The 115,343-nt window shown below is 66.5% G+C and carries 93 protein-coding genes, 2 tRNA genes and 1 pseudogene (2 of these 96 only partly in view); 53 read left to right on the top strand and 43 right to left on the bottom strand.

Annotated features, from left to right (window positions below; translation table 11 throughout):
* The 3 genes in view from KF715_05505 to KF715_05495 are tightly spaced (at most 11 nt apart) and all read right to left on the bottom strand, a layout consistent with a single transcriptional unit that may run on beyond the window.
* Positions 1-226, bottom strand: partial view of a sulfotransferase gene (locus KF715_05505; GenBank protein MBX3736124.1) — the beginning only. The gene continues 707 nt to the left of window position 1, outside the view; 226 of the gene's 933 nt are visible here — the first part of the coding sequence; it begins with the start codon at positions 224-226; its stop codon lies beyond the left edge, outside the window.
* Positions 223-1,122, bottom strand: coding sequence for an aspartyl/asparaginyl beta-hydroxylase domain-containing protein (locus KF715_05500; GenBank protein MBX3736123.1), 900 nt, complete (start codon positions 1,120-1,122; stop codon positions 223-225). Before KF715_05500 ends, KF715_05505 begins: the two co-directional genes overlap by 4 nt.
* 11 nt (positions 1,123-1,133) lie before the next feature.
* Positions 1,134-1,589, bottom strand: coding sequence for a lasso peptide biosynthesis B2 protein (locus KF715_05495; protein MBX3736122.1), 456 nt, complete (start codon positions 1,587-1,589; stop codon positions 1,134-1,136).
* A gap of 264 nt (positions 1,590-1,853) precedes the next feature.
* Between KF715_05495 and KF715_05490 the strand changes: the two genes are divergently transcribed.
* Positions 1,854-2,594, top strand: a complete 741-nt coding sequence (locus KF715_05490) for a class I SAM-dependent methyltransferase (GenBank protein MBX3736121.1) — start codon at positions 1,854-1,856, stop codon at positions 2,592-2,594.
* Here the strand turns inward: KF715_05490 and KF715_05485 are convergent.
* Both KF715_05485 and KF715_05480 read right to left on the bottom strand, forming a co-directional pair.
* Positions 2,591-3,733 (bottom strand): nucleotidyltransferase family protein, encoded by a 1,143-nt coding sequence (locus KF715_05485; GenBank protein MBX3736120.1) that lies wholly within the window; start codon positions 3,731-3,733, stop codon positions 2,591-2,593. The genes KF715_05490 and KF715_05485 overlap by 4 nt on opposite strands.
* Complete coding sequence (locus KF715_05480; protein ID MBX3736119.1) at positions 3,730-5,511, bottom strand: ABC transporter ATP-binding protein; 1,782 nt, start codon at positions 5,509-5,511, stop codon at positions 3,730-3,732. Before KF715_05480 ends, KF715_05485 begins: the two co-directional genes overlap by 4 nt.
* Before the next feature lie 221 nt (positions 5,512-5,732).
* Between KF715_05480 and KF715_05475 the strand changes: the two genes are divergently transcribed.
* Genes KF715_05475 through KF715_05465 form a run of 3 tightly spaced genes read left to right on the top strand, consistent with a single transcriptional unit; the run spans position 5,733 to position 9,746 of the window.
* Positions 5,733-6,872 (top strand): outer membrane beta-barrel protein, encoded by a 1,140-nt coding sequence (locus tag KF715_05475; GenBank protein ID MBX3736118.1) that lies wholly within the window; start codon positions 5,733-5,735, stop codon positions 6,870-6,872.
* Positions 6,873-6,915: 43 nt separating this feature from the next.
* Positions 6,916-7,536 carry a polysaccharide export protein gene (locus KF715_05470; protein ID MBX3736117.1) on the top strand — a complete coding sequence of 207 codons (621 nt, stop codon included), beginning with the start codon at positions 6,916-6,918 and terminating at the stop codon, positions 7,534-7,536.
* Between the two features lie 11 nt (positions 7,537-7,547).
* The gene (locus KF715_05465; GenBank protein MBX3736116.1) at positions 7,548-9,746 is read left to right on the top strand and encodes a polysaccharide biosynthesis tyrosine autokinase; all 2,199 of its coding nucleotides are present in this window, start codon (positions 7,548-7,550) and stop codon (positions 9,744-9,746) included.
* 14 nt (positions 9,747-9,760) lie between these two features.
* On the opposite strand, the gene KF715_05460 is transcribed toward KF715_05465, so the two are convergent.
* The gene (locus KF715_05460; protein ID MBX3736115.1) at positions 9,761-11,179 is read right to left on the bottom strand and encodes an O-antigen ligase family protein; all 1,419 of its coding nucleotides are present in this window, start codon (positions 11,177-11,179) and stop codon (positions 9,761-9,763) included.
* Positions 11,180-11,266: 87 nt separating this feature from the next.
* Between KF715_05460 and KF715_05455 the strand changes: the two genes are divergently transcribed.
* Genes KF715_05455 through KF715_05435 form a run of 5 tightly spaced genes read left to right on the top strand, consistent with a single transcriptional unit; the run spans position 11,267 to position 15,786 of the window.
* Positions 11,267-11,698 carry a VanZ family protein gene (locus tag KF715_05455; protein MBX3736114.1) on the top strand — a complete coding sequence of 144 codons (432 nt, stop codon included), beginning with the start codon at positions 11,267-11,269 and terminating at the stop codon, positions 11,696-11,698.
* A complete protein-coding gene (locus tag KF715_05450) occupies positions 11,695-12,570 on the top strand; it encodes a glycosyltransferase family 2 protein (protein ID MBX3736113.1) in 876 nt (291 codons plus the stop codon). Before KF715_05455 ends, KF715_05450 begins: the two co-directional genes overlap by 4 nt.
* On the top strand, positions 12,560-13,354 hold the full coding sequence (locus KF715_05445; protein MBX3736112.1) for a WecB/TagA/CpsF family glycosyltransferase: 795 nt from the start codon (positions 12,560-12,562) through the stop codon (positions 13,352-13,354). The genes KF715_05450 and KF715_05445 overlap by 11 nt, the downstream gene beginning before the upstream one ends.
* Before the next feature lie 55 nt (positions 13,355-13,409).
* Entirely contained in the window at positions 13,410-14,810 is a 1,401-nt protein-coding gene (locus KF715_05440; protein MBX3736111.1) for an exopolysaccharide biosynthesis polyprenyl glycosylphosphotransferase, read from the top strand.
* Positions 14,811-14,865: 55 nt separating this feature from the next.
* On the top strand, positions 14,866-15,786 hold the full coding sequence (locus KF715_05435; protein ID MBX3736110.1) for a FecR domain-containing protein: 921 nt from the start codon (positions 14,866-14,868) through the stop codon (positions 15,784-15,786).
* Positions 15,787-15,920: 134 nt separating this feature from the next.
* Here KF715_05435 and brxL read toward each other — a convergent pair whose 3' ends face one another.
* Genes brxL through KF715_05385 form a run of 10 tightly spaced genes read right to left on the bottom strand, consistent with a single transcriptional unit; the run spans position 15,921 to position 31,163 of the window.
* On the bottom strand, positions 15,921-17,969 hold the full coding sequence (gene brxL / locus KF715_05430; protein MBX3736109.1) for a BREX system Lon protease-like protein BrxL: 2,049 nt from the start codon (positions 17,967-17,969) through the stop codon (positions 15,921-15,923).
* Between the two features lie 2 nt (positions 17,970-17,971).
* Entirely contained in the window at positions 17,972-20,281 is a 2,310-nt protein-coding gene (pglZ, locus tag KF715_05425) for a BREX-1 system phosphatase PglZ type B (GenBank protein MBX3736108.1), read from the bottom strand.
* A gap of 8 nt (positions 20,282-20,289) precedes the next feature.
* Positions 20,290-20,847, bottom strand: coding sequence for a toll/interleukin-1 receptor domain-containing protein (locus KF715_05420; GenBank protein ID MBX3736107.1), 558 nt, complete (start codon positions 20,845-20,847; stop codon positions 20,290-20,292).
* A 15-nt stretch (positions 20,848-20,862) separates the two neighbouring features.
* Entirely contained in the window at positions 20,863-21,447 is a 585-nt protein-coding gene (locus KF715_05415; GenBank protein ID MBX3736106.1) for a TIR domain-containing protein, read from the bottom strand.
* A gap of 5 nt (positions 21,448-21,452) precedes the next feature.
* Positions 21,453-21,941: a hypothetical protein gene (locus KF715_05410; protein ID MBX3736105.1), complete on the bottom strand. Its 489-nt coding sequence runs from the start codon at positions 21,939-21,941 to the stop codon at positions 21,453-21,455.
* 1 nt (position 21,942) lies between these two features.
* Positions 21,943-25,392 (bottom strand): N-6 DNA methylase, encoded by a 3,450-nt coding sequence (locus tag KF715_05405; protein ID MBX3736104.1) that lies wholly within the window; start codon positions 25,390-25,392, stop codon positions 21,943-21,945.
* An 8-nt stretch (positions 25,393-25,400) separates the two neighbouring features.
* The gene (locus tag KF715_05400) at positions 25,401-26,426 is read right to left on the bottom strand and encodes a TIR domain-containing protein (GenBank protein ID MBX3736103.1); all 1,026 of its coding nucleotides are present in this window, start codon (positions 26,424-26,426) and stop codon (positions 25,401-25,403) included.
* An 11-nt stretch (positions 26,427-26,437) separates the two neighbouring features.
* Positions 26,438-29,887: a BREX system P-loop protein BrxC gene (brxC, locus tag KF715_05395; protein MBX3736102.1), complete on the bottom strand. Its 3,450-nt coding sequence runs from the start codon at positions 29,885-29,887 to the stop codon at positions 26,438-26,440.
* Entirely contained in the window at positions 29,884-30,447 is a 564-nt protein-coding gene (locus KF715_05390) for a DUF1788 domain-containing protein (GenBank protein MBX3736101.1), read from the bottom strand. The genes brxC and KF715_05390 overlap by 4 nt, the downstream gene beginning before the upstream one ends.
* The gene (locus KF715_05385) at positions 30,447-31,163 is read right to left on the bottom strand and encodes a hypothetical protein (GenBank protein MBX3736100.1); all 717 of its coding nucleotides are present in this window, start codon (positions 31,161-31,163) and stop codon (positions 30,447-30,449) included. Before KF715_05385 ends, KF715_05390 begins: the two co-directional genes overlap by 1 nt.
* Before the next feature lie 240 nt (positions 31,164-31,403).
* On the opposite strand from KF715_05385, the gene KF715_05380 reads away from it, so the two are divergent.
* From KF715_05380 to KF715_05370, 3 genes are all read left to right on the top strand, one after another.
* Positions 31,404-31,718, top strand: a complete 315-nt coding sequence (locus KF715_05380; protein MBX3736099.1) for a helix-turn-helix transcriptional regulator — start codon at positions 31,404-31,406, stop codon at positions 31,716-31,718.
* Complete coding sequence (locus KF715_05375; GenBank protein ID MBX3736098.1) at positions 31,711-32,940, top strand: type II toxin-antitoxin system HipA family toxin; 1,230 nt, start codon at positions 31,711-31,713, stop codon at positions 32,938-32,940. The genes KF715_05380 and KF715_05375 overlap by 8 nt, the downstream gene beginning before the upstream one ends.
* 900 nt (positions 32,941-33,840) lie before the next feature.
* Positions 33,841-34,203, top strand: a complete 363-nt coding sequence (locus KF715_05370) for a hypothetical protein (protein ID MBX3736097.1) — start codon at positions 33,841-33,843, stop codon at positions 34,201-34,203.
* A 20-nt stretch (positions 34,204-34,223) separates the two neighbouring features.
* Here the strand turns inward: KF715_05370 and KF715_05365 are convergent, their stop codons facing one another.
* Positions 34,224-36,299, bottom strand: coding sequence for a recombinase family protein (locus tag KF715_05365; protein ID MBX3736096.1), 2,076 nt, complete (start codon positions 36,297-36,299; stop codon positions 34,224-34,226).
* Positions 36,300-36,580: 281 nt separating this feature from the next.
* A tRNA-Ser gene (locus KF715_05360) sits at positions 36,581-36,668 on the bottom strand.
* A gap of 92 nt (positions 36,669-36,760) precedes the next feature.
* On the opposite strand from KF715_05360, the gene KF715_05355 reads away from it, so the two are divergent.
* The 9 genes from KF715_05355 to KF715_05315 all read left to right on the top strand — a co-directional run bounded on the left by KF715_05355 (position 36,761) and on the right by KF715_05315 (position 45,918).
* On the top strand, positions 36,761-37,972 hold the full coding sequence (locus tag KF715_05355) for a DUF2851 family protein (GenBank protein MBX3736095.1): 1,212 nt from the start codon (positions 36,761-36,763) through the stop codon (positions 37,970-37,972).
* A gap of 139 nt (positions 37,973-38,111) precedes the next feature.
* On the top strand, positions 38,112-39,344 hold the full coding sequence (nusA, locus tag KF715_05350) for a transcription termination/antitermination protein NusA (GenBank protein MBX3736094.1): 1,233 nt from the start codon (positions 38,112-38,114) through the stop codon (positions 39,342-39,344).
* Between the two features lie 49 nt (positions 39,345-39,393).
* Positions 39,394-41,958, top strand: coding sequence for a translation initiation factor IF-2 (gene infB / locus KF715_05345; protein MBX3736093.1), 2,565 nt, complete (start codon positions 39,394-39,396; stop codon positions 41,956-41,958).
* 49 nt (positions 41,959-42,007) lie between these two features.
* On the top strand, positions 42,008-42,364 hold the full coding sequence (locus KF715_05340) for a ribosome-binding factor A (GenBank protein MBX3736092.1): 357 nt from the start codon (positions 42,008-42,010) through the stop codon (positions 42,362-42,364).
* Positions 42,361-43,359 (top strand): bifunctional oligoribonuclease/PAP phosphatase NrnA, encoded by a 999-nt coding sequence (locus KF715_05335; protein MBX3736091.1) that lies wholly within the window; start codon positions 42,361-42,363, stop codon positions 43,357-43,359. Before KF715_05340 ends, KF715_05335 begins: the two co-directional genes overlap by 4 nt.
* Positions 43,356-44,087, top strand: coding sequence for a tRNA pseudouridine(55) synthase TruB (gene truB, locus KF715_05330; protein MBX3736090.1), 732 nt, complete (start codon positions 43,356-43,358; stop codon positions 44,085-44,087). Before KF715_05335 ends, truB begins: the two co-directional genes overlap by 4 nt.
* Before the next feature lie 71 nt (positions 44,088-44,158).
* Positions 44,159-45,055 (top strand): riboflavin biosynthesis protein RibF, encoded by an 897-nt coding sequence (ribF, locus tag KF715_05325; GenBank protein ID MBX3736089.1) that lies wholly within the window; start codon positions 44,159-44,161, stop codon positions 45,053-45,055.
* Positions 45,056-45,100: 45 nt separating this feature from the next.
* Positions 45,101-45,177, top strand: a tRNA-Asp gene (locus tag KF715_05320).
* Positions 45,178-45,333: 156 nt separating this feature from the next.
* The gene (locus KF715_05315) at positions 45,334-45,918 is read left to right on the top strand and encodes a hypothetical protein (protein MBX3736088.1); all 585 of its coding nucleotides are present in this window, start codon (positions 45,334-45,336) and stop codon (positions 45,916-45,918) included.
* A gap of 7 nt (positions 45,919-45,925) precedes the next feature.
* Here the strand turns inward: KF715_05315 and KF715_05310 are convergent, their stop codons facing one another.
* The 7 genes from KF715_05310 to KF715_05280 form a co-directional block, all read right to left on the bottom strand.
* A complete protein-coding gene (locus KF715_05310; GenBank protein ID MBX3736087.1) occupies positions 45,926-47,275 on the bottom strand; it encodes an MFS transporter in 1,350 nt (449 codons plus the stop codon).
* Positions 47,276-47,312: 37 nt separating this feature from the next.
* A complete protein-coding gene (locus tag KF715_05305) occupies positions 47,313-48,398 on the bottom strand; it encodes a Gfo/Idh/MocA family oxidoreductase (GenBank protein ID MBX3736086.1) in 1,086 nt (361 codons plus the stop codon).
* Positions 48,399-48,408: 10 nt separating this feature from the next.
* Positions 48,409-49,902 carry a sugar ABC transporter ATP-binding protein gene (locus tag KF715_05300; GenBank protein ID MBX3736085.1) on the bottom strand — a complete coding sequence of 498 codons (1,494 nt, stop codon included), beginning with the start codon at positions 49,900-49,902 and terminating at the stop codon, positions 48,409-48,411.
* A 76-nt stretch (positions 49,903-49,978) separates the two neighbouring features.
* Positions 49,979-50,929, bottom strand: coding sequence for a substrate-binding domain-containing protein (locus tag KF715_05295; GenBank protein MBX3736084.1), 951 nt, complete (start codon positions 50,927-50,929; stop codon positions 49,979-49,981).
* 7 nt (positions 50,930-50,936) lie between these two features.
* Positions 50,937-52,055: an ABC transporter permease gene (locus tag KF715_05290; protein ID MBX3736083.1), complete on the bottom strand. Its 1,119-nt coding sequence runs from the start codon at positions 52,053-52,055 to the stop codon at positions 50,937-50,939.
* Between the two features lie 241 nt (positions 52,056-52,296).
* On the bottom strand, positions 52,297-54,177 hold the full coding sequence (locus KF715_05285) for a prolyl oligopeptidase family serine peptidase (GenBank protein MBX3736082.1): 1,881 nt from the start codon (positions 54,175-54,177) through the stop codon (positions 52,297-52,299).
* Positions 54,178-54,209: 32 nt separating this feature from the next.
* On the bottom strand, positions 54,210-54,770 hold the full coding sequence (locus KF715_05280) for an SIS domain-containing protein (protein ID MBX3736081.1): 561 nt from the start codon (positions 54,768-54,770) through the stop codon (positions 54,210-54,212).
* A gap of 195 nt (positions 54,771-54,965) precedes the next feature.
* On the opposite strand from KF715_05280, the gene recF reads away from it, so the two are divergent.
* From recF to KF715_05220, 12 genes are all read left to right on the top strand, one after another.
* Positions 54,966-56,051 carry a DNA replication and repair protein RecF gene (gene recF, locus KF715_05275; GenBank protein ID MBX3736080.1) on the top strand — a complete coding sequence of 362 codons (1,086 nt, stop codon included), beginning with the start codon at positions 54,966-54,968 and terminating at the stop codon, positions 56,049-56,051.
* Positions 56,048-56,791, top strand: coding sequence for a sulfite exporter TauE/SafE family protein (locus KF715_05270; GenBank protein ID MBX3736079.1), 744 nt, complete (start codon positions 56,048-56,050; stop codon positions 56,789-56,791). The genes recF and KF715_05270 overlap by 4 nt, the downstream gene beginning before the upstream one ends.
* A 39-nt stretch (positions 56,792-56,830) precedes the next feature.
* Entirely contained in the window at positions 56,831-57,409 is a 579-nt protein-coding gene (locus tag KF715_05265; GenBank protein MBX3736078.1) for a crossover junction endodeoxyribonuclease RuvC, read from the top strand.
* A gap of 202 nt (positions 57,410-57,611) precedes the next feature.
* Positions 57,612-59,426 carry an STAS domain-containing protein gene (locus KF715_05260; GenBank protein ID MBX3736077.1) on the top strand — a complete coding sequence of 605 codons (1,815 nt, stop codon included), beginning with the start codon at positions 57,612-57,614 and terminating at the stop codon, positions 59,424-59,426.
* A 112-nt stretch (positions 59,427-59,538) separates the two neighbouring features.
* Positions 59,539-61,503: an NADH-quinone oxidoreductase subunit H gene (locus KF715_05255; protein ID MBX3736076.1), complete on the top strand. Its 1,965-nt coding sequence runs from the start codon at positions 59,539-59,541 to the stop codon at positions 61,501-61,503.
* A gap of 79 nt (positions 61,504-61,582) precedes the next feature.
* A complete protein-coding gene (locus KF715_05250) occupies positions 61,583-62,275 on the top strand; it encodes a PTS sugar transporter subunit IIA (GenBank protein ID MBX3736075.1) in 693 nt (230 codons plus the stop codon).
* Positions 62,272-64,233: an NADH-quinone oxidoreductase subunit H gene (locus KF715_05245; GenBank protein ID MBX3736074.1), complete on the top strand. Its 1,962-nt coding sequence runs from the start codon at positions 62,272-62,274 to the stop codon at positions 64,231-64,233. Before KF715_05250 ends, KF715_05245 begins: the two co-directional genes overlap by 4 nt.
* Positions 64,230-65,138 (top strand): NADH-quinone oxidoreductase subunit H, encoded by a 909-nt coding sequence (locus KF715_05240; GenBank protein ID MBX3736073.1) that lies wholly within the window; start codon positions 64,230-64,232, stop codon positions 65,136-65,138. Before KF715_05245 ends, KF715_05240 begins: the two co-directional genes overlap by 4 nt.
* A 35-nt stretch (positions 65,139-65,173) precedes the next feature.
* A complete protein-coding gene (locus tag KF715_05235; protein MBX3736072.1) occupies positions 65,174-65,776 on the top strand; it encodes a hydrogenase in 603 nt (200 codons plus the stop codon).
* On the top strand, positions 65,773-67,215 hold the full coding sequence (locus KF715_05230) for a Fe-S-binding domain-containing protein (GenBank protein ID MBX3736071.1): 1,443 nt from the start codon (positions 65,773-65,775) through the stop codon (positions 67,213-67,215). The genes KF715_05235 and KF715_05230 overlap by 4 nt, the downstream gene beginning before the upstream one ends.
* Positions 67,212-68,693, top strand: a complete 1,482-nt coding sequence (locus KF715_05225) for an NADH-quinone oxidoreductase subunit C (GenBank protein ID MBX3736070.1) — start codon at positions 67,212-67,214, stop codon at positions 68,691-68,693. The genes KF715_05230 and KF715_05225 overlap by 4 nt, the downstream gene beginning before the upstream one ends.
* A gap of 4 nt (positions 68,694-68,697) precedes the next feature.
* Positions 68,698-69,489 (top strand): hydrogenase, encoded by a 792-nt coding sequence (locus KF715_05220; GenBank protein ID MBX3736069.1) that lies wholly within the window; start codon positions 68,698-68,700, stop codon positions 69,487-69,489.
* A 104-nt stretch (positions 69,490-69,593) separates the two neighbouring features.
* Here KF715_05220 and KF715_05215 read toward each other — a convergent pair whose 3' ends face one another.
* The 3 genes and pseudogenes from KF715_05215 to KF715_05205 all read right to left on the bottom strand — a co-directional run bounded on the left by KF715_05215 (position 69,594) and on the right by KF715_05205 (position 73,926).
* Positions 69,594-72,302: a PAS domain-containing protein gene (locus KF715_05215; protein MBX3736068.1), complete on the bottom strand. Its 2,709-nt coding sequence runs from the start codon at positions 72,300-72,302 to the stop codon at positions 69,594-69,596.
* A gap of 97 nt (positions 72,303-72,399) precedes the next feature.
* Complete coding sequence (hemH, locus tag KF715_05210) at positions 72,400-73,446, bottom strand: ferrochelatase (GenBank protein ID MBX3736067.1); 1,047 nt, start codon at positions 73,444-73,446, stop codon at positions 72,400-72,402.
* 168 nt (positions 73,447-73,614) lie between these two features.
* A pseudogene (locus KF715_05205) lies at positions 73,615-73,926 on the bottom strand (hypothetical protein).
* Positions 73,927-74,045: 119 nt separating this feature from the next.
* Between KF715_05205 and gpmI the strand changes: the two are divergent.
* The 5 genes from gpmI to KF715_05180 all read left to right on the top strand — a co-directional run bounded on the left by gpmI (position 74,046) and on the right by KF715_05180 (position 82,307).
* Positions 74,046-75,632, top strand: coding sequence for a 2,3-bisphosphoglycerate-independent phosphoglycerate mutase (gene gpmI / locus KF715_05200; GenBank protein ID MBX3736066.1), 1,587 nt, complete (start codon positions 74,046-74,048; stop codon positions 75,630-75,632).
* Positions 75,633-75,761: 129 nt separating this feature from the next.
* Positions 75,762-77,339: a hypothetical protein gene (locus KF715_05195; GenBank protein ID MBX3736065.1), complete on the top strand. Its 1,578-nt coding sequence runs from the start codon at positions 75,762-75,764 to the stop codon at positions 77,337-77,339.
* Between the two features lie 123 nt (positions 77,340-77,462).
* Positions 77,463-78,185 (top strand): methyltransferase domain-containing protein, encoded by a 723-nt coding sequence (locus KF715_05190; protein ID MBX3736064.1) that lies wholly within the window; start codon positions 77,463-77,465, stop codon positions 78,183-78,185.
* A 99-nt stretch (positions 78,186-78,284) separates the two neighbouring features.
* Positions 78,285-80,063, top strand: a complete 1,779-nt coding sequence (gene aspS, locus KF715_05185; GenBank protein ID MBX3736063.1) for an aspartate--tRNA ligase — start codon at positions 78,285-78,287, stop codon at positions 80,061-80,063.
* A 276-nt stretch (positions 80,064-80,339) separates the two neighbouring features.
* Positions 80,340-82,307, top strand: coding sequence for an immunoglobulin domain-containing protein (locus KF715_05180; GenBank protein ID MBX3736062.1), 1,968 nt, complete (start codon positions 80,340-80,342; stop codon positions 82,305-82,307).
* A gap of 137 nt (positions 82,308-82,444) precedes the next feature.
* Here the strand turns inward: KF715_05180 and gatB are convergent, their stop codons facing one another.
* From gatB to KF715_05160, 4 genes are all read right to left on the bottom strand, one after another.
* Positions 82,445-83,893: an Asp-tRNA(Asn)/Glu-tRNA(Gln) amidotransferase subunit GatB gene (gatB, locus tag KF715_05175; protein MBX3736061.1), complete on the bottom strand. Its 1,449-nt coding sequence runs from the start codon at positions 83,891-83,893 to the stop codon at positions 82,445-82,447.
* An 82-nt stretch (positions 83,894-83,975) separates the two neighbouring features.
* On the bottom strand, positions 83,976-85,433 hold the full coding sequence (gene gatA / locus KF715_05170; GenBank protein MBX3736060.1) for an Asp-tRNA(Asn)/Glu-tRNA(Gln) amidotransferase subunit GatA: 1,458 nt from the start codon (positions 85,431-85,433) through the stop codon (positions 83,976-83,978).
* 5 nt (positions 85,434-85,438) lie between these two features.
* Positions 85,439-85,729: an Asp-tRNA(Asn)/Glu-tRNA(Gln) amidotransferase subunit GatC gene (gatC, locus tag KF715_05165; protein ID MBX3736059.1), complete on the bottom strand. Its 291-nt coding sequence runs from the start codon at positions 85,727-85,729 to the stop codon at positions 85,439-85,441.
* A 58-nt stretch (positions 85,730-85,787) separates the two neighbouring features.
* Positions 85,788-86,525 carry an AraC family transcriptional regulator gene (locus KF715_05160; GenBank protein MBX3736058.1) on the bottom strand — a complete coding sequence of 246 codons (738 nt, stop codon included), beginning with the start codon at positions 86,523-86,525 and terminating at the stop codon, positions 85,788-85,790.
* A 66-nt stretch (positions 86,526-86,591) separates the two neighbouring features.
* Here KF715_05160 and KF715_05155 point away from each other — a divergent pair, with 66 nt between their 5' ends.
* The 4 genes from KF715_05155 (at position 86,592) to KF715_05140 (ending at position 91,469) form a co-directional block, all read left to right on the top strand.
* Positions 86,592-87,545 carry a proline racemase family protein gene (locus tag KF715_05155; GenBank protein MBX3736057.1) on the top strand — a complete coding sequence of 318 codons (954 nt, stop codon included), beginning with the start codon at positions 86,592-86,594 and terminating at the stop codon, positions 87,543-87,545.
* Complete coding sequence (locus KF715_05150) at positions 87,542-88,804, top strand: FAD-dependent oxidoreductase (protein ID MBX3736056.1); 1,263 nt, start codon at positions 87,542-87,544, stop codon at positions 88,802-88,804. Before KF715_05155 ends, KF715_05150 begins: the two co-directional genes overlap by 4 nt.
* A 73-nt stretch (positions 88,805-88,877) precedes the next feature.
* Positions 88,878-89,771 carry a dihydrodipicolinate synthase family protein gene (locus tag KF715_05145; protein ID MBX3736055.1) on the top strand — a complete coding sequence of 298 codons (894 nt, stop codon included), beginning with the start codon at positions 88,878-88,880 and terminating at the stop codon, positions 89,769-89,771.
* Between the two features lie 99 nt (positions 89,772-89,870).
* Entirely contained in the window at positions 89,871-91,469 is a 1,599-nt protein-coding gene (locus tag KF715_05140) for an aldehyde dehydrogenase (NADP(+)) (protein ID MBX3736054.1), read from the top strand.
* Positions 91,470-91,507: 38 nt separating this feature from the next.
* On the opposite strand, the gene KF715_05135 is transcribed toward KF715_05140, so the two are convergent.
* From KF715_05135 to thrS, 3 genes are all read right to left on the bottom strand, one after another.
* The gene (locus tag KF715_05135; GenBank protein ID MBX3736053.1) at positions 91,508-92,008 is read right to left on the bottom strand and encodes a tetratricopeptide repeat protein; all 501 of its coding nucleotides are present in this window, start codon (positions 92,006-92,008) and stop codon (positions 91,508-91,510) included.
* A 5-nt stretch (positions 92,009-92,013) separates the two neighbouring features.
* The gene (locus KF715_05130; protein MBX3736052.1) at positions 92,014-92,475 is read right to left on the bottom strand and encodes a GNAT family N-acetyltransferase; all 462 of its coding nucleotides are present in this window, start codon (positions 92,473-92,475) and stop codon (positions 92,014-92,016) included.
* A 105-nt stretch (positions 92,476-92,580) separates the two neighbouring features.
* On the bottom strand, positions 92,581-94,527 hold the full coding sequence (thrS, locus tag KF715_05125; GenBank protein ID MBX3736051.1) for a threonine--tRNA ligase: 1,947 nt from the start codon (positions 94,525-94,527) through the stop codon (positions 92,581-92,583).
* A gap of 109 nt (positions 94,528-94,636) precedes the next feature.
* Between thrS and tsaA the strand changes: the two genes are divergently transcribed.
* The gene (gene tsaA, locus KF715_05120; GenBank protein MBX3736050.1) at positions 94,637-95,335 is read left to right on the top strand and encodes a tRNA (N6-threonylcarbamoyladenosine(37)-N6)-methyltransferase TrmO; all 699 of its coding nucleotides are present in this window, start codon (positions 94,637-94,639) and stop codon (positions 95,333-95,335) included.
* A 77-nt stretch (positions 95,336-95,412) separates the two neighbouring features.
* Here the strand turns inward: tsaA and cysS are convergent, their stop codons facing one another.
* Positions 95,413-96,837, bottom strand: a complete 1,425-nt coding sequence (cysS, locus tag KF715_05115) for a cysteine--tRNA ligase (GenBank protein ID MBX3736049.1) — start codon at positions 96,835-96,837, stop codon at positions 95,413-95,415.
* Positions 96,838-97,108: 271 nt separating this feature from the next.
* On the opposite strand from cysS, the gene hemB reads away from it, so the two are divergent.
* A complete protein-coding gene (hemB, locus tag KF715_05110; GenBank protein MBX3736048.1) occupies positions 97,109-98,122 on the top strand; it encodes a porphobilinogen synthase in 1,014 nt (337 codons plus the stop codon).
* Between the two features lie 248 nt (positions 98,123-98,370).
* Positions 98,371-100,131 (top strand): hypothetical protein, encoded by a 1,761-nt coding sequence (locus KF715_05105; protein ID MBX3736047.1) that lies wholly within the window; start codon positions 98,371-98,373, stop codon positions 100,129-100,131.
* A gap of 46 nt (positions 100,132-100,177) precedes the next feature.
* Here the strand turns inward: KF715_05105 and KF715_05100 are convergent, their stop codons facing one another.
* From KF715_05100 to KF715_05080, 5 genes are all read right to left on the bottom strand, one after another.
* A complete protein-coding gene (locus tag KF715_05100) occupies positions 100,178-101,677 on the bottom strand; it encodes an amino acid permease (GenBank protein ID MBX3736046.1) in 1,500 nt (499 codons plus the stop codon).
* 19 nt (positions 101,678-101,696) lie between these two features.
* Positions 101,697-103,205: an amino acid permease gene (locus tag KF715_05095; protein MBX3736045.1), complete on the bottom strand. Its 1,509-nt coding sequence runs from the start codon at positions 103,203-103,205 to the stop codon at positions 101,697-101,699.
* Positions 103,206-103,254: 49 nt separating this feature from the next.
* The gene (locus tag KF715_05090; GenBank protein ID MBX3736044.1) at positions 103,255-103,794 is read right to left on the bottom strand and encodes a DUF2062 domain-containing protein; all 540 of its coding nucleotides are present in this window, start codon (positions 103,792-103,794) and stop codon (positions 103,255-103,257) included.
* A 29-nt stretch (positions 103,795-103,823) separates the two neighbouring features.
* A complete protein-coding gene (locus KF715_05085) occupies positions 103,824-104,429 on the bottom strand; it encodes a polysaccharide export protein (protein ID MBX3736043.1) in 606 nt (201 codons plus the stop codon).
* A 269-nt stretch (positions 104,430-104,698) separates the two neighbouring features.
* Positions 104,699-105,556: a hypothetical protein gene (locus tag KF715_05080; GenBank protein MBX3736042.1), complete on the bottom strand. Its 858-nt coding sequence runs from the start codon at positions 105,554-105,556 to the stop codon at positions 104,699-104,701.
* A 163-nt stretch (positions 105,557-105,719) separates the two neighbouring features.
* On the opposite strand from KF715_05080, the gene KF715_05075 reads away from it, so the two are divergent.
* Positions 105,720-106,781 carry a quinone-dependent dihydroorotate dehydrogenase gene (locus tag KF715_05075; GenBank protein ID MBX3736041.1) on the top strand — a complete coding sequence of 354 codons (1,062 nt, stop codon included), beginning with the start codon at positions 105,720-105,722 and terminating at the stop codon, positions 106,779-106,781.
* Between the two features lie 69 nt (positions 106,782-106,850).
* The gene (locus KF715_05070; GenBank protein MBX3736040.1) at positions 106,851-107,606 is read left to right on the top strand and encodes a cobalamin biosynthesis protein CbiX; all 756 of its coding nucleotides are present in this window, start codon (positions 106,851-106,853) and stop codon (positions 107,604-107,606) included.
* A 113-nt stretch (positions 107,607-107,719) separates the two neighbouring features.
* On the opposite strand, the gene cobA is transcribed toward KF715_05070, so the two are convergent.
* On the bottom strand, positions 107,720-108,505 hold the full coding sequence (gene cobA, locus KF715_05065; GenBank protein MBX3736039.1) for a uroporphyrinogen-III C-methyltransferase: 786 nt from the start codon (positions 108,503-108,505) through the stop codon (positions 107,720-107,722).
* Positions 108,506-108,576: 71 nt separating this feature from the next.
* Between cobA and KF715_05060 the strand changes: the two genes are divergently transcribed.
* The 6 genes from KF715_05060 to cysK all read left to right on the top strand — a co-directional run bounded on the left by KF715_05060 (position 108,577) and on the right by cysK (position 114,845).
* Entirely contained in the window at positions 108,577-110,310 is a 1,734-nt protein-coding gene (locus tag KF715_05060) for an NADPH-dependent assimilatory sulfite reductase hemoprotein subunit (GenBank protein MBX3736038.1), read from the top strand.
* Positions 110,307-110,999 carry a phosphoadenosine phosphosulfate reductase family protein gene (locus KF715_05055; GenBank protein ID MBX3736037.1) on the top strand — a complete coding sequence of 231 codons (693 nt, stop codon included), beginning with the start codon at positions 110,307-110,309 and terminating at the stop codon, positions 110,997-110,999. Before KF715_05060 ends, KF715_05055 begins: the two co-directional genes overlap by 4 nt.
* Positions 110,996-111,925, top strand: coding sequence for a sulfate adenylyltransferase subunit CysD (gene cysD, locus KF715_05050; protein ID MBX3736036.1), 930 nt, complete (start codon positions 110,996-110,998; stop codon positions 111,923-111,925). The genes KF715_05055 and cysD overlap by 4 nt, the downstream gene beginning before the upstream one ends.
* Positions 111,926-111,959: 34 nt before the next feature.
* A complete protein-coding gene (locus KF715_05045) occupies positions 111,960-113,321 on the top strand; it encodes a sulfate adenylyltransferase (GenBank protein ID MBX3736035.1) in 1,362 nt (453 codons plus the stop codon).
* Positions 113,322-113,375: 54 nt separating this feature from the next.
* On the top strand, positions 113,376-113,789 hold the full coding sequence (locus KF715_05040) for an Rrf2 family transcriptional regulator (protein MBX3736034.1): 414 nt from the start codon (positions 113,376-113,378) through the stop codon (positions 113,787-113,789).
* Between the two features lie 105 nt (positions 113,790-113,894).
* Positions 113,895-114,845, top strand: coding sequence for a cysteine synthase A (cysK, locus tag KF715_05035; protein MBX3736033.1), 951 nt, complete (start codon positions 113,895-113,897; stop codon positions 114,843-114,845).
* Positions 114,846-114,917: 72 nt separating this feature from the next.
* Here cysK and KF715_05030 read toward each other — a convergent pair whose 3' ends face one another.
* Positions 114,918-115,343 carry the end of a serine acetyltransferase gene (locus KF715_05030; protein MBX3736032.1) on the bottom strand. Its footprint extends 498 nt past the window's final position, so 426 of the gene's 924 nt are visible here — the last part of the coding sequence; its start codon lies beyond the right edge, outside the window; the stop codon is at positions 114,918-114,920.

The raw sequence follows: 115,343 nt of genomic DNA, 5'->3' as shown, positions 1-115,343 counted from the left end.
GGGAGACATGAAAGACGATCGCGGTCGGCTCCGGTCCGGAGAAATTACGGAGCTCTTCCAGCGGCGTGGTGCGAAGCGGTGTGCTACGGTTGACGGGCAACTGGCGCAATCGCCTCAACGTGTGCTCGAAAAAAGACTCCGTGTAGCGAGCGTGGTCCGCTGCGATCCATTCGAGCCGGGCGTCGAGGCCGCCACGGGCGAGACGGAAGGGGATTTCGACGCTCATGTCGCGCCGGCCGCATGAACCTCGATGCGCGGGAACTCGCGGCGGATCGCGTCCATTACCGCGACGAAATCTCCGCGATGTTCGCCGTGCAGATCGGGCGAACTTTCGAGCTCTGCCGACCAGTCGCTGGCGATGTCGACGGACGCCGGCAGGCGCAGACGGATTTGCCAGGAATAGATGCCGGCCCAGTTCAGGATCAGTGTCGCGCCTTCACTGCGGAACGTCACCGGTGCGCCCGCGGCGGCGAGTTCTTGTGCGACGGCCGCAAACACCGGTAGGACCGCGAGGCTGGATCCTGTGACGCCACGCACAGTGGCCGTGTGGTTCGGAAAATGCGGCGCCGGAGTGGAGGCGAACAACTGGTGCAGCCAGTCGTCGACGACACAGTCGAGCACGAGGTGGATGCGGTCGACCGTGCCGGTGTTTTCCACGGCGTGCGGCAGGTTGACGTTCGTATACCAACACTCGCCCGGCGCGAGGACGAGGCGCGAGCCGTCGAGGATGAAACGCACGCCGTCGCTCGTGACGATGGGGATGTGGATGCGCACTTCGCCGTCCTCGAAATCGAGGGCGTGGTCGACGTGCTCGGCGATGGCCGAGCCGGCTTGGAGACGCAGCAGGCGCACGGCGTTCAGCGGGCAGCGGAAGTGCGCGAGCACGGCGCGGAAATACGGGCAGCGCGCGAGCAGCGCGGTGTCGGCAAAGCGCTGGCCATCGCGCGCCTCGGGCACGAGGTTGTCGCGCGAGCCGCCGAGGGAGCGCAGCGCGGCGCCGCTCCAGAGGCCCTCATAGTGGCGGCGTTGCACATGGGGAATCCATTCGTCGTCGCGGACGAGCGCGAGGTCGGCGCGGAGTTTCTCGGGGTCGAAGGTAAAGGGCAGGCGGAGGCAGCGCATGGGGAAGCAGGTCAGTCCGGCGACTCCCAGCCGAACCACGCGAGCGGGCGGTGGCGGACGGCTTCGAGTTCACCGGTGAGGATCTTGTCGCCGGCGCGGAGCCAGGCGTGAGCTTGCAGGAGCGCTGGATCGGCGCGGTCGGGCGCGACGCCGAGGTAGAGCGTGCTGGCGATGCCGCGGCGGCGCAGCATTCGCTGCGCGGCGATGGCCTGGGGCAGACAAACAAAGGAGATCGGGGCGTGACGCGCGGCGGCTTGCACGGCCCAGGAAATCTCGACGGCGATCGCGCGCTCGGTGGAGGAAATTGTCTTGGCCGTTTCACGTTGCGGCGCTCCGAACGTGCGCGCAATGCGATGGAACGGCAGCAGATGCACCCGCGCCTTGTCCCAGCACAAGCCCGCCAGCGCCTCGACGAAGAGGAGCCGCTCGCGACCGCTGCGACGGAGAAACTTTTGCCAGCGCGACATGGAAAGGCCCTCGCGATAGGCGAGCCGCGCTGCAATCGACGCAAGGCGAATTTGTCGGCACGCTGGCACCGTCGGGTATCGCGCGTCGGGGCGCGCCGCGCAGATCGGTGGGGCGAAAGGGCGAAATTACGTATTAGGTAACGAACAACTGCGTCGTGGATTCGGGCGACTCGAGCTGAGAGCGGCGGTTTCGAGTGTGGTGGCGAGATTCTGGCGGGAGTTTCGATCGTTGCGGCGCCGCGACGAATCCGCGAAACGAGGCGCGTGTCGCTCGAAACTCTGAAACCCCCGCTTCGTCGCTTCCGCATTTACCGCGCGCTGCGGTTCGCGTGGCATTTCGCGACGGATCGGGTGTTCCGCCGCGACTACTTGCGGCGGCTGCGGCCGGCGCGCGGACAGTTTCAATTCCGGAGCTTCACCCGCGAAGAGCGGTATCCGCGCATCTTCGCCTTTCTCGGCGAGCGGCTCGCGGCGCGGGCGGACGCGCGCGTGCTGTCGTTCGGTTGCGCGACGGGCGAAGAAGCGTTCTCGCTGCGGCGGCGTTTGCCGCAGGCGTTCATCAAGGGAGTGGACGTGAACGCGCTGGACATCGCGGTGGCGGAACGACGGCGCGCAGCCGAGGGTGCGGCGGGCGAGCGCATGGAGTTCACGTGCGCCGCGGACGCCGCCGGCGAAAGCGCGGACAGCTACGATGCGGTGCTGTGCCTCGCGGTGTTTCAGCATTCCGCGTTGAAGGACGAGGCGCGCGAGAGCTGTGCGGCGTTCATTCGCTTCGGGGATTTCGAGCGCGTGCTCGGCGGGCTGGCGCGTTGCTTGAAACCCGGCGGCTATCTCGCGTTTCGCTGGGCGAATTTCCGTTTCGAGGACGCGGCTTGCGCATCGGATTTCGAGCCGGTGCTGACGTTGCCGCCGGGGGGCGCGCCACATCCGCGCTTCGATCGGGACAATCGCCGGCTCGCCGCGGAGCCGGATCGCCAGGTGGTGTGGCGGAAACGTGGCGGTTAGCGACGGCGCAACAAGCGCCACAGCCACAGGAACGGCGTGGCCGGGTAGTAGAGCCAGAACCAGCGGTCGGGCAGCCGCCACACCCGCCAGTTGCCCGGCGTGAACAAGTGCGGAACGAGCACACGCCATTTCGCGGAGGCGCCGCGAGCAAGCCGCAGGCGATACCGAAGTTGACGCATCCACTCGACGATCGACTCGTTGCGGCGCGGCGTGCGGACAATCTGTCGGCGCGCCTCGGCGAGCAGCCGACCGCTGGCCGGTGCGTCGGCGAGCGCGGCAGGAATGGGTGAGCCGAACAACTCGACGGCCAGCGCGACGCCCTGCCGCAGGGCGCGCTCGGAGCCGGCCGCGCAGGCGCGGAGGCGGAGCGCGGCCCAGTCGAGATCGTCGCGCTCGAGCAGGCGCGCGATGTCCACGAGCCAGAAGAGGCGGAACCACGCGTGGCGCGCGCCGTGTTGGAAAAGCAGCAGCGCATGGTCCCCGAGCGACAGCGTGCGCACGTCGCGGCCGGCGAGCGAAACCGTCGTGACCGCGTGGTCCGCGGGCGCACCTTCCAAGCGCCAGAGGAGTTCGATGCGGAGCGGTTCGTCGGAGTGCGCGAGCTGGTATTCGAAATCGGGCTTGGCTCGGACGAATGCGCTCAGCTGGCGCGGCGTCAGGGGGAATTCCGGCCACGTGCGCCGCAGTCCGGCGGCTTGCAGCGCCGCGTCGGCGGCGCCGGCATCGTGCGGCGTGACGACGAGATCGAGATCGCCGCTGAAACGCGCGGCCGGTTGGCCGTGCAGCTGTTGGGCGAGAACGACGCCCTTGATCGTGAAAGACGATATGCCCGCGGCGGCGAGAGCGTCGGTGAGCCGGAACAATTCGGCCGTCTGCGCGAGGGAGCGGCGAAGCGATTGGACGGCGGAGGCGCGCACGCGCTCCACGACGTCGCGCGGGCAATGCGCGGCGAGCACGGTGCCAGCATGCGCTAGAAGGAACGGCGCAAGACGGTGTCGCTCGACCGCGGCAACGAAGCGACGCCAGTCGACGCCAGTCGCATCAGGTGGCGCGCCGTCGCGTCCGAGGGCGCCGCGCGCCAGCGTCAGGAGCAGACGCAGCTCGGGGGAAAACGCCGGAGACGCGGGCGAAGCGATCATGTGCGGGCGTCGGCGGCGAGCAACGCGCGGAAGGCGCCGTGTTCGCGCGCGGCGAGTTCGTCCCAGGTGCCGGTCTCGGCGATGCGGCCGGCTTCGAGGACGACGATGCGGTCGGCGGCGCGCACGGTGGAGAGGCGGTGGGCGATGAGCAGGATCGTGGTTTCGCCGTGGAGGCGCTCGAGGGCTTCCTGGACGAGGCGTTCGTTTTGCGGATCGAGCGAGCTGGTGGCTTCGTCGAGGACGAGGAGGGAAGGACGGCGCAGGAGCGCGCGGGCGAGGGCGAGGCGCTGGCGTTCGCCGCCGGAGAGGCGCAGGCCGCGATCGCCGATCACGGTGTCGAGCCCGTGGGGGAGACGTGCGACGAATTCCTCGGCGGCGGCGGCGTGGAGCGCGGCGGCGAGTTCGGCAGGCGAGGCGTCGGGTTTGGCCCAGAGGAGGTTCGCGCGGACGGTGTCGTGGAAGAGAAAGGTTTCCTGCGGCACGTAGCCGATGGAGCGGCGCCAGGCGTGGCGCGCGGCGCCGGTGAGCGAGGTGCCATCGACGAGCACTTCGCCGGCGTCGGGTTGGAGCAGGCCGAGGGCGAGGTCGGCGAGGGTGCTTTTGCCGGCGCCGGAGCGGCCGCAGAGCGCGGTGGCGCGGCGCGCGGGGAGAACCAAGTCGATCTCGCCGAGCGCGAGCGGTCGGTCCGGCGCGTAGCGGAAGGAGACGCGCGTGAAGCGGAGTTCCTGCGTGAGGGCGAGGCGGTGGGCCGCGGTGTCGGGCGGCTCGGCGGCGGCGAGGTAGCGCGCACGTTGCGCCTCGGTGGCGGCGTAGGACGGGAGGTTGACTGCGAGTTGTTGCCACGAGCTGTGGAGCTGCGACGCCTGGGCGAGGAGGCGCGAGAAGATGAATCCGAGCAACAGCAGCGGGCCGAGCCCGAGCGGTCGCCAGAGGAGTGCGCCGGCGGCGAAGATGCCGAGCGTGGCGAGCGAGGTGATCTCGACCCAGAAGCGCATGTGCGCGGCGCGGTCCTGTGCGTGCACCGTGAGGCGTGAGAGCTCGCCGAGGAGTTCGCGGAATTGCCCGTGATGCGCGTCGGTGCGGCCGTAGCTCTTGGCGATTTTCAGGCCGGCGAGATGTTCGGTGACGGCGGCGGCGACGCCGGCGCGTTGGGCGGGTTGCTGGCCGAGCAGGTGGTGTTGCCGGCGTTGCCAGGAGCGGAGCCCGAGGGCGGCAGCCGCGGCGGCGGCCATGACGCCGAGCGTGAACCATGGCGCGATGGCGAACGCGGTGAGGAGTTGGACGAGCGTAACGACTCCGGTGGTCGCGAGGCCCACCAGGTGCGTGGTGCAGTGGCTGGCGCGGGGGAGTTCCTCGAGGAAGGCTTGGGTGAGGTCGGACGTGCGCTGGCGCGTGAGGAACAGCCAGTCGGCGTCGAGCGCGGCGCGGTGGAAACGGGCGCGGAGCGCGGCGGAGAAATCGGCGTCGAGCCGCGCCTGCACGGCCTGCTGGGCGCGGCGCAGTGCGGCCAGCGCAAGGCGGGCGCCGAGGAACAGCGCGAGCGCGCTGCCGAGGCCGAGTTGCCAGAGCATCCACCGCGGCAGGCCGGCGGCCGGTCCGGCGCTGCCGGGCGAGCCGACGCCGCCGGCATGGAGGAGCGACGCCAGCAAGGCGAGCGATGCGGCTTCCAACGCGGCGGAGACGAGCAGCACGGACGCGGCGATGCGGAGCCTCCCTGCGGAGACGGTGTCGAGGTCGCGCAGGTAGGCGCGGGCGGTGGAAAGGGTGCGCAGGTCCACGAAACGGCGCCGTAGGCCCCGGCGCGGCGTCGAGGCTGAACGCTTCGGCGCGCGGCTGTCCATGCTTTTGCAGGTCGTTGGCTGCGTTCGCGGGTGACGCGGCAGTGCGGTTTTGTGGTGGACATTGCGGGGCGACACGGCGTTTTTGCGAGACGACCGGGTGAGTAGCTTTGGGGCCACGAAGCGACTTTTCCACGCCCTTCCACACTGATGCCCCCGCCATGAGCAAATTCGTCCTTCACCACGCTAGTGTCGCTTGCGCGGCGTTGATCGCCGCCAGCCTTTCGGCTGCGGAAATCGGCCGCAGCCGCGTCGTCTCGACGGTCGGGGCGCGCCTCGACTACGACTCGAACATCTTCGTCAACAACAGCGAAGTCCACGACTGGGTTTACTCGATGAATGGCGGCGTGCGCGTGATCCACGACGTCAGCGAGCTGACCACGGATGTCGGCGTGTGGGCGAACGGCCAGATCTTCACGGATCATTCGGATCAGAATTCGTTCGATCCCGGCATCGATGCGCGGCTGGCCTACGTGCCGTCGGATAAGACGAACATCAAGGTCGGCACCAGCTGGCGCCGCTCGTCGATGGCGAACGAGGCGCTCAACACGCGCGCGAAGTCAGCGGACTTCGCGCTGAACGGTCAGTGGGAACATCTCGCCAGCGAGAAGTTCGGCGCCCGTCTCACGGGCGATTACACGAAGAGCGATTACCGCACCGCGGGCTACAGCGACCTTGCGAACTACTCGGTGGGCGTGGATGCGATCTACGTCTACTCGCCCAAGCTCAAGGCGCTCGCCGGCGTGACGTGGGGCGAATCGTGGACGTCGCATCGCTCCTTCAATCGCCGCAATCCCGGTGGCGACGACACACGCTACACCGTCGGCTTCGAAGGTGAACTGGCGCCCAAGGTCACCGGCGAACTCAGCGTCGGTGTCCAGAAGCGCAGCTTCGCCACCGCCAGCTTCGGCGACAACAGCTCGCTCTATCTCTCGACCCGCCTGACGTGGGCCGCCGCGCAAAAGACCGTCTGGAACCTGCGCGCCAGCCAAGGTCTGAACGTGACCGCCGCCGACCAGTCCTCGAAGAATTTCGACTCCTCCCTGTCGCTGACACAGGAGCTGGCCGAGCGCCTCAGCCTCGAAGGCAGCGTCGGCTACACCCGCGCCAACTACAGCTCGTTCGGCGGCGCCGGCGCCCGGCGCGACCACGGTGCGAATGCCCGTCTGCGCTTGAACTACGCGTTGAGCGAGAGCGCGAGCATCGATGCGTCGGCCGGCATCCGCGACAACAGCTCCGACCTTGCCACGTCGGATTACCAGCAATTCAACTTCGGTGCCGGTTTCACGTATCGCTTCTGATTTCCCTCGCGGCGCGGCCATGCCGCGATTCCAATCGACCTGCATGGCCATTTTCAGGCGCGTTTTCCGCTCCGCCCTCTGGCGGAGCCTGCTGCTCGGCGCCACGGCGCTGGTCCTGTCCGGCCTGTTGCGCGCCGCGGAATCCGCGACGAATAGCAACTACCGCCTCTTTGCGCGCGACCTCGTGCAGATCGCAGTGCAAGGCGAGCCTGATGTCGCCGTCCAGCGGCGCATCGACGCCACGGGCGAGATTCCCGTGCCGTTGCTCGGCGCGGTGAAAGTGGCCGGACTCACCGTCGCGCAAGCCCAGGCGGAGATCCGCCGGCGCTACATTGCCGAAGAGATTTTCATCCGCCCCGAAGTCTTCGTCAGCGTGGTCGAATACAGCCCCAAGGAAGTGCTCGTGCTCGGGCAGGTCAACAAGCAGGGCAAGCTCGCCCTCTCGCCCGAGTCCGCGGCGATGCCGATCATCGAGGCGATCACTGGCGCCGGCGGCTTCACCCGCATCGCCAAGAGCGACGGCGTGCGCGTCACCCGCAAGGACGATGCCGGTGCCGAGCGGGTGTTCACCGTCGACGTTGAGCGCATGCTCGCCGGCCGCGGCGGCGACCCCTTCCAACTCCAGCCGGGCGACGTGGTGTTCGTGCCCGAGCGCGTATTCTGACCGATTGCACGATGCCTCGCTCCGGCACCTCGCAACCCGCCAAGAAGAACCCCGCGACTCCGGGGGCCGCGCCGCTCAGCGTGGACCTGCGCCAGAGCATCATCGTGCTTCGCACCCACCTGTGGGTCGCCGCGGCGCTGACGCTGATCGCCTGCTCGGTCCTCGCCTGGCAGCAATTGAGCCAGCCGAAACTTTTCTCGGCCGAGGCGTCGCTGTTTTTCGAGCGGCCGAATCGTTTGCCGGAAATGCGGGAGATGTCGGAGGCGCCATTGGGCGAACTGCAAATCTCGACGCGCCTCGAACAGCTGCGCAGCATCGAACTCGCCCAACGCGTCGCCGAATCCTTCACGCCGGAGGAGAGCGCGCTCGTGCTCGGCAGTGACGCGACTCGCGGCGAAGGTGCGACCGCGCGCGTCGACTCGCGTCGCGGTGGCCTGGCCGGTTTCCTGCGCGGTGCGGTCACGGCCAAGCGCCGGCCGGAGACGATGCTGCTGGTCGTTTCCGCTGTGCACACCGACCCGCAGGCCGCGGCGCTCATCGCGAATCGTTACGCGGAGAGCTTCGTTCGCTACGTCCTGGAACGCAGCCTGGCGGGCAACGATGCCGCACTGGTGTTCCTCCGGGAGCGGGCCGAGGAGATGCGCAAGAAAGTCGAGGCGACCGAGCGCGACCTGCAGGACTACCGCCAGCGCTTCCATCTCGTTTCCCTCGAGGCCAACCAAAACATCATCGTCGACAACCTCAAGACGCTCAATGCGAGCGCCACCGCGGCCCGCGTGGCCCGGTTGGCCGTCGAGGCCCGTCTTGCCCAGGCCGAGGATTTGCTGAAACGCGACGCGACCGCCGAGCAACTCGCCTCCGCGACCGGCTACGAGAGCCTCGCCGATCTCGCCAAGCGCCTCGCCGATCTCCAGGCGAAGCGCGCCGTCATGGCCGAGCGCTATGGCCGCCGGCACCCGGCGATGCAGGATTCCAGCCGTGAAATCGAAGCACTGCAAAAACTGCGCGACGAGCGCGTCCAATCGGCCATCGCCAGCCTGCGCGACCAGGCCGACAAGGCCCGAGTGGTCGAGAAACAACTTACCGAGCAGCTGGCCGAGGCCGAGAAGGAGGCGCTGCATCTCGATGAGATCGGCGTCGAATACAACACGCTGCGCCGCGCCGCCGAGACGAACCGGCAGACTTATTCGCAGGTCCTCGCCCGTCTGAACGACGCCACGATGAGCGCGCAGCTCAGCGGTGCGAACTTCAAGATTTCCGAGATGGCCCGTCCGCCCGCTGCGCCCTTCTCCCCGAACTTGCGGCGCACGCTGATGCTCACCGCCATGCTCGGGCTCGCGATCTTCTTCGGCTACCCGTTCACCGTGGAGCTGTTCTTCGGGCGCATCCGGAGCGTCACGGACGTCGAGCACTTCCTCGGCGTCGACGTGCTCGGCGAAATCGGCTCGGTGCGGCCCGGCGATGATGGCGAACGCGCCCAGCTCGTGCGCGCCGAGCAGAACGAGGCCGCGACCGAGCAGTTCCGCGCGCTCTACAGCCAGCTCATGCTCTCGTCGCGCATCGATCCGCCGAAGACGCTGCTCGTCACGAGCACGCTGCCGGGCGAGGGCAAGAGCTTCATCGCGGCCAATCTCGCGCAGTTGTTCGTCGCGCACGGCCGGCGCGTGCTGCTCATCGACGGCGATTTTCGCCGTCCGGTGCAGCATCGGAATTTTTCGCTCCCGAACAACGCCGGCACGCTCGCCTGGTTGGGCCAGAATCGCCCGGTCGGTCCGGAAATGCTGCGCGACGCCGCCCTCGGCATCGCCGAGGTCGCGCCCGGCCTGCATCTGCTGCGGACGGGCGGCAGCAGTCGCAAGGCCACGGAACTGCTCTCCGCCGAGTTGCTCCCGCGGCTGATCGAGGAACTCCAGCGGCACTACGACGTCCTGATCATCGACACGCCTCCAGCCGGCGTCTTCCCCGATGCGGTCGCGTTCACCAAGCTCTGTCACGAACTGGTGTTCGTGTGCCGTTTCAACACCGTGAGCCGCCAAGCGGTGCGCGGCGTGCTCGCGCGCTTCCGGCAGGCCGGCATCGAGGTGCCCGGCGTGGTGCTGAACGCCATGCCAACCGGCTTCGGCGGGGCGGCGTATTATTACGGCTACGGCTACCACCAGGCAAAGCGTTACGCCAAGGCCTACTCCAAGAAAGACGACGAGAGCGCCTGAACTCGCCTCGGTCCTCAGCGGGACGACACTGTGCGGGCGGATTGTTCGCTCGCGCGGCGTTGCAGCCGGCCCGCCGTGACGACCAGCACGGTCCAGAGAAGAAGCACCGCGGGATTGTGGAACGGGAAATCGATCCACGCATAGAGCAGCAGCAGGCTCGCGCCCGCCAGCGCAAGGCGCCCGGCGGCTCCGGCCTCGCGCCAGTTCCGAACCGCCGCCGCGCCGGCCGCGCCGAGCAGCAGGGCCGCGCCGAACCAGCCATTCTCGGCGAGAATTTGCAGCCAGTCGTTGTGCGCGAATTCGAAACGCGCGGTCGAGCGTCCGTTCGCATCGCGCAGGTAACCGCCCTGGAAAACCGGGAAGACGATCTCGTAGCAGCCGACGCCCCAGCCGAACCACGGACGGGCCTGCGCCATGTGCCATGTGTCGCGTGTGAGTTCGACGCGCAGATCGAGCATGCCGCCGGCCGCGTGCCGCGCGAGCTGCTGTTGCGTGCGCGCGAAGTCGGTGCGTCCGCGCTCGAGGTAGAACCGGGCGACGAATCCGGCGACGGCCAGGACGAGTGCGGCGAGCAGTGCCATGCCCCAACGCCGGCTGCGCGCTCCGACGCTCTTGGACAAGTGGGCCGACGCCCAGACCGCGAAGCCGGCGACGATCGCCGCCGCGAGCAGCAAGCCGGCGCGCGAACCGGGCAGCGGTAGCGTGCACAGTGTCAGCAGCGCGGTGCTGCCGAAAAAAAAGACGCGGCCGCGCGCCGCGGGTTGTCCGGCGAGCGCCGCCGGCCACGCGAGCGCGGCGAGAGTGGCGCCGGCGATGCCGCCGAGCGCGCCGTAGGCGGCCCAGTGGTTCTTGTAGTAGAAGGTCGCGAAGAAATACGTCGGTTCCGGGACGTCGAACGCGCCGAGCATCCGGTCGGCACCGAGGAAATGAAAACCGGCGCCGACCGTCGCGAGCGCGAAGCCGTTGAGCGCGATGCCGCTCCAGAGCACGCGCCCGGCGCGGCTGGACAGCGGCAACCCCGCGAGCGCGGCGCCTTGCACGAGCGCGGTTAGCCAGGGCAGCGCGCCGGCGATGGCGTGCGCGCGATCCGCCGTGGTGGGAAGCCAGTGCAACCAACCGGCACGCTCGTGCCAGGCGCCGTCCGCGCCGACGACGTGGCTCGGGTTCAGGAGCGCGAGCCCGACGAAGACGACCCAGAGTCCGGCGGGCAGGAGCGCGCACCAGTGCGGCCGGAGATTCTCGCGGCGCGCCAGAAGCCACAGAGGCAGCGTGAGGGCGACGAGCGCGAGCGAGAGTGCGAGGGCGCCCGCGGCGCGTCCGCCGCCGAGCCAGGAGGATGCGATGACGACCGCGAGGGTTTGCGCGACCAGCAGCTTCTCGACCGGTGAGAGCGGCTCGGGCGGTTGGGCGCGGGGCGGGCGAGACGGCGGCACGGCGGAGCTAGCAGGCGGCGGAGGAGGCGAGGGCGGCAAGCGAATTTCGTCCGGGCGGGCTTGCCATGGTGGAGCCGACGCGAATTGATGCGCTCGCCGCCGATGACCGTTCCGCGTCCACTTCCCGCCGATTCGACATTCGCTCGTGTGGCGCGCGGCGTGCCGCTCGGGCTGACACTGGCGGCGGTGTTGTATGCGGGGCTGAAAACGCGGCCGGAGATGCGCGTCATCCCTGGCCTGCCGGCGGCGTGGGGCGATTGGCTCGATGCGCACGATTTCCTGAAGAACGCCGTCGGTTTCGCCGTGTTGACCGGCGCCGCGCATCTCGCGTTTCCGCGCACGCGGGCGCGCAACGCCGCGGCGGTGGCGCTGCTGGTGGCCGGCATCGAGCTGGCGCAGCTGTTCTTGCCGCAGCGGTGCAGCGATGTGAACGACGTCGTCGCGGGTTGGCTCGGCGTGGCGGTCGCGAGCGTGGTCGGGCTGGCGATGTCGCGCCGGCAGCGGGAAGGCCGGACGTGAGCGCGCTCGACAAAGTCCCCGTTTCGATCCTCGTGCCGGTGCGCAACGAGGCGGCGAATCTCCCGCGTTGCCTCGGCAGCGTCGGGTGGGCGGCGGAAGTCTGGGTCGTGGATTCCGGCAGCGTGGATGCGACGGTGGAGGTCGCGACGCGGCACGGCGCGCGCGTGGCGCAGTTCGCGTTCAATGGCACCTGGCCGAAGAAGAAGAACTGGGCGCTGGAGAATCTGCCGTTCGCGCATGCGTGGGTTTTCATCCTCGATGCGGACGAGGTGCTGCCGGCGGAAGCGGAAGCGGAGTTGCGCGCGATCGTCTCGGCGCCGGCGTCGGACGTGGCGGGTTACTGGATCAACCGGCGTTTTCGTTTCATGGGGCGGTGGCTGCGCCACGCCTATTATCCGAATTGGAATCTCCGGTTGTTCCGGCACGAGCTCGGGCGCTACGAGAAGATCACCGGTGTCGCGACCGAGAGCGGCGACAACGAGGTGCATGAGCACGTGGTGGTGCGCGGGCGGACGGGGCGCCTGCGTTGCGAGATGGATCACTACGCGTTCCCGTCGATCGCGGCGTTCGTGGAAAAGCACAACCGCTACTCGAACTGGGAGGCACGGGTCGCGGGCGCGGATGCGAGCGGTGCGGCGGGGTTGCAGTTGGCGGCAGTCGGCTGGCGGCGGCGTGTGAAGCACGCGGCGCGGCGGCTGCCGCTGCGACCGTGGTTGCGCTTCGCCTACGTCTATTTCTGGCAGCGGGGATTCCTCGACGGGGCGGAAGGCTACTATTTCGCGCGGTTGCACGCCTTCTACGAATTTCTCTCGGTGACCAAGACCGAGGAACTGCGGCGGGCGCGCGAAAAGGAGGCGGGAAATGAGCGCTGAGACGCGAGCGGTGGCGCGACGGGAGCGCGTGCTCGGGGTGGATTTTTTCACGGGCTCGCTCGACGAGGCGGTGGAGCTCATCGCCGGCGGCGGTTTGCTGACGGCGCCTTCCGGGATCGGCTTGGCGGAGGACCTCGTGCGCGAGCCGGCGTATCGGCGGGCGCTCGCGGCGAGCGACTTGGTGCTGACGGATTCCGGGCTGCTGGTGACGCTATGGCAGCTGCGCACGGGGCGGCGGTTGCCGCGGCACTCGGGGTTGAAGTTTCTGCGGCGGTGGCTCGAGCGGCCGGAAATGCGGGCACCGGGCGCGGCGTGCTGGGTGATGCCGAGCGAGGAGGACGCGGTGCGCGCCCGGACTTGGCTGAACTCGCTGGGCGTGCCGGCGGTCGAGGAGGATTTCTATGTCGCGCCGTGGTATGGCGCGGGCGAGGTGAGCGACGGGAAACTGCTGGCGCAACTGGAGGCGCGGCGACCGGCGGTGGTCTATCTCGGCATCGGAGGCGGCGTGCAGGAGCGTTTGGGGTGCACGTTGCGTGAGCAGCTTTCCTATCGGCCGGCGATCCTGTGTCTGGGGGCGGCGCTGGCTTTCCTGACCGGCGCGCAGGTGGGGATTCCCGTCTGGGTCGATCGTGCGCGGCTGGGGTGGTTGTGGCGGGTGATGTCGCATCCGCGGCGGTTTGGCGGTCGGTATTGGCGGGCGACGAAGTTGGTTCCGCTCTTGCTGCGGCACGGACCGGCGGCACCGCCGGTTGTCGGCTCGACGCGGACCAAAAAAACGCTTTGATTCCGGGTCGAACGAGCGGTGACGGGCCAGTCGCTGCAAAGCCAACCACGCCCCCATGCTCGATCGCCGCAGCGCTGGCCTCGCCAGCATCCACAGTTTCCTGGTCGCCCTCGAGGCGGCAGGGTTGTGGCTGATCATGGCCAAAGCCGCGCCGCTGGTGCGTGGGATAGAGTTCACGACCTTGCTGCCGCATGCCGCCTATCCGGTGGCGATCATGGCGGCGGTGGCGCTGACGATGGGTTCGACGTGGACGGTGAAAAGCGAACTGGCGGTGCTCGGCTGGATGCGTTCGGCGCAGCTGGCGATGCGGCAGCTGGTCATCGTCGCGGGGGCGGTGTTCACGGTGGTGGTGGGGTTCAAGGATCCCGGCATCAGCCGTCTGTTCCTGGCGTCGTATCTGCCGTTGCTCGGGGTGTTGCTGTTGCTGGTTAATCGGTTTCAGCCGGTGCTGCTGCGGCAGTCGCTCTTCGGCGCGCGCGGGCGCATGCCGACGTTGATCCTCGGCGATGCGGCGCAGTTTCCCGACCTGCGGCGCTGGCTGGCGGCGGGGGCGCCGCTCGGGTTGCATCCGGTCGGACGGGTGCGTTACGCCGGCGTGGTGCCGGATCTCGCGGAGCTGCCCGTGGTGGGCGAGTTCGCGGATTTGCGGGCGAGCATCGTGGCGACGGGGGCGCAACAGGTGTTGATGCTGAATCTGCCGAAACACGCGGACGATTTCGACGCGCTCGTGCGCGCGTGCGCGGCAACGGGCTGTCGCCTGCTGGTGCAGAACGATCTGGCGTTTCGCCTGGCGCATCCGCTGCGGCAGTTCGTGCAGGATGGCTACAGTTTCATGGCGTTCCAGGACGAGCCGCTCGAGAATCCGGTGTTGCGGGGGCTGAAGCGGGTGATGGATGTCGCGCTGGCTTTGCCGGTGGTGATCTTCGTGCTGCCACCGCTCGCGCTCGCGGTGCGGGTGATGCAATGGCGACAGGCGCCGGGGCCGTTGCTGTATCGGCAGCCGCGCTCCGGGCGGGGCGGACAGGCCTTCACGGTGTTGAAATTCCGCACGATGTTCGCGACTGCGGAAGGGCAAAACCAGACGTCGCCGGGCGACCTGCGGGTTTATGCCTTCGGGAAATTCCTGCGCCGGACGAGCCTGGACGAGATGCCGCAGTTCTGGAATGTCCTGCTCGGTGACATGAGCGTGGTGGGGCCGCGACCGCATTTTGTGCGCCACGATTCGGAGTTCGCGGACTCCGTGGAGGTCTACCGCATGCGCTTCTTCGTGAAGCCTGGGATCACCGGCATGGCGCAGGCCCACGGCTTGCGCGGAGAGATGCGCTCGCCGGATGCGATCCGCGACCGGCTGCAACTCGACCTCTATTACATTCACCATTGGAGCGTTTGGCTCGATTGCGTGATCATCGGACGAACGCTGCGGCAGGTTTTTCAACCGCCGGCCAATGCGCGCTGATGCGACTTTTTGTTTCGCCTCCCCAACCTCCGTCCCATTACTCCCCTCCGCCGCCATGAATATCCGCTCCCGCCTCTCTACGCTCGGAATTTTCCTCGTGTGCGCCGTCGCGGCTGTCGCCGCGCCCTCCGCCACCGTCGTTGCGATCAAAGGCTCGGTCCAAACCGCCGATCATCAGGCGCTCCAACCGGGCGCCACCCTGCCCATCGGGGCGGTGGTCCGCACGAGCGGAGGCAGCGAGGTGTCGCTGCGGTTTTTCGACGGCACGGTTGCCTCGGTGCTTGCTGACAGCGAGCTGATCGTCGAGCGCATCGAGAGTCAGCAGCAGGGCGGTCGCAACGTCACCGAGACGACGGTGCTGAACCTCCAGCGCGGCACGGTCGTGGCGAGCCTCGACCCGGCGAAGAAGGATGTCACGCGGTTCAGCGTGCGCACGCCCCGTGGCGTCGCGGTGGCCAAGGGCACGGTTTTCGCGGTGCGCGTCACGCAGGATAAGGCGAACGCCACCGTCGGCACCATGAGCGGTGTGGTTACTTTCCTCACCGATCGCGGCGAGATCAGCGTCGCATTCGGCCAAGTGACGAGTGGCGGCTCCGCGCAGAGCGTGGCGGCGGCGGTGGCGGCCGATCCGTCGCTGGCGGCCGTGTTCTCCGAGGCGGCGCTTTCCATCGCTGCGGCCGTCGGACAGGGCGCGATCACCAATACGGCCGACACGCCGAATCTCGTCGCCGCCGTCCTCGCGGCGGTCGTCAAGGTCGCGGCCGAGGCCAATCCGAGCCAGGCGGGCAATCTCGCCCAGGCGGTCACGGCGGCCGCTGGCATTCAGGATCCCGCCGTGGTGGCCATCGTGAACCAAGCGGCGTCCAGTGGCACGCCGGCAGCGCGCAACGCTCCGGCGCCGGGAACGGCGGATACGGGCGCGATTCTTCCCGCGCTCGATCAGACACAGGTCGTCGTGAGTCCGTCGCGGAACTGAGCGGGAGAGATTTTCTTTCCGAACACGCGGCGTTTTGCCGCGTGTTTTTTATGCCCGTAGCGTGGCGGAGAGGACGCGATTTTAGGGCGAACTGAAGTGACACTTATACCTTTGGATTCTGGGCTCGGCGGGCATCATTCGACCAGCATCTTGAAGACAGCGTCCACGCTGTCCTTGTAGAACTCGATGGTGAGCTTGGTCCAATACTCATCCGGCAGGTCGTTGAGCTGGCGGCGGGCGGCAACCGGCAGGAGGAGGACTTGGGCGCGTTTGTCGATGGCCAGTTCCACCACCTTGGCGGCGTTCGGCAGAATCTCGACGGAGCCGCCCAGATTCAGGGAGCCGGCGACGATCGCGCCTCCGCGAGTGTTCTTGCCGAGGAGAGCGCCGCAAAAGGCGATCAGGGCGGGTAGGCTCAGGCCGGCACCGCTCTTCTCCGCGTCGATGGCGCGCATCTGAATTGAGAACTCCTCCTCTCGCGGATTCCGATCTCCCACGAGTTCCTTGGCCCGGGTGTAGAGGTTTTGCTCCGCGACTTTTACACTCTCCCGGAACGGCGGGGGCGTCGGTTGATTGAGCACCCGCACTCCCGCCCCCGGCCCACAGGTGACTTCGAGCCGATAGAGCGCCGGCCCCGTTTCCGGAGAGCCCGGACTAGCCGCCCAAACTTGGCCGGGCGGCAACGGATCAGTCTCGATGGCTTCGTCGCTGTGCAATTCAGGCGTCGCTACGAACTGTTCCACCCCGTCGGGTCCGAGAATGTAGCTGAAATGGGTGTTCCTAAACTCGCTCTTGAAAACCCGCTTCTGCTGCTCTTTCACGCGGCGGCGTGATTCAAGCGCGAGTCTCGCCATCCACTCCAGATCCTCGTCGGAGACCGGCTGGTCAGGCGCCGGGAACACCAGTTTCATCAGACCGTTCATGGTCTTGTTGACGGCCTCGATGTCGCGACCGCTCAAGGCGCCACCGAGGTGCAGCCGCCCTTGAATCTGCGCGAGGCGGTTGTTTGACCGGAGTCTCGTCCAGGCTTCGCTGAGGAAGTCGCTGACGAAGCCAAAGTGCTGCGTGAGGTGTTCGTTCGGATTGAGCTTCGGGAAATCCCAGCCGGGCACGTAGCTGTGCAGGCGGTCCATAAACGCGGTGTCATTCCGCATCTCCGGCGGCAGTGGGCTGAGCAAATGGGCGACGCGCTGCTGCTGCTCCACGTCCACATCGAGATTGCCGACCATCACCATGCTGCCCTCGGCCCGGATGTTCTCTTTCCCGCGGCTGAATTGGCCGGAGGCCATGTAGCCCTTCATGATGTTCACGCCGTCCTTTTGGTCGAAAGAGATGCCGGAGACTTCGTCGAAGCACACCACGTCGTATTGGCAGACCAAACCGCGCTGACCGCTGGCGTTGTTCACGAACATCTTGGCAACCGTGGCTTTGCCGCCGGAAATCAGGTGGGCGTAAGGGGAAATCTGCTGGAACAGGTGGCTCTTGCCGGTGCCCCGCGGTCCCAATTCGACCAAGTTATAGTTCCGCTCCACGAAGGGCACCATGCGCAGCAAAGTTACTTTCTTGGCGCGGTCGGACAGCGCGGTCGGTTCCAAGCCGATGGAGCGGATCAGGAAATCGATCCATTCCTGCGTCGTGAACTCGGCGCGGCCCTTGCCATAGACATCGAGCACATCAGCCTTCGACATCTGGATGGGGCGCAGGCTCTGAATACTGAAGGGCCGGCCGCCCTGCTCCTGCGCGATGACGCCGTCGTATCCAAGCGTCACCTCCGCGTAGAAACCGTCCGTCAACATGCGCTCGTTGTCCGTGACCAGCTGGCTCGAAATCCGCACATCCCGCAGTGCGAGACTGGGTAACTCGGCGACGTAGCAGTCGTTCTTGGGATCGAGCCGCGCCTTGACGATGTCGATAATCCGGACTTCGCCGTCCTCCTTGGCTCGGGCCTTGAACAGCTCCTCCTCGCCTGTCCGCACCGTGCGGTCCTTCAACTGCTGTTCCACGATGGCCAAGCCCTCGGCGATCTCGGCCTCGTTGACGCTGGCGCAGTAGCGCCCGAGCAGGAACTCCACCACGTAGGTCGGCACCGGGTATTGACGGGCGTATTTCCGCACGAGATCCTTGCGGACGAGGAATCCGTCATAGGTTTTGGCGGCGAGTGAATCAAGATGGTCGAGGGCCATGCTCATAAAGTGTCTCCTACGGTCGTGAGTTGATGATCGAGAATCTGTCCGGCGGCATCCAGCAGCACCACACTCGCCGCCGAGCCTTCCAGCGTGTCGTCACCGACCGCCAGGCTGGCCGCACCCTGCGCATCGACCTCCTTGGCCGACGCTGCGATGGATTTGGGCTGCTTCCAATTCGGTCGCAGGTCCACCCTCAGGCCCGCAGTCGCGCCTTCGATTTGCACGCGACACCGCAGGCCGCGCCAGGACACCGTTTTGATTTCGGCGACCACCCGGGAAGCGGTGCGCTCGACGAGAATTTCCGGGGTGATGCATTCCTGCGGGCTGATGCCGCCATGAGAGTATTCATGCCCTTCGAGAAAGGCGCCGATGCCGTGCGGACTGGCGATGCGCACGTGCGGATTCCAATACCACGCATACTCCGGCACCGTGCTGGCCGACTCGCCTTTCAACGTCGCGCATCTAGCCCAGCGGGAGGCCGCCAGATAATGGGGCAATGTCACTTTGGGCAGCCCCCCGGGGAGCAGCAGCCAGCCGTGGTCCGTGATCACGCGGACCGCAGCCCAGCCTTGGTTGAGCAAGGTTTCGATCCGGTCGGCGACGACCTCGATCTCGTGCTCGAGGTGCCGCGGGAGATCGCCTTGGAGCGAGTGCCCGAGTTTGTCGAACTTCCCGGTCTCCACCCAGCCTCCCGCCGCCGCTCCGGTGGCCAGACGCAGGTCTCCCTCGTCCATGACCTCGATGCCGGCCTGCGCCATGGCATCCCTCAACTTGCCCGCCAAGGCAATCTGACCGCTTTCCCGAAACACGGGTTGGAAATCCACCGCCCCTTCCGGGCCTTCCAGCAAGTGACGGACCGGAGTGGCCGCCGGCTTGGCCGTGGCGGTCACCGTCGGCACAGCCGTCAGTCGCGACCGGAGCTGATACTTCAGTCCGCGTGCTTCCAGGCTCGCCGCCAAGCGCTGGCCGAGGTCGTAGCGAAGCCCGTCGACGAACATCAGGCAGACATCCTTTTCGGTCGTGACGACACCGACGGCAGAAGCCGCCGCGCCCGCCTGCGAATAAACCGCCTGAAACGCCCGGGCCGACCGATCGAGCCAAGGCTCGTGCAGCGTCCGCACCACCCGGTTGATCGTGCCCACCTCCGATGAGGAACCGGGACTGGCGAGCGCTTCCATGGCCGCGCCGTCGCACAACCACCCTTCCGTCGTGTAGTGCTTGATGACGGCCGTCAGATCCGGACCAGCCAACGGGCGCTGGGACGCATCGGCCAGTCGGGCAAGCGGGCGCAGCGCCATCGCCAACGCGCTCTGTCCGATCTGCGCCCAGACCCACTCACGTCGCTTGCCGTGTTCGCGCTCCAGTTCGATCACCTTCGCGCACGCAGCTGCGTGCGAGAGTTGGGTGAGGGCATCCAACTCCTTCGCCAGCCGGGCCTCCTCGGTTTCGTTGACTGAGGGTTGGCGTCCTTCCTCCACGAACAAATTCTTGGGCGGGACTTCCCGCAGCAGCCGCGCAACGCCGGGATACGCTTTGGGCGCCTCGCAGAACCGGCGCCACACATCGTCCCAGCCGTAGCCGCCGGAGAGCAAGGCTGCGCCGGCCTCCTTCGGGTCGGCAGCCGCCGGGTCGAGGCTGAACTCCCGCTGGCAAACATCGCGAAATGTGGACCAGCGAGCCCCCGACCAGCGTTGCGCACACCCCGCGGGGTCGTTCATCCACATGAGCACGTCCCGCACCGGATCGCCCACCACCAACCGGTCAAAGTCCTCCGCCTCCAGCCGCCGACCCTGCAAACCCGCCACGGGTTCGTTGATCAACGACGGCAGCGCTCGCTGCACGGCCTCACGCGTCCGGGCGTCGAGCGCCAGGTCGAGTCCCATGCCGTGCTCGGAGGTGAGGAACGCCTCCACCGTCCAGTCGCGCCCGTTGCGCTGGTGCCACATGGCGCCGCGGTATTCGAGTTCGATCAAGGGCTGGAGCAGCGCCGGACACTCCGAGCCGGCCCGGAGGATCTGGCGGCTGACCCCTGGCAGATAGAGCACCGGGATTTGTCCTTCCTTCGGGCTGATTTCCGGCAGCGAGCGCGCCACGATGCACTTCAGCCAAATGGCCGGCCCAGTGCGCTGGTCCGGGGCGTAGTCGCCCAGGGAGTAGAGTTCCGGGAGCGAAGGGCGGATTTCCTCCACCAGCGGACGCCACTGCCCGTCCGGATCGGTCCAGAGAATGGCGACCGGCGCCACCACGCCCTCGGGCGAGGTCGCGGCGGCGGAAAGGGAGTTCCAAAGGGCTTCGGCGAGAGTGCTCACAAAAAGGATCAGAGTTGCTTCACACCGACGCCGGTCTGCTGGCCGGGGCGAATCACTTCCGGGGCGGCGGGCTGACTGGAGAATGTCCGCAGTGCGGACGGCTCCAGCCGACGGTAGAGTTGCAAGTATTCACTGCCGTAGAATGTGCCAGCGCTGTCCTTCGTCGGAACGATAACGATGTTGTCAGGGCCTTTCTTGCCATCTGCGTAGCCGATTTCCCACGGGCACCAGCGGGACGCCATCGAGTTGGGCGTGGCCAGGAACATGAACAAGTAGCACTGCACGATTTTCACCCGGAGACGCTCCGCAGTCTCTTTCGACGTGACAGCGGGCATCTCTTCATCGAGCCAGTCGATGTATAGGCTTCCTCCCTGACTCTCGATGATCGACTTCAGGCCGAGCGCGTAGTCGCGGTCTTTGTGTGAGTGGGAAAGGAATATGGTCTTGTAGCCCAAGGCGCGGGCCACGCTCTCGTTGGCGAGAGCCGTCCTACCACCGGCGCTGAAATTTTGTAGGCGGCTCAGGTAAGCCGCATTTTGGAGTTCTTGGAGAGAATAGGCGTTCATGTCGTTAGCGTGGACTCAGGCGCCAATCCACGAGGCGAAGTTGTTGTAGCCGTCGTTGGCGACCCAGTCATAGGTCCGAAACCACTGGGTAAGTTTGAAGGCCTTGCCGTGCTGATCTGACGGAAGCACTCCGCTGACACCCCAACCGTCGAGGTCCGCGTAGTCGATCCACTGTTGGTTACGATGCTCCATCGGGCTCGCCCGCTTGCCGTCCGCGCTAATCGACAGCGCCAGATGGTCGAAGGGGTTGGGACCGGCCGGCTTGGTGTAGCCAAACTTGTCCTTGATCGCATTGATGTGGATCGCGATCAGGCCGTTCCCTCTTTCCAGGCTCTTCATGATCTCGTAGCGCACCCAGCGGCGATCATAGGTTTCGGAGCCAATCAGCACGACCGTGACGGACGTGTAATCGAGTTCCGCGTTGATCATCCGCTTGAGCGCAAGGTCACCCTTCTTTTTTGCCTCCTCCCAGATCGAGGCGTCGAGGTAACCAGCCGACTTTGAATCTGAGCCTACAATCTTGTGATTGCGAACGACGTTGGCCCGGAAGTCGGAGACATCCTGGTAATGAAAACTGAAGTAGACGCGTTTGTCGGCCATGGCGATTAGTGGCAAAGCCAGCTGGTGAGAAAGACCGCCGCAGCGAGGATGAGATAAAATCCTCCGGTGGCGGGAGAAGAGACCGCGGCGCGCAACGTCAGCCCGACGGTCTTCCAAATGCCTTTGTGCGATTCGATCACGAGGATCCTGGCGGGATCACAGTTGCCGGCATGAATGGACCTAACGAGTTGGTTAGACTGGCTGCGGAAGGCCCGCTCCAGGGCATGGTAATAGGAATCGAGCAGCAGAAAGATGGCGATCAGCGCGTAGGCGAGGTGGTAAATCACCTTATGCTCCACCTTCAAATCAGCAGTGAATGACAGGACGACCGCACCGGAAACCAAGGTGATGCACCAGTTCTTGCAACTGCTCGCGTTGCCGGCGAGGCGCTCGATGATCCCCTGAAGGATGTCGAGGTGCTTATGAACGGCCTCATTCTCGAGCAAGGCCGGGACCTGCGGATCGATGGATGATTCTGGGGTGGTGGGATTCATCTTATTTGGTGCCACGCCGCTCGCGGGCGGCTTGTTTGGTGGCGAGGGAGTAGTGGCAGTCGTTCCAGCGGTTGCCGTCGAAGGTGGCGCCGCCTTTGAAATCGTCGGTTGTGCCGTCCCAGGACCAGAACCAGGGGAAGTCGGCCTTGGGGCGCTCGGGTTCCTTGCCGCGGTCCTTGTCCCACTTGATGCCCTTGGGAGGCACGCGGAGGATGCAGGCGTTTTTGCCGCGGGCGCTCAGGGGCTTGGCGGTCATGAACGGACGGATGTTGAGGCGGACGCCGTCGTTGATGTCGGGATTCCAGCCGATGGGCTGCGCATGCAGGGGTTTCCAGCGGACGAAGAGGTCGAAGGGCTTTTCGCCTTTCAGGATCAGCTCAAGCTGTGCCCGCAGGTGCTCGGCGGCGGTGAGGCGCGCGTCGGCGCCTTCCACGCCGTCGCTCTTGGCCTTGCGCTGGGAGTCGATCCAGTCGCCGAGGTAGGTGTAGATGAGTTTTTCGAGCGTGCGCTGGCCCGCGCCGTCCGGTCCCGCTAGGCGATGATAGTTGACGAGCGCGCTGAAGCCGCCGCGCAGGCCGTCCCAAATGTGCCAGACGAAGGGACGCTGGTGGAACAGCTCGCAGTGCTGGGCAAAAAAATCGTCGCTCAACCACTCCGCAAGGGACTTGGCCGAGGAGCCGGTGGCGGCGATGAGTTCACGGGCCTTGGCGGCGGACCACTCGGCCCCGAACGCGGCGGCCAGCACGGCATTCAACCGATCCGCGGCGGGCGCCTCGCCCTTCGTGGCGGAGAGGCACACGATGCCGTCCTTGTCGGCCAGTTTCTCCAAACCGTCCGGACCGAGGGCCGGACAATCCGGGAAGCTCGATCCCGTCTGGCGCGGCCACTGATAGCCGACAAGGCGGGCCGCGGCGACCTGCAGCGGCTCGTCCGAGCCTGCTGGGTGGCTGTTGAAGAGCCATTGCGTCGGGTCGCTGGAAAACGGCTTCGGCAACCCGTGCGGAAATTTCTCTGCCGCCACTTTCTGCCAGTGCGGTAGGTCGAAGGGCGCCTTCTCGTAGTAACCCGGGTCGACGCATAGTCCCTGGTTAACTTGTCGGACCGCTTGCTTAAAATTCTGCGAGGAGCAGAAACTCCAGAGGGCAGGCAGGTCGTCCGGATTACGCGGAACCAAGACGAAAGCGACGTTTTCAAAAATCTCCCCAGAATAAAGTGTCACATGGAGATCACTCATTTTTGATATCGCCACTCCAAATCGGCCCCACGCATCTCGTCCCGCGATGGTTGCCCCGTTACCAGCGGCTCGTTTGCACAAAACGCCAGCACCGTCTTCCCAGAGTAGAACAAGCTCGCGCCCTGAGTAATCGTGTGTTCCCCAGACGGTGCCTTGCTGGAAGGCCCAGCGGCTATCTCGTGTGTTCACCTCCCAGAAGTGCCGGCGGAAATACGGTGAATCGCTCGATGTTATGCCGCCCCGCACGAACGCAAATTCCTTCACACGCGTGAGCCCGGATTCGGCACCCAACTGAATAATCCAGTCTGGATTACTCAATTGCTGCCGCTGGCTAGTCAAAGAGCCCGCTGCACCGAGAAGCGACTTCGCTTTCGCGACGGGTGAATCGTCCGCGGCTACATCCAATCCGATGAAGGACTGAGGGGGCATTGGTGTTCGGCAACTGTGAACAATCAATGACACGTTTACGACTTCGCCGCCAATTGTCTCAAACGCGTGAGCGCCCAATCGTGCTACTGCGTTCCACTCGGTATAGTTCAACAGCCGTTTCCTTAGCTTTTTGTAGGCCGCCAAGAATAGCCAACTCTGTGGAGTGACTAGCGCAGCGCTTCCTCCGTCACGTGCGAACGCATGGCAGCGTTCGACGAAGCAGGTAGCGAGGTCAGCGCTTCCCTCGGGGTGAACTCGTTCGCAATAATCCAGTAGAATTGTCTCCTGATTGCCTCGTCCGAGGTAAGGCACGTTGGTGGCGACGAGCGTGAACTGACCGGCAAGAATTTCCGCGGCCTTGGCAATACCTTGCGCGGTCACGGCCATCTCCAGTGCGGAGTCATCCGACGATTCCTCCGCTAGCGCCTTCGCCAGGAGCGGGTGTAGCTCCTGAAATCCCGCCTCGATCAGATTGCCTTCACCACCGGCCCGGGGATTGATGAGACTCCCGAGCACTGGTCCGTTTTGAAACAGGCGATAAAGTCGCGCCATGCCTCGCTGAAGCTTGTCGCTCTCACCAGCGAGTTTCAGCCAATCCGATTCACGGGCGTTGGGCGCGAGGCCGGAGCACGCGAGATGCATCGGCGGCAACGCGCAGTGTCCCACGCGCCGCCACGCTGCGAGCGCGAGATTGAAGGCCGCGATCTGGGTGCACCGCGGGTCGAGTTCCAGTCCGAACAGGTTGTCGCGGATGACCGCGCTGACAGCGGCTTTCTCATCGAGCCCTTCCTCGGCGATCCGCAGCGCGACCAGGCGCTCGAACATCGCGACGACGAAATGCCCGCTGCCCATGCAGGGATCGAGGCAGGTCAGTTCCTTCGCCAGCTTCGGCCAGCCGGGAAAGGTGCCGGCAGCAGGATGCCAGCTTGGTTGAGAGTTGAGGGTTGAGGGTTGAGGGTCGGAGGCAGGCCGGACGAAGCGGAGGTAGGTCCACGGGCAGCCGGGCAGCGCGCACGCTTCGCGGAGTTCGGCTTCGCTCTGGGCGTTCTCGGCCAGCGCGGGATTCGCGGCGAGGATCTTGCCGGCCCACCACGCGCCGAGCGTGTTATCGAGCAGGAAGTCCACCATGTAGTCCTCGGTGAACAGCTGCGTGACGGCCGGCAGCTCATCGGCGCCGATCTTGTTCTCCGACTTGTTGACCGCTTCCTTCTGGTCGGCCTGCCAGAATTGATAGACCCAGCCGAGGCTGTCGGAGGCGACAAACACCTCGCGCGGCAGCTCATTCAGCACGTCCTCCAATTCCGAACGCGTCTCCGGCGGGAGCGCGACTTCGAGCACCGGGTCACCCTGCCGGAAAATCTCGGGCAGCATCTGCTGAGCGAAACCGCAGGCGAGCGGCAGCCAGTCCTTGCCCTGCTCGCGGGCGAGTTCGCGGCACTCGTCCATCGTCATGGCCTGACCCGACTCGGGCTCGATCAGGAGATCATTCTCCGCGAGGTAGCGAGCGAAGAGCATGCGGTGCCAGTGCTCGTAGGCGACCTCGCCCTTCAACCGGGTGATGGACTGCGTGCCCCGCTGGGCATCACGGGCATCGCCGAGCTGCTGCCCGTGCGCGCGCAGCCGGTTGCGCAGACGGCGGAGCGCCGGGTCCTTCATGCTGCCCCACGGCTCATGGTGTCCGACCGCGAGCTGTTCGAGCGCCTTCACCGCGCCCGCCTCCGCGACACGGCGCGCCCGTTTCACGGCATTTTCGAGATCCTTGCGAAGTTTGGGAGCGAGGGAGGGCATGGGAGATCTTAGCGGAGAAAATTCCAGAATTCCTTGTTGGAGAGATTCAGCGGAAACTCGTGCTCGTCCTCGAAATCGTCCTGAAGCTGTCCATCTGGCAGCCGATCTATGAAAGACCCGAGAGAGTCGAGTGCTGCTTCCGCCTTTCGCACCCGCGGGTGATCAGTGCAGACGCTGTATCCGTCATCCGTCGAAATTTCCTGATTGGCCGCCGCTTTATTGGCCGACTCATACCAATCAGCGTCCATCACCGGCTTTCCCGGGCCGCCCCGCTCGTGGAAAAGCAAATCGGACGTCGCAAGCTCGACGTTTCGCAGGGCCTTGCCTGCAGCCTCACACAAGCTCTCGAACTGATCAGCTAGCGAAGAATATTTGGCCCTGACTTTAGTGACTTGGGCTCGGTCCTTGAGCTTCTCCAAATCAGCGATCTGTTCGTTGAGGTCTGAAATTTCTTTCTCCTTGGCGGCAACCTCTTCGAGGCTCGCTGCATACTTTGCCTCGGCCGCTTCGAGAATGCTGCGCTCCACCTTATCAGGTTGCGGAAGCTTTTTAAGGATGCCGGGAAGTTTCTTGAGAAACGCGTCCCGCTTCACTGTCCAGATAGCCGTCTTCAGCTCTGACTTGAGCAAGTCACGCACCTGATCGCGCAGCTCGTCCAGGCAGGACTCGTCGTCAATGTTCAGGTTCTGGCTAACCGCCATCACGGCTTTGACTTCACTCTTTTTGAGTGGCGGCACGACCAACGGGAAACATGGCATCTTGAGTCCCCAAGCGGCTCCCATCTCGCAGAGACAGAATTTGCTCTCAAAATAGTTCGGACTCAGCAGCAGAATCACCAGGGCGGAGTCCGCCAGACGGTCTTGCAGCCACGCGATATAGTTCGGATTGCCGGCGGGAATTCCCTGACCGGGCAATGTGGTGATGATGATCTGATCACCCCGGATGCCGCACCCCGTGGCCAGCAAATCAGACAATTCTTCGACGAGCTTTTCGTCGGCAGAGGAATGGCTGAGGAAGATGGTCGGGCGCGACATGGGTGGGCGAGTTACGAAATTACGACCGGACCGGACTTGAGGCGCTCAAGGAGCGTTTTCTCCTGTTCGGCGAGCCATTGCTTCACGTCAGCTTCGGAGCGGAGGACGGTGCTGGCGAGGTGCACGTGCTGGACCTTGGGTTCGAGCAGCTCGGCGGCGGCTTTGGCGACGGCGGCGAAGCGGGCCGGGAGCGCGGCAATCCGGTCGTGCCACTGCGCGAGCGGCAGGGCTTCGAGGGCGGCGAGCAGCTTGTCGTCCGTAGCGAGGTCGGGGGCGGCGGGTTTGGCAATGCCGGCGTGGGCGAGGAGGCGGGTGCGGTCGGCAGGAGCGATGCGCTGCCAGACTTCCGAAGCTTCGAGCGCAGCGAGGTGCTGGGTGTAGGCGGTCTCCAGCGCCTGCTGGGCTTGCTGCACCGCAGCGCGCAGCAGGTCGGCCAACTGGCGGCGAAGAGGCGAGACGCCGTCCTGAGGTTGCAGCAGCGAGCGCTGGGTGCGAATCGCCTCAATCTGGGCGATGGCCTCGGCCGCTGTGGGCAGGGCGGTGGCGTGACCGGCCAGGCGGGTGACCAGTTGCCAGACCGGCACGCGTTGCGCAGCCAGGTCCCGCGCGGCGGTCCATTCCTTGAGGTTGGTTTCGAGCGGCGTCGCGGCGGCCCGGATGGCGGCGAGCTGCTGGTTGCCGGCGAGACGTTGCAGGTCTTCGACGGCCGTGAGACTCGGCACCGGAGGCAGCGGCGCCTCGCCGCCCGCGCTGCGGGCAAGCGCGATGACGGTCTGCAGAAATTCGCCGGCCTTCGCGGCTTCTTCGCCGCTCTTGCAGGACACGCCGGCCTGACCGAACAGCTTGCGCAGCGCGAGGCGGTCACCCACCGACAAGGTGGCTTGCTCGACCCGGAACGCGGCCTTCGGAATATTGTTCTGCGCCAGCTGGCCCAGCGCGACGGGGGCGCCGTTCAGCGTGACGCTCAGGTGTTGCGAGCGATGGAGCGCGATGAGTGCGGCGTCGATGGCATCCTGCGGCCAACCGAAGGGCGCGGCTTGGAGCGCCTTGCGAACCTCAGTGCCGGTCTTGCCGGCGCCGATGGTGGTGATGACTTGCTGGCATACGGGATGTTTCTCGGTGGCGTCGGTGTGCCCGGTGGGCTGAAACGGGTGGTCGGCGCCGTCGCGGGCGCGCTTGAGCACGAGTTCCCACGCGTTGGAATCGCCTTCCTTGAAGCGAGGGAAGAGGCGGATGAGCGACTCGTCGGCCGCGTCGCGAATCTTGTCCTCGAGGGCGAGCCGGATGACCTCGTTGCCGCCGCCTTGGAAAACCTTGGCGTTGGCGACGATTTCCTTGATGAGCCGGTCGCGGGCAGCAACAGCGGTGGCCTTGCGGCTCTCCATGCTCTGTTTCGCCTCCTGGCCTTCGGGCGTGGAGGGATTACCCCGCGAGTTGAGCGTCTGTTCGGCGGCGTCGGCCTCGACGAGCAGGCGCTGCAGGTCCTGGGCGGACTGCCGGGGGATGAACGCGGCGAGCAAGGGGCTGTCCGAACCGAGGGTGCGGACCGTCTCGACGACTTCCTTTTCAGAGCAGGACCAGCCGTCACGAATCCAGACGGGAACACTCACGCCGTCACCGGCCGGGACGGTGGAGTCGCGCCCAATGAGCAGGCTGCGCGATTCCTTGCTCAGACCCTGCAACTTGCGAACCGAGCGAATGGCGCGCTCCGCCTCCGCGTAGAGGAGTTCGTCGCGGCGGAACTGGATGGTGGCGTCGTTGTTGTTGAGCTTGGTCTGGTGATTGCGGAATTCGCGGTCCCACTCGCTGCCCTCGCGGGTCTGGAGCCGATATTCGTCGCCCACCGCCATCAGGACACCCTTGTCGGCGAGGCGCTTCAGGGTGGATTCGACCTCCGAGCGCAGCTTGCCGTTGTCGGCGGTCAGGTCGTCCACAAGGAGGTCGGCGATGTGGTCCTTGTTGGCGCGAACACCGGTATCGAGACCGTCGTCGCGCTTCAGCTTGCCGATTAGAAAAACGAGCCCGCAGATCCGGCGGGCGAGATCGCCCTCGTCCTTGCCGACCTTGATGATGCGCTCGTTGCTCTCACGGAGGAGCACGCCGGTGTTGACGAGGCTCGGTGCGAGCGACTCGAACAACTCGTCGGCCGGCACCACCGCGCCGAGGTTGCGCTTCGAGAGCTTGGAGACCGCACTGTGAATAATGCTCAGCTGGGAGCGGAGCTGGCTCTGCGTGCCGGCGGCATCGACCTGCCGGAAACAGTGTTCCCAGAAACGGCGACGGACCGGGAGCAACGGGTAGTCGTCGAGGATGGTCAGGCGATCCTCGGTGCGCTCCGCCAAGCGGGTGCCCTGGAGGTGGCGGGAAACCTCGCCGGCATGGGTTTCGAGAATGCGGCGCACCTCGGGCACGCCGGTGGGCTTTTTCTGGAGCAGGACCTTGCGGGTGACGGTTTCGACCTCGATGTCGGAAAGCGGCACGCGGATGGTGAAACGGTCGAGCAGCTTGTGGAGCTGCGGCATGTCGGTGAGCGCACTTTGGCCGGCGCCCACGATGATGAGATGGCTGTCCATCTGCTTGGACACGGCTTCGGCAACCTCGGTCACTAGCGTAGCGCGGATGTGGGAGTCACCGATGTATTGCTGCACCTCGTCGAGGATCAGGATGGTGCACGGCATGCGCCCGTTTTTGCCGACGCGCAGCAGGGCTTCCTTGGCGGTCTGGAGAAAGGCCTCGGTGGTGATGTCAGTGGCCTGCGGCGGGAACTGGGTGCGCAGGGCCTTGAGCACGTCGGCCTCGGAGGCGGCGAACTTGGCGTCGCAGGCGAGAATGGCGCGGGCAAGGGTGCTGCTGACGTAGAGGTTGTTGAGTTCGCTGGTGAAGTTCTTGCCGGTCGCGGCGACGCTTTGCTGGACCTTGGCATACCAGCCTTGCGATTCGAGCCAGAGGCAGAACTTGGCCTGCGGGTAGAGCGGCGGCAGGCCGGTGGCCTTGAGCAGAATTGAGAGGATCGTGAGGCGCACGTTCTCCGTGGTGCCGCTGGGCAGAGCGCCGGCAGCGGCGAGCAGGCCGCCGGAGCGCTTGCCGGCGGTTTCCAGCTCACGCAGGAGCGCGTGCAGATCATCCGGGATGTTGGGCACGAGGCTGCGAGCCGTGGCGCCGTCGTCGAAGGCCGTATCCTGCCACAGGCTGGCCGCCATCTTCAGGGCGTGGGATTTGCCGCTGCCGTAGAAGCCGCTGACCCAGACGCCCTTCTGGCTGGTGCGGCCGAAGTTTTCCAGAAACGACCGCAGGATGCGGATCAAGCCGTCGGAGAACTGGCCCTCGCAGACGAAGGTGGACAGCTCGCCCCGCAACTCCTCGCGCGCCTTGGCATCGGCCATGTCGGCGATGCGCGCCTGGCCTTGGTTGATCAGGGGATTTTCCGCGGGATCGCGCTGGAGGATGTCGTGAATCTTCATGGGGTGAATTCGTCGGAGTAAGGCGTGATCGGGATGGCGAGGTAGTTCCACCCGTCGCGCGCATCCAAAAGGCGGTAGTTGTTGTTTTCGAGCTGACCGGGAAAAAACACGAGAAGGCGACCGCGGACGTCGCGGTCGATTTTGCGGAGCACCTCGGAGAAACGAGCCAAGCCGAACAAGGTCGCGACGCCCATGACGGCCACGACGGTGTTGTCGGTGACGGTCGGAGCGGTGAGGGCGCGGCGAAGCTCGCTGGCAACGTGGTCGGGAAACTCGGAGTCGAGCTTCAGGCTGAGGTCCTCGGGCTGGGCGAAGTAGGCGTCCCGGTATTCGTCCGCCGCCATCCACGAGGGGAAGACCGACGACAGATCGACCTCATGCCAGGTGTGGCCGGCCTCCAAGGTCGCGTTTTCGAAGAGCATTCGCCGCGCGCGCAGGGTGCGCTCCAGCTCCTTTTCATACACCACCATGATGACGCGCTGGGCGCCCGACACCGTGCGTTGCCACGGAGTCGAGATATGGCGCGAGTAGCGGTCGGCGAGTTCTTCGATGCGAGACATCAGAGGGAAAAGCTGGGGTCGAGGCGTTCGAGGCGCAGATCGACGATTTTGTCGGAGAAGCGGAGATCGATCAGGCCGGCTCGCTTGGACTCAAGCGCGAGGGCGCGGGCGGCGGCCGGGTCGAGGTCGAGGATTTCGATCCAGCCAGACGTAAACAGGGCCTCGCCCCGAAACCCGGCGAGGTAGCCGAGGGCGAGCGCCATGGTCACGCTGACGTAGTGCGGCCGGACCGGCTGGCGGACCTTGAAGGTGCGCCCCTGAAGGTGGCCGGATTGGGCCCACGAGCTGGCGCAGTTCCGGACGACCTTCGCCAAAATGTTGTCGTTAAGGCGATTTTCGGTGACCGCCCGCACCGCAGCCTCGGCCTCGGAGCGGCTGAACTCATCTCCTGGCTGGAGGGCAGCGATCGCAACGGCCGACGCGCGGAGCAACGGGTCGCGAGCCAAGGCGACCAGCAGCGCCAGATGAGGACGGGAGCCGGCATCCGTTAACCAAAGGCGAACGAGCAGGCGGAACACGCCCACCTGAGGATCGAGCGCGTAGAGTTCAGAGAGGCGCTGAAACGACAGGCGGCGGGTGGAGGCGGTCGACTTGCCCAGGCAGTTGTCCTCGACCACTCCGCGCTTGTAGTCCTCGCGGTCAGCCCCCGCCGGGGTATGCGCCAAGACCGCGGCCAACTCGGAAAACATCAGCGTGCGGCTGGAGTGCGTGCCCACCGAGCCGAAGCGAAAACCCGCCGTGGCAAGAGGCGGATCAGGAGGGAAAAAAGCGGTTTGGCCCGTTGCGAGTCTCATTCGCCGGCAAGTTTGCCGGCGAATGAGCAAATGTCAATTCGCTTCCGGTCTGAACGTAGCCAAGATTGTCCGAGTTGGATGCGAAGGAGCGTCGGGTATCATATGCGATACATTTTCCTTGAAGAATCAGCCTATCGCCTGAAAATGCATCGCATACGATACATGGACTTCGCGCAAACAGGCACAATGATTCGAGACGCACGAAAGCAAGCAGGTCTGACTCAGGCCGAGCTGGCCAGGCGCTTGGGGATGAGCCGTGCAACCATCTCGCAGCTGGAGAACGGAGTCATCGGGGATCTTGGCATCCGAAAGCTGGCTCAGATCGGGGATCGTCTGGGTTTGGAAATCGCGGTTCGGCCACGTCGACCGCTGACGCTGCACGAGGCCTACGCCCGCAATCGCGAAGAGCGGCAGGCGGCCTTCCGCGAGACCGACACCATTCTCGCCAACCTGAACCCGGGCAAACTCGGTGGCTAACGTCTTTGTCAACCGGCGCGCCGTTGGCGCACTCACCCGCGAGGACACGGCGAACCGTTTTGTCTACGACGACGGGGTGCCCGAAGGGTTGGCGGTGTCGTTGCTGATGCCGGTCAACCGCGCACCGTATCACGCCGAGCGCGCCTCTGTGCTGCATCCGGTGTTCGACATGAGCCTGCCGGAAGGAGCCCTCCGGGAAGCGCTCAACAACATGTTCGCAAAGGCTCTGCCGGTTTTCGATGACCTCGCCCTGTTGGAAATTGTCGGCCGCTCCCTGATCGGGCGGTTGCGGTTCGGACCGTCGCCTGAAGAACTCGACCAGGTGCCGGCGCAAAATCTGCGGGAACTCCTCGCGAGCCGTGGGACCGATGGACTGTTTGCGGATCTGCTCCAGCGATACGCCCAGTATTCCGGCGTCGCGGGTGTCCAACCCAAGCTGCTGATCCGCGACGACGGCAGTCTGGGGACCAGCAAGTTCAGCCCGGTGCCGGTGGGTGAGCGGGTGACGGCTCACGGCACCACCCACATCGTCAAGTCCTTCGACGCGGGGAAGTATCCGGGGCTGGCGGCCAACGAGTATTTCTGCCTGAAGGCAGCGAAGGGCGCGGGACTGTCGGTGCCACCCGTCGAGATCGCGACCGGCGGCCATCTGTTGATTGTGGAGCGCTTCGACCTCAAGGCTGACGGCACCTACCTCGCCTTCGAGGACGGCTGCGCGCTCGACGGCCGGTTGTCCCGGGAGAAATATGAGGGCAGTTACGAGCAATTGGCCGCCACGCTGGCCAGCAGCCTGCGCGGGCCGGAGGGCACGGCCTCGGAACTGGCCCGCTTCTTCCGCTCGTTCGTCCTTTCTGTCGTGGTGCGCAACGGTGACGCCCACCGCAAGAACTTCGGCGTGGTCTACGACGACTCGACCGGCACGGTATCACTGGCGCCCGCTTTCGACATCGTCACGACCTCCGTCTATCTGCCCAACGACAGTCTGGCGCTGACGCTGGATGGCACCAAGCGTTGGCCGGACGCCAAACGGCTGGTGCGATTCGGCCGGCAGCGGTGCCAGCTCACGGAAGCCGCAGCGAAGACCATCGTGGCCGAGGTCTTGGACGGAGTCGCCCAGGTTGCCCGGGAGTTGGAAACTTTGCCCGATCTAGACCCTCAGGCAAAAGACACAGCAGACCGCATGCGCAACGCATGGTCCGAAGGCATCGAATCCCTGAAATAGGCCGAAGCTATTCCTGGCTTTCATCAACAGTTTGGCGCGAAGGATCTCGACCAAGTCTCAGCACAACCTGCTCCGAAGCTTTGAAGTGATGACCTGTGTTACCACCGACCAGGTGAGCATCCGCCTTGCCCCTAATACCTCTGGAATGCGTGACACGCCACCCCTAAGGAAACTTAGGTCCTAAGGTCGGGCACCACCACTACGCTACCACTACACCACCACTCGACCACCACCACGGTCATGCACGGGCCGGGATGAACGATGGCGACGGTCGCAAGGCAGCCGCAGACGTGCCCGGAACCGTCGGCTTCGGCCGCCGGCCTGCGCCTCCGGTTGCCGAGCACGACTGCGGGCCGCGATGGGGCCGGTCATGTGGCAGCGCCCCGGCTCCCGTCGGTCGCCCGCGCGCTGCCGGGGCCGATGTGCCCGGCGAGTCAGCCGGTGAGGAAAGAACAGCCAAACGGCTGGCAAAATGGACGATCTGGGTCATCCTTCCCGGAATTACCTGCCAATGACGACACGCTGCGAACTACCCGCATGTCCCGCCGCAAACCGGCGCGTCTTGGCTATTCGCCTGTCCGGCCCGGGGCGTGGTCCAATGCGGATGATCCGCATCGACCGCTGCCCCGATGACCTCAACTAAGCCCAGATCTCGGTCGAGCCTTGTCTGGTTCCGGGACTGCTACCTGCAGTCCGGCCGGGTGAGTGCTTCGCCCGATCTCCCAAACCGCAGTTACGGGGCTGGTGCGTGGGTGGGTCGGGAGTGGCAGGGAGTCGCCGGAGCTCCGCGCGGCGTTCCCTGCGCCGCTTTGCCACGACGCGTCCGGCGTCGGGCGCCGGCGCGCCTAACCAGGGCGCGATGCGCCCCGGACCCCAAGCGTCCACCACCGGAAGTTCATCATGACGATGCTCGATCCCAATCGCTTTGACCGATTGCCTGAATCGGAAGTGCTCCGCCGGATCGGCGGACTCATGGCCCTGATCGTGGAGCGCGGGTGCCTGCCGCGTCGTTCGGCGCCACCGGCGCCGCCAGTCAGTCACACTACGCTGGACTTGATCGCCGACCCGGCGGAAAGGGCCATCGCAACGTATCTGGCACGGTATGGCGCGACAGGCGCGAGGCGGCTGGCGTCGGAGCTGGAGCTGTCGGCCGCACAGGTCGCCCGTGCGTTATCTCGCCTGCGAGCGAAGGGAATTGGGGAGCGGACGGGGCGCACATCGGCCGCCCGCTATCGGTTGCGGCGGGATTTCAGTGGGAACTGAATACTCCTTGGTCCCTGTGCCTATTTGGCTTTGAGCAGATCGAGCCGGCGGCGCTGTTCGTCCAAGGGGAGATCGGCGAGCGGCAACAGTTGGTTGAGACTGAAGCGCCGCACTTCGCGCTCTGTAGTGAGATTGAGCAGGTGAGCTTGGATTTCGTCGGCGAGCAGAAGGAGTTTCAGGTGCTGGGTGACCGAGGCCGGGGATAGATTTTCTTCCTTGGCCAATTGTAGACGTTTGAGGCCCGGTTCGTTGTCCAGTCGGCGCTGCCAAGCGCGCGCCCGGTGAATCGCGTGCTGCGCCGGCTTGATCGGGGCTGCGGGTTGGCGGCGGCGCACACCGAGTTCACAGGGGAAGGGCGTCACAATCCGGACCGGCACCGCACTGCCGGCCGAACCGAGCGCGACGTCGAGAGCGAGGGAAAGCGGGCGCTGCGGAGCACGCGCCACCATGTCGCGTTGCTCGATCACGAGCCGTTCCTCCATGCCTTCGATGAGGCGCTCGATCCGCAGCTTGAGTCGCAATTCCAAGCTCCGCGTGCCCGGCGGCTGATCGGAAGCCGGTTTCGCGGGGCGAACCTCGACGCGGATCAGAAAGAGCGTCACCAAGTCGCGCTGCTGGTCCTGGGAAAGTTGGGGAAACAATTCCGCGAAACGGGCGAGCGAGTGCCGGATGCGTTCGGCATCATGTCCGCCTTGCTCGCATTCTGAGAGTTCGGCCTGAACGCGCTCACGATCAACTATGAGACGCTGGCGGGTGGCTTGCAGGCTCTCGGCTTCCTCGCGCAGAGCGTCGGTCAACGCCGCCACGCCGCCTTGGGCGATGGCTTTCGCGCAATTGCGGATCTGCGTGCCGTTGTCGGCGAGTTGTTGCTCCAGCTCGGTGAGTTGATTCCGCACCACCGTGCGGTCGCGTTGGCTGCGGCTGCGGAGGCTTTCCAAAGTCGCCTCGATCACCTCCGGGTGCCGGCTGCATTCGCCGAGGAAGCCGAGCACCGCCAATTCCAGCGGACCCGCGGCGACATGCCTCACCGGGCAGGCCGCATCGCCCCGCTCCTTGTGCAGTTTCCCGCAGGTGTAGTAGCGGTAGGGCTTGCCGGTCGGATCGAGTTTGCCGCTGGCGTTGGGGATCAGCGCGCGACCGCAGCAGCCGCAATGAGCGAGTCCCTTGAGAACATGGAAGTGTTTGTCGCGGGAGGAAAAGCGCCGCGCGGGCGGGTTGATCCGCTTGTTGATCGCGGCGTTCGCCTGCTCCCAAAGCTCCGGCGAGACGAGCGCGGCATGCTGGCCGGGGAATTCCTTTCCGTTCATCCGGACCTTGCCGGCGTAGAGCGGGCGCGTGATCAGCCGGCGCAGGATGTCGGTGCGAAAGCGCTTCTGGCCGATGTTCAGTCGCTCGCCGTTCCGCCGCTGGTGGTAGCGGGGGCGCGTCCGGATGCCCTCGTCGTTGAGCGTGTTCGCAATCTGCGCGAGACCCGTCAATCGGGCGGCCATCTCGAAGATGCGCACGATAACGGCGGCCTCCGCGGGCTCCGGGCTCAAGCCTTGGAGCGTTTCGTCGTAACGGTAACCGTAGGGCACCAAGCCACCGGTCCAGTAACCGCGTTTGGCCTGCTCGTTGAGCTTGATGCGGATCTTCTCAGCCGTGTTGAGTCGCTCGTATTCCGCCACGCTCATGAGGAGGTTGTTTTTCAGCCGGCCGGAGGGGGACTCGTCGGTCAGGTCCTCGGTCGGGCTTACGAGCTTGCAGCGGTGCTTGTGGAGGAAAGCGCGGAACGGCCCCCATTCGTCGGTGCTGCGCAGGACACGCTCGAGTTTGAAGATGAGGACGACCTTCACTTCGCCGGCCTCAATCTGGCGCATGAGCGCTCGGATGCCGGGACGGTTCATCGAACTGCCCGAGTAGGCCGGGTCGGAAAAGCATGCGACCTCGAACCAGCCGTCGGCTGCGTGCTTCGCGATGTGCTCGCGGCAGATGACGGCCTGGCTTTCGCAAGAATCGAAGCGCCCGCCGACCTGATTGGCGGTCGAGACGCGCGTGTAGATCGCCACCGGCACGGTGGTCGGGACATGGGTAGGCAGGGACTGAATCGCTGACATTTTGGACTCCTCCAAGGGTTGATGTGGAGGGCGATCCAATTGGCCTCACCCAGTCGTTTCCGACTGAGAGCAGTATCGCACACGCGCCGAAAAAATCACGCGCGGAATTTTAGAGGTCACTCGGCGAAGCGTCTGCGGCGGTGCCGGGATTCGCTCCGGCGCGAGGGTATTTTCCGAACTTATCCTGCGGCCCGAAAACGCACTCCTCTTCGCGAATGTTGCCTCTCAGCGAGTTGACTCGATTTTAGCGCCATCGCGCTCGGTTCGAACCTAACCGAAAGTGGCGGAAGGGGAGGGATTCGAACCCCCGGAGGCTTGCGCCTCAGCGGTTTTCAAGACCGCCGCAATAGACCACTCTGCCACCCTTCCGGGGTGCGTGATTGCTCTGGCAGCGTTGGCGGAATTTCCGCAGTGTCCAGCCCGCAACTCGCTCGCGGGGCCACGCGGCGTCCTTCACCGCCATGGCTTTCCCCGAATCTTCCGTCGCCGAGATGCAAGGCCTCTACGGGCCGTTCACGATGCACGAGCGCGTCGTGCAGAAAATCTGGTTGCAGCAGGATTTCGCGGCGACGCGCGCACAGCTGAGCGACGGTCGGACGCTCGAGATCGTGTTTCCCGGTCGCTGGAATCTGCTCGGCGGACCGGATTTCATACACGCGCAATTGCGGATCGGCGGCCGCGAGGTCAGCGGGGACGTCGAAGTGCATTTCCACGCGCGCGATTGGCGGGCGCACGGTCACGCGGAGGACGCGGCGTATGCGCAGGTCGTCTTGCACGTGCTCCTGTTTCCGCCGGATGCGGGCGTGCGGCCGCAGTGTCGCGCGGACGGGACGGAGATCCCGGCGCTGGTGTTGTTGCCGCTGTTGCATCGTGACCTTGAGGAATACACCGCGGACGACGCGCTCGAGGCGCTGACGGCGCGCGACGAGTGGCGGCGATTGGAGGAGCTCGCGAATCTGCCGCTCGATGTGTTGCGGGCGCGTCTGCGTGAACTCGCGCGCCAACGTTGGAATGCCAAGGTCGCCACCGCGCGCCGGCGAGTCGCGCGGCTGGGCTTTGATGCGGCGGCGCATCACACGGCGCTGGAGATTCTCGGCTATCGCCACAATCGCGTGCCGATGTTGGCGACGGCGGAGCGTTGGGGCATCGCGGAATGGCGTGGTGCGGTCGACGATCGCGTGGCCGCGGCGCTGGCGGCGGTGCACGGTTGGCAGACGCATGGCGCGCGACCGGCGAATCATCCGCGCACGCGCCTCGCGCAATATCGCGAGTGGGTCGCGCGCGCGCCGGATTGGCCGCGCCGGCTGGTCGCATGGGGCGAGGCGTTGCCGGTGCTGGCGTTCGGCCCGGACGTCACGACCGCGCACGCGCGGCGCGCGGGGGCTTTCCCCGGGTGGCGTGAGCAACTCAGTCGCGAGGTCGTGGCGGACGCGGTGAGCGGACCTCGTTTCGACACGCTGGCATGCGATGGATTCCTGCCCTTGCTGGCGGCCGCCAGTGAGCGTCCGGGATTGGATGAAATCTGGTTTCACTGGTTTGCGGGCGATCTGCCGGATGCGGTCCGACGCGGGCTCAAGAGCTTGACCGTGACCGGCACGCGCGAGTGGCCGCTTTGCCACGGTGCGGCCCAAGGGTTACTGGCTTGGCTGATCGCGCGGGAATTCCGCGTGTAAGTGCTTGCCAGTTCGACACCGGCGGCGCGCTTGACAACGCGTGTTCGCGGCGGCTACCTTGCGCGCTCACTCAAGTTCACTTTCCACAAGTGGGCGGGCCTACGGGTCCCGCCTTTTTTTTCCCACCACACCAACCATCATGAGCAGCGAAATCCTGTCCGTCCTCGAATACATGGAGAAGGAGAAAGGCATCCCCCGTGCCGATATGATCTCCGCCATTGTGAACGCCATTAAAACGGCGGCGCTGAAGGGCGTGAATTCGGGTCAGGAGCTCAAGATCGAGATCAATCCCAAGGACGGAAAACTGAAGGCTTGGGCGATCATGAAGGTGGCGGATTCCGTTTCCGATCCGAAGACGCAGATCCACATCGAGAAGGCCCAGGTGTTCAAGGCCGGCGCCGTCGTCGGCGACATGATCGAGAAGGAAATCGATCCCTCTTATCTCGGCCGCATCGCGGCGCAGACCGCGCGTCAGGCGATCATGCAGCGCCTCCGCCAGTTCGAGAAGGAGCGCATCTACGACGACTTCAAGGACTCCGTCGGCGACATCGTCAGCGGCACCGTGCGCCGTCGCGAGCGCAACGATCTCTACATCGATCTCGGCAAGGCCGAGGCGATCATGCCGGGCAAGGAACAAGTCCCCGGCGAGGAATACGCCCCGGGCGAGCGCATTCGCTGCTTCCTGCTCGAGATCGAGAATTCCAGCCGCGGTCCCGAGGTCATCCTCAGCCGCGCGACGCCGAAATTTGTCCGCCGCCTCTTCGAACTCGAAGTCACCGAGATCGCCGACGGCACCGTGAAGATCGAGGCGTTCGCCCGTGAGCCGGGTTACCGCACCAAGATCGCCGTCACCAGCACCGACCCGAAAGTCGACCCGGTGGGTGCGTGCGTCGGCGCCCGCGGCGCCCGCGTGAAGAGCATCGTGCGCGAACTCGGCGGCGAGAAGATCGACATCATTCCGTTCCACGCCGACCCGAAGGAAATGCTCGTCGAGGCCCTCAAGCCCGCCGTGCCGCGCGAAATCGTCCTCGACGAAAAGAACAAGCGCATGCTCGTGCGCGTCGCGAACGAGGACCTCGCCGTCGCCATCGGCCGCAAGGGCCAGAACGCGCGCCTCACCTCGCGCCTCGTCGGCTGGCGCCTCGACATCGAGGAATGGAAGGCCACCGCTTCCGATCCGCGTGCCCAAGCCATCAGCGCGCTCGTCGGCGCGTTCGGTTTCGAGAGCTCCATCGCCGAGCGCCTCGTCGCCAACGGCATCAACTCGCCCGCCGCCTTCGAAGGCGTCGAAGCGAACGATCTCGTCGACATGGGCTTTTCCGCCGAGGAAGCTCAAGGCGTCATCGCCAAGGTTTCCGGGGCCCAAGCCTGATTTTTCACCGCACCTAGCAACGTTACTCTCTTACTGACATACTGACTTAATGAGCGCCCGCATTCACGAGATCGCCAAGCAATACGGAGTTGAGCCCAAGGAGATGCTTTCCTGGCTCAAGGAGCAGGCCTTCGTCTCGGCGGACACCAAGTCGGTCTCCAGCACCGTCAGCAAGATCTACTACGACGAGATCGAGAAGGTGTGGGGCGGTCACAAAGCCGCCACCGAGGCCGCGCCCGCCGCTCCGGCGGAAGACGCCGCACCCGCTCCCGATGCTCCCGCGCAAGTGAAGCTTCCCGCCGGCGTCTTCGTGAAGTCCGCGCAGGACGTCGCACGCGAAAAGGAAGAGGCCGCCAAAGCCGCCGCCGCCGCGAAGGCTGCCGCCGCCGCCGCAGCCAATCCTCCTCCGCCGGTCGCACCTGCGCCCGTCGCGGCTCCGGTGCACGTGGCGCCTGCTGCGCCCGCGCCGAAAGCGCCGCCACCGGTCGTCGCCCCGCCAGTTTTCAAGGCTGCACCCACGCCGCCGCCGATTGCGCCGCGTGCTTACACCCCGGCTCCCGCGCCCGTCTCCGCGCCCAAGCCCGCTCCGACGCCCGCGCCGGTTGTTCCGGCGCCGGTCGCCAAGGCTGCGCCGTTGCCGCCTCCGCCTGCGCCGGTCGCCAAGGCTCCCAGCATGCCGCCGCCCCCGCCGGCTCCGGCACCGCGCCCGGTCTCCTCGCCGGCGATGCCGCCTCCTCCGCCGACCTTCAAGGCCCCGCCGGCTCCTCCGGCCGCGCCCACCGTCTCGTCCGTCACTGTGACCGAAGAGGGCGGCGTGAAGATCATCCATCTCAAGCCGCCGATCATCGTGCGCGACTTCGCGGTCGCGCTCGGCCTCAAGCCGTTCAAGTTGATCTCCGAGCTGATGGAGATGAGCATCTTCGCGTCGATGAATCAGTCGATCGACGAAGCGGTGGCCAACAAGCTCGCCGAGAAGCACGGCTTCCTCCTCGACATCAAGCACCGCGGCGAACAGCCGCAGGTCAGCCCGGCGGTGAAGAAGGAAGAGGAGAAAAAGTCGCGCGAGGAAAAGGCGCGCGAAGAGGACATCAAGAATCTCGCGCCGCGTCCGCCGGTCGTGGTCATCATGGGCCACGTCGACCACGGCAAGACCTCGCTGCTCGACGCCATCCGCAAGGCCAACGTCGCCGCCGGCGAGTTCGGCGGCATCACCCAGCACATCGGTGCCTACCAGATCGAGCACAACGGCAAGAAGATCACCTTCCTCGACACGCCCGGCCACGCGGCTTTCTCGGCCATGCGCGCGCGCGGCGCAAATGTCACCGACATCGCGGTGCTCGTCGTCGCGGCCGATGACGGCTTCATGCCGCAGACGGACGAAGCGTTGAAGCACGCCCAGAACGCCAAGGTTTCCCTCATGGTCGCCGTCAACAAGATGGACATGAAGGGCGCGAACCTCGATCGCGTGAAAGGGCAGATGCAGGAACGCAACATCGCGCCCGAAGATTGGGGCGGCGACATCATCACCGTGCCGGTGGCGGCGATCAAGAATCAGGGCATCACCGAGCTCCTCGACTACATTCTCCTCAACGCCGAAGTCCTCGACCTGAAGGCCAACCCGAAGGCCGAGGCCAGCGGCGTGATCATCGAGTCCGAGGTCGAAGTCGGCCGCGGCCCCGTGGCCACGGTCATTGTCCAGCGCGGCACGCTCCGTGTCGGCGACGCCATTGTGTGCGGTCCGCACTGGTGCAAGGTCCGCGCGATGTTCGACGACGCCGGCGCCAACGTGAAGGAAGCCCCGCCGTCCGCGCCCGTGCGCGTCATCGGCTGGTCCGGCACGCCGGATTCCGGCACGAAATTCGTCGCGGTGAAGAACGCCCGCGAAGCCGAGAAGATGGCCGAGGACGCCGAGCACCAACTCAAGAAGGAGGCCGTCACCGCCGCCGCCGCACCGAAGGACACGTCGCTCGACGCGCTCTTCGCCAACATCGCTGCGACGCAGGAGAAGGTGCTCAAGGTCGTGCTCAAGTCCGACGTCTACGGCTCCGTCGAGGCGGTCCGCAACGTCCTCGAAGGCATCAAGAGCGCCAAGGTGAAGCTCGACATCGTCGCTTCCGACGTGGGCATCGTCACCAAGAACGACGTGCTCATGGCCAGCGCCGCGAAGGCTGTCATCATCGGTTTCAACACCAAGCAGGAGAACGGCGTCACGCCGCTCGCCAAGCACCACGGCGTCACCATCGAGCACTTCAACATCATCTACGAACTCGGCGACCGGGTGAAGGAGATGATGGCCGATCTGCTCGAGCCCGATCTCAAGGAAAACAAGCTCGGTGTCGCCGAAGTTCGCCAGGTGTTCCCCATCTCGCACGGCTTCGTCGCCGGCTGCCTCGTCACCGAAGGCAAGATCAACCGCAACATCTCCGCCCGCGTCCGCCGCGGCAAGGAGTCGGTCTTCGAGGGCAAGGTCGGCACGCTCCGTCGTTTCAAGGACGACGCGAACGAGGTCCGCGCCGGCCTCGAGTGCGGTATCCGCCTCGACGGCTACGACGGCTACCAGCCCGGCGACAAGATCGAGTGTTTCGAAATCCAGAAGGTGCGCGCGTCGCTCTGAGCGCACGCCGCACCTTTCTCGGCTTTCGGTCCCATCCCGCCAGCCTGCCATGAGCAACCGACTTCTCCGCGTCAACGAGCTCCTCCAGCGCGAGGTCAGCGCCTACCTGCGCAAGCGCTACACCAGCGAGGCCACGCGCCTGACGATCTCCGGCGCCGACGTCACCGGCGACCTGCGCGAGGCGAAAATCTACTACTCGGTTGTCGGATCAGATCCGGACGAGATCGCGAAGATGGGCCGCTGGCTCCGCTCGAAACTCACCGAGATCCGTGGCATGGTCGCAAAGAACGTCGTCATGCGCCACGTGCCGACGCTGACGTTCCACCACGACGCCTCCGGCGAGCGCGCCGTGCGCATCGAGACGCTGCTCGACGAGATCGACAAGCAAGGCAAGAAGCCCGAATGAGCTACTATCCTGAATTTCAGACGGCGTTCGCCGAGTTTCTCGCCGCCCTGCACGGGAAACGCGTGGCGGTGATCGGTCATCAACGCCCGGATGGCGACTGCATCGGCTCGCAGGTCGCACTGACCCGTGCACTCCGTGCGCGCGGCATCGACGCGATCGCGATCAATCCCGATCCCGTTCCGCGCCGCATCAAGTTCCTCCTCGGCGACACGCCGTTCTTCCAGCGCGATCACGTCGAGCACGATGGCCGCCTCGCGGTCTTCACCGACTGCGCCGACCACAATCGCGCCGGGGACAAGACCCGCGCTCTCTACCCCGACGCGTTCGGCTGCTTCGACCACCATCTCTCGAATGTCGGTTTCGCGCGCCACAACTTTGTCGACACGCAGAGCGCCGCCACCGCCGAGGTGCTCGCGGGCCTGTTCCTCGACGCCGGGCTGCCGATCGATGCCGTGTCCGCGCAGGCGCTCTACACCGGCATCATGACCGATACCGGCCAGTTCCGCTTCGCCTCGACCTCGCAACGCGTCTTCACGCTCGCCGGCGAGTTGCTCGCGCGGGGCGCGAATCCCGCGCAGGCCGGCCAGGAACTCTACGAACGCGAGTCGCTCGGCAAGTTGAAGCTCCTCCAGCATTTCATCGGCTCGCTGAAGCTCGAGTGCGGCGGCCGCGTGTGCATCGGCGTGCTGCCGCAGGGCATTTTCGAGCAAACCGGTGCGACGGTCGAAGACACCGAAGGTCTCGTCGACTATGCACGCTCGCTCGACGGTGTCGCGATCGGCGCGCTCATCGAGGAGCGTCCCGGCGTGATCAAGGCCAGCCTCCGCGCGCAGCACGCCGTCTATCGCGTCGACTCGATCGCGGCGAAGTTCAACGGCGGCGGCCACGCCAGCGCCGCGGGCCTGAATTTCCCCGACACGCTTTCCTCGTTCTATCCGAAACTCATCGCCGCGTTCGCGCAGCGATTGCAGGAAGTCGACGCCCTCAAGAAATGAGCCTCCGTCCTCCCAAAGAAGTCGAGGGCGTGCTGCTCGTCGACAAACCCACCGGCATGACGTCCCACGACGTCGTCTACCGTCTCCGCCGGAAATTCCAGATCCAGCGCATCGGCCACGCCGGCACGCTCGACCCGCTCGCGACCGGCCTGCTCGTCATGCTCGTCGGCAAGGCGACCAAGATTTCCCAATACCTGATCAGCGAGGACAAGGTTTACGAGGGTGAGATCACGCTCGGAGCCAAGACCAACACGCTCGACGCCGAAGGCGAGATCATGGAGACGCGCCCGGTGCCGCCGCTCACCGAGGAGCAGGTGCGCGAGGCGATGAAGGGTTTCATGGGCGATCAATACCAGACGCCCCCGATGTTCTCCGCCGTGAAAATCGGCGGCGTGCCGCTCTACAAAAAGGCCCGCGAAGGCGAGGAAGTGGAGCGCGAGCCGCGCTTCATTCGCGTCGCCGCGTTCGACCTGCTCGGGTTTGCATCGCCGAAAATTCAATTCCGCCTCGCCTGCACGAAAGGCACCTACGTGCGCGTGATCGCGGGCGATCTCGGCGAGAAGATCGGTTGCGGTGCGCACCTCTCCGGCTTGCGGCGCACCGGCAGCGGCAAGTTCACCATCGCGCAGTGCACGCCGCTGGCCGACATCGAGACAATGGAGATGGCCGAACTCGAGAAGCGCCTCATCCCGATCCACGAGGCCGCACCCCGCATCGCCTACACGTGAACGCGCCGCGGCAGTTCGACTCGCTCGAGCGGGTGACGCTGCCCGCCGGACCGGTTCATCTCGCCATCGGCATGTTCGACGGCGTGCACCTCGGCCACCAGTCGGTGATCGAGGCGGCGGTGCACTCCGCGCGGCGTAGCCGCGGACTCGCGGGCGTGCTGACCTTCTGGCCGCATCCGAGCGCAGTGCTGCGACCGGAGAAACCTACGCCGCTGATTCTCGCGCGGGAAACGAAGCGCGAGCTGCTGGGCCGGCTCGGCTTGGATTTTCTGGTCGAACACCCGTTCTCGCTCGAGTTTGCCGCGACGACGGCGCGCGACTTCGTCGCCCGATTGAAGCGCGCTTTTCCGGACCTCGAAGCCGTTTACGTCGGCGAGAATTTCCGTTTCGGCCGCGGCCGCGAAGGCGACACTGCGACGTTGATCGCCGCGGCGCGCGACGCGGGTTTCGCCGTCTACAGCGCGCCGCGTCTGAACCACAACGGCGCGCCGATCAGCAGCAGCCGGATTCGCGAATTGATCGCCGGAGGCGAGATCGAGCAGGCGAACGCGCTGCTCGGTTACTCGTATTTCTCCGATGGCACGGTCACCGAGGGCAAACGCCTCGGGCGCACCTTGGGCTTTCCGACGCTCAACCTTGCCTGGCAACCCGGTCTCGCGCCGCGCTACGGCGTCTATCTCGTCACCGTGAGCGGGCCGGATGGACGCATGCAGCCCGGCGTGGCGAATTACGGCCTGCGCCCGACGGTCGAGACCGGCGTGACGGCGCCCCGCTTGGAAGTCCACGTGCTGACTCCCACGACGCTGACTTATGGCGACCGCGTGACGGTGCGCTGGCTGCGCTTCTTGCGGCCGGAGAGGAAGTTTTCCGGGATCGACGAGCTGCGAAAGCAGATCGAAATGGACCGTTTGGGGGCATTGGAGGCGCTGCGGAAACTTTCTGCCGAAGAAACTCCAAACGGCGCTTGACTAGGGTGGGGCCGATTCTACTTTTCGGCCTCTTTCGTCCCTCACGGGGTGGTAGCTCAGCTGGTTAGAGCGTCTGCCTGTCACGCAGAAGGCCGCGGGTTCGAGTCCCGTCCATCCCGCCAATTTAGGCCCCGAATTGTTCGGGGCTTTTTTTGCTGGCGGGAGTATCGTGCTGCGCGGCCGCGGCCGAAAATATGCCGTTGCGTTGGGCGCGATTGGTGGTGCGCTCGGAACGGTCAGATTCTTCCTCTCACGGGCCGACTCGATTCGTTTCCACCATGTCGTTCGCGTTCATCTCGTGTGTGCTGCCGCGTGCAGCGTTTCCTGTTCACGTATCGGTCCGACAGCTTTTGCTGCTCGGTCTTCTGGCCGCAGCCACGCTGGCGCGGGCCGAGCCAAAGTTCATGGGATACTTCTACGAAGATGCGAAACCGGTTTTCTCGCTCGCCGATGCCGATGGAACGAACGCGCGATGGGTAGAACTCGGCGGAAAATTCGACGGCTATCTTCTCGACGCGTTCGACCGGGGCTCTGGGATACTGACGTTGAGTCGTGAGGGCCGACGGGTAGAAATCTCGCTGAACGTCGCGCGGGTGAAGGACGCACGAGTTGAACAGCTGGCGCTACTGAGATCCTTGCCGGGACTCGCTCGCGCGCAGGAACTCGCGCGCACCGGCGATGCCAAGTTGGGCGAATTGCTCAAGCGGCGGCAGCAGGCATTGGATTCGCCTGACCAAAGTCGGAAGAACAAGTTCGCACTCGAATACCTCGAGAAGCGTGTCGAAGACGTCACCGCTGAAAGAATGGCGGAACTGGAGAAGGCAGCCCCGCCTGCGCCCCCTGACAAGGCCGCTGGCCGATGACGCCGGCTTACTCGTGCTGCTTCGCGCGCCGCGAGGCGAGATCGGCGGCGATCTGGGGTTCGAGGCGTTCGAAACGGCCGTAGAAAAGCACCGGCACGAGCGCGAGGGCGAAGGCCAGCGTCGGCAACCAGACGACGCCAAACTCGATGGCACGCTGCGCGGCGGGTGTTTGCGCGGCTTTCGGGACGTAGCCGGCGGCGTCGAGCAACCACATCGGGAGCGCGCCGCCGAGGCCGGCACCGGCTTTCAGGCAGAAAGCGGCGCCCACAGCCGTGAGCAGACCCGCGGCGCGGATGCCGGTTTTCCATTCGCCGTAGTCCACGCTGTCCGAGAGCACCGAGAACGGCATCGCCATTGCCGCGCCGCTGGCCACGAAGCCGATCGTCCAGCCCGTCAGCACAAGCGGGATCGAGCCGCCGTCGCGCAGACCGACATAGACGATGATTTGCCCCACGATCATGCCCGCGAGTCCGAGCGCCCAGACGGTCGCCTTCGCGGCGCGCCGGCAAAACCACGGCAACAGCAACGCCGTGCCGAGCGAGGCGAAGTCGAGACCGTTGGCGAGCTTCAGCAGGTCGGGGCGGTGCAGCACGTATTCGAGGAAGTGCGGCGCGACCGTGACGCGGGAGATGAAGCCGATCCAGAACAGGAAGCTGCTCGCGAAAATGATGAACCACGGCCAGTTCCCGCGCAGCGCACCGAAGGTGCCGCGCAACGGCACCGGCGTGGATTCCACCGGGACCGTTTCGCGGAGATTGCGGAACGCCGTGAGAAAAAGCGCAAGCGACACGACCGCGAAGACCGGCACGGCCAGCATGTAGCCGCGCCGATCGTCGCCGCCGCCGAGCAGGCGCACGAGTTCGAGGCCGGTGAGGTTGACGATCAGCACGCCGAGCTTGGATCCGACCATGCGGAACATCGTCAGCGTGACGCGCTCGTGCGGATCGGGCGTGAGTGCGGAGAGGATCGATGTCACGGGCGTGTTGATGCCGGTGTAGAGGACGTTGCTCGCGATGTAGGTAATCGCGGCGTAGGCGACTTTGGCGCCGTAGCTCAGTTCCGGCGTGAGGAACGTCAGCACGCCGAACACGGCGAACGGACCCGACAGCCAGAGAAACCACGGCCGGCTCTTGCCCCAGCGGCTTTTCGTGCGATCGAAAATGATTCCCCAGACCGGCGCGTCGATCGCGTCGACCCAGCGCGCGACGAGGAGGATCGTGCCGACGGTCGCTGCCGGAATGCCGTAGGTGTCCGTGTAGAAATACGGCAGATACCACATGATCCAGCAGAACAGCAGCTGTCCGGCGACGTCGCTGGCGGCGTAGCTGAGCCGCGTGGAGGCGGAGGTTTTGATCAAGGGGTAATAGGGGTGGGGGAGAAGAACGGGCGCCGCGCTACGGCGTCAGTGCCTCGAGGCCGTGGCGTGCGAGCACGTCGCGCAGCTTCACCGGCCGGCCGCTCGCGCAGGATTCTTCCATGGCTTGCATCAGCGCGACGGTGACGATGCCTTCATCCACGTCCGGCGTGGGCTTGCGGCCGTCGGCGAGGCAGCGGGCGAAATACTCGATGTAGTTTTGGTATTCGCCGGCGTGGTGCGAGTGACCGCCGAAGCGGAAATAGTAGTCGTCGCGGTCCTCGAATGTCTCGACGACGGACTGCGTGTCGGTCTTCCACGCGTAGCGCAGCTCGTAGTAGTCGGCTTGGCCGGCACCGAGCGCGCCGCGGAGCACGCAGCTCATGTTGCTGTCGCGCGAGTTCGGCGTGACCGGGCTCGTGTAGGTGCCGCTGACGCGGGCGATCGGACCGGAGCGGGCCTTGTAGATGAAGTGAAACGTGTCCGCGTGGACGAGGCCGAGCTTCGCGCCGTTCTCGCTCAGGCGCGAGTAGCCCATCACTTCCTCGATGTCGGGCAGATACCAGCGGATGAAGTCGACCGGGTGACTCAGGCCGCCGTAGAGCCACTTGAATGCGTCGGTTTTGGCCCAGCCCTTGGCGAGGAACCAGCGGTGGTCGGCGTTGTAGTAGGCTTCGACGGAGTTGAGCGGGCCGAACTTTCCCTCTTCGAAGTGCTCGCGCTGCCGGGTGAACGGCGCGAAGAGGCGCGAGCTCTGACCGACCATGACGCGTTTGCCGGAGGCGGCCGCCGCGGCGCGCACCTCGGCGGCGCGACTCAGGTCGTGGAGAAACGGCTTCGTGCAGACGACGTGCTTGCCGGCGCGCAACGCGGCGATGACGTGGTCGGCGTGCAAGTGATCCGGCGTGTAGATGCCGACGACATCGATGCCGGGATTCGCCAGCAGTGCGGTGTAGTCGCGCGTGTATTTTTCGAGTGGCAGCTGGAACTCGGCACAGCGCTCGCGGCCGAGCGTCTCGTTCAGGTCGCACAGGGCGACGACGTCCCACAACTCGCTGTGCAGGCTCGCCGAAATGATGCTGCGGCCTTCACCGAGGCCGAGAACACCGAGTCCGAGTTTTTTCATGGAGGAGAGATCAGGCGGCGGCAACGCCGGCCATCAGCTGCATGAGCCTCGCCTCGCTGAACTCCGCACGCGGCACTTCGCCGACGAGCTGGCCGTCGCGCATCACGAGGATGCGGCCGCAAAGGCCGATGAGCTCGGGCAGCTCCGAGGAAATCATGAGGATCGCTTTGCCCTCGGCGGCGAGTTCGTCGAGGAGCTGATAAATTTCCGCCTTCGCGCCGACGTCGATGCCACGCGTGGGCTCGTCGACAATCAGCACCGAGCAATCGCGCGTCAGCCACTTCGCGAGCGCGACCTTCTGCTGGTTGCCGCCGCTGAGCGTGCCGACGCCGGTCTCAATCGACGGTGCCTTCAGGTTCAGCCGTTTCGCGAAACGCTGGGCGACGCTGTGCTCCTCGCTTGCGCGCATCCAGCCGGCGCGGCTGAGGGCGGGCAGGGAAGCGAGCGAGTTGTTTTCGCGGCAATTCAGGCCGAGCACGAGCCCCTGCCGCTTGCGGTCCTCGGGCAGCAGGCCGAGCCCGGCGCGGAGTGAGGCGTCGATCGAGCCGACTTCGATTTCGTTTTCGCCGATGCGCAGGCGGCCCGTCGCATCGGGATCGAGGCCGAGGAGCGCCTGGGCGACCTCGCTGCGGCCGGCGCCGACGAGGCCGGCGAGGCCGACGATCTCGCCGGCGTGGAGTTCGAAACTGACGTCGCGGAAGCGCGACGGATGCGCGAGGCGCTCGACGGCGAGGCGGCGCGGGCCACGCGGGCGGTGCAGGTGCTTCGGCTCCTGCACCAGCAGTTCGCGGCCGATCATTTGCGTGACGACTTGGTGCGGCGTCGTGTCGGCGATGCGCCCGGTGGCGACGTGACGGCCGTCGCGGAGGACGGAGATGTGGTCGCACAACGCGAACAGTTCCTCCATGCGGTGCGAGACGTAGATGAGCGTGAGGCCGCGCGCCTTCAGCTTTCGGATGAGGGCGAAGAGTTCCTTCGTCTCGCCGGCGGAGAGCGAACTGGTCGGCTCGTCCATGACGATGATCTGCGCGCCGGTGCCGACGGCGGCGGCGATCTGCACGAGCTGCTCCTGGCCGGTCGAGAGCGTGCCGATCAGGCGGTCGGGATCGAGGTCGGCGTGGATCGACTCGAGCATCGTGCGGGCACGGGCGCGCAGGGCGGCGCGGTCGACCCAGCCGAGGCGGTTGCGCGGCAGGTCGCCGAGGCAGAGGTTTTCCGCGATGGAAAGATTCGGACAGAACGCGAGCTCCTGGTGCACCATCGCGATGCCGAGGGCGCGGGCGGCGAGCGGCGAATCCGGTGCGATGACGCGACCATCGAGGCGGATTTCACCTTCGTCGGCAGTATAAACGCCGGCGAGAATCTTCCCGAGTGTGCTCTTGCCCGCGCCGTTTTCGCCGATGAGCGCGTGGCATGTGCCGCGTTCGATGGCGAGGCTCACGCCATCCAGCGCGCGGACGCCGGGGAAGCGTTTCGTGAGGCCTTGAAACTCGAGGTAGGGCACAGGGGTGAGGCGGCGGAAGGGTAGCGCGGAGCGGTGCGGCGCGCTACCTGTCAGCCGCGGATCGTTGCCCGGAAAATCACTTCCGGAGCCACTTGGCCCAGTTCTTTGCGTAGTCGTCGAGGTTGTCCTTCGTGACTGGCTGTAGGGCGCTGATCTCTTTCACGGTGGGCGGGCCCTTTTTGAGGACGATCTTGTCGATCAACAGGCCGACCGAACGGTAGCCCCATTGGTAGCATTGCTGGCCGAGCAGGACCGGGACATGGCCGGAGCGGATGTAGTTGAGCTGCGCGGGGAGCGCGTCGACCGAGACGCATTGCACGGTGCCAGGCTGCCACTTCAGGGCGTTCTCGGTGAACAGCGCCCAGCCGCCGATCATGGCCCAGCCGGTGATGTCGGGATTGGCCTGCATGACCTGCTCGACCTTTGCGGCGGCGTCCTGCGGGGTTTCCTTGTGATAATAGACGTCGCGGATCGTGATGCCGGGATACTTCTTCGCGGCTTCGCGGACGCCGGCGACGCGGCGCTGGAGGTTCGGGGCGTTCTGGTTGCCGGCGAGGACGGCGACAATGCCCTTGCCGCCGAGGACGCGGGCGAGTTCCTCCATGGTCTGTTTGCCGCATTCGAGGTCGTCGATGCCGTAGGTGGCGAAGCGCTTCGAGGCGGGCGCGTCGGAGTCGAAGGTGACGATCGGCACGCCGTTGTTCACCGCGGAGTCGATGGCGTCGGTGAGCTTGTTGGCGTCGGAGCAGGAAACGGCGATGCCTTCGGCGCCGGCGAGGACGAGTTGTTCGATGGCCTCGGCCTGCTTCTGGGCGTCCTCTTCGTTCGGTGTGCGCCAGTCGATCTTGATGGCGAGGCCGAGTTTTTGGCCGAGGTCGACGGCGGCGTCCTCGGCGCCGACGCGGGCGGCCTGGAAGACCGGATTGCCCTGCGATTTGGCGACGAGGCCGAGGGTGATGGTGCGCGGGGCGGCGCTCGCGACGACCGCGAGCAATGAGGCGAACAGGAACGTGGAGGGTAGTTTCATGGAAAAATCAGGAAGCTGCGCGCGCCTGCCGGCGGCGGGCGAGCCAGTGGTTGACGTTGTCGAGGACGACGGCTGCGACCACCACCACGCCGATGATGATCTGGCTGTAGTTCTGGTCGATGCTGAGGATGACGATGCCGGAGGAAATCATCTGGATGACGAGTGCGCCGAGCACGGCGCCGAGCGCGGTGCCCTTGCCGCCGGTGAGGCTGGCGCCGCCGACGACGGCGGCGGCGATGACGTTCAGCTCGTAACCCTGGCCGTCGCCCGAGGTCGCGGCGCCGTAGTAGCCGATCGAGAGCAGCGCGGCGATGCCGGCACACAGGCCCGAGAGCAGGTAGACGCCGAGTTTCACGCGCTCGACGCGGATGCCGGAGAAGCGCGCCGCGAGCTCGTTGCCGCCGACGGCATAGACGCGACGGCCGGCGGCGAGGCGGCCAAGAAATATCCAGCCAGCGACGAGCACCAGCACCATGACCGCGAGCGGCACGAAGCTCAGGCCATTGCCGACCTCGAAGCGCACGATCTCACGGAACGCCGGCGGAAATCCGCCGACGGATTGCCCACGCGTCACCACGAACGCGATGCCGCGCAAAATCGCCATCGCGCCCAGCGTGATGATGAACGGATGCACGCGCAGCGCGACGATCAGTCCGCCGTTGGCGAGTCCGCACAGCGCCGCAGTGCCGACGCACGCGAGCGAGCCGAACAGGACGCCGGCGAAGGGCGATGCGCCGGCGTGCGCGCCATCGGGACCGAATTGCTGAAACGCCAGCGCACCGAGCACGGAGGCGAGCGCGTAGATCGAGCCGACGGACAGATCGATGCCGCCGGCGATGATCACGATCGACATGCCGACCGCCATGATGGCGATGAAACTGGTGTCCTTGGCGAGCTGCGCGAGGTTTTGCGCGTTGAGGAATTTGTTGCGCTCGACGAAGGCCGGCACGCGTTCGCCGCCGGCGTTGGTGGTGAAGACGCGCTGGCGCGCACCGTCGGGACCGACCTCGAATTGCGGTGTGCGGACCGTGCCGCTGAAAAACCACAGCGCCGCGCCCAGCACGAACACGACGAGCAGCAGGCCGCTTTCGGGGATGAACAAAGCTTGGCGTAGGCGAGCAAGCATGGGGTAGGCGACCAACGGAATCCGTCTCGCGACATCTGACAACCGAAACCTGTTCCCCGCGCGAAACAGGGGGCGTCTTATAGGGCGCGCGATGCGATGAGCCGCGGGGATTTCGCGATGTCGAGCGCAGCAGAAAGCAAGAGTTGCTGAAAACGAAACCTGAGGGCGCGCGCCCGGCTTCGAAGACAGAAAAGTGGCGCTGGGGAACGAGCGGGAGCGCGGAGCCGCGTCGCGTCGGACGCTACTTCGATTTTTTCGCCACGTGCCGGTCGAGGAAGGGCAGCAGTTCGCCAAAGATCCGCCGCCATTCGCGAGGGAAATCGGGACTGTAGTCGCCGAGGAGCTGGTCCGGACCGCGAATCGTCAGGCCTTCCAGGAAAACATGCGGCGCGCTGCTCTGCGCGAGCGCGCGTTGCACGCGGTCGCCTTCGAAATAGAGGCCCGCCTTCGGGTCGCGCGGGTAGTAGTGGAACGATGGCACCTTCAGCTCGGGGAGAATCGGAACCGGATTGAGTGTTTCCATATAGCGGCGCACGCCGGTCTCGCCGCCGAGGCGTGACTTGACCTCATCCTGACTCATGCGGCCATAGACGAAGTCCATGTAGTCCACATAGTCGAAATGGGCCGGAGCCCAGAAATTCACGACGGCGGCGAAGCGTTCAGGATGCCGGTGTGTCGCTTGCACGGCCGTGAGACCGCCTTGGAGATAGCCGAGGACAGCGACGCGCGCGGGGTCGACGATTTGCCTCTGCGCGAGCCAATCGATTCCGTCGAGGAGATCGTCGACGATTTTGCCGCCAAGTTCCTGGTTGCCGGCCGCCCAGAGCTTCTCGCCGTAGCCGACGGTGCCCCGCGCGTCGATGTCCACGACGGCGTAGCCGGCACAGGCGAGCGCCTGTTCGCGCGCCGAGTATCCGAAATGGCTTCGCTCCGGGCCGTCGACGATCAGGACGGTCGGCCAAGGTCCCTTGCTGTCCGGGGGCAGATAGACGCGGCCGTGCAAGGTGAGGCCGTCGCGTGAGGCGAATTCGAAATACCGGCTTTGCGCCAGACGGGCCGGTTGCGCCTTCGGGAAAACCGCGCCGAACTTCACGAGTTTGCGGGCCTTCACGTCGAAAAGGTAGAAGTCGCCGGCGACACGATCGCTCGAACTGAAGACGATGAGCCGCGACTTATCCGGCGTGGCGCTGGCGATTTGGTTCGTCGTGTGGGGCAAGGCGGCGTCGAGGGCGTCGGCGATGGCTTGGTCGTCCGCATTCAGGAAACGGAACTTGGGTCGGTCCGTTTCGAAGGCGACGTATTGCATGCGGGTCCAATCCTCACCCCAGGCCGACAGAAACTCGGCATCGATGGAGTCGGCCGCACACAGCAGTTCCTTGGCATCGGTGGCGGGGTCCCACGCGATCAAGCGCGCCGTATCGTCCGAGGCGGAGTCGAAGCCCACGAGGCGGCGTTGATCCTCGGCAACCCACACGGGTTGGAAATCCGGAAGGCGGCGGTCGCCGAGCTCCACTCGCCGCCAACCCGCGCCTTGTGGGAGGATCATGAACCATTTCTCGTGCAGGCGTCCGAATCCCGCGACGACGTCGCCGCGCGAGGTGGTCAACCAGCGTCGCACATAACCGGAGGGCACGGGCACTTGGGTGGCGCGGCCGGTGCGGACGTTGAATTTCAGAAGATCGAGGTCCCAATTCCGATAGCGAACGAGCAGCACGTTCTCGGGATCGTCCGGCAACGGATTGGCCAGGCCCGCATAGCGGAGATCGCTGGGTTGGTCGGTCTTCCGGGTCTTGAGATTGAACGTCTCGAATCCGGTGTGCCCGTCGCGTTCGTCGAGGATGAGCAGGAGGTCGGGCGATTTCCACCAGTAGTTGCTGAAGCGGGCGTCGGTGCGCAGGAGCGGCGTGGTCTTGTTGGTGGCGAAGTCGACGAGGCTCAAAACCTCTTCCTGACCGACCAGCATCACGACGCTGTAGGAGCGTCCGTCGGGCGCGAGGCGCGGCAGGCGAAAACTCGGCGGCGCGAAGAAATAGTCGAGCGGCAGTGGAGCGGGTGAATCGGCGGCGTGGCCGGCGTGCGCGCACGCGGCCAACGCCAGGATGGCGCAGAACAGGCGTTTCATGGGGCGGTGCGCGGCTGGCCCGGCCGCGCAAATCAGGTGAAGACCTCGTCCACGCGTTCGCAGAAATGGTGGATGAGGAAAAGGTGGCATTCCTGCGCCGCGGCGCCGCTGTCGCCGGGGACGACGATCTCCGCCGTGGCCAGGCCCTTGGCTTTGCCGCCGCCGCGGCCGAGGAGCGCGATGGTGTCGAGGCCGAGCTTCTTCGCGGCTTCGAGCGCGAGGAGGATGTTCTTCGAGTTGCCGCTCGAGGTGAGCACCACGACGACGTCGCCGGGTTGCGCGAGGCCCTCGATCTGGCGCGCGAAGATCGCGTCGTAGCCGTAGTCGTTGCCGATGCAGGTCACGAGCGTGCCGTCGGCGGTGAGGGCGACGGCGGGGAGCGAGCGGCGGTTCTTGAAATAGCGTCCGACGAGCTCGGTGGTGAGGTGCTGCGCCTCGGCCGCGCTGCCGCCGTTGCCGCAGGCGATGATCTTCCGGCCCGCCTGGAGTGCGTTCAGGATCAGGTCGCCGGCGCGGTCGATTTGCGCGCGTTGCGCGGAGAGTCCCTGGAGCGCGGCGATGGTCGCTTGTTGCGAGGCGGCGAAGGAAGACATGCCGCGAAGTTTGCAGAGCGGTCGAGGTCGGCAAAGGCTAAACTTCCGCGGACGCAGGATGGAGAACGGGGGATTGAGGTCGGAGAGCCGAAACTGCGACGGAGGACGCGCCGCCGGGCCGCGGGGCGGGAGGATTGGTTTGTCTTCTGGCAACGGTCCTCTGTTTTCTGTCTTCCGTCCTCGGTTTCGCCTCGCATGCGCTTCGCCTCTGTCACGCTGCAAAACTTCCGCAACCTGCCGCTCGTCTCCGCGCGGCTGGTGGGGCGGCACACGTTCCTCGTCGGCGCGAACGGGCAGGGGAAAACGAACTTCCTCGAGGCGCTCGGCTACGTGACGGCGCTGCGGTCGTTCCGCGGCGCGGAGCCGCGCGCGCTCGTCGCGCTGGAGCAGAAGCAGGCAGGGCTCGGCTTCACGATCGAGCACGAGCAGTTCGGCGAGTCGAAGCTGGCGATCACTTTCGGCGCTGACGGACGCACGGTGGAGTGGGAGCAGGGCAAAGTGACGCGCCTCGCCGACTTCATCGGCAAGTTCCCGAGCGTCGTCTTCTCGTCGCAGGACAACCAGTTGTTGCGCGGCTCGCCGTCGCTGCGGCGGCGCTGGCTCGACCTCACGCTGGCGGCGATGGATGGCGCCTATCTCGCGGCGTTGCAGGGTTACACGCGCGCCGTGGCGGAGCGCAACATCCTGCTGAAACACGGCGGACGCGACGCAGCGCAGCTGACGGCGTTCGAGCACGAGGCGGCGAAGCATGCGGTGCAGCTCGTGACGGCGCGGGCGCGCGGGGTCGAGGAGTTGAGCGAGTTGTTCCGCGTGGCCCACGCGCGACTGGTGCCCGAAGGCGAACAGGCGGGACTGATCTACGCGCCTGACACCGCGGCGACGACGGCGGAGGAATTCGCGGCGCAGCTCGCGAAGGCGCGTCCGCGCGACACGCTGTTGAAGTCCACCGAACGCGGGCCGCACCGCGACGACTTGGATTTCCTGTTGCAAGGGCGTCCGGCGAAGAATTTCGCCTCGGAGGGCCAGCAGCGCTGCCTCGTGATCGCGCTGCGACTGGCGCAAGCGGCGTATTTCAAGCGGCACAGCGCGATCGAGCCGGTGCTGCTGTGCGACGATGTGCTGGGCGAACTCGATCCGGAGCGCCGGCGGAAGTTCTGGGCGTCGCTCGACGGCCAGCCACAGGTGGTGGCGACCGGCACGGCGTTGCCGGAGGCGGAGACGGGCACGTGGCAGGTGCTGCGCGTCGCGGGCGGACGCATCGAGGAAGGCGGCGCGGCGTGAGTTTCGCGGCGTGGCAATGGCTGCTGCTCGCCGCAGGCGCGTTCACGGCGGGATTTTCCAAGACGGGGATTCCCGGGCTCGGGATCATGTTCGTGGCGATCTTCTCGAACTTGATGCCGGCGCGGCAGGCGACGGGCGTGGTGCTGCCGTTGCTGCTCGTCGGCGACGTGTTCGCGGTCGTGAGCTACCGCGCGCACGCGCAGTGGAAACATTTATGGCGGTTGCTCGCGCCGACGGTCGTGGGTGTCGTGTTCGGCTGGGCGGCGCTGCGCTGGGCGAACGATGCGCAGACGACGCGGCTCGTGGGGACGTTGCTCGCGATCATGCTGGTGGTGCACCTGCTGCGGAAGGCGCGGCCGGAGAGCGCGGAGGCCGCGAGCCACGCGCCGCTCTGGCTGGGCGTGCTGGCGGGCGTGTTCGCGGGATTCGCGACGCAGGTGGCGAACGCCGCGGGGCCGGTGATGATGCTCTACCTGCTCGCGATGCGGTTGCCGAAACTGGAATTTCTCGGCACGAGCGCGGTGTTTTTCCTGGCGGTGAATCTCTTCAAGGTGCCGTTCATGGCGCAGCTCGGTTTGATCAATCGACAAAGCCTCGCGCTGAACCTCTGGCTCGTGCCCGCCGTGATCGCGGGGGCGCTCATCGGGCGCGTTGTGGCCGGCAAGGTGAACCAGCGCGCGTTCGAGGCGGCGGCGCTGGGCCTCACGGCGCTGGCGACGGCGAAGCTGTTGTTCTTTTGAGTTGGAGTGCGGCGGCGCCCGCGCCACATCTCTGAAGCGATGGCCCGGACGAATGTGCGACAACTCTGGAAGGCGAAGCTCGAGGGCACGCTCGCGCCCAAGGAATGGCCGACGGTGCCGACGTTGTCGCGCGCGCCGTTCGCCGGCCGCGTGCTCGGCATCGATCCGTCGCTGCGCGGCACGGGCCTGGCGTTGATCGAGTTCGCGCCGGGACGGCAGCCGGTGCTGTTGCGGTGCGAGACGGTGCGCGTGCCGGCGAAGCACCCGATGGCGTTCTGTCTCGGCGAAATTCACCGGGCGGTGACGCGGTTCCTCGGGGATTTCGTGCCGCGGCATGTCGCGCTCGAGCAGACGATCTACGTGCAGAATTTCCAGACGGCGCAGATCCTCGGCGCGGCGCGCGGGGCGGCGATCGCGGCGGCGGCGCTGCGCGAGATCGAGACCTTCGAGTATCCGCCGCTGCGCGTGAAGCAGGCGGTGGTCGGCGCGGGGCGCGCCAGCAAGGAGCAGATGGCGCGCACGGTGATGTCGCTGCTCGGGCACGGCCGGCCGCTGGCGTTCGACGAGGCCGACGCGGCGGGCGTGGCGTTGTGCCACGCGTTCACCTGGCGCGAGTGACGCCGCCGGCGCGCGGGTGGCGGTGCCCTTCGTCTGCAACAGGTTCGGAGCGGATTATGGCGATCAGTGTCGCAGGAAAATGATCGGTCTTTCCCCGGATAATCGGCCGGTGCGGATTTGCTTATAACTAAGCATTGTCTCACGGTCGGCTTGTGTGGCGGAGGATGGAGGCTCGCAATCGCCGGACTCGATCCACGTGTGCATGAGCACTCCCGTTTTCAGTTTTCGTCCCCGGCTGTTCGACGCGCTGAAAGGCTACTCGCCCGAGCGGTTGCGCGGCGACTTCATGGCGGGGTTGAACGTCATGGTGATGGCGTTTCCGCTCTCGATCGCGTTCGCGATCGCCTCGGGTGTGAAGCCCGAGCAGGGCCTGTTCACGGCGATCATCGGCGGCGCGATCATCGCGGCGCTCGGCGGCTCGCGCGTGCAAATCGGCGGACCGACCGGTGCGTTCGTGGTCATCACCTACGGCGTCGTGGCGCAATACGGCGTCGACGGTCTGGTCCTGTGCACGATGATCGCCGGCGTGATGCTCTGCGTCATGGGCTTCGCCCGGCTTGGCTCGGTGATCCGCTTCATCCCGTATCCGGTCTCGCGTGCGTTCACCAAGGGCATCGCGATCCTCATCCTCAGTTCCCAGATCAAGAATTTCCTCGGTCTGCAGGTCGACAAGCTCCCGGTCGACTTCGCGGGCAAGATGCAGGTGCTCGGCGAGCACCTCGACGCGATCCACTGGCCGACGGTCGGTTTCGCCGTCGTGTCTCTGCTCGTCATCGCCTCGTGGCCCTCGCGGCTCGGGCGCTATGTGCCCGGCTCCATGGTCGGCCTGCTCGTGGCGACGGTCGTCGTGGCGGCGTTCGGGCTCGCTGAAAAATGGCATCTCGCGACCATCGGCTCGCAATTCGGCGGCTTCGGCGCGACCTGGCCGACCTTTCACCTTCCGCACGCGGAGGTGAGCACGCTGCGCGCGTTGGTGCAGCCGGCGTTCACGATCGCGCTGCTGGTCTCGATGCAGGCGCTGCTCTGCGCGGTCGTCACCGATGGCATGCTGGACGACCGGCACGACTCGAACCAGGAGCTGATCGGGCAGGGGGTGGCGAACTTCGTCGGTCCGCTCTTCGGCGCGATCCCGGTCACGGGTGCCGTCGCGCGCTCGATCGGCAACGTCCGCGCCGGCGCGCGCACCCCGGTCGCGGGGCTCGTGCACTCGGGGCTGCTCGCGCTCGTGCTGGTGGCGGCGGCGCCGCTGGCGGTGCACATCCCGCTCGCCACCCTCAGTGCGATCCTCGTCGTCGCGGCGTTCCGCATGGTCGCGTGGAAACAGCTGCTGCGGCTCGGGCGCTGGCCGCTGAGCGACGCCCTGGTGTTCATCACGACGTTCGCGCTCACGATTTTCGCCGACCTGACCGTCGCCGTCGAGGTGGGCGTCGTGCTCGCCGCGCTGCTGATGGTGAAGCGCATTTCCGAGACGTCGCAGATCACCGCGGTCGATGAGAGCTCCGACACCGAGGGCTCGCATCACTCGCTCGTCGGCAAGGAAATCCCCGAGGGCGTGCTGGTCTTCCGCGTGTTCGGCGCGTTCTTCTTCGGCGTCGTGGACAAGCTCGACGATGAGCTGAAGCGCGCGAAGCACGAGCCGGACGTCCTGATCCTGCGCATCCGCAAGGTCCTCGCCATGGACGCGACCGGCCTGCAGGCGCTCGAGGACTTGCATGCGAAGCTCCGGGCGAAGGGGAAGCATCTCGTCCTGAGCGCGCCGCACACGCAGCCGCTCTTCGTGATGGAGAAAGCCGGCTTCCTCGACCGACTCGGCCGCGAGAACGTCTGCCCGCACATCGACGCCGCGCTCGCGCGGGCGCGCGAAATCCTCGGCCTGCCGCCGCCGGCGAGTCCGCCGGATTCGGCCGAAGCGTTGCGCGCGGAAAAAGAACAGCTCGCTTCCGCACGGCAGGAGATCGCCCAGGCGCTGGAACGCGCGAACCGCATCCTCGGCAGCACGCCGAAGTCACAGGCCTGAGGCCCGCGCCGGCGGGAAGCCGGCGCTACTGACGGCGGCAGGAATTTTTCAAACCGCGCCCGGTCCGCGTTGAAGCTGGCCAGCCCGGGCGGTTTCGCGCAGCGTCACGGCCATGAGCTCAGGTGCGGTGCTCGGCGCGGCGGTCGTCGGCCTCATGGCCGGACTGATGGTCGGGAATTGGCTGCCGCGCACCTGGCTCGCGCTGACGCTCGGCGGTTGCGCGCTCGCGCTGGCGGCGGCGGTCGGCGTCCTCGGCGGTTTCGCACCGGCGTGGACGTGGCGCAGCGAGTTCCTCGTCGCGGGCGACGTGCTGTGCCTGCGCTTCGACGCGGTGAGCGCGTTGTTTCTTGCGCTGGTGGCGGTGGTCGGCGGTGCCGGTGCGGCCTACGCGCACGGCTACTGGCCGCAGTGCGCGCATCCGCTCTCGGCGCGACGCGGACGAGTATGGTGGAGCCTGCTGCTCGTGAGTCTCGTTGCCGTGCTCGTGTCGGCCCACGGGCTGCAGTTTCTCATCGGTTGGGAACTGTTCACGCTCGCGGCGTTTTTCCTCGTGACGCTCGATCGGCGGCGGGCGGAGGTGCGCGCGGCGGGCTGGCTTTATCTCGGTGCGTCGCACGCGGCGGTGCTGGCGCTGTTCGCGTTCTTCGCGCTCCTCGCGGCGCGCACGGGGAGCTGGGAACTCGGGCCGCGGCTTGCCGCGGGCCGGCCGCCCGCGGAACTCGCGCCGCTGTTCTGGCTCGCGTTGTTCGGCTTCGGACTGAAGGCCGGCCTGTTTCCGCTGCACATCTGGCTGCCCTCGGCGCACGCGAATGCGCCGAGCCACGTTTCGGCGGTGCTCTCGGGCGTGACCATCAAGCTCGGCATCTACGGACTCGTGCGCTTCAGCGGCTGGCTGCCGGTGCCGGCGAGCGCGGGCTGGGTCGTGGCGGTGCTCGGCGTGGCGAGCGCGGTGCTCGGCGTGGCCTTCGCGCTCGGGCAACACGACCTGAAACGCCTGCTCGCCTATCACAGCGTCGAGAACATCGGCATCATCCTCATCGGGCTGGGCTTTGCGCTCGTGGCGGCGCAGCAGGGCAACACCGCGTGGGGCCGGCTGGCGCTGGCGGGCGGGTTGCTGCACGTGTGGAACCACGGACTGTTCAAATCGCTGCTGTTTTTCGGCGCCGGCTCGGTGTTGCATGCGACGGGGACGCGGGAGATGAGCCGGCTCGGCGGACTGTGGAGGGCGATGCCATGGACGGCGGGGCTGTTTGCCCTCGGCGCGGCGGCGATTTCGGGCCTGCCGCCCCTGAACGGCTTCGTGAGCGAGTGGCTCGTTTATCTCGGGCTGTTTGACGCCGTCGGCACGCGCGACAACACCGCGCTCGCCTCGATCCCGGCGGTCGTGCTGCTGGCGATGACCGGCGCGCTGGCGCTCGCGTGCTTCATCAAGGTGTGCGGAGTCGTATTTCTCGGTGCGCCGCGTTCCGCGGCGGCGGAGCGCGCGCACGAATGTGGGCCGTGGATGCGCGGCCCGATGCTGTTGCTCGCGGCGGCCTGTGTCGCGATCGGCGTGGCGCCGGTGTTGTTCTGGCCGGCGGTGGCCCGCGCGGCGGGGGAGTGGAACCCCGCCTGGAACGATCTCGCGCCGCCGCCGTCGCTCGCGCTCGTCGGCGCCTGTCACGCCGGGCTCGTGGTCGCGGCGCTCGCCGTGGTGTGGATGCTGCGGCGGCAGGTGGGGCGGAACGGCGCGCGGCGGGCGGTGACGTGGGATTGCGGCTACGCGGCGCCGACGGCGCGCATGCAATACACCGCGGGCTCTTTCGCGGGGATCGTCGTCGAGTGGTTCGAGTGGATTCTCCGGCCGGTGCGGCACGGAGCGCGCCCCGAGGTCGTGCTGCCGCGCGCGGCGGAGTGCTCCGAGCACACGCCCGAAACGGTGCTCGAACACGTGGTCGAGCCGGCGGGCGGCGTGGTGATGCGCGTGTCGGCGTCGGCGCGTCGGCTCCAGCACGGCCGGTTGCAGGCGTATCTACTCTATCTCCTGATCGGCGTCGCGGCGCTCGCGGCGCTGGTCGTGAGTGGAGGTGGGCAATGAATGCGGAGCGAACCGGCGGGCTCGGCGTAAGATCGGGCGTGCGCTCGGCGCGTTTCGCCGCCATACGTTTTTCCCAGCCATGTATCTAAACCTCGTCCAGATTGCCGAATCGTTCGGGGTGGCGGAAAAGGTGGTGGAGGACTGGGTCCGCGCCGAGGGGTTGCCCCACACCGAGGACCGGGGGCGTCTGCTTTTCGATCGCGCGCAGGTCGCCGCGTGGGCCGCGTCGCGCGGGCTGGCGGCGCAGGCGGGTTTCCTCGCCCCGATGCATCCGACCGTCGCGGGCGGCTGGAAGCTCGAAACGTTGCTGCGCGCCGGCGGCATCTGGCGCGACGTGGCCGCCGCCGGAGTCCCGGACGTGATCGATCGCGTCGTGGCTGCACTGCCCGGGGCGACGCCGCCGGTGCGGCAGATGCTCGCGCAACGCCTGCGGGCGAAGGGCGGCCTGACGATCGCCCCGACCGGTCATGGCTATGCCGTGCCGCATCCGACCACGCGCATCGCGCTCGGGCGCGACTCGGGCATCGTGGCGCTCCTGCTGCTGCGCGATCCGCTGGTGTTCGACGAACCGAAGGCGGACGACGTGCCGGTGACGCGGCTGGTGTTTTTCATCGCGCCGTCGGCGCGGGCGCATCTCGACCTGCTGGCGCGGTTGAGCCGGCTGATCTCGCGCGGCCCGCTGCGCGGGCTGATCGAACGCGGCGCGAGCAACGAGGAGATCCTCGCCGCCACGGCCGACGCGGTGCCCGCGGGCACAGAGGGGGGCGCATGACGGCGGGAATGCTGCTGCCCGTCGCCCTGCTGGGCCTCGCGACGGGCGTTCTCACCGGCCCGCGCTGGCCGCGTCTGTGGGTGGGCCTGATGCTCGCGGGCTCGGCGGCGGCGGCGCTGGCGGCGGCGACGGTGCTTGCGGGCGGGGCCGACTGGGAGTGGCGCAGTGCCTTCCCGCTGGCGGGTGAGCCGGTGCATCTGCGCCTCGACGGGCTGAGCGCGTTCTTCCTGGTGCTGCTGGCGGTGATCGGCGGCGCGGGCGCGGCCTACGCGCACGGCTACTGGAGCGGCGAGGAACAGCGCACGATCGGCGCGCGCGGCCGGCTGTGGTGGAGCGGGCTCGTGCTCAGCCTGGCGCTCGTGCTCGTGCTGTCGAACGGGCTGCATTTTCTGATCGCCTGGGAGCTGTTCGCGGTGTGCGCGTTTTTCCTCATCCTGCTCGACAAGCAGCGGCCCGAGGTGCGCGCGGCTGGCTGGCTTTACCTCGCGTCGTCGCATGCCGCGACGCTGGCGCTGTTCGCCTTTTTCGCGCTGCTCGCCTCGCGCACCGGGAGCTGGGAACTCGGGCCGATGCGGACGGGAGGCGCGCGGGACGCGGAGCTCGCGCCGCTGCTCTGGTTGGCGCTGTTCGGCTTCGGGCTGAAAGCGGGTTTGTTTCCGCTGCATGTCTGGCTGCCGTCGGCGCATGCGAGCGCGCCGAGCCATGTGTCGGCGATGCTCTCGGGCGTGGCGTTGAAGATCGGCGTCTACGGTCTCATGCGCTTCAGCGGCTGGCTGCCGGTGCCGACGGGCCTGGGTTGGACGCTCGCCGGGCTGGGGGCGGTGAGCGCACTGCTCGGGGTGGCGTTCTCCCTCGCGCAAAACGACTCCAAGCGCCTGCTCGCCTACTGCTCGGTTGAGAACGTCGGCATCATCGCGGTCGGCCTCGGCTTCGCGCTCGTCGCGGCCGGGCAGGGCGATGCGCCGTGGGGCCGGCTCGTGCTCGCGGGCGCGCTGCTGCACGTGTGGAACCACGGGTTGTTCAAGTCGCTGCTGTTTTTCGGCGCGGGCTCGGTGCTGCACGCGACGGGGACGCGGGAGATGAGCCGGCTCGGCGGGCTGTGGCGGCCGATGCCGTGGACGGCGGGACTGTTCGCCCTCGGTGCGGCCGCGATCTCGGGCCTGCCGCCGCTGAACGGCTTCGTGAGCGAATGGCTCGTTTATCTGGGTTTGTTCGAGTCGGCGACGGGGCGCGGCGCCGCGGCGGGCGCGGCCGTGCCCGCGATCATCTTTCTCGCGGTATCGGGCGCGCTGGCGCTGGCGACGTTCGTCAAGGCCGGCGCGATGATCTTCTCGGGCGCGCCGCGCTCTCCGGCGGCGGAGCACGCGCACGAGAGCGGGCCGTGGATGCTCGGATCGATGGTCGTGCTCGCGGCGGGTTGCGTGATCGTGGCGCTCGCGCCGGGCGCGTTGTTCCCGGCGGTGGCGCGGGCGGCGGGCGCGTGGAATCCCGCGTGGGGTGCGCCGGCGGCACCGGTGCCCCTTTTCACGCTCGGCGCGGTCAACGCGGCGCTCGCTGCGCTGTTCGTCGTCGCGGCGGCGTGGCTGTGGCGCCGAGCGCTCGGCAACGGGTTGCGGCGCGGCCTGACGTGGGATTGCGGCTACGCCGCGCCGACGGCGCGCATGCAATACACGAGCGGCTCGTTCGCGGGGATCGCGGCGGGCTGGTTCTTCTGGGTCTTGCGAATGGAGCGAAAAAGTTTGAAGCCACGCGGGACGTTTCCCGGCGCGGCGCGGCGCGTCGAGCGCGTGCCGGAAACCGTGCTCGAGCACGTGATCGGACCGGCAAGCGAGGCGATCCTGCGCGTATCGACGGCGGTGCGGCGGTTACAGCACGGACATCTGCAATCCTACATTCTCTATCTGCTCGGCGGCGTGGTCGCGCTGGGCCTGCTGGTGCTGGTCGGAGGTGCGCGATGATGCTGATCCTGGAAATTTTCCTGCGTTTGGCGGGCTGGCTCGTGCTCGCCCCGCTGCTGCCCGGCATCATCAACAAGGTGAAGGCGTGGGTCGCGGGCCGGCGCGGGCCGCCGGTGCTGCAGCTCTACTACGACCTCGCGCGCCTGTGGCGCAAAGGGGTCGTGCTGAGCACGCTGGCTTCGCCCGGCTTCGTGGCGGGACCGGCGGTCGGCTGGGTGGCGATTCTGGGTGCGGCGATGCTGCTGCCGCTCGGACCGGCCGGCGGCGCCCTGAGCTTCCGCGGCGACGTCCTGCTGCTGGTCTACCTGCTCGCGGTCGCGCGCTTCTGCACGGCGTGGGCGGCGCTGGAAACGGGCTCGGCGTTCGAGGGCATGGGCGCGGCGCGCGAGGTGAGTTACGCCGTGCTCGCGGAGGCGGCGGTGATGACCGCGGTGCTCTCGCTCAGCGTGCTCACGGGCAGCGTGACGCTCACGACGATGCTTGCGCCGGCGGCGGGTGCGGGCGCGGCGCTGCTGGCGGCGGGCTTGTTCATCGTGCTGCTGGCGGAAAACTGCCGCGTGCCGTTCGACGATCCGAACACGCACCTCGAACTGACGATGGTGCACGAGGTGATGGTGCTCGACCACAGCGGTCCGCCGCTGGCGGCCATCCTTCATGGCGCGTCGATGAAGCTCCTGCTCTTCGCCTTGCTGCTCTGCGAGGCGGTGTTGCCGCTCGGGCGGCTGGCGCCGGCGGCGGCGGCGGGCGCGCTCGCCGCGGGCGTGCTGGTCGTGACGGTCGGCGTGGGGCTCGCCGAGTCGTTCATGGCGCGGCTGGCGTTCAAGCGGGTGCCGCTGCTGCTCACGACGGCGTTTTTGCTCTGCCTGTTCGCGCTGCTCGCGGCGTGGAAGGGAGGCGCGGTTTGAACAACGGCGCGCTCAACCTCCTCGTCGGCGTCGCGATGGGCCTGAACCTCCTCGCGCTCGGCAGCGGCCGGTTGCATGCCGTGATCCGCGCGATGGCCGTGCAAGGCGTCGTGCTCGGCGTGATGCCGCTGCTCATGGAGCATTTCAACTGGCTCGTGACGCTCGTGGCGCTCGCAACGATTTCCGTGAAGGGCTTCGTGATTCCGAATTTGCTGACGCGCGCGTTGCGGACGGCCAACATCGACCGTGAGCGCGAGCCGTTCATCGGCTTCGTGCCCTCGCTGCTGCTGGGCGCGGGCGGCACGATCGCGGCGGTGGCGCTCGCACGCGCGCTGCCGCTGCTGCCGGAACACGCGGGCACGCTGCTCGTGCCCGGATCGCTCGCGTCGGTGCTGACGGGCTTCGTGCTGCTGATCGGGCGGGCGAAGGCGATCTCGCAGGTCTGCGGCTACCTGATCCTCGAGAACGGCATCTACCTTTTCGGCCTGCTCCTGATCCACTCCACGCCGCTGCTGGTCGAGGCGGGCATCCTGCTCGACCTGACAGTCGGCGTGTTCGTGATCGGCATCATCGTGGATCGCATCCAGCGCGCGTTCGACTCGCTCGACACGCGCAAGCTCACCGTGCTGCGGGAATGAAAGCGCTGCTCCTCATCCTTGTGCCCTTCGCCGGAGCGCTCGCCGCCGCCGTGTGGCCAAGTGACCGCACGCGGCCGTGGCTGCTGCCCGTCGTCGGCGTCGCCCACGCGGCGCTGTCGCTCTGGCTGCTGGTCGCGCCACCGCCGATGGCGGACGGAGCGTGGCTGGCGTTCGACCCGCTCGCGCGGGCGCTGCTCCCGATGGTGTCGCTGCTGTTCCTGCTCTGCGCGTTCTACGGCGTATCCTACCTGCGCGTGCGCGCGGAGCGGCCGAACCGGACGTTCGTGGCGTTGATGCTGGCGATGCTCGGCCTGATGAGCGCGGCGCACCAGGCGCGGCATCTCGGCGTGCTCTGGATCGCGACCGAAGGACTCACGCTCGCGGCCGTGCCGCTGCTGCACTTCAACGCCACGCCGCGCGCCTTCGAGGCGACGTGGAAATACCTGCTGGTCGGCGGCACCGGCATCGCGCTCTCGCTGCTCGGATCGTTCTGCCTCGGCTACGCATCGCTGCACACGGGCGGCGGCGGCGACCTGACTTTCTCCGCGCTGACGGCGCAAGGTGCGGGGCTCTCGCGGCCCTGGGTGCTGGCGGCGTGGGTGCTACTGCTCGCCGGCTACGGCACGAAGATGGGCCTCGCGCCGATGCACACGTGGAAGCCCGACGCCTACGGCGAGGCGTCCGGCATCGTCGGTGCCATGCTGGCGGGCGGCGTCACGACGGTGGCGTTCACGGCGATCCTGCGCGTGCGCGCCGTCGTGGCGGCGGCGGGCGCGGGGGCGGTGGCGGACCGCACGCTGCTCGCGATCGGGCTCTTCTCGCTGATCGTGGCGGCGCTCTTCCTCCTCGGGACGCGCGATTTCAAGCGCATGCTCGCCTACTCGAGCGTGGAGCACATGGGCATCCTCGCGGTCGCGGCCGGGCTCGGGCGCGTGGGCGTGTGGGCGGCGGTGTTTCACGTCTGGAACAACGGCCTGACCAAGGGCGCGCTCTTCCTCAGCGCCGGCAACATCCGGCGGGCGGCCGGCGCGAGCACGATGGACGAGGTGCGCGGCATGGCGGCGCTGACCCCGCAGTCCGCCGCGATCTTCGTTGCCGGCCTCTTCGCGGTCACGGCGTGCCCGCCGTTCGGGCCGTTCTTCAGCGAACTGCTGATCGTGCGCACCGCGTTCGCCGCCGATCGCGTCGGCGTGGCGGCGGTTTTCCTCGCGGGCCTGCTTTTCGCCTTCTTCGGACTGACGCGGGTCGTGTTCGGCATCGTCGACGGCCGGCCGCGGGTGGCGGCGCGGGCGGGCAGCCGTCGTTTCCGCGAGACCGCCGGGCTGATCCTGCCGCCGCTGCTGCTGCTCGGCTGCTCGCTGTGGCTCGGCCTCGCGACGCCGGACGTGCTGCGCGAGTCGTGGGACGCGGCGGTCGCACTGCTTTTCCCTTCGCCATGAGCTCGCAAACGCCATTCACCCTGCTGGCCAACGCCGCGGCGCTCTCGTGGACGGCGGTGCCGGAGTGGCCGGTCGGGGAATTCGTGCGCCTGACCGCCGGCGAACTCGCGCGCGGCGCGCGGCTCGTGGCCTGGTTCGGCGTGCCGGAGGACGCGGGCACGCGGCTGGTGGCGGTGCTGGCGTTCGATGCGGACAACATCCTCGCGGTGGGCCGCAGCACGGCGGTCGCGGGCGGTTATCCGGCGCTGACGCCGCTGCACGCGCAGGCGCACCTGTTCGAACGCGAGGTGTGGGAGCAGCACGGCCTCGTCCCGGAGGGACACCCCTGGCTCAAGCCAGTGCGGCGCACGGCGGGCGATGCGCCGGCGAACGGCGAGTTTTTCCGCGTGGGCGGCAGCGAGGTTCACGAGGTCGCCGTCGGTCCGGTGCATGCGGGCGTGATCGAACCGGGGCATTTCCGTTTCCAGTGCGCCGGCGAGGAGGTCATCCATCTCGAGATCGCGCTCGGCTACCAGCACCGCGGCGTCGAGGCCACCCTGCCGGGCGGGCCGCATCGCGCGACGGTGCACCAGCTCGAAGCGGTCGCGGGCGACACGACGATCGGCCATGCGACGGCTTATGCGACGCTGCTCGAGGCGCTGGGCGGCACGGAGGCACCGCTGCGCGCGCAATGGCTGCGCGCCCTCGCGCTCGAGCTCGAGCGCCTGGCCAACCACACCGGCGACCTCGGCGCGCTGGCCAACGACGTGGCGTTCCTGCCCACGGCCTCGGCGTGCGGAAAGATCCGCGGCGACTTCCTCAACCTCACCGCGCTGCTGTGCGGCAATCGCTTCGGCCGGCGCCTCGTGCGGTCGGGCGGCTGCGCGTTCGATCTCGAGGCGGCGCGCCTCGAGAAGATGCGCACGCTGCTCACGGCGGCGCTGGCGGAGGTCGAGCAGGCGGCGACGTGGCTCTGGGACGCCTCGTCGGCGCGCGCGCGTTTCGAGAACGTCGGCGGGGTCTCGACGGTGCAGGCGACCGAAGTCGGCCTCGTGGGCCTCGCGGCGCGCGCGTGCGGCATCGTGCGCGACGTGCGCTTCGATCATCCGGCCGGCTGGCACCGCTTCGCGCAGATTCCGGTCGCGGTCTGGCCGGGCGGCGACGTGCTGGCGCGTGCGCGCGTGCGCTGGCTGGAGATCCAGCGGTCGGGGCAATATCTCCTCGAGCAGCTTGCGATCCCGCCGGAGGGCGAACCGCATGGCGAGGTCGCGCCGCCCGCCGCAGACACGCTGGCGGTGGCGCTCGTCGAAGGCTGGCGCGGCGAGGTCTGCCACGTCGCGCTGACGGACGCCGCAGGGCGGTTCCGCCGCTACAAGATCGTCGATCCGTCGTTCCACAACTGGACCGGTCTCGCGCTCGCGCTGCGCGGGCAGGCGATCTCGGATTTTCCGATCTGCAACAAGAGCTTCAACCTGTCGTATTGCGGCTTCGACCTCTGACGCCATGCCCGCCTTCAACATCTTCACTCATCGCCTGAAGCGCGGTTGCGAAACGATGGCGTATCCGGACGGCCCGGCGCCGGCGCTGCCGGATCGGCATGGCGGGGCGCTGCGCGTTGATGCGGCGAAATGCATGGACGGCTGCGCGGAATGCGCCGCGGTGTGCCCGACGGACGCGATCTCACGCGCGGCCGGCCAGCCGATGGCGCTCGACCTCGGCCGCTGCATCTTCTGCGCGGCGTGCGTGACGGCGTGTGCTCCGGCCGCGATTGTGCCCACGAACGATCACCGCCTGGCGGCGCGGCGGCGCGAGGATCTCGTGCTCGGGGCGCCCGGCGCGGAGCAGGTGCGGCTCGCCGCGGCGCTCGACGAGAAACTGCGGAAACTCTTCGGCCGCTCGCTGCGGTTGCGGCAGGTGAGTGCGGGCGGCTGCAACGCCTGCGAGGCCGACACGAACGTGCTCAACACCATCGGCTGGGATCTCGGGCGGTTCGGCATCCAGTTCGTCGCCTCGCCGCGCCATGCGGACGGGTTGCTCATCACCGGTCCCGTTTCGCGCGGCATGGAGCTGGCGCTGCGCAAGACCTGGGAGGCGGTGCCCGAGCCGAAGCTCGTCATCGCCGTCGGCGCCTGCGCGATTTCCGGCGGGCCCTTTATCGGCAATCCCGAGCACCTGCACGGAGCGGAGTCGGTCGTGCCGGTCGACCTCTACATCCCCGGCTGTCCGCCGCACCCGCTCACGATCTTGGACGGGATGTTGCGCCTGCTGGGGCGACTGGACGAGAAGCGCACCTGAGATGGGGCGCGACGGGGCGGGAGCAGACGTGCGGTGTTCGGTCGCAACCTGGTCGCTCCGCGCGTCGTTTCCGGAACCGCGCTTCCTCGGCGCGGCAGAAGCACTCACGATCCCAGCACCTGCTTGAGGATGCGGCTGAGGTCGCCGACGCGGTAGGGTTTCGTCAGGTAGCCGCAGAAGCCGAGGTCGAGGAACTGGCGCTTCATCTCGTCGTTGTCGTAGCCGCTGGCGACGATGGCGCGGACCTTCGGGTCGAGTTCGAGGAGCTTGCGGAAACACTCTTCGCCGCCCATGCCGCCGATGACCGTGAGGTCCATGATGACGACGTCGTGCGGACGGTTGATGTTGAGGTAGCTGCGGTAGAGCTTGATCGCCTCCTCGCCGTTTTTCGCGAGGTCGACGCCGTAACCCATGCCTTTGAGCATGCCCTCGGTGAGAAGGCTGATCTCGGGGTCGTCGTCCATGAAGAGGACGCGATTGGTGCGTGTAGCGCGGTTGAGCGACGGGCGCGTGCGGGTCTCGACGACTTCCTCCTGCTCGGCGCGCGGGAGGAAAACGGTGAACGCCGTGCCGACGCCGAGCTCGGTGTCGACGGTGAGCTGGCCGCCGTGGTGCTTGACGATCTTCACGACGGTGGAGAGGCCGATGCCGGTGCCGGTCTTCTTGGTGGTGAAGAACGGATCGAAGATCTTCTCGAGGTGCTCGGGCTTGATGCCGCTGCCGTTGTCGCGGACCTCGATGGCGACGTATTGGCCGGCGGGGAGCGGCGGGACCTGGTTCAGTGCGAGGGTGACGTTGCCGGCGGTGACCCAGATGTTGCCCTTGCCGTTGGGCATGGCCTGGATCGCGTTGACGATGAGGTTTTGGAAAACCTGGAGGAGTTGCGCGCGGTCGACCTGGATGGTGGCGAGGTCGGCGGGGGCGTTGATCTCGACGGCGACGGTCGAGCCGGAGGCGGCGATGCGCTTGGAGTCGGCGAGGAGATCGGCGGTCTTGATGGTTTGGCGGGTGCCGGTGCCGCCGCGCGCGAACGTGAGCAACTGGCGGCTGAGGCCCTTCGCGGTCTCGCAGGTCTTCAGGCTCGTCTCGAGGCCGGAGTAGTTCTGCTGATCATGCGCGAGCGACAGGCCGCCCATGATGGTCGTGAGGAGATTGTTGTAGTCGTGTGCGATGCCGCTGGCGAGCTGGCCGAGCGCTTCGAAGCGGTTGGCTTTCACGAGCTCCTCGGGCGTGAGGCTCATTTCGTCGGGGTTGCGGAAGACCACGAGCGCGCCGGCGGATTGGCCGCCGGCATCGGTGACGGCGCGGCAGCTGAAGACGACGGGGGCGGGGTGGGCGTGCTCGCCGCGCGAGAGCGCGAACTCGCCGTTGAGCCCGGTCGACTCGCCGGTGGTGAGCGCCTTTTCGAGCGGGCTTTCGACGGGAGCGCCGGTGAAGCGGTGCACGAGGCGGAAAACTTCGCTGCCGGGCTGGCCGACGAGCTGTTCGGCCGTGCGGGCGAGGAGGCGCTCGGCGACGGCGTTGGCAAAGACGATGCGGTCGCGCGCGTCGACGAGCAGCACGCCTTCGCGCAGCTCGGCGAGCAGCGCGGAGAAGTGTTCGGGTGAAACGCCCGGACTGGCGGCGGTGCCGACGCCCTCGGGCATCGGGGCGATGAAGCCGAGCACGCGCTGGAGTTCGCGCTTGCGCGAGATGACGCGGACGATGCCGGCGTAGGCCCAGAGATCGGTGCCGTTGCGGTGGCGCAGGCGGAGCGCGTCGAAGTAGACGGGGGCGCCGGGTTGCTTGGCGGTGAAAAATGCGGCGAGTCCGCCGGCGCTGTCGTCGGGTGGGAGGGCGCGGAGGAACGACTCGGGTTCGTCCGGCAACTCGTCGTCCTTGAAGCCGAGCGTCGCTTTCAGGGCCGGCGAGAGCCAGCTGGCGCCGCCGGTGAAATCGAGTTCGAAGAGGGCGATGCGACCGCGGTCGGAGAGGCCGGCGAGGCGTTCCTCGGCGCGGAGCGAGGCTTCCTCGGTTTCTTTGCGGTCGGTGATGTCGAGCTGGGCGCCGACGACGCGTTGGAGCGAACCGTTGGGCGCGAAGACTTGTGCGCCGACCGCCTGCAGCCAGACGAAGTGGCCGCGGGCGTGTTTCATGCGATACTCGACGGAGAAGGGGCGCGAACCGGTGGCGGAGGCGCGGCCGGAGAGTTTGTCGGGCGCGGCGGCGGAGTCGTCGGGATGGATGAGCGCGAGCCAGGATTCGTAGGTGTTGGGCAGGCTCGTGTCGGTGTAGCCGAGCATGCGCTTCCAGGCGGGCGCGAGGTAGGTCTCGTTCTTGACGAAATTGAGATCGAAGAATCCGAGCGCGCTGCGCTCGGCGAGCACGGCGAGGAAATTCTCGCCGCCCGGTGCGGCATGGCTCGAGCCGGCGGCGCCGGACGGAGCGGTTGCGAGCGCCGCGGGCGACGGCGCGGGGCGCGTCACGGTCGCGAAGTAACGCACGGGATCGGCGCTGGCTGACTCGAGGCGGACGATGACGTCGAAGGCGGCGGCTTCCTTGGGTTGCAGGCGCAGCGTGACGGGTTGGGCGAGGGCGGCGGCGGAGACGACTTCCCACTGGGCCTGCACGAGATCGGGGTCGCGTGAGGTGACTTCGAAGACGAAGAGGTTGGGCAGGAAATCGCCTGCGAGTTCGGCGGCGCGAGCCTGCCAGAGTGCGGCGGCGGCGGCGTTGGCGAGTTCGATCTTTCCTTGCGCGTCCAATACCAACACGGCGGCTCCCAGCGCGGGAGTCGCGGCCTGCGTGTGACTCTGGGGCGAGGGGATGCTCACGACGCGAGGAAATCCGTAGCAGAACGGGTGCCGTTGCCGAGCGCGGAAAGCGATGCCAGCGGTGGCGCGGCGAAGTTTGAGCGACGTTTTACCGAATTCACGCCGCGCCTGTGGGCGCGCCGGCCGGTTGCCACTGTTGCACGCGGCGGGCGAGGAAATCGATCCACACCGGCTGGTCGTTGAGACACGGGATGTGGGTGAATTGCTCGCCGCCCGCGGCCTTGAAGTCCTCGGCGCCCTCGACGCGGATTTCCTCGAGCGTCTCGAGGCAGTCGGTGACGAAGGCCGGCGTGATCACCACGATGCGTTTCTTGCCCTCTTGCGCGAGGCGCTTGAACTCGGCGTCGGTGTAGGGCGAGAGCCACGGCTCGCCGACGAGGCGCGATTGGAAGGAAATGGACCATTTCTGCGGATCGAGCCCGGCGCGCTGCGCGAAGAGCTGCGAGGTGCGCGTGACTTGGGCCTTGTAGCAGGTTTGGTGGATCGGAGAGCAGGAATTACAGCAATCCGCGACGACCTGGCAGTGCGCGTGCGAGCTGTCGGCCTTGGTGAGGTGGCGCACCGGGATGCCGTGGTAGCTGAAGAGGAAGTGGTCGTAGGATTGCGCGAGATACGGCTGCGCGCTGGCGACGAGGGCGTCGATGTAGTCGGCGTCGCCGAAGTAGGGCTGGACGAGGTCGAGCTTCATCTGCGGCGCGATCTGCTCGGCTTCGCGCTGGACCTTCACGACGACGGTTTCCCACGAGGACATCGCGTAGTGCGGGTATTGCGGAAACATCAGGACGCGCGTGACGCCTTGGGTGGTGAGTTCGCGCAAGACGTCCGGGATGGACGGGCTGCCGTAGTTCATCGCGAGCGCGACGGGGATCGTGACCTTCTGCTGGAGGGCGCTCTGGGTTTTCTTGCTCGTGAGGATCAGCGGCGAGCCGTCGGGCGTCCAGATGCTCTCGTAGGCGTGCGCGGATTTCTTCACGCGGAACGGGATGATGATGCCGTTGACGAGCAGCTTGCGGAGGAGCGGATTGGCGGGCTTGTCGATGACGCGCTCATCGCCGAGGAACTCCTGAAGATAACGTTTCACGTCGGGGACGGAAGTGGAGTCGGGCGAACCGAGGTTGAGCAGGAGGACGGCGGTCTTGGACATGGCGGGTGGCGTTCCAGACGTGGCGCAAACTGCCGCGAAGTCAATCGGACGGCAGCCGGTGCGGTGGCCCGGGCAACGGATGCGGGAACGCGCGGACGGAGCGTAGGCGCGCGATGCAGAAGCCAAACAGGCAGGGCGGGCCCTGCGGTCCCGCTCCGCCGTCGACTTTCACGCCGCCAGCGTGCGGATGCTGGCGATCAGGCGGTGGACATTTTCCGGGGCGATGCGGTCGGTGACGATCGTGTTGGCGAATTGGCGCTCCCGGTCGAGGTGCACGCCGCGCTCGCTGCCGGGGCGCACGATGTCCTGCACGAAATCCATCCCGCCGCGCGGACGGATCCAGCGCCAGTAGAGGTCGGGGTCGTCGGATTCGAGGACGATGTCGAGCTTGAGCATCACCGCGCAGTAGAGCGTCAGGTCGCGGTAGCTCAGGAACCACGTGGGCGGGCAGGTCAGCTGGTCGCGGATGAGCAGCGTCATGGTTTCCTTTCTCAGCAAGGCGTGGGCCAGTCTTGGCGAGGCGTGGGCGTGGATTGCGATGACGGATTTAAAAGTTGTGCGCGGAGGCGCAACGGAGACCTTATCGGCACAATTTCGCCATGAATTCAGCGCGCCAACCCGTCCTCCTGGTCATCCGCGATGGCTGGGGCAAGAATCCCGATCCTTCGCAGGATAAGACCAACGCCGTCGTCCTCGCGCACAAGCCCTGCGACGACATGTTGCATGCGAAGTTCCCGGTCACGCTCGTGAAAGCCTCGGGCCTCGACGTCGGCCTGCCCGACGGCGTGATGGGCAACTCCGAGGTCGGCCACGAAAACATCGGTGCCGGCCGCATCGTCGACCAGGAACTCGTGCGCCTGAACAAGCTCTTTTCCGAAAAGCGCCTCGCGACCAATGCCGTCTGGCACTCGGTCGTCGCGCGCGTCAAGGCGAGCCCCGGCGCGAAGCTGCACCTCTTCGGCATCGTGTCCGACGCCGGCGTGCACGGCATGCTCGATCACCTTTACGGCATCCTCCGCCAAGCCAAGGAAGACGGCGTCACGCAGGTGTTCCTGCACGCCTTCACCGACGGCCGCGACACGCCGCCGTCGAGCGGCCTCGGCTATGTGCGGCAGGTCGAGCAGCAGATGAAAACCATCGGCGTCGGCCAGATTGCCAGCGTGTGCGGTCGCTTCTGGGCGATGGACCGCGACAACCGCTGGGAGCGCGTGCAGAAAGCCTACGACATGCTCACCGGCAAGGCCGCCGTCGCCACCGCGCCGAGCGCCGAGTCGGCCGTGAAGGCCTATTACGACAAGCCCCTCAGCGCGACGCAGGTCGGCGACGAGTTCGTGCCCGCGACGTGGATCGTCGACGGTGCCGGCAAGCCCGTCGCGACGATCGCGGACGGCGACGCCGTGTTGTTCTACAACTACCGCGGCGACCGCCCGCGCGAGATCACGAAGGCGTTCGTGCTCGATCAGTTCGATGGCTTCAATCGCGGGAAGAAGCTGGACCTCTACTACGCGACGATGACCGAATACGAGAAGGGCCTGCCCGTGCACGTCGTCTCGCCGAAGCCGGAGAAGTTGAAGAACATCCTCGGCCAGGTCGTGAGCGACGCGGGCATCCGCCAGTTCCGCTGCGCCGAGACGGAGAAGAACCCGCACGTGACTTTCTTCTTCAACAACTATCGCAACGAGCCGTTCCCCGGAGAAGACCGCGCCTGCCCGCCGAGCCCGAAGGTCGCGACCTACGACCTGCAGCCCGAGATGTCGGCCAGCGAGGTGACGCGCTTCGCGAAGGAAGCTATCCTCTCCGGCAAATACGGCCTCGTCGTCGTGAACTACGCGAACCCCGACATGGTCGGCCACACCGGCTCGCTCGAGGCGACGAAAAAAGCCGTCGAGGCAACCGACGCTGGCGTGGGCGAATTGCTCGCCGCGCTTGCGCAAAAGGACGGCCGCGCCGTCATCCTCGCCGACCACGGCAACGCCGAGCAAATGTGGGACCCGATCGTCAACGGCCCGCACACCGCGCACACGCTGAACCTCGTCGAAGTTTTCGTCGTCGGCGAAGGCTTCGCGGCCGGCAAAACCCAGATGCGCTCCGGCGGCCGCCTCGCGGACATCGCGCCGACGGTGCTCGCGTTGATGGGCCTGCCGAAGCCGGCTGAGATGACGGGCGAGAGTCTCGTGCTCGCCTGAGCGTCGATTGCTCCGCCCCGGCGCAGAGACCGGGTCGTATCGCCTGACGCGTTTGCGGCATGTCGCGTCAGGCGCCGCAGTCGTCGCTTTGCGCTCGCAGCGCTGACACTGCGCGTGAGCGTGGGACGCATGCGTTATGTCGCGTTGTTCGTTTTGCTGGTAAGCCGGCTGTGGGGTGAGGCGGCTGCTGAGAATGCAGACGGCGAGTGGGCGCGATCTGTCGTGCAGCTTTCCCCGTTTCATGTGCGAGCGGCGAGTGGCGAGTTTCGGTTCTGGGGTAAATATCAGACGAAGAATTTTACCGTCTATTCGGATGCGTCCGGCGGCACGGTGGAGGATGTCGCGCTCGAGATGGAGCGTCTCGCTGCGGCGTTCGAAGTGATGTTTCGTCATCACCCGGTCGCTTTGCCGCGGATTGTTGTCGTGCTGCCGATCGCTTCGTCGGACTGGCGCCGATTGGATGCATCGCCCGGGAAGGAGTGGTTGTCGGCCGGTGCCGTTTGCAACGTGAAGCCAATTACGATGGTGACAATCAGCTCGGACTGGCAGCGGGATCGCGGGCCGCTCCGCGCAAGCGTTGTCCGCGCACTGATGGCGCGCGCTGATTGGGCCGGACCATTTTGGTTTACGATGGGAGTAGGGGAGGTGTGGTCGAAAGTAGCGGTCGGTCGGGGAAGCGTCGTTTTCCGTCCCGATAACAACGCGAACATGGACTTGGCGCATCCCGAGCGCTGGGCGGAAACGCTCAACGAGCAGGGATGGCTCCCGTGGCGCGAGTTCGGTTACGTGACGAATGCGTCGAACGAGTTTATCGAGGAGGCAAAGGTGCGGCGCTTTCTAGCGCAGGCGGCGGTGCTGTGCCATTGGCTGTTTTGGAGCGGGGAGGGAGATCATCTCGATCGGGTGAGTCGATGCCGGAATCAAGTGGTGCATGGGATAGCGCCCACCGACCAGGTGCTGGGAGAGCTGGGTGTCGGACGAAAGAATGGGTCCGATCCGGTTCACACGCACGTCAACCGGCTGTCCGCGCGCAAGGTCGAGTTCGAGGAGCAATCGGCCCGCTTCGCGGTGGAATCGGTTTCCGTCACGGCTCGCGAAATGCGGGAGCTCTTCGTGTTGGCACAACTCCTGAGCCAACGGCCGGGAGACACCGAGGCGGCATTGGAGGTATTTCGCGTGCGTGCGCCGCGCGTTCCGGAGCTGCGAGTATTGCTGGCGGCGGCGTATCTGGCTGACGGCCGGCGATTGGAGGGTTACCGTGCGCTGTTGGAAATTCTCCCGGAGCTCAAAGGGCGTCCCGAAGCCGCCACTGTCGCTGAGGCGGCGGCGGAATTGCGTTTCGCGCGCCTCCTTCCTGAAGTGACACTCGGGTCTGAATTATCTGCGGAAGATGCCGCCCAACTCCAGGGCTGGTGCGAATCGGCTTTGCAAATCGAACCGAGCCTGACCACGGCGAACCGGATTCTCGCGTGGACTTGGGCTCTCGGACCGCGGCCGCCAATGGGGGAATTGCTGGGCAAATTCGAAATGCTCCGGACGAATGTCGGACTGCGGGCGGGATCCGCGGAGATCGCTGCGGCCGAGGCGGTCGCGCGGTTGCGTGCCGGTGATCGGGAGGGCGCTCGACAGATTGCCGTCCGGCTCCGCCAAACGAGCGAGGCGCCGTATTTCGTGCCAAAGCTCCTCGCCGCACTCGAGAAGCAGTAACGCCGCGACCGACTGATCCCGGGTTTGGCGCTTCCGGCAGTTCGAAACTTGACTGCCGCGGGCGGTTGCGCGCGTATCGCGGCTTTCTCGTGACCGTGCCGTTTTTCCCATCTCTCCGCCACCATGCAGTTCTTTGAGCGCGACGAACTGTTCGGGGCATGCGACGCGACACTGCGCGATTACGATGCATTCATCCGCGCGCGGGTGGGCGAGGGTTATCCTTACCCGCTGCGGATGCGCGACTGGGAACTGTGGCAGGTGCTCCGTCGACTCCCATCGGCGGACCAACCGAGCGGCGCGGTGCTCGATACGGGCGCGTTCAACACGTATCTCGGCCTGTGGCTCGCGGAACGCTACGAACGCGTGGTCGTGTCCGACGTCTACGGCGCGCGTTTGCGCAAGGGCGTGCTGCGCGCGCTCGGCCTTTTGCCACGGAAGCCGAACGAGGCGCCGTTTTGGAGCTGGCGGCGCGCGATGTTGCGTGCCGCGCCGGGTCTCGACATCCGCAACGTCGATCTCACGGCGATGCCCTACGCGGACAACTCGCTCGATACGATCGTGAGCATTTCCGTCATCGAGCACATCCCGGCCATCGAGCGGGCGCTCGCGGAGATGTATCGCTGCCTGAAGCCCGGCGGCAGCCTGTTCATCACGACCGACTGCGACCGCGATGGCAAAGCCTACGCGGACGGCGTGCGGTATTTCACTTTGGCGGAGCTCGAGCGGTTGTTCGCGCCTTATCCGGTCGTTTCGGAAAAGCGCGCGCCCGACTTTGCGGAGCGCAACTGGTGCTACGGCCGCAACCGGCCCGTGATCACGGCATTCGTCGAAGTGCGGAAACCCTGAACGCCCCCCCCGCAGGGCGTCTGTCATAGCGTTTCGGCGCGGCCCAAATTCTGTTTGCCCCTCCGGCGGGCGCGCCGTTTGGTTGACCCCTTCCGTCCTATGAAACGCACGCACCATTGCGCCCAACTGACCAAGGCCGACCTCCACGCGACCGTCTCGCTCGCCGGCTGGGTTGATTCCGTCCGCGACCACGGCGGCATCATCTTCGTCGACCTCCGCGACCGCCAGGGCATCACGCAGGTGAAGTTCGACAGCGCGCTGCGCGAGCAGGCCGCCAAGCTCAAGGACGAGTCCGTCATCGGCATCACGGGCAAGGTCGAGGACCGCCCGGCCGACATGGTGAACAAGAACCTCCCGACCGGTGAGATCGAGGTCGATGCGACCGAGCTGATCATCCACAACCTTTCCGAGACCCCGCCGTTCCCGCTCGACGACGCCGGCGGCGACAAGGTCAACGAAGACCTGCGCCTGACCTACCGCTACCTCGACCTGCGCCGCCCGAAGATGCGCCGCAACCTCGCCGTGCGCCACAAGGCCACCAAGGCCGTGCGCGACTACTTCGACTCGCAGGGCTTCTACGAGGTCGAGACGCCCGCGCTGTTCAAGAGCACGCCCGAAGGCGCCCGCGAATACCTCGTGCCGTCGCGCATCCACGCCGGCCAGTTCTACGCGCTCTCGCAGTCGCCGCAGCAGTTTAAGCAGATCCTCATGGTCGCTGGCGTGGAAAAGTATTTCCAGATCGCCCGCTGCTTCCGCGACGAGGATCTCCGCGCCGACCGCCAGATGGAGTTCACGCAGATCGACGTCGAGGTCTCGTTCATCGACCGCGAAGGCATCTACGCCCTCTTCGAGGGCATGTTGAAGAAGGTCTGGAAGGACGTGCTCAACCACGACCTGCCCACGCCGTTCCCGCGCATGGCCTACAAGGACGCCATGAACCGCTTCGGCGTCGACAAGCCCGACACGCGCTTCGGCATTGAGCTAGTCGATTTCTCCGAGACATTCCGCACCTCCGCGTTCAAGGTTTTCCAGTCCACCGTCGCCGCCGGCGGCTCGATCAAGGCGGTCAACGCCAAGGGCCTCGCCGACGCCACGCAGGGCGAGATCACCTCGCTCGAGGACTCCGCGAAGGCGATGGGCGCGAAGGGCCTCGCCTACATCAAGGTCGAGAAGGGCGATTGGAAATCGCCGATTGTGAAGTTCTTCACGGACGCCGAGAAGGCCGACCTCACCGCGCGCCTCAACATCCAGGACGGTGACCTGATCTGCTTCGCCGCTGCACCGTGGGAGCGCGCCTGCGCGATCCTCGGCCGCATCCGTCTCGACGCCGCGCAGCTGCTCGTGAAGCGCGGCAAGATGACGCTGCGTCCCGATCAGTGGAATTTCCTCTGGGTCGTCGATTTCCCGCTCATGTCCTACGACGAGGAGCGCGGCGGCTACGCGGCCACGCACCACCCATTCACGGCGCCGGTGCAGGAAGACGCGCACCTGCTCGACAGCGACCCGAAGGCCGTCCGTGGTCAGCACTACGACGTCGTGCTGAACGGCATGGAACTCGGCGGTGGCTCGATCCGCATTCACCAGCCGGCGCTGCAGGAAAAGGTGTTCACCGACGTGCTCAAGATTCCGGCCGACGTCGTCGAGAGCCGCTTCGGCTACATGCTGAAGGCCTTCAAATACGGCGCGCCTCCGCATGGTGGCATCGCCTTTGGCCTCGACCGCATGTGCGCGTTGCTTTGCGGCACGAACTCGATCCGCGACGTCATTGCGTTCCCGAAGACGCAGAAGGCGCAGGACCTGATGAACCAGAGCCCGACGCCCGTTACGGAAAAGCAGCTCCGCGACCTGCACATCCGCGTGGTCGACGAAGCGAAGTAAGCCATTTCGATCGTTCTGGCTTTCGAGCCCGCCTTTCGGCGGGCTTTTTGATTTATCACACCCGCGCGGCGTGACGATGGCTGAGGTGTGAAGCGTGTTGTCCGCGAATTGGCGGCGGCTCCGAATACAGCTTTGGAGTTTGCCGGATTGCGCCGGCGCTCTACGGTGCCGGCGTTGCAAACGTTGTCATTCGGGCGCGTTTCCCGTGGTCAAAGCCTGCTGCCTCGCGGGTGGCGCGGGGTCGTTGCCGCCGTCACGCTGCTGTTCACCTCCGCCATGTCGCTTTCCGGATACACCCTGCCGACGCAAACGGGTCGCCGCGCGAGCTTCGCCAGTGACGATGATTTTCTCGGCTACGTCGAGCAGCAGAGCTTCGCGTATTTTTGGGCCGCGCAACATCCGCTCACCGGACTTACGCCCGATCGGGCGTCGAATCTCGACCTGTGCAGCATCGCCGCGGTCGGCTTTGGCCTGAGCAGCACCAACGTCGCCGTGTCGCGCGGCTGGATTACGCGGGCCGCGGCGCGTGAGCGCGTGCGCACGACGCTGCAGTTCCTCGTCAACCTGCCGCAAGGTCCGGCGACCAGCGGGGTGGCGGGCTATCGCGGCTGGTTCTACCATTTCCTCGATACCAACACCGGCTTGCGCGCCGGCACTTGCGAACTCTCGACGATCGACACCGCGCTGCTGCTGCTCGGTGTGATCGATTGTGCGCTTTACTACGACGGCGCCGATGCGACCGAAGTGGCGATTCGCCAGGCCGCCGACACACTCGTGAACCGCGTCGATTGGGGCTTCGTGCTGCGGCCGGACCATCTCGTGGCGATGGACTGGAAACCCGAAACCGGCTACCACCCGAACGGTTGGTCCGGCTACAACGAGGCGATGGCGCTCTACGTTCTCGGCCTCGGCGTGGCCGACCATCCGCTGCCGGCCGAATCGTGGGCGGCGTGGACCGCGACCTACCAATGGAAGGTCCACTCGGGCTACAGTTATCTCTGGTGCGTCACCGGCGCGCTTTTCACGCACCAATACTCGCATTGCTGGATCGACTTCCGGGGCATCGCCGATCCCTACCTGCGCGCGCATGGCGACGGCATCGACTATTTCGAAAACTCCCGGCGCGCGACGCTCGCGCAGCAGGCCTACGCAGTGGCGCGGCCGTTTGCCAATTACAGCGCGCTCGAGTTCGGCATCACGGCGTGCGACGGGCCGAACGCCACGATCGGCGGTGTTGTTTATTCCGGCTACGACGGACGTGGCGCGCCGCCCGGACGCCCCACGACGATCGATGACGGCACGCTCTCGCCCACGGCGCTGCTGGGCTCGGTGCCGTTCGCGCCCGAGGCGTGCGTGCCGGCGTTGCGGCATCTCTACGACACCTACGGCGCGTCGATCTGGTCCGACTACGGCTACTGCGATGCCTTTAACATCACCGCGAACCGCTGGTTCGACCCGGACGTCATCGGCATCAGCGTCGGCACGAACATTCTCATGATCGAGAACCACCGCAGCGCCGAAGTGTGGCGCCGCCTGTTGCGGAGCCCGATCATCCAGCGCGGGCTGCAACGCGCCGGCTTCACCGCACCGCCGCCCGACGACGTGGCGGCGACCGCGGCCTCGCCGACGCAGATTGCCGTGACGTGGACGGATCGCGCGGAGTTCGAGACCGGCTTCCAGATCGAAGCGTCGACCGATGGTGGTGCGACCTTCATCTCCATGGCGACCGCGCCTGCGAATGCCACTAGCGCGAATTTCGCTGCGCGCGCCGGGACGACCTATCTCGTGCGCGTGCGGACGACCAATGTCGCCGGCCTTTCCGGTGCGAAAGGCGCGGTGAGCGTGAGCACGCCCGCGACGATCTCGATCACGACGCAACCGACAGGTGTGACCGCGACAGTCGGACAACTCGTGACCTTGCGCGTCGGGGCGAGTGGCACGGCGCCGCTGAGTTACCAGTGGTTCAAAGGCGGCGTCGCACTGACCGGCGCCACGGCTGACACGCTCGCGTTCGCGAGCGTGCAGGCAAGCGATGCGGGAAACTATTACGTGGTCGTGACGAACCGCGAAGGCTCGGCGGAAAGCCAACCGGCGACCATCACGGTCAACGTGCCCCTGCCGCCGACACCCGCGCCATCTCGCGGCGGCGGAGGTGGTGGCGCGCCGAGCCTCTGGTCCGTGCTGCTCTGTGCGTTGCTGGCACTCGTGCGAGCGTTTGGAAAACCACGGCGTGCGGCGGTGTAGGGACGCCGTCTTGCTGCGCCCCTACATGTCGGGAAACCGGTGGCCGCCGCCGTCCCGGGCGGCGATGAGATTCGGTCATCACGTGCGGTGCGTGGCGCCGGCAGGGCCGCCGGCGAGCACCTCAAGCCTCAGTCTGTTCACACGCCGAGCTGCCGCTTCAGAATTTCGTCGACGAGCTTCGGGTTGGCTTTGCCGGCGGAGAGTTTCATCACGGCGCCTTTGAGGGCGTTGATCGCCTTGGCGTTGCCGGCGCGGACCTGGTCGGCGGATTTCGCGTCGTTGGCGATGGCGGTGGCGCACCAGCCTTCGAGCGCGCCGGTGTCAGATGATTGACGCAGACCTTTGCGGTCGGCGACGGCGGCGGCCTGGTCGCCGGTCTGGAACATGTCGGCGAAAATCTCCTTGGCCTGGCTGCTCGACACGGCGCCTTGCTCCACGAGCGCCACGAGGCCGGCGATGTGGGCGGCGGTGATTTTGCTGTCGGCGAGAGCGAGGCTGGCCGCGGCGAGGTCGCGCAGCAGGTCGTTCGTGATCCAGTTGGCGGCGGCGATGGGCTTGGCGCCGAGTTTCACGGCGGCTTCGAAAAAGTCGGCGAGCGCGCGGTCGCGGACGAGCACGGACGCAGCGGAGTAGGGCAGGCCGAGTTGCTCGATGAAGCGAGTCTGCTTGGCGAACGGGCGCTCGGGGAGCTCGGCGGCGAGGCGGACCTTCCACTCGGCGTCGATACGCACGGGCATCAGGTCCGGATCGGGGAAGTAGCGGTAGTCGTGCGCCATTTCCTTCGAGCGCATCGAGGCGCTTCGGCCGGTCTCGCCGTCGTAGAGGCGCGTCTCCTGCACGATCGTGCCGCCGCTGGTGACGACATTGATCTGACGTTTGATCTCCGTGACGATGCCATCGCGGACGTAGGAAATGGAGTTGAGGTTCTTGAGCTCGACCTTGGTGCCGAGCTTCATCTCGCCGACGCGGCGGATGGAGATGTTGGCGTCGCAACGCATCTGGCCTTTCTCCATGTCGCAATCCGAGATGCCGGCGTAGATGAGCGACTGGCGCAGCGAGGTGAGGAAGGCGAACGCCTCGTCGGCGGAGCGGATGACGGGCTCGGTGACGATTTCCATCAACGGCGTGCCGGCGCGGTTGTAGTCGATGAGCGAGTCGTTGCTCTCGTGGTTGAGCTTGCCGACGTCTTCCTCGAGGTGAATGCGCGTGAGCTCGATTTTTTTGTGTTCGCCCATCACCGCGAGCGACGCGCCGGGCAACTCGATCTCGACGGCGCCGTGACGGCAGACGGGCTGGTCGTATTGCGAGAGCTGGTAGTTCTTCGGCGAGTCCGGGTAGAAATAGTTTTTGCGGTCCCAGCGCGTGACGGTGGCGATCTCGCAGCCGAGCATGAGGCCGGTCTTGATGATGGCGTCGAGCGCGGCCTTGTTCAGCACCGGCAGCGCGCCGGGCAGCGCGAGGACGGTGGGGTCGGTGAGCGTGTTCGGCGGCTCGCCGTAACCGGTGGCGACGCGCGTGAACATCTTCGATGCCGTCTTGATCTGGACGTGCACCTCGAGGCCGATGACTGCTTCGAAATCGCTCATGAATATTGGGCCCACGGAATACACGGAACACACAGAAGAAAACCCACTGTGTTTCCGTGTGATCCGTGTGTTCTGCGGGCCATCAAAGGTTCGGGGTTCGGCGGCTCCACTCTTGTGCCTGCTCGTAGGTGTGCGCGAGGGCGAGGAGGTCGGCTTCCTTGAAGGGTTGGCCGATGAGTTGCAGGCCGATGGGCAGGCCACCGCTCGTGAAGCCGCATGGCACGCTCGCGGCGGGCAGGCCGGCGAGGTTCACGCCGATCGTGTAGATGTCCAAGAGATACATCGCGAGCGGGTCGGCCTTCTCGCCGATCTTGAACGCCGGCACGGGCGACGTGGGCGTGAGCAGCGTGTCGACTTCGGCGAAGGCCTTGAGGAAATCCTGGCGAATCAGCGTGCGGACCTTCTGCGCGCGCAGGTAGTAGGCGTCGTAGTAACCGCTCGAGAGCACGTAGGTGCCGAGGATGATGCGGCGCTTCACTTCCGCGCCGAAACCCTCGGCGCGCGACTTCGCGTAGAGATCGATGGCGTCGGTCGCGGCCTTTGACCGGTGGCCGTAGCGCACACCGTCGAAGCGCGCGAGATTCGACGACGCCTCGGCCGTCGCGATGACGTAGTAGGCATCGAGGCAATACTGCGTGTGCGGGAGGGAGACCTCTTTCACCTCGCAGCCGCGGTCGCGGTAGAACTTCACCGCGGCTTCCACGGCGGCGCCGATCTCGGGATCGAGGCCTTCGCCGAAATACTCCTTCGGAATGCCGATGCGGCGCGGCGCGGGGCCGGCGAGCGCGGCGCGGTAGTCGGGCACATCGGCTTTGAATGAAGTCGAATCGAGCGGGTCGTGCCCGGCGATCGCGCGCAAGACGAGTGCGACGTCCTCGGTCGTGCGGCCGAACGGGCCGATCTGGTCGAGCGACGACGCATAGGCGACGAGGCCGTAGCGGGAGACGAGGCCGTAAGTGGGTTTGAGACCGACGAGGCCGCACAGTGCGGCGGGCTGGCGGATGGAGCCGCCGGTGTCGGAACCGAGCGAGGCGATGACTTCGCCGGCCGCGAGCGCGGCCGCGCTGCCGCCGGAGGAACCGCCGGGCACGCGCGTGGTGTCCCAGGGATTCGCAGCGGGGCCGAAGGCAGAGTTCTCGTTCGACGAGCCCATCGCGAATTCGTCGCAGTTGAGCCGGCCGAAGAGCACCGCGCCGGCGTTCTTGAGGTTGCGCGTGACGGTGGCGTCGTAGGGTGAAACGAAATTTTGGAGAATCTTGCTCGAGGCCGTGAGCGGCTGGCCGGTGACGGCGATGACGTCTTTCAGGCCGACGGGAATGCCGTCGAGCGGGCCGCGCGACTGGCCGGCGGCGCGGCGGGCGTCGGACGCGACGGCTTGGGCGAGGGCGTCGGTTTCGTCGAGCGAGTTGAAGGCGTGCACGCGCGGCTCGACGGCCTTGGTGCGCGCGATGAGCGCCTGCGTCAGCTCGACGGCGGAGAGTTCGCGGCGCTCGAGGCGGCCCGACAGCTCGGCGATGGTCTGGAAATGCAGTGGGACCATCGCGCTCACTCCACGACCTTCGGCACGCTGATCATGTTCTCGCGCTGCGCGGGGGCGTTGCGGAGGGCGTCGGCGACACTCAGGCCCGGACGCGGAACGTCGGCGTCCCAGACGTTTTCGATGGGGAACGCATGGGCGGTCGGCTCGACGCCGGTGACGTCGACCTTGGCGAGTTGCTCGATGTGATGGAGCACGTCGCCCAGCTGCGCGGCGAAGCGGGCCTTTTCCTCGGGCGTGAGGGCGAGGCGGGCGAGTTGCGCGAGGTAGTCGACGTTGAAGTCCTGCGGGGCGGACATGAGGAAAAGGACGGTGAGGGTGCAGGAGCGCGGAGGCGGGTGGCAACCGGCAAACCTGTCATGCTCGCGCGCTCTGCCGGTAGGCGAGCGGGGCGAGTCCGGTGGCGGCCTTGAAGTGCCGGGTGAGCGCGCTGTGGTCGTAGAAGCCGCAGGCGTGCGCGATGTGCGCCACGGCCTCGTCGGTGTCGCGCAGGCGCTGCGCGGCGGCTTGGAGGCGGGCCTGTAGGATGAGTTGGCCGGGCGTGAGTCCGAGGAGGCGCTTGGTGAGGCGGGTGAACTTCGCCGGGGCGAGCCCGGCGCGGGCGGCGAGCTCGGCGGGTGAGAGCGAGTCGGCGAAATGAGCTTGCAGGTATTCGACCGTCGCGATGAGCGGCGCGGGCACAGCCCCGGAGTCGCCGCCGACGTGGAGGTCGCGGGAGAGGCCGACGAGGCCGGCGATGCGGCCGGCGGCGTCGCGGATGGGGAGTTTCGTGGTGAGGCACCAACCGGTCCTACGCGTCGGGTAGAGGTGGAGTTCCAGTCTGTTCACCACTGGCGTGCCGTAGGTGATCACGGCGGCATCCTGCTCCGCGTAACGTGCGGCGAGCTCTGCGGGGAACAGGTCGGCAACGGTGCGGCCGAGCAGCTCAGCTTTGCTGCGGCAGGCGCAACGCTCGACGAGCGTCTGGTTGGCGGCGGTGTAGCGGCCGGTGCGGTCCTTCACGAAGAACACCGCGTCGGGCACGAGGTCGAACAGCTCCCCCGCGATCAGCGGAGCAGCGAGCTGGGCGAGCGAGCGGGCGGGCAGGGCGGGCATTCTTGGACAAAAACAGCGTGGCCAGCCGTGGTTTTGATACAAGACTCGGCTGGTAAACTCGCCCCCATGTCCACGCCGGTGCCGCATCACATCCGCATCCTCGACTCGCACACCGGCGGCGAGCCGACGCGGCTCGTTCTCGAGGGCGGGCCGGACTTGGGTGGCGGACCGCTGGCGGAACGTGTGGCACTATTCCGCGCCGAGTTCGACCACTACCGCTCGGCCATCGTCAACGAGCCGCGCGGCTCCGACGTGATGGTGGGCGCCCTGCTCGTCGAGCCGCACGCGCCGGGGTGCGACGTCGGCGTGATTTTCTTCAACAACGTCGGACCGCTCGGCATGTGCGGGCACGGCACGATCGGGCTCGTGGTGTCGCTTGCGTATCTCGGGCGCGCGAAGCCGGGCGTCGTTCGCATCGACACGCCGGTGGGTGTCGTGGCGGCGACATTGCACGGCGACGGCAGCGTGTCGGTCGACAACGTCCCGAGCTGGCGCAAAGTGGCGGGCGTCGCGATCGATGTGCCGGGCGTCGGCTGCGTGCGCGGCGATGTGGCGTGGGGTGGAAATTGGTTTTTCCTCGTGGAGGAGCACGGGCAGCAGCTCGAGTCGGGTGACGTGGCCGCATTGCTCGACTACACGTCACGCGTGCGTGTGGCGGTGAACGCGCAGGGATTTCCCGAGGTGGATCACGTGGAGTTGTTCGCGCCGTCGCCGACTGCGGGCGTGAAGAGTCGGAATTTCGTGCTTTGCCCCGGCGGCGCCTACGACCGCTCGCCGTGCGGCACGGGCACGAGCGCGAAGCTCGCCTGCCTCGCGGCCGACGGGAAACTCGCCGAGGGCGCCGAATGGGTGCAGGAGAGCATCGTCGGCAGTGTGTTTCGCGGGCGCTATCGGCGCGACGGGCGGGAGGGCGATCGGATTCTTCCGACGATCACGGGCACGGCGCATGTGTGCGGCGAGGGCGTGTTGCTGCTCGACCCGACGGACCCGTTTCGCTGGGGTATTCGCAACACCACATGAGCACATCGCGCAGCGTCATTGTTTGCGGCGGCGGCATCGTCGGCCTCTGCACCGCGCACTACCTCGCCAAGGGCGGCTTCGCCGTCACAGTCATCGAGCGCAACGCGGAGGGCGCCGATTCGTGCGCGCAGGGGAGCGCCGGCTACGTCTCGCCGAGTCATGTCGAACCGATCTCCGCGCCGGGCATGGTGTGGCAGGGGCTGAAGTGGATGACGAGCTCGCGCAGCCCGTTCTACATCAAGCCGCGCCTCGATCCCGAGCTGATGCGTTGGGGCTGGCTCTTCGCGCGCAACTGCACGGAAGAGCACCGCCGCCGCGCTGCTCCGGTGCTCGCGCAACATTGCTTGGAGAGCCGGAAGCTCTTCGTCGAACTCGCCGCGCAGACGGGCAACAGCTTCGAGTTCGAGGCGCAGGGCTTGTTCAATCTCTGCAAGACGCCCGAGAAACTCGCCGCTTACGAAAAGGGCCTCGCGGCGCTCGCGAACTCGGTCGGCGTCGAGGCGAAGATCCTCACGCCGCAGCAGGTGGCGCAGCTCGAGCCCGGTGCGCGCATGGACATCGCGGGCGCGGTCTATTTCCCCATCGATGCGCACATCTCGCCACGGAAGTTCATCCCGGCGATGGTCGCACTGCTGCAGCAGCAAGGCGTGAAATTTCACTGGGCGACCAGCGTTTACGGCTGGCGCAGCGAGGGCGGACGCGTGACTGGGGTCTCGACCAGCGCCGGCGAACTCACGGCTGACGAATACGTGCTCGCGACCGGATCATGGGCGCCGGAGACGATCCGCGATCTCGGCCTGCGGCTGCCGATGCAGGCGGGCAAGGGCTACTCGCTCACGATCGAGCGGCCGCGGTTCAACTTGAAGAAGCCGATGATTCTCTCCGAGCGGCGCGTGGCGGTGACGCCGATGGGCGACACGCTGCGTTTCGGCGGCACGATGGAGATCGCGGGCCATGTCGATCGTGTGCGCCCCGAGCGCATCGAACAGATCAAGGCGGCGGCGCAGATCTATTTCCCGGAAATGAGCGCGGCGGATTTCAACGGCGTGCAGCCTTGGTTCGGCTATCGCCCGGTGTCGCCGGACGGCATGCCCTACATCGGACGATTCGCGCGACAGGCCAATCTCACGGCCGCCTGCGGTCACGCCATGCTGGGCATCACGCTCGCGCCGATCACGGGTCACGTGGTCTCCGAGTTGCTTGCCGGCAAGAAGCCGAGCGTGGATCTCTTGCTCACGAGTCCGGATCGATTTGGCTAAACCTGGAGGGCGCGCGTCCCCGCGCGCCGCGACGGCCCGCGAGGACGCGGGCCCTCAGAACGAATTTAATCCCATGAACTGGAAAGGTGTCATCCCCGCCATCACCACCAACCTGAAGGCCGATCTGTCGGTCGATCACGACGCGCTTGCGGCTCATTGCCGCTGGATGATCGAGAGCGGATGCACCGGCATCGTGTGCTGCGGTTCGCTCGGCGAGGCGCAGACGCTGACCTTCGACGAGAAAATCGCCGTCGTGCGGACCGCGGTGGCTGCAGTCGGCGAGCGCGCGCCAGTGGCGCTCGGCATCGCGTCGCTGACGACCGTCGAAGCCGTGGCGATGGCGAAGGCGGCGCAGGCCGCCGGTGCGAAGGGCCTGATGGTGTTGCCGCCCTATGTTTACTCGAGCGACTGGCGCGAGATGAAGGCGCACGTGAGCGCGATCATCGCTGCGACGCCGCTCTCGTGCATGCTCTACAACAACCCGCCCGCCTACAAAACCGACTTTCTGCCCGAGCAGATCGCTGAGTTGGCGGCGGAGCACCCGAATCTCCGCGCGGTCAAGGAATCGAGCGGCGACGTCCGTCGCGTGACGGCGATCCGCGCCGCGTGCGGCTCGCGTTTGGACATTCTGGTCGGCATGGACGACGCGATCGTCGAAGGCGTCTACGCCGGCGCGGTCGGTTGGATTGCGGGCCTCGTGAACGCGTTTCCCGAGGAGAGCGTGGCGCTGTTCGACTTCGCGGCGCGCGGCGAAAAGACCCGCGCGTTGGCGCTCTACAAGTGGTTCCTGCCGCTGCTGAAGTTGGATACCGTGCCGAAGTTCGTGCAGCTCATCAAATGGGTGCAGGCGGAAGTCGGGCGTGGCACCCCGCACGTGCGGCCGCCGCGGCTGGAGCTGGCCGGCGCCGACCTTGAACATGCACGCGCCGTGCTGGCGAAGGCGCTGGAACAGAGACCCAAACTTTAGGCCCACGAAACACACGAATCACACGAACGGAAACAGCCGGCATCTGAGCGGAAACTTTTTCGTGTATTTCGTGTGTTTCGTGGGCAACTTCTTCCTCCCATGAAACCCGACGGCGGCAACCTGATCGGTTTTGGTTCGAGCGGTCCCGGCGGGGCCGTCTTCAAGGCGTTCAACCCTGCGACCGGCGCGCAGCTCGAGCCCGGTTTTGCCTCGGCGACGATTGAGGACGTCGAGCGCGCGGTGCAGCTAGCGACCGAAGCGGCGCCGGTGTGGGCCAAGTTGCCCGGCGCGAAACGGAATGAGTTTCTGCGGCGCATCGCGGACAGCCTCGAAGCGAAGTCCGCCGACCTCGTCGCGCGGGCGATGCTCGAAACGGGCTTGCCCGAAGCGCGCCTGAAGGGCGAGGTCGCGCGCTCGGCCGGCCAGCTGCGCCTTTACGGCGAGGCGGCGGCGAAGGGCGACTGGCTCGACGCGCGCATCGAGACGGCGCAGCCGCAGCGGCAGCCGCTGCCGAAGCCCGACCATCGCTCGATGTGGCGCGCGATTGGCCCCGTGGTGGTGTTCGGCTCGAGCAATTTCCCCTTCGCCTACTCGGTGGCCGGCGGCGATACGGCGTCGGCATTCGCGGCGGGCTGCCCGGTGATCGTGAAGGCGCATCCGGCGCACCCGGGCACGAGCGAACTCGTGGGCCGGCTCGTGCTGCACGCCGTGCGCGACTGCGGGTTACCCGAGGGGACGTTTTCGTTGCTCTTCGACGCGGGTTTCGAAGTCGGGCAGGCGCTGGTGAAGCACCCGGTCGTGAAGGCGGTGGGTTTCACCGGCTCGCTCAAGGGCGGTCGCGCGCTGGCGGATCTCGCGGCGGCGCGGCCGGAGCCGATTCCGGTCTACGCGGAGATGGGCAGCATCAATCCGGTATTCCTGCTCCCGGGCGCGATTGCTGAACGACGCGCGGCGATCGTCGAGGGACTCTACACGTCGTCGCTCGCAGGGGTCGGTCAGTTTTGCACGAATCCCGGCTTGGTGGTGTTGCAGCGGTCGGCGGAGGCAGAACAGTTCGTGAAGGAACTGGCGGCGCGGCTCGCGGCGACGCTCGAGGGCGTGATGCTCACGCCAGGAATAAAGAACGCGTTCGTCACCGGCACGACGGTGCGTGCGACGCAGCCGGGTGTGCGCGTGATCGCGCGCGGCAACGCGTCGTCGGTGTGCTCGGCGGCGCCGGTGTGGTTCGAGACCGAGGCGAAGTTCTTTGTCGGAAATCACGCGCTGTCGGAGGAAATTTTCGGACCGAGTTCGCTGGTGGTCTGGTGCAAGGATCGCGCGGAAATGCTCGTGGTGGCGCGCTCGCTCGAAGGCTCGCTCACGGCGTCGTTGCACGCGGGGGCGGGCGAGGCGATGACAGCGGAACAGGCGGAGCTGGTGGAGTTGCTCGCGGCCAAGGCCGGGCGCGTGATCCTCAATGGTTATCCGACGGGGTTGGAGGTCAGCCACGCCATCGTGCACGCCGGGCCGTATCCGGCGACGAGCGACGGAGGGCGCAGCACATCGGTCGGCACGCGCGCGCTGAACCGCTGGGCGCGACAGGTGTGTTATCAGGGCTTCGCGGACGAACTGCTGCCGCTGGAACTCCAGAACGCGAACCCGCTCGGTCTGCGCCGGCTGGTGAACGGCGAGTGGTGCACGGGCGCGGTGAGGGCGTAGTGCGATGACCTGGAGGGACGCAGGCCCTCCACGAAACCTCAGGCCAATTTCGCGGCGGCGTGGCGGAGGGCGCGGCCGTAGGCGGTGAGGCCGGGGTCTTCGGTCGTGTTGACGAGCGTCTCGATTACGAGGGCGAGGGCTTCGGCGTGCTTGCCCTGCGCATGCAACGTCAGGGAGAGGAAGGCGTCGAATTCGCGGTTGTCGGGGAATTGAAGTTTGCCGGTGCGGAGAACCTCCGCGGAACGGTCGAGCTGGCCCAAGGCGCGCAGCGTGGAGCCGAGGCCGACGTAGGCGTTGGAGAGTTCGTTGGGCGGCAAGCCGAGGGCGATGGCTTTCTCGTAGGCGGGCACGGCCGATTCGTGGCGGCCGAGCGTGTCGCACGTCCACGCGATCTGGTAGGCGATCTCGGCGACGTTCGGATGGCGCGTGTCGAAATCCTGCAGGCGTGGGAGGAGTTGATTGAATTGCCCGTGCGCGCGGGCTCCGACGATGGCGTCGAGTTCTTCTTTCCACGCGGGGAGATCGGCTGGCGTTTCCATGCGAATCAGAGTCGGGTGACGAGGAGCTGGCGGTCGGGCGTAAGCTGGAGGCCGAGGGCGGCGTAGAGAGCTTGGGCAGCCGTGTTATCGGGGGCGACTTCGACGTGCAGCGCGAGAACTCCGAGGGCGCGGGCGTGAGCGACGAGGCGGTCGAGCAAGGCGCGGCCGACGCCGCGGCGGCGAGCGGCCGGGATGACGTAAAGGTCGTCGATCGAGCCGTCGAGGCCGCCGAATTCCATGCTGTGGCGGGAGCAGAGGACGGTGTGTCCGATCGGCTGGCCATCGAGAGACGCGAGCCAGGCGGCGTTGCGCGCAGGGTCGGCGAACAAGGCCGCGAAGCTGCGCGCAGCCCAGTCGCGGTCGAGCGGGAACGCGGACTCGGCGTAGAAATCCGCCATGAGATCCACGAGCGCCGGGATGTCGTCGGCGGTGGCGGGGCGGATGTCGATGCGGTTCGCTTCGCTCACGTGCGGTCAGCTGTCAGCGATCAGCTTTCAGGTGTCGGGTTTCGGCGATCAGGGTTCTCAGCGATCGGCTCGAGGGCTGATCGCTGAGAGCTGAAAGCTGACTGCTCAGGCTTTCGGTGCGTTCGCGGCCGGCGCCGGCGTGGCGGGCTTCTTTTCCGGGAGGGCGCGGGTGGCGATCTCGGTTTTGAAGCGCGCGACGAGGTCGGCGATCTTGTGGACGCCTTCGTCGCCCTTGGCGCGGCTGCGGAGCGAGGCGCTGGCGAGTTCGGCTTCCTTCTGTCCGACGACGAGCACGTAGGGCACTTTTTCCAACTCGGCGCGGCGGATCTTGGCGCCGAGCTTGTCGGAGTGCGTGTCGAGCGTGACGCGGAGGTCGGCCGCCTGGAACTCGGCGAGCGCGGTCTTGGCGAAATCCATCACCTTGTCGGAAATCGGCACGATGCGGATTTGCTCGGGCGCGAGCCAGAGCGGGAAGTCGCCGGCGAAGTGCTCGATGAGCACGCCGCAGAAGCGCTCCATCGAGCCGAACGGCGCGCGGTGGATCATGACGGGCGTGTGCGCGGTGTTGTCGGCGCCGATGTAGCTGAGGCCGAAACGCACGGGGAGCACGTAGTCGACCTGCACGGTGCCGAGCTGCCACTCGCGGCCGATGACGTCGCGGACGACGAAGTCGATCTTCGGGCCGTAGAACGCGGCTTCGCCGGGCTCCTCGGTGAAGGGGACGCCGAGCGTTTGCGCGGCGGCGCGGCAGGCGGCTTCGGCGACGTCCCACTTGGCGGGATCGCCGGCGAATTTCTGGCCGTCGGGATCGCGCAGGCCGACGCGCACGCGGTAGTCGGACATGCCGAGCGTCGTGAGGACGGTCTTCACGAGCGAGAGGCAGCCGAGGACTTCCTGGGCGACTTGCTCCTCGGTGCAGAAGAGGTGCGCGTCGTCCTGCGTGAAGCCGCGGACGCGCGTCATGCCGTTGAGTTCGCCGGATTGTTCCCAGCGATAGACGGTGCCGAACTCCGCGAGGCGCACCGGGAGGTCGCGGTAGCTGCGCGGTTGCGAGCCGAAGATCTTGATGTGATGCGGGCAGTTCATCGGCTTCAGGAGGAAGCCGTCGATGAGCTGGTCGTCGGGGAGGATGCGGTCCTTCGTGATCGTTTCCTTGCCGGTGCGCTCGTTGATCGTCTCGGCGAATTTCTGCGAGACGGCTTCGATGCGGTTGGCCATCTCGGCGCAGGAGCAGCCGGAGGCGACCAACTGGTCGAGGAAGTCGCGTTCGACGATCGGCGGGAACTGCGAGTCCTTGTAGTAGGGGAAGTGGCCGGAGGTCTTGTAGAGCGCGAGGCGGCCGATGTGCGGCGTGAAGACCTGCGAGTAGCCTTGCCGGCGCAGCTCGGTGGAGATGAACGACTGGAGCTCCTGGCGCACGATCGAGCCGGCGGGCGTCCAGAGGATGAGGCCCTGGCCGACGTCTTCGTCGATGTGGAAAAGCTTGAGGTCCTTGCCGAGCTTGCGGTGGTCGCGGAGCTTGGCCTGTTCGAGCTGCGTGAGATAGTTGGCGAGCTCGTCCTTCGAGGCGAAGGCGGTGCCGTAGATGCGCTGGAGCTGCTTGTTCTTCTCGTCGCCGCGGTGATACGCGCCGGCGATGGAGAGCAGCTTGAAGGCTTTGATCTGTTTCGTGTAACGGACGTGTGTGCCGGCGCAGAGGTCGGAGAATTCGCCGTTGGTGTAGAATGAGATTTTTTCGCCCTCGGGGATGTCGGCGAGGCGGCCGAGCTTGTAGCGTTCCTGGCCGCGCGACTTGATGATCTCGATGGCTTCCTCGCGGGAGACTTCCTTCCGCTGGAAGGATTGGTTCTCCTCAATGATCTTCTTCATCTCCGCCTCGAGGCGGGTGAGATCGTCCTGCGTGAGTTTGTGGTCGAGATCGATGTCGTAGTAGAAGCCGGTGTCGGTCGGCGGTCCGATATCGAGCTTGGCGTCGGGGAAGAGACGCAGGACGGCAGTGGCCAGCACGTGCGACGACGAGTGGCGGATTTCCTCGAGGGGAGTCATGGACATGATGAGCGTTGGTTGTGGTCCTCCTTACGATTGGAGGGCCGGAAGGAAAACGACGCCGGGAAACGGGGCGGCTGTCAACGCGCGGAATTTCGGCTTTGCGCCATAGGCGATTTTGCGGCGCAACTGCGGCGTGACCGAGCTCCGTCCCATCGCTGTGTTGCGCACGCCTTTCGCCGAGAAATTCGGCGTGCCGCGCCAGTCCGGGCTCGTGCCGGCAGCGGAGGGACGCGTGGAGTTTTTGCCGGAGTTCGCCGCGCCGGAGTTCGTGCGGGGATTGGAGAATTTCTCACATATCTGGCTGATCACGGGCTTCCACTGCAATCCGCCGTGGGACGGGTCTGCGACCGTGCGCCCGCCACGGCTCGGCGGCAACGAGCGCGTCGGCGTCTTTGCGTCGCGGTCGCCATCGCGGCCGAACGGCCTCGGGCTGTCGCTGGTCGAGCTGCGCGCGATCGAGCCGGGAGCGTTGCGCGTGGCGGGCATCGATGCGGTGGACGGCACGCCGGTCTACGACGTGAAACCGTATTTGCCGTGGTGCGAGGCGAAGCCGGACGCGCGCTCGGATTGGGCGAAGGATGCGCCGACGGTGCGCGCGGCGAATGAGGTGGTGATTCCTGAGGAGATTGCGGCGCGGTTGCCCGAGGGCGTGGTGACGCTCGTGCGGCAGCTGCTCGCGTTGGACTTGCAGCCAGCGTATCACGCGGCGGGAGCGGACCGCGTTTATGGCATGACGGTCGCGGGGTGGAACATCCGCTGGCGTGCGACGGCGGAGCGAATCGAGGTCGTCGAAGCGAAGCCGAAAAATTAAACGCTAAGACGCAAAGGCGCGAAGGGTGGAAATTGCCCCAGGGACTTCGCGCCTTCGCGTCTTTGCGTTTCAGATGATCACTTCTTCAGCGGCTCGAGGCTGTAGCCGTCTTTGCGGTCGAGCATGGACCAGCCAGCGGCGGTCAGCTCCTTGCGGAGCGTGTCGGCGGCGGCGAAGTCTTTCGCGGCTTTCGCGGCCCAGCGTTTTTCGGCGAGGGCGACGATTTCGGCGGGGGCTTCGGCTTTCGGTGCGGCGGCGAGTTGGTTGAGTTTGGTGGCTTCGAAGCCCAGCACGCCGAGGATCTGGTCGAGGGTGGCGACGTCGGCATCGGTCGGGCCGCCGCCGATGCCGCAGCTGATTTCGTGGCCGAGTTTGAAGAGCGCGCCGAGGGCGCCGGGCGTGTTGAGGTCGTCGCGGAGGAGTTCGAGGACTTCGACGAGGCGGCTGGGGGCGCCGTTGCCCGAGACGCGATATTTCGGGTCGTGGAAGACGGTGACGATGACTTGGAGTTTTTTCAGCGCGCTCTCGGCGGCGTGGAGCGACTCGAGGGTGAAGTTGAGTTGCTTGCGCGGGTGACCGGCGATGAGCGCGTAGCGGAGCGCGAGCGGGCTGACGCCCTTCGCCTTGAGGTCGTCGAGCGTGTAGAGGTTGCCGAGCGATTTGGACATCTTCTTGCCGTCCACCAGCAGGTGCTCGCTGTGATACCAGTGCCGCGAGAACTGCGTGCCGTTGCAGCACTCGCTCTGGGCGATTTCGTTTTCGTGGTGCGGGAAGAGCAGGTCGACGCCGCCGGTGTGGAGGTCGATCGTGTCGCCGAGATGTTTCTTGCTCATCGCGCTGCACTCGATGTGCCAGCCGGGGCGGCCGGTGCCCCACGGGCTGTTCCAGGAGTTGACGCCGTCGTCGGCCTTGTGGGCTTTCCAGAGGGCGAAGTCGGTGGCGTCTTCCTTTTCATCGGCGTCGACGGCCTGCGATTTGCCGGCGAGCGCGGAGCCGACCTGGAGTTCGCGCTCCTTTACGCGCGAGAGTTTGCCGTAGCCGTCGAAGGAGTTGACCTTGAAATAGACGGAGCCGTCGGGAGCGCGGTAGGCGTTACCCTTTTTCATGAGCACGTCGATCATGTCGATTTGCTCCTGAATGTGGCCGGTGGCGGTCGGCTCGACGTGCGGGCGCAGGCAGTTCAGCGCGTCGCAGTCGGCGTGAAATTTATCGGTCCACTGCTGCGTGACCTCCTCGAGCGGGCGGCGCTCCTCGCGGGAGCGGCGGATGGTCTTGTCGTCGACGTCGGTGAGGTTGCGGACGTGTTTCACCTTGGCTGGGCCGAACTCGAGGTCGAGCAGGCGGCGGAGGACGTCGTTGACGACGAAGGTGCGGAAATTGCCGATGTGCGCCGGGGCGTAGACTGTGGGGCCGCAGTTGTAGAAGCGGAAGACGCCGTCGGCATGCGACGGAGCGAGGGGCTTCAACTGGCGGGACAGGGAGTCGTAGAGGCGGATGGGCATGACGCGGAGGGAAGTTGGAAACGGAAAACGGGCGGCTTGGCAAATGCGACGTTAACTGTCGCTCAAAGGGACTGACCAGAAAAGGAACCACGAATGAACACGAAGGGACACGAATAGGAGCACGCGCTTCGCTCGGCATTCCTTCATTCGTGTGAATTCGTGTGCATTCGTGGTTAATCCTGCGGCCTCTGAGCGCGCCAAAATCCGCGGCGCGATGCGCAAGATTTCCATAGCCGGAGGACGGGGGAGCGGCTACCGTTTGCGCTCATCCATGCAAAACGAACCGAAGCTCGTGCTCACGCACCGTCCGCGCCGTCTCCGCCGTTTCGCCAGCCGCCGCGCGATGGTCGAGGAAACCGTCCTGCGCCCCGCCGACCTGATCGCCCCGCTGTTCGTGGTCGACGGTTCGCCGGCGCCGGAGGAAATTTCGTCCATGCCGGGCGTGTTTCGCCTGAGCATCGCCGACCTCGTGAAGGAGTGCGCGGAAACCTACGCCCTCGGCGTGCCCGCTGTGGCGCTGTTCCCGAAGCTCGATTCGAAGCTGAAGGACGAGAACGGCACCGAGGCGCTCAATCCGCAGACGCTCATCCTCCGCGCCGTGCGCGAAGTGAAAAAGGCCGTGCCGGAACTTTCGATCATCACCGACGTCGCGCTCGATCCTTACACGAGCCACGGCCACGACGGCGTGCTGAATGCCGAGAAGGACAACGTCGATAACGACCGCACCGTCGCGATCCTCGCCAAGATGGCGGTGATGCAGGCCGAGGCGGGCGTGGATTTCGTGGCTCCCTCCGACATGATGGACGGCCGTGTGGGCGCGATCCGCAAGGCGCTCGATGTCGCCGGCTACACCGACACGGCGATCATGGCCTACTCGGTGAAATACAATTCGGCCTACTACGGGCCGTTCCGCGAGGCGGTCGGCAGCGCGCAGGCGGCGGGCACGCGTCTGCTCAGCAAAGCAACTTACCAGATGAATCCCGCCAACCGGCGCGAAGCCATCCGCGAGATGCAACTCGACGTGGCCGAAGGCGCGGACGTCGTCATGGTGAAACCCGCCGGCGCCTACCTCGACGTCATCCGCGACGTGCGCAACAACACGCGCACGCCGGTCGCCGCGTATCAGGTTTCGGGCGAGTATTCGCAGATCCACGCCGCGGCGCGCCTCGGCTGGCTCGACCTGCCGCGCACGCGTCACGAATCGTTGCTCGCGATCAAGCGCGCTGGTGCGGACATGATTCTGACGTATTTCGCGAAGGACATCGCGAAGGCGTATAAGGGTTGAGAGCTGAGCGCTGAGGGTTGAGAGACCCGCGGCGAGATTTTGGGACAGGCGTCGGCTTTTTGGGCCGGCGCCTTTTTCTTGGGCGGTAGCGTTGACGCGGCTGCTTGCCGCCGCCGGGACGTCGGCGACCACCTTCTGAGTCGACGGCGGCAGGCGCGGCGAGCATCGGCTGACGCATCCCTCGTTTGAGGGGGAGCGGGCGACTTGAGGCGATGCGCGCGGCGGCGTAGTTTTTCGGCTATCGCCCCATGAAGTCGCATCCCATTACGCGGTGGCTCGCCAGCGTGCTTTGCGGTGGCTCGGCATCGCTCGCGCTCGCGGCCGAGTTGCCGGAGGTCGCCAATGCCATCGTCTACGAGCTGCCGAAATACACGGTGACGAATCCGCTCGAGTTGCCGGCGCCGGAGGCGTGGCGCTATGCCCGCATCCCGGGTTTCGAAGTGCTGAGCAACGCGTCCGACGGCGCGACGCAGCGGTTCCTGAAGGATTTCCAGGTGATGCAGCAGGTGCTCGACATCACCTGGCCGGTGCTGCGGCGCGTGGGCACGCCGTTGCCGACGACACTGATCCTGACGACGCGCGGGCGGGCGGCGGACTCGTTCTTCCATCCGCGCGGACGGCTGGTGGAGACTGCCATGGCGTTCGAGTTTCAGGAGTTCGATCCGAGCGATCCGACGCAGGGGCGCGGCGGTTTGAGCCGGGTGGCGAGTCGGTTCTACGCGGACGAGGAGCAGGCCTGCATCGTCGTCAATCTCGCGGAGGAAGGTTCGGGCAACGCCGATCCTTACCGGCAGTTCTACGAGCAATACCTGCGTTATCTGATGAGCCGGTTCGATGCGCCGATGCCGCCGTGGCTGGTGGAAGGCGTGGCGAGTTTGTTCGCGGGCATCGATTATTCGGAGAAATGGATCGAGTTCGGCCAGCTCGGCGGCCGCAAAGACGATTTCAACCAGTTGCTGACGCCGAAACCGGCCGGCGCGCCGGCGGGCGATTCCGACGATCCCGCGCCGCAGTCGCAGCGCGACGATGCGGTGCCGGCACCGCTGACGAGCGGGGTCGGCGCGGTGCCCGCACTGGCGGCGATGCTGGGCGCGAGCGAGGAGCAGATGCGCGGCGACCCGAAGCTGCGCATACTCGCGCGCGGGTTCGTCCACCTGTGCCTCTACGGCCGCGGGCTGAAATACCAGAAGCCGCTCTTCGTCTATCTCAGCCGGGTGAAAGGCGGCGCGGGCTCGGAGGAGATTTTTCGCGAGAGCTTCGGAATGACTTACGCGCAAATGCGCGACGAGCTCCTGGGCTATGCCGCATTCACGGATTACCGGCATATTCAGTTCAGCGCGCAGAAAGGCCGCGGGCTGACGCGGCCCGATGCGACGACGCTGCGCGCGGCGACACCGGCGGAGATTGGACGCATCAAGGGCGATGGATTGCTGCTGGCGGAGAATCGCGACGCGGCGTTCCTGGAACTGCTCGCGCCCTACATGCGCAAACAACAGGACAACGATCTGCTCGCCTCGCTGGCGCTGTTCGAGCTGCATTCTGAATCGAGCACGCGCGCGCAGCGCGGGCGGAAGTTGCTCGAGGCGGCAGTGGCGGGCGGCACGACGCGCGCGAAAGCGTATCTCGAACTGGCGCGGCTGCGCATCGGCGAGCAGGTCGGCTCGATCGACGGCGCGCAGCGGGAGCAAGTGCTGGAGTTGCTGCGCAAGGCGGCGACGCTGCCGCCGCCGCTCTTCGGTGTCTACGAGCAGTTGGCGAATCTCTGGTGGGAGGCCGAAGCGAAGCCGCCGTCGGGCGATCTGGTTTTGCTCGAGCAAGGCGTGCGCCGGTTTCCGGGTCAGCTCGGGCTCGTTTATCGGACGGCGCGGCTGTGCGCCGATGGCGGACGGGTGGCGCAAGCGGCCGCGATGGCGGAGTGGGGCGAACGCGCGGCGCGCGAGCCGAAGGACAAGCAGCGTTTCGCCGAACTCCGCGCGAGCCTGCCGCCGCGCAATAACGCCCGAAAATAAAAAAGGCGGCCGGTGGGCCGCCTGAAAAATTGGGCGCGAACTGAGCTCAGTTCTTCGCGAGCAGGCTGTTTTTGCGGCTGTAGCCGAAGTAGACGGCGAAACCGATCGCCATCCAGATGATGAGGTTCAGCCAGGTGATGGCGGGCAGGGAGAACATCTGGAAGACGCACGTCGCGATGCCGAGGATCGGCACGAGCGGGACAAGCGGTGTCCTGAAGGAGCGCGGCAGGTCGGGGCGCGTTTCGCGCAAGACCCAGACGCCCGCGCAGACGAGCGAGAAGGCGAGCAGGGTGCCGATGGAGATGAGTTCGCCGAGGAGGTTGAGCGGGAACAAACCGGCGATGATCGCGCAGGAGATGCCGGTGATCCACGTCGTGACGTGCGGTGTGCCGTATTTCGGGTGAATCTTCGCGAAGTAGGACGGCAGCAGGCCATCGCGCGCCATCGAGTAGAAGATGCGCGGCTGGCCGAGCAACGAGACGAGGATGACGGACGTCAGACCGGCGAGCGTGGCGGCCTCGATGAGGTAGCGGAAGATCGCGGGCGCCTGGATTTGCTGGAGGGCGTAGATGAAGGGCGCGTCGACGTTCAGCTTCGAGTAATGGACCATGCCGGTGAGCACGAGCGACACGGAGATGAAGAGGAACGAAACGATGAGCAGCGTGCCGAGGAGACCGATGGGCAGGTCGCGCTGCGGGTTCTTCGTTTCCTGCGCGGCGGAGGAGACGCAGTCGAAGCCGACGTAGGCGAAGAAGATCGCGCCGGCGCCGCGGAAGATGCCGCTCCAGCCGTATTCGCCGAAGGTGCCGGTGTTTTCCGGAATGAAAGGGTGCCAGTTCGCGCGCGGGATTTCGGGGTGGCCGAAGAAATAATAGATGCCGTAGCCGACGAGCGCGAGGAGCACGCCGACCTTGATCACGACCATGAGGTTGTTGAAGCCGGCGGACTCCTTGATGCCGATGTAGAGAATGTAGGTCAGCAGGAGCGAAATGAAGACGGCCGGGATGTTGATCAGCGCGCCGGTGGTCTTGAGCGTTTGCAGCTGGAAGGTGAAGAACCCGAGGTTGATCGGGATGGTGCGGTCGGGATCGACGTCGAGCGGCGCGCTGGCGAGCGAGGCGGGCAGGGCGAGGTGGAATTCGTTGAGGATGTCGCGCGTCGCACCGGACCAGCTCACGGCGACGGCGGCGCCGGAGAAAAGGTATTCGAGGATGAGGCACCAGCCGACGACCCACGCGAGGATTTCGCCAAGGCTGCCGTAGGTGTAGGTGTAGGCGCTGCCGGAGACGGGGATCATCGCCGCGAGCTCGGCGTAGCAGAGGCCGGCGAAGAGGCAGGCGATGCCGGAGACGATGAACGAGAGGGCGATGGCCGGGCCGCCATAGAGCGCGGCGGCCTGACCGGTTTGCACGAAGATGCCGGCGCCGACGACGGAGCCGATGCCGAGCGAGATGAGGCTGATGGGGCCGAGCGTGCGTTTGTAGCCGTGCTCGGCGCCGGCCTCCTTCTGGAGATCGGCGATGGGTTTCGTGCGGAAGAGACTCATGGCGGCGTGGCGCGGGCGGTTATTTGCCCGAGTTGTTCAACTTCGAATGGTGGCGGCTGTAGGTGAAATAGATCACTACGCCGATGAGCATCCAAACGATGAGTCGAATCCAGGTGTCGCGCGGCAGGCCAACCATTTGGGCGCCGCAGATGAGGATGCCGAGGATGGGGACGAGCGGCACGAACGGGGTTTTGAACGGGCGCGGCAGATCGGGCTGCCGGTAGCGGAGAACGATGATGGCGGCGCAGACGATGACGAAGGCGAGGAGCGTGCCGATGGAGACGAGTTCGCCGAGGAGGCTGAGCGGGAGCAGACCGCCGATGATCGCGGCCAGCACGCCGGTGAGCAGCGTGGTGACGTAGGGGGTTTTGAATTTCGGGTGCACCTTGGCGAAGGCGGGCGGGAGCAGGCCGTCGTTGGCCATCGAGAAGAAGATGCGCGGCTGGCCCATGAGCATGACGAGGATGACCGAGCTGAGGCCGGCGATGGCGGCGATCTCGACCACGAAGCGCAGCGCGGCGGGCGCGCCGGCGGCGATGAGGGCATTCACGACCGGGGCGGCGTTGTTGAGGTCGGTGTATTTCTGCATGCCGGTCAGCACGAGGGAAATCACGATGAACAGCACGGTGCAGATGAGGAGCGAGCCGATGATGCCGCGCGGCATGTCGCGCTGCGGGTTCTTGGCTTCCTGCGCGGAGGTCGAGACGGCGTCGAAGCCGATGTAGGCGAAGAAAATCACGCCGGCGCCACGGAGGATGCCGCTCCAGCCAAACTGGCCGTCGACACCGGTGTTGGCGGGGATGAAGGGCGTCCAGTTGCTCTTGGCCAGGCCGAAGTGGGTGAAGATCCACCAGAGGCCGAAGCCGATGACGCCGAGCAGCACGGCGACCTTCGTGATCACCATGACGTTGTTGAAATTCGCGGACTCCTTGATGCCGACGTAGAGCAGCGCGGTGAGGAAGACGATGATGCCGACCGCGGGCAGGTTCACGAGCGCGCCGGTCGAGATGAACGGATGGTAGGGGAGATTGAAGAGACCGAGGTTGAGGTATTCGGTGCGCGTGAGGTCGACGTTGAAGGGCGCGTTGCAGAGGTGCGCGGGGACGGTGATGCCGCAAAAGTCGTGGAGGAAGGTCACGAAGTGCCCCGACCAGCCGACGGCGACGGTGGGCGCGGTGAAGAGGTATTCGAGGATGAGGTCCCAGCCGATGATCCAGGCGAAGAATTCACCGAGCGTCGCGTAGCTGTAGGTGTAGGCGCTGCCGGCGATCGGCACCATGGCGGCGAACTCCGCGTAACACAGGCCGGCGAAGAGGCAGCCGAGGCCGGAGATGACGAACGAGATCGCGATGGCGGGACCGGCGTATTGGGCCGCGGCCTGTCCGCTGAGCACGAAGATGCCGGCGCCGATAATCGCGCCGATGCCGAGGCTGATGAGGTTTGTGGCGGTCAGGGTCTTGTTGAGACGCTGATCGCCGGAGGCCTCCGCTTGGAGCTGCGCAACGGATTTGGTTTGGAACAGGCTCATAGGGTAACGGGTAGGGGTTGGGTCGAGAAAGGCGTATGACAGAGCGGGGTCAAGAGGAGGTTGGGTCGGGTTTCTTGCGGCGCGGCAGACGCGGCAGGTGGTCGGGCCAGAGCAGCATGAATGCCGCGTAGCCGAGCAAACCCACGGCGGGGCCGAGAATCACCGAACCGAGGTAGAGCGTGAAGAGCGCGTCGCTGGACCAGACGCTGCCGGGGTTGGCCATGAGCTGGTCCCAGACTGCGAACGGCGAGGCGCCGCGTGCGACGCGGCCGACGAAATAGCAGGCGGAGAGCTGCACCGGCGCCGTGAGTGGCATCGAAATGAATTGGAGACCGATGCAGAGGAGGAGATTGGCGCGGCCGAAGAATCCTGCGACGCCGGCGATGAGCGATTGCGCGGGCAGGAACGGAATCGTCGTGATGGGGAACCCGATCAGCCAGGCGCGCGCCAAGCTGCTGGGCGTGGGCATCCAGAGCGCCTTGTCGAGCAGGCGATCGCCGAGCTTCGTGTGGAGGAAAGAGCCTTTGAGGCCTTGGCGGGAGAGGCGGCGGCGGTGGAGCCAGCGATGAGCCCAAAGGGGAAGCCGCATGAGTCGCGCGGAGGCTGAAGCGGTGGCGCTCAAAAAGCGGAGCGCGGGATTTGAATCGAGTCACCCGGGAAGAGCAGGGGATCCTCGTCGGGCTGACGTTGCGCGAGCTTCACGTCGAAGTCGTAAGCTTTTCGGTCGCGGGTGAGCGTGACCTTGGTTTCCTTGGCGTAGAGGGTGAAACCGCCGGCGGACTGCACGGCCTTGGCGAGCGTGAGGTCGGGCGACCACGGGATGCGGCCGGGACGCTGCACTTCGCCGCCGATGTAGACGTAGCGTTCGGTGACCGTGACCGAGACGCTGATCGAGGTGTAGAACTTGCGGTCGAGGTAGGCCTGGCGGATGGCGTTGGAAAGCTCGCCGGTGTTCTGACCGGCGGCCGGGATGACGCCGAGAAACGGCAGGCTGATCGCACCCTGTTCGTCGATCTGCACAGGGTTGGTGCTCGGATCGGGGATGCCGCTGAGCGTGACCGTGAGCGAATCGCCGGGGCGGAGCTGCGCGGCCGAGGAGGACGCCGCGACTTTCGGATTGCGGGTGCCGGTCGCGGCGGTGCCGGACGAGGTGCTCTCGCAGCCGCTGAGAGCGGCGAGCGCGACAATCACGACGATGGACAACAGCGAGCGGGAAAGGCGCATGAAGTGGGTCGTTACTGCGGGAAGCTTTGCGCCGATGCAACACCGGAGGGGCCGGAACGGGTGTGTGGCAGGGGTCGCGTCGGAGTTGGCGCGTCCGAGGTCGAACTGTAGGAGCCTGCTTGCAGGCGACCGCGCACGTTCGCGTGCGGGTCAGGTCGCGTGCCAGCACGCTCCCATATGGGCACGCCGCGCGAGTGGTGACAACAAAACAGCCGACGCGGTCGGCGTCGGCTGGGAGAGCGTCGGGCGTGCGACGCGGTGAAAGAGGCTCAGCGGCGGCCGCGGCTCTTGCGCGAGGGCTTGTCGTCCTCCTCGTCGGCTTCCTCTTCGTCTTCGTCGTCGAAGTCCTTTTCGGCGCCGTCGTCCTCGTCTTCGTCCTCATCGTCGCCTTCGCCCTTTTCCTTCTTGGACTCGTCGTCGTCGCCTTCTTTGGCGTCTTCGTCGTCGTCCCACTTGAGCGAGGCGTCGTTCTTCATGCGCTCGTCCTCTTCCTCGTCGATGTCGGGCAGGTCGGCGTCGTCCTCTTCCTCGTCTGCGGCGCGGCGCTTGGCGCGCTTGCCGACGGGCGCGGCTTCCTCGTCGTCGTCATCGCCGTAGCCGGCGGGCATGAAGTCGAGGATGGCGGTGAGTTCGGCGAAAAGATGGACGGACTTGCCCTCGATGAAGTCGTTGTTCTGCGCTTCGCGGATCTGGTCCTCGACTTCGTCGACTGTGAGCTTCTCCTCGAAGTCGAAGAGATCGTTCAGCAGCTTCACGCGCAGGCGGGTGAGGTGGTCGAGCAGGTCGGCGTAGGGGCCGTTTTCCTCGTCGATGATATCGGGGAGGGCGAAGAGCTTCTCGTCGGACTCGATGAGCGACTCCTTCGTGCGGCGGAGATTGACGCGGCCCTTGCCGAGGTCCTTGACGATGCGGAAGGCGATGAACGCGCGCTCGAACACATCGGGATCGAAACCGTATTCGCGCAGCGGCTCGATCGCCTCAATCAGATGATCGACTTGGCGCGGATCGATGATGCTGAGCGCGTCGACGTCCCAGTGCACGGGATCGCTGACCTCGTCGACCCACCAGTTGTGGTCTTCGCCGAGCCGCACGTTGCACCATTCGAGTTGAGGGGTTCCTTTCGCCATAGAAGAAGTGAGAAACTTTGACCGGAAAAAGGCCGCGCGCATGCCCGTGTCAAATACCGAAACACCTTTTCTCCAAAAAACTTCGTGTCGCCTCAAACGCCTCATGGCGAAGACAGATGTGGCGCTTGAAACAAACCGGCGCGCGCCCCATGGTCCGCGCCAAATGGGACGGTTCTACGACGCCTTCGCGAAACCCTACTTTTTCCGCCAAGATCCGGAGCACGCGCACGAGTCGGCGGTGCGCGCGCTGACTCTGCTCGGCCGCGTGCGTCCGCTCTGCGCGCTCCTGGAAAAATGGGCGCAGCTCGATGCGTCGGCGCACCGGCCAATCGAGGCGTTCGGCCTGAAGTTCCCCAATGCCGTCGGCCTCGCCGCGGGCTTCGACAAGAACGCCGAGTGCTGGCCCGCCGCCGCGTCGCTCGGCTTCGGTCACGTCGAGATCGGCACCGTCACGCTGCACGCGCAGCCGGGCAATCCCAAGCCGCGCCTCTTTCGTTTTCCGAGCGAAGAGGCGGTGATCAACCGCATGGGCTTCAACAACGAGGGCGCCGCCGCGCTCGCCGCGCGCCTTGCGCAACAGGCCGCGCCCGGCCGCCGCGTCATTCCGCTCGGCGTGAATCTCGGCAAGACGAAGGTCACGCCGCTCGACCAGGCGACCGAGGACTACCTCGGGAGTTTCCGCTTGCTCGCCGATCACGCCGACTACGTCGCGATCAACGTCAGCAGCCCGAACACGCCCGGCCTGCGCGAATTGCAGGATGCGTCTTGGCTGAAACCGCTCCTCGCCGCACTCGTCGCGGAGAACAAGGCGCGCGTCGCGGCGGGCAAACCGCGTCGTCCGTTGCTGCTGAAAATCGCGCCCGATCTATCGTTTCCGCAGATCGACGCGGCGCTGGGCGTCATCGCCGACCTCGGCCTCGACGGCATCATCGCGACCAACACGACACTCGCACGGCCGGGCTTTTTCGCGACGGTCGACCAAGCGGGCGGACTCAGCGGCAAACCGCTGCGCCACCGCGCCACCGATGTGATCAATTACATCGCGCGCGCCACGCGCGGCCGGCTGCCGATCGTCGGCGTCGGCGGCATCTACGACGAGGAAACCGCCGCGGAGAAAATGGATGCCGGCGCCACCTTGGTGCAGATCTATACGGGGATGATTTTCCGCGGGCCGTTCCTCGCGCGCGAACTCGCGCACGCGCTCGCGCATCGGCACAAGCGCTAGGCCGCGATGGCTGCGCCGGTCACGTTTTTGCTCGATAACGGCTCGCTCGAGCCAGCGGCGACGTTGCGCTTGCGCGAGCTCGCTTCGGCGCTCGCGTCGCGCGTCGGAGTAGCTGTCGAACCGGTTTCGCTGCTGCATTCGTCCGGGGTGCCGGCGGACAGACTCGGCGGCACGCGGGCGGAGATTTTCGAGCCGGCCGTGACACGTCGCGCGGAAGCAGGCGCGCGCGATTTCCTGGTCGTTCCGCTGTTCTTCGGCCCGAGCCGCGCGCTGACCGACTATTTGCCTGAACGCGTCCGAGCGTTGCGGGAGAAAGTCCCGGATCTCGCGGTGCGCGTGGTGCCGCCGCTTTTCGCGGCCGACGATACGCGTCTCGCGCGCATCCTGGCGGACAATGTCCGCACCGTCGCGGCGGCACCGGCTCGCGTGGCGTTGGTCGATCATGGCAGCCCGGTCCCGGCGGTGACGGAGGTGCGGGAAGCGCTCGCTCGGCAGCTCGCGCGCGAACTCGGCGGCGCGACGAAAGTTGTCGGTTGCTGCATGGAGCGCCGTCCGGAGCCGGCTTACGATTTCAACGAGCCGATGCTGGAGAAATTGCTGGCGCGCGACGGCTGGAATTCAGGCGACGTGGTGATCGCGATGCAGTTCTTGCTGCCCGGGCGGCACGCCGGACCTGACGGCGATGTGGCGCAAATTGGCCGGCGCGCCGCGGAGGCGCACGCGGGTTTGCGCGTGCGGCTTACGCCGCTGGTGGCTGAGCATCCATTGCTGACAGAGATTTTGGCTGATCGCTGGCGCGCAGGTCGGGCCGCGGCACCGCTCTAGGCGTCGTAACTGCACCGAAGGCCTGCGGCGACATCTCCGGCTCGAGTGGCTCGTCGCGGAGGGGCAGGGCGTCGAGCCAGTCGCGCCAGATCTGCATCCATGGGCGGGTTGACTCAGTGGGAGGCATGGGCGGGCTCCTGGGCGTGAGCGGTGGCGAGTGGCGAACGGTGCGCCGCCGCGGCTTCACCGATGACGATGAGCGAGGGCGTGTCCTCGAGTTCGGTGGCGAGTTGCGCGGCGGATTCGAGCGTGCCGAGGCGGATCGACTGCGTCGGACGCGAGGCATGGCTGACAATGAGCAGCGGCGTGGCGCGCGAAATCCCGTGCGCGGTCAGGCGTTCGGCGATTTCGCCAAGGCGGCGCGTGCCCATGTAGACGCACAGCGTGGCACCGGGGTGGGCGAGGGCGGACCAGTCGACGGAGCGAGAGCGTTTCGCTTCACATTCGTGGCCGGTGGTCAGGATCGCCGTGGAAGCGACGCCACGCTGCGTCAGGCTGATGCCGGCGGCGGCGGCGGACGCGCATGCGGCGGTGATGCCGGGCACGATCTCGAAAGCAATCTGCGCGGCGCGGAGCGCGGCGATTTCTTCGCCGAGCCGGCCGAAGACAGTCGGGTCACCGCCCTTGAGGCGCACCACCCGGCGGCCGGCGCTCGCATGCGCGACGAGCAGCCAGTTGATTTCCTCCTGCAAGGCGCTGTGTGTGCCCGCGCGCTTGCCGACATAGATGAACTCGGTGCCATGGCGGCAGTTTCCCAGCAACTCGCGGTTGGCGAGGTCGTCATGCAGCACCACATCCGCCTGTTGCAGCGCGCATAAGCCGCGCACCGTGATCAGGTCGGCCGCGCCGGGGCCGGCACCGACGAAGGTGACGTTCCCGGCGGTGGTTGACTTAAACATGACTAGGGACATGACCTATGACTTGCTTATGTTTTGATAATCGTCAACTGTGAGCCTTCCTCTCCCGTGTCATGTCCGAAGCACCCGCCCTCGCCCCCACGCCCGCCCTCTCGAAAAACGAGCTGCTGAAGCAGCGCGATCCGACGTTGGCGGGCGACATCGCCGCCACCCTCGCGAACGACGAGGCCCTCCGCTTTTCGGACGACGACGAGCAATTCATCAAGTTCCACGGCTTCTACCAGCAGGACGACCGCGACAAGCGGAAGGCCGGCAAGGAATACATTTTCATGGTGCGCAACCGCCTGCCGGGCGGCGTCGTGTCGCCGGAGCAGTATCTGGTGTTCGACGACCTCGCCACGCGTTACGGCAACAACACGCTGCGCATCACCTCGCGCCAGGCGTTCCAGTGGCACGGCGTCGTGAAGCAGGGACTCGGTCCGCTGCTGAAGCGCATCAACGACGTGCTCTCGACGACGCTCGCGGCCTGCGGCGACGTCGCGCGCAACGTCATGGCGCCGTCCACGCCGTCGACCTCGGCGCTGACCGACGAAGTGCTCGCGGATGCCGCGCTCGTCTCGCGCGATCTGCTGCCGCGCTCGACTGCTTACCACCAGATCTGGGTCGACGGCAACGAAGTGAAGCTCGGCAGCGAAGCCGCCGCGCCCGCCGAGGACCCGCTCTACGGTCGCCAGTATCTGCCGCGCAAATTCAAGACCGCGTTCGCCATTCCACCGCTGAACGACGTCGACATCTTCACGAACTGCCTCGGCTTCGTCGCCATCGCCGATCCGGCGAATCCCGTGCGCGTGCTCGGCTACAATCTCCTCGCCGGCGGCGGCATGGGCATGTCGCACGGCAACAAGGAAACCTACCCGCGCGTCGCCGACGTGCTCGGCTTCTTCCCGCGCGCGCGGCTGGTCGACGTCGCGAAGGCCGTGCTCATCGCCTACCGCGACCACGGCGACCGCACCAATCGCAAGCACGCCCGCCTGAAATACGTGCTCGAGGAAAAAGGCGCGGCGTGGTTCCGCGAGCAGGTGGAGCAACGCGCCGGTTTCCGCCTCGAGGAGGCGCGCCCGATGTATTTCACACAGCAGGGCGACCGGTTCGGTTGGCATCGCCAGAGCGACGGGCGCATTTTCATCGGCCTCTACATCGAGGCGGGCCGCGTGAAGGACACGCCGGCGCGCCAGTTGAAAACGGCGCTGCGCCGCATCGTGGAAAAGCACCGTGTCGAAGTCCGCCTCACGCCGTCGCAAAATCTCCTGCTCGCCAACGTGCCCGAAGCCGCGCGCGACGACATCACGGCGCTGCTCGCCGAGCATGGCATTCCCGTGGAAAACCAGACGAGCGCCGTGCGCCGCGCCTCGATGGCGTGCCCGTCGATGCCGACGTGCGGTCTCGGTCTCGCCGAGAGCGAGCGTGCGTTGCCGGGCATCCTCGATGACTTCGAGCGTGAGCTCACGGCTCTCGGTTTGTCCGACGAGGAAATCATCATCCGCATGACCGGTTGCCCGAACGGTTGCGCGCGTCCTTACATGGCGGAGATCGGCTTCGTCGGCCGCGCGCCGAACAAATACAATGTCTACTTCGGCGGCGACGAAGCGTCGCTCGCGCTCAACCGCGAATACCGCGCCAGCGTGAAGCGCGAGGATCTCATGAAGGAAATCGCTCCCATCCTTCGCCGCTGGCGCGACGAGCGTCGCCCCGGCGAACGCTTCGGCGCGTTCGCGAATCGCGTCGTGTTTCCCGAACAAGCCGCCGCGGCCGTTGCGATGGCGACTCCCGCCACTCCTGCCACATGAGCCAACGCCCTTCCGATTCCCAAATCGCGCAGTGGAACGCCGAGCTGCGCGCGCGCACGCCGCGGGAAGTCACCCGTTGGGCCATCCAGCACGGCGCGGGCCGCGCGATCGTTTCCACGAATTTCCGCCCGTATGAGGCGGCGATCTTGCATCTCGCGACGCAGCTGCAGCCCGACATTCGCGTGCTATGGGTCGATCACGGCTACAACCGCCCGGCGACCTACCGTCACGCCGAGGAGTTGCGCGCGAAGCTGAAGCTGAACGTGCTCGCGTTCCTGCCGCGCGTCACCGTCGCGCACCGCGAGGCGCTGCACGGCCCGGTGCCGGACCCAGGCGATGAGGCGGCGATGAAGGCGTTCAGCGCGCAGATGAAACTGGAGCCCTTCCAGCGCGGCATGCGCGAGCTCGCGCCGACGGTTTGGCTCACCGCGCTGCGCCGCGATCAGACGGCGAGCCGCGCGGCGCTCGACCTCGTGGCATGGGACGAGAATTTCCAGACGCTCAAGGTCAGCCCGTTCTTCCACTGGAACGACGAGCAGCTCGAAGTCTACCTGCGCGAGCACGCATTGCCGAACGAGTTCGATTATTACGACCCGGCGAAGGGCGACCAAAAGCGCGAGTGCGGGCTGCATGCCGCGTGGGGGAAGCGCGCGCTCGCGGAAGTCGGCGCGGAGGTCGCGAGTCCATGAGCGCGCCCGCTGCCACCGCCACCAGATCCAGCTATCATCTCGACCACCTCGACTGGCTCGAGACCGAGGCGATCCACGTCATGCGCGAGGTCGCAGGCGAGTTCGACCGCCCGGCGATTCTGTTCTCCGGCGGCAAGGACTCGATCTGTCTGCTGCGTCTCGCGGAAAAGGCGTTCCGCCCGTCGGAGCTGCCGATGCCGTTGCTCAACGTCGATACCGGTCACCATTTTCCCGAGCTGAACGATTTTCGCGATCGCCGCGCCAAGCAGCTCGAGGCGCGACTCATCGTCCGCACTGTCGAGGACGCGATCGCGAAAGGCATCGCGACGCCCGCGAAGGGCGAGCTCTCGCGCAATCGTCTGCAGATTCCGACGTTGCTGGCGGCGGTGGAGGAGTTCCGCTTCGACTGCCTGATCGGCGGCGCGCGGCGCGACGAAGAGAAAGCGCGCGCGAAGGAGCGGTTCTTCAGCTACCGCGACCAGTTCGGCCAGTGGGACCCGAAGAACCAGCGGCCCGAACTCTGGAATCTCTACAATGCGCGCCTCAGCCCCGGCGAGAACATGCGCGTGTTCCCGCTCAGTAACTGGACCGAGCTCGACGTCTGGGAATACATCCGGCGCGAGCGGCTCGAAGTGCCGAGCATCTATTTCAGCCACCGTCGTAGTTGTGTGCGTCGTGGCGGCCAATGGTTGCCGGTCACGGACTTGGTGCCACCTCAGCCCGGCGAACGGGTCGAGGAGCTCCGCGTCCGCGTCCGCACCATTGGCGATATTATCTCCACCGGCCTGATCGAATCGCCCGCGGATCACGTCGACGACATCATCGCCGAAGTCGCCGCCGCCCGCGTGACCGAGCGCGGTTCGCGTGCGGACGACCGCGCCTCCGAGGCGGCGATGGAGGACCGCAAGAAGGCGGGCTATTTCTAAACGGCGCCGTTACGCGCCGGAATTCTCCCCTCCGATGGTCTCCGAAGTTTTCCAACCTTCAACTGCCGCGCCCCGCGCGGCCGATGCGGTCGCCACTGCGATCGATCTGCTCCGTTTCAACACCTGCGGCTCGGTCGATGACGGCAAATCCACGCTCATCGGCCGGCTCCTCTACGACTCGAAGTCGCTGATGGACGACCAGGTCGAGGCGCTCGAACGCAGCGCCGATCTCACCGGCGGCGGCCGGGTGAATCTCGCCAATCTCACCGACGGTCTCCGCGCCGAGCGCGAGCAGGGCATCACGATCGACGTGGCCTATCGCTACTTCGCGACGCCGCGACGCCGCTTCATCGTCGCGGACACGCCGGGCCACGTCCAATACACGCGCAACATGGTCACGGGCGCGAGCACGGCGAACCTTTCGATCGTGCTGGTCGACGCACGCGCCGGCGTGATCGAGCAGAGCCGCCGCCACGCCGCCATCGCCGGCCTGTTGCGCATCCCGCATCTCGTCGTCGCGGTGAACAAGATGGACCTGGTCGATTGGAGCGAAGCGCGCTTCAACGAGATCCGCGCGGAATTCGAGAAATTCCTCCCGCGCCTCGGCATCAAGGACGTGAAGTTCATCCCGCTCAGCGCGCTGAACGGCGACAATGTCGTCACGCCGTCGCCGCACACGCCATGGTATCCCGGACCGACGCTGCTCGCGCACCTTGAAACGGTGCACATCGGCAGCGATCACAATCTCGAGGAGTTCCGCCTGCCCGTGCAATGGGTCAACCGTCCGAACCGCCCCGGCGATGCGTCGCTGCACGATTTCCGCGGCGTCAGCGGGCAGATCGCCGGCGGCATTGTCCGCGTCGGAGACAAGGTGCTCGTGCTGCCGGCCGGCGTCACGACGCGCGTGAAGCGCATCCACACGCTCGACGGCGATCTCGCCGAGGCGTTCGCGCCGCAATCCGTCACGCTCGTGCTCGAGCACGATGTCGATGTGTCGCGCGGCTCGATGATTGTGCGCACCGATGCGCTGCCCGGGGGCGGCACCGATATGCGCGCGCAGCTCTGCTGGATGAATCCGCGCGCGTTGCAGCGCGGTCGCAAACTGCTCCTCAAACACACCACGGCGACGACGCCCGCGATCGTCACCGAGCTCACGCACCGAGTCGACCTAGAGACGCTCGAGCTGCGCGAAGGGCCGACGGAGTTTGCGCTGAACGATCTCGGCGAGGTGCGCCTGCGCACGGCGAAGCCGGTTTTTCACGACGGCTACGCGAGCAACCGCCTGACGGGATCGTTCATCCTGATCGACCCCGACACGCATGCCACGCTCGGGGCCGGGATGCTGCACGCGCCCACGGAAACCGTGCGCGCGGAGTTTCTGGATTACACGATTTGAGATCGGGAAATCGCCATTGCGCGCGCGGGGCGGCTGCGCCTACGGTGAAAGGCGGTGAAGATTCCGGTCAAACTCGACTATACCTGCCGCATCCTGTGCGAACTCGCGCGCTGCTACGATGGCGGCGAACCGGTCCGCATCGACGACTTGTCGGAAGTCGAGTCGGTGCCAGCCAATTTCCTCGCGCAGATTCTCGGCGAGCTGAAGAACGCGAAGCTCGTGGTGAGCCGGCGCGGCGTGCAGGGCGGCTTCCTCCTCGCGCGGGCGCCGGACCAGATCACGCTGTTCGACATCGTGCAGGCCATCGAGGGCGACTTGATGGAGCTGAGCGGGAATTTCGACGGCAAGTCCGGCCGCCGGATGAAGCAAATCTGGAATGAGATTCGCGGCGTCGCCGTCGAGCGCGCCCGGGCTCAGACGCTCGACAAGATGGCCGCGAAGACCGAGGTCGAGATGTATTACATCTGACCTGCCTACCGGCGGCTTGCGGGAAGGAGGGACCGCTATGGGATGCGCAGCCGCGCGCCAAAATCTGCGTTTGACGCGCGGCTGCGCATGAATTCGCTAAAGGTCATGTCCTCACTCGTCTTTAACGATATCGTTTCCACCGTCGGCAACACTCCCCTCATCAAGCTGAACCGCCTTGCGGCCGGGTTGCCCGGCAACGTCTACGTGAAGGCCGAGTTCTTCAACCCGCTGGCGAGCGTCAAGGATCGCATCGGTCGCGCGATGATCGAGGCCGGTGAACGCGACGGGAAGATCAAGCCCGGCACGGTCATCGTGGAGCCGACGTCGGGCAACACGGGCATCGCGCTCGCCTTCGTGGCGGCGCAACGCGGCTACAAGCTGATCCTGACGATGCCGGAAACGATGTCGGTCGAGCGCCGCGTGCTCCTGCGCATGCTCGGTGCGGAGATCGTGCTGACGCCCGGTGCGGAAGGCATGAAGGGCGCGATCGCGCGTGCGAACGAGATCCTCGCGCAGCAAGGCGACAAGGGTTTCATGCCGCAGCAATTCGAGAATCCGGCCAACCCCGAGGTGCACCGCCGGACGACGGCGGAGGAAATCTGGGCCGCGACCGGCGGCAAGATCGACGCGTTCGTCGCAGGCGTCGGCACCGGCGGCACGATCACGGGTGTCTCCGAGGTCATCAAATCGCGCACCAAGCTGCACACCGTGGCGGTCGAGCCGGTGACGAGCCCGGTGATTTCCGGCGGCCAGCCGGGCAAGCACAAGATCCAGGGCATTGGCGCGGGCTTCGTCCCGAAGGTGCTCAATCGCGCCATCATCGACGAGGTGATCACGGTCGCCGACGACGATGCGTTCGCGACGTCGCGCGAGGCCGCGTTGAAGGAAGGCATTCTCGGCGGTATCTCAACCGGCGCGAACATCTGGGCCGCGCTCCAGCTGGCGAAGCGTCCCGAATTTGCCGGCAAGACGATCGTCACGGTCGCCCCGAGCTTCGGCGAACGCTACATCTCGACCGCGCTGGCCGAGAAGGCGCGGCAGGAAGTCACGAGCTGAGCGGGCGCGAGTGTTTCCCGCGACCAGCGAGGCGCGCCCCGGCGCGCCTTTTTCATGGCCGGAGGCCGCGGTTCAGATCGACCAGTCGAAATCCTCGATGCCGCCGAGGACGACTTCCTTGGCGCGGCGCGGGCGGACGACGAGGTTGGTGTCTTGGTAGTAGGCGATGCTGTTTTCCGGAATGGATTCGAGCAGCCAGACGTTCGCGCCGACGACCGAGTGCGCACCGATGCGCGTCGTGCCGCCCAGGATCGTGGCGTGCGCGTAGATGGTGACGTGATCGTCGATCTGCGGGTGGCGTTTCACGCCCTTGATCGGCTGGCCGTTGGCGTCGACCTCGAAGGACTTCGCGCCGAGCGTGACGCCTTGGTAGATTTTCACGTGATTGCCGATCACGGCGGTCTCGCCGATGACCACACCGGTGCCGTGATCGATGAAGAAGTGAGTGCCAATCGTGGCGCCCGGGTGGATGTCGACGCCGGTGCGCTCGTGGGCGAA

Source organism: Candidatus Didemnitutus sp. (assembly GCA_019634575.1).
Lineage (GTDB): Bacteria > Verrucomicrobiota > Verrucomicrobiia > Opitutales > Opitutaceae > Didemnitutus.
Note: the sequence above shows the minus strand (reverse complement) of the source record. Positions and strands in the feature narration are given on the sequence as shown.

Excerpts from the sequence above, each read along its gene's own strand:
- cysS (MBX3736049.1), bottom strand. The coding sequence starts at position 96,837 with ATGCCCATCCGCCTCTACGACTCCCTGTCCCGCCAGTTGAAGCCCCTC.
- KF715_05245 (MBX3736074.1), top strand. The coding sequence starts at position 62,272 with ATGACGGCGGGAATGCTGCTGCCCGTCGCCCTGCTGGGCCTCGCGACG.
- gatC (MBX3736059.1), bottom strand. The coding sequence starts at position 85,729 with ATGTCCGCCCCGCAGGACTTCAACGTCGACTACCTCGCGCAACTCGCC.
- KF715_05485 (MBX3736120.1), bottom strand. The coding sequence starts at position 3,733 with ATGATCGCTTCGCCCGCGTCTCCGGCGTTTTCCCCCGAGCTGCGTCTG.
- KF715_05285 (MBX3736082.1), bottom strand. The coding sequence starts at position 54,177 with ATGAAACGCCTGTTCTGCGCCATCCTGGCGTTGGCCGCGTGCGCGCAC.
- truB (MBX3736090.1), top strand. The coding sequence starts at position 43,356 with ATGAGCCTCCGTCCTCCCAAAGAAGTCGAGGGCGTGCTGCTCGTCGAC.
- cysK (MBX3736033.1), top strand. The coding sequence starts at position 113,895 with ATGTCCTCACTCGTCTTTAACGATATCGTTTCCACCGTCGGCAACACT.
- KF715_05140 (MBX3736054.1), top strand. The coding sequence starts at position 89,871 with ATGAAACCCGACGGCGGCAACCTGATCGGTTTTGGTTCGAGCGGTCCC.
- gatB (MBX3736061.1), bottom strand. The coding sequence starts at position 83,893 with ATGAGCGATTTCGAAGCAGTCATCGGCCTCGAGGTGCACGTCCAGATC.
- KF715_05400 (MBX3736103.1), bottom strand. The coding sequence starts at position 26,426 with ATGTCGCGCCCGACCATCTTCCTCAGCCATTCCTCTGCCGACGAAAAG.
- KF715_05100 (MBX3736046.1), bottom strand. The coding sequence starts at position 101,677 with ATGAGTCTCTTCCGCACGAAACCCATCGCCGATCTCCAGAAGGAGGCC.
- KF715_05370 (MBX3736097.1), top strand. The coding sequence starts at position 33,841 with ATGACGATGCTCGATCCCAATCGCTTTGACCGATTGCCTGAATCGGAA.
- brxC (MBX3736102.1), bottom strand. The coding sequence starts at position 29,887 with ATGAAGATTCACGACATCCTCCAGCGCGATCCCGCGGAAAATCCCCTG.
- KF715_05305 (MBX3736086.1), bottom strand. The coding sequence starts at position 48,398 with ATGAAAAAACTCGGACTCGGTGTTCTCGGCCTCGGTGAAGGCCGCAGC.
- KF715_05090 (MBX3736044.1), bottom strand. The coding sequence starts at position 103,794 with ATGCGGCTTCCCCTTTGGGCTCATCGCTGGCTCCACCGCCGCCGCCTC.
- KF715_05180 (MBX3736062.1), top strand. The coding sequence starts at position 80,340 with ATGTCGCTTTCCGGATACACCCTGCCGACGCAAACGGGTCGCCGCGCG.
- ribF (MBX3736089.1), top strand. The coding sequence starts at position 44,159 with ATGTTCGACGGCGTGCACCTCGGCCACCAGTCGGTGATCGAGGCGGCG.
- KF715_05280 (MBX3736081.1), bottom strand. The coding sequence starts at position 54,770 with ATGTCTTCCTTCGCCGCCTCGCAACAAGCGACCATCGCCGCGCTCCAG.
- KF715_05445 (MBX3736112.1), top strand. The coding sequence starts at position 12,560 with ATGAGCGCTGAGACGCGAGCGGTGGCGCGACGGGAGCGCGTGCTCGGG.
- KF715_05340 (MBX3736092.1), top strand. The coding sequence starts at position 42,008 with ATGAGCAACCGACTTCTCCGCGTCAACGAGCTCCTCCAGCGCGAGGTC.
- KF715_05335 (MBX3736091.1), top strand. The coding sequence starts at position 42,361 with ATGAGCTACTATCCTGAATTTCAGACGGCGTTCGCCGAGTTTCTCGCC.
- KF715_05440 (MBX3736111.1), top strand. The coding sequence starts at position 13,410 with ATGCTCGATCGCCGCAGCGCTGGCCTCGCCAGCATCCACAGTTTCCTG.
- KF715_05095 (MBX3736045.1), bottom strand. The coding sequence starts at position 103,205 with ATGAGCCTGTTCCAAACCAAATCCGTTGCGCAGCTCCAAGCGGAGGCC.
- KF715_05355 (MBX3736095.1), top strand. The coding sequence starts at position 36,761 with ATGGCTTTCCCCGAATCTTCCGTCGCCGAGATGCAAGGCCTCTACGGG.
- thrS (MBX3736051.1), bottom strand. The coding sequence starts at position 94,527 with ATGTCCATGACTCCCCTCGAGGAAATCCGCCACTCGTCGTCGCACGTG.
- KF715_05055 (MBX3736037.1), top strand. The coding sequence starts at position 110,307 with ATGAGCCAACGCCCTTCCGATTCCCAAATCGCGCAGTGGAACGCCGAG.
- infB (MBX3736093.1), top strand. The coding sequence starts at position 39,394 with ATGAGCGCCCGCATTCACGAGATCGCCAAGCAATACGGAGTTGAGCCC.
- brxL (MBX3736109.1), bottom strand. The coding sequence starts at position 17,969 with ATGGCCCTCGACCATCTTGATTCACTCGCCGCCAAAACCTATGACGGA.
- KF715_05315 (MBX3736088.1), top strand. The coding sequence starts at position 45,334 with ATGTCGTTCGCGTTCATCTCGTGTGTGCTGCCGCGTGCAGCGTTTCCT.
- KF715_05085 (MBX3736043.1), bottom strand. The coding sequence starts at position 104,429 with ATGCGCCTTTCCCGCTCGCTGTTGTCCATCGTCGTGATTGTCGCGCTC.
- KF715_05105 (MBX3736047.1), top strand. The coding sequence starts at position 98,371 with ATGAAGTCGCATCCCATTACGCGGTGGCTCGCCAGCGTGCTTTGCGGT.
- KF715_05220 (MBX3736069.1), top strand. The coding sequence starts at position 68,698 with ATGCCCGCCTTCAACATCTTCACTCATCGCCTGAAGCGCGGTTGCGAA.
- gatA (MBX3736060.1), bottom strand. The coding sequence starts at position 85,433 with ATGGTCCCACTGCATTTCCAGACCATCGCCGAGCTGTCGGGCCGCCTC.
- hemH (MBX3736067.1), bottom strand. The coding sequence starts at position 73,446 with ATGTCCAAGACCGCCGTCCTCCTGCTCAACCTCGGTTCGCCCGACTCC.
- KF715_05415 (MBX3736106.1), bottom strand. The coding sequence starts at position 21,447 with ATGGCCGACAAACGCGTCTACTTCAGTTTTCATTACCAGGATGTCTCC.
- KF715_05475 (MBX3736118.1), top strand. The coding sequence starts at position 5,733 with ATGAGCAAATTCGTCCTTCACCACGCTAGTGTCGCTTGCGCGGCGTTG.
- KF715_05265 (MBX3736078.1), top strand. The coding sequence starts at position 56,831 with ATGGCCCGGACGAATGTGCGACAACTCTGGAAGGCGAAGCTCGAGGGC.
- KF715_05160 (MBX3736058.1), bottom strand. The coding sequence starts at position 86,525 with ATGCCCGCCCTGCCCGCCCGCTCGCTCGCCCAGCTCGCTGCTCCGCTG.
- KF715_05435 (MBX3736110.1), top strand. The coding sequence starts at position 14,866 with ATGAATATCCGCTCCCGCCTCTCTACGCTCGGAATTTTCCTCGTGTGC.
- KF715_05225 (MBX3736070.1), top strand. The coding sequence starts at position 67,212 with ATGAGCTCGCAAACGCCATTCACCCTGCTGGCCAACGCCGCGGCGCTC.
- KF715_05155 (MBX3736057.1), top strand. The coding sequence starts at position 86,592 with ATGTCCACGCCGGTGCCGCATCACATCCGCATCCTCGACTCGCACACC.
- KF715_05420 (MBX3736107.1), bottom strand. The coding sequence starts at position 20,847 with ATGAACGCCTATTCTCTCCAAGAACTCCAAAATGCGGCTTACCTGAGC.
- aspS (MBX3736063.1), top strand. The coding sequence starts at position 78,285 with ATGAAACGCACGCACCATTGCGCCCAACTGACCAAGGCCGACCTCCAC.
- gpmI (MBX3736066.1), top strand. The coding sequence starts at position 74,046 with ATGAATTCAGCGCGCCAACCCGTCCTCCTGGTCATCCGCGATGGCTGG.
- KF715_05290 (MBX3736083.1), bottom strand. The coding sequence starts at position 52,055 with ATGCTTGCTCGCCTACGCCAAGCTTTGTTCATCCCCGAAAGCGGCCTG.
- cobA (MBX3736039.1), bottom strand. The coding sequence starts at position 108,505 with ATGTTTAAGTCAACCACCGCCGGGAACGTCACCTTCGTCGGTGCCGGC.
- KF715_05410 (MBX3736105.1), bottom strand. The coding sequence starts at position 21,941 with ATGAATCCCACCACCCCAGAATCATCCATCGATCCGCAGGTCCCGGCC.
- KF715_05380 (MBX3736099.1), top strand. The coding sequence starts at position 31,404 with ATGGACTTCGCGCAAACAGGCACAATGATTCGAGACGCACGAAAGCAA.
- KF715_05405 (MBX3736104.1), bottom strand. The coding sequence starts at position 25,392 with ATGCCCTCCCTCGCTCCCAAACTTCGCAAGGATCTCGAAAATGCCGTG.
- KF715_05260 (MBX3736077.1), top strand. The coding sequence starts at position 57,612 with ATGAGCACTCCCGTTTTCAGTTTTCGTCCCCGGCTGTTCGACGCGCTG.
- KF715_05295 (MBX3736084.1), bottom strand. The coding sequence starts at position 50,929 with ATGAAACTACCCTCCACGTTCCTGTTCGCCTCATTGCTCGCGGTCGTC.
- KF715_05190 (MBX3736064.1), top strand. The coding sequence starts at position 77,463 with ATGCAGTTCTTTGAGCGCGACGAACTGTTCGGGGCATGCGACGCGACA.
- KF715_05465 (MBX3736116.1), top strand. The coding sequence starts at position 7,548 with ATGCCTCGCTCCGGCACCTCGCAACCCGCCAAGAAGAACCCCGCGACT.
- nusA (MBX3736094.1), top strand. The coding sequence starts at position 38,112 with ATGAGCAGCGAAATCCTGTCCGTCCTCGAATACATGGAGAAGGAGAAA.
- KF715_05075 (MBX3736041.1), top strand. The coding sequence starts at position 105,720 with ATGGGACGGTTCTACGACGCCTTCGCGAAACCCTACTTTTTCCGCCAA.
- KF715_05080 (MBX3736042.1), bottom strand. The coding sequence starts at position 105,556 with ATGGCGAAAGGAACCCCTCAACTCGAATGGTGCAACGTGCGGCTCGGC.
- KF715_05470 (MBX3736117.1), top strand. The coding sequence starts at position 6,916 with ATGGCCATTTTCAGGCGCGTTTTCCGCTCCGCCCTCTGGCGGAGCCTG.
- KF715_05235 (MBX3736072.1), top strand. The coding sequence starts at position 65,174 with ATGGGCCTGAACCTCCTCGCGCTCGGCAGCGGCCGGTTGCATGCCGTG.
- KF715_05240 (MBX3736073.1), top strand. The coding sequence starts at position 64,230 with ATGATGCTGATCCTGGAAATTTTCCTGCGTTTGGCGGGCTGGCTCGTG.
- KF715_05135 (MBX3736053.1), bottom strand. The coding sequence starts at position 92,008 with ATGGAAACGCCAGCCGATCTCCCCGCGTGGAAAGAAGAACTCGACGCC.
- KF715_05455 (MBX3736114.1), top strand. The coding sequence starts at position 11,267 with ATGCGCTCGCCGCCGATGACCGTTCCGCGTCCACTTCCCGCCGATTCG.
- KF715_05255 (MBX3736076.1), top strand. The coding sequence starts at position 59,539 with ATGAGCTCAGGTGCGGTGCTCGGCGCGGCGGTCGTCGGCCTCATGGCC.
- KF715_05145 (MBX3736055.1), top strand. The coding sequence starts at position 88,878 with ATGAACTGGAAAGGTGTCATCCCCGCCATCACCACCAACCTGAAGGCC.
- KF715_05500 (MBX3736123.1), bottom strand. The coding sequence starts at position 1,122 with ATGCGCTGCCTCCGCCTGCCCTTTACCTTCGACCCCGAGAAACTCCGC.
- KF715_05250 (MBX3736075.1), top strand. The coding sequence starts at position 61,583 with ATGTATCTAAACCTCGTCCAGATTGCCGAATCGTTCGGGGTGGCGGAA.
- KF715_05365 (MBX3736096.1), bottom strand. The coding sequence starts at position 36,299 with ATGTCAGCGATTCAGTCCCTGCCTACCCATGTCCCGACCACCGTGCCG.
- hemB (MBX3736048.1), top strand. The coding sequence starts at position 97,109 with ATGCAAAACGAACCGAAGCTCGTGCTCACGCACCGTCCGCGCCGTCTC.
- KF715_05195 (MBX3736065.1), top strand. The coding sequence starts at position 75,762 with ATGCGTTATGTCGCGTTGTTCGTTTTGCTGGTAAGCCGGCTGTGGGGT.
- recF (MBX3736080.1), top strand. The coding sequence starts at position 54,966 with ATGCGCTTCGCCTCTGTCACGCTGCAAAACTTCCGCAACCTGCCGCTC.
- KF715_05230 (MBX3736071.1), top strand. The coding sequence starts at position 65,773 with ATGAAAGCGCTGCTCCTCATCCTTGTGCCCTTCGCCGGAGCGCTCGCC.
- KF715_05495 (MBX3736122.1), bottom strand. The coding sequence starts at position 1,589 with ATGTCGCGCTGGCAAAAGTTTCTCCGTCGCAGCGGTCGCGAGCGGCTC.
- KF715_05045 (MBX3736035.1), top strand. The coding sequence starts at position 111,960 with ATGGTCTCCGAAGTTTTCCAACCTTCAACTGCCGCGCCCCGCGCGGCC.
- KF715_05060 (MBX3736038.1), top strand. The coding sequence starts at position 108,577 with ATGTCCGAAGCACCCGCCCTCGCCCCCACGCCCGCCCTCTCGAAAAAC.
- KF715_05150 (MBX3736056.1), top strand. The coding sequence starts at position 87,542 with ATGAGCACATCGCGCAGCGTCATTGTTTGCGGCGGCGGCATCGTCGGC.
- KF715_05390 (MBX3736101.1), bottom strand. The coding sequence starts at position 30,447 with ATGTCTCGCATCGAAGAACTCGCCGACCGCTACTCGCGCCATATCTCG.
- cysD (MBX3736036.1), top strand. The coding sequence starts at position 110,996 with ATGAGCGCGCCCGCTGCCACCGCCACCAGATCCAGCTATCATCTCGAC.